The sequence below is a fragment of the Anaerotignum propionicum genome (assembly GCF_024461735.1).
Taxonomy (GTDB): Bacteria; Bacillota; Clostridia; order Lachnospirales; family Anaerotignaceae; genus Chakrabartyella.
Window position 1 is genome coordinate 1 of the sequence record NZ_JANGAD010000005.1, and the last position, 115,343, is coordinate 115,343.

Annotated in this window: 100 protein-coding genes and 3 pseudogenes (1 of these 103 running past the window's edge); 79 read left to right on the forward strand and 24 right to left on the reverse strand. The window is 36.6% G+C overall.

Features of this window, described 5'->3' with window-relative positions; genetic code table 11:
- The 11 genes from NE558_RS07820 to NE558_RS07870 form a co-directional block, all read left to right on the forward strand.
- The coding region (locus NE558_RS07820) for a fibronectin type III domain-containing protein (protein WP_330643409.1) at positions 1–1,856 on the forward strand (1,856 nt) is incomplete at its 5' end.
- A gap of 41 nt (positions 1,857–1,897) precedes the next feature.
- A complete protein-coding gene (locus NE558_RS07825) occupies positions 1,898–8,608 on the forward strand; it encodes a S8 family serine peptidase (protein ID WP_256149456.1) in 6,711 nt (2,236 codons plus the stop codon).
- 13 nt (positions 8,609–8,621) lie between these two features.
- Positions 8,622–9,188: a hypothetical protein gene (locus tag NE558_RS07830; protein ID WP_256149457.1), complete on the forward strand. Its 567-nt coding sequence runs from the start codon at positions 8,622–8,624 to the stop codon at positions 9,186–9,188.
- A 433-nt stretch (positions 9,189–9,621) separates the two neighbouring features.
- On the forward strand, positions 9,622–10,149 hold the full coding sequence (locus tag NE558_RS07835; RefSeq protein WP_256149458.1) for a hypothetical protein: 528 nt from the start codon (positions 9,622–9,624) through the stop codon (positions 10,147–10,149).
- Positions 10,150–10,615: 466 nt separating this feature from the next.
- On the forward strand, positions 10,616–10,789 hold the full coding sequence (locus NE558_RS07840) for a hypothetical protein (RefSeq protein WP_256149459.1): 174 nt from the start codon (positions 10,616–10,618) through the stop codon (positions 10,787–10,789).
- Positions 10,790–10,950: 161 nt separating this feature from the next.
- Positions 10,951–11,349 (forward strand): hypothetical protein, encoded by a 399-nt coding sequence (locus tag NE558_RS07845; RefSeq protein ID WP_256149461.1) that lies wholly within the window; start codon positions 10,951–10,953, stop codon positions 11,347–11,349.
- Entirely contained in the window at positions 11,346–11,627 is a 282-nt protein-coding gene (locus NE558_RS07850; protein ID WP_256149462.1) for a hypothetical protein, read from the forward strand. Before NE558_RS07845 ends, NE558_RS07850 begins: the two co-directional genes overlap by 4 nt.
- Positions 11,628–11,650: 23 nt before the next feature.
- Entirely contained in the window at positions 11,651–11,788 is a 138-nt protein-coding gene (locus NE558_RS07855) for a hypothetical protein (protein ID WP_256149464.1), read from the forward strand.
- Between the two features lie 630 nt (positions 11,789–12,418).
- Positions 12,419–12,847 (forward strand): GIN domain-containing protein, encoded by a 429-nt coding sequence (locus NE558_RS07860; RefSeq protein WP_256149693.1) that lies wholly within the window; start codon positions 12,419–12,421, stop codon positions 12,845–12,847.
- Positions 12,848–13,157: 310 nt separating this feature from the next.
- Positions 13,158–13,577, forward strand: coding sequence for a hypothetical protein (locus NE558_RS07865; protein ID WP_256149465.1), 420 nt, complete (start codon positions 13,158–13,160; stop codon positions 13,575–13,577).
- 1,056 nt (positions 13,578–14,633) lie between these two features.
- Entirely contained in the window at positions 14,634–15,086 is a 453-nt protein-coding gene (locus NE558_RS07870) for a hotdog fold domain-containing protein (RefSeq protein WP_256149466.1), read from the forward strand.
- A 403-nt stretch (positions 15,087–15,489) separates the two neighbouring features.
- On the opposite strand, the gene NE558_RS07875 is transcribed toward NE558_RS07870, so the two are convergent.
- Entirely contained in the window at positions 15,490–16,281 is a 792-nt protein-coding gene (locus NE558_RS07875; RefSeq protein ID WP_256149467.1) for an IclR family transcriptional regulator, read from the reverse strand.
- 772 nt (positions 16,282–17,053) lie between these two features.
- Here NE558_RS07875 and NE558_RS07880 point away from each other — a divergent pair.
- The 8 genes from NE558_RS07880 to NE558_RS07915 all read left to right on the forward strand — a co-directional run bounded on the left by NE558_RS07880 (position 17,054) and on the right by NE558_RS07915 (position 26,267).
- The gene (locus tag NE558_RS07880) at positions 17,054–18,232 is read left to right on the forward strand and encodes a M24 family metallopeptidase (RefSeq protein ID WP_256149468.1); all 1,179 of its coding nucleotides are present in this window, start codon (positions 17,054–17,056) and stop codon (positions 18,230–18,232) included.
- A 65-nt stretch (positions 18,233–18,297) separates the two neighbouring features.
- Positions 18,298–18,849, forward strand: a complete 552-nt coding sequence (locus NE558_RS07885; protein ID WP_256149469.1) for a TRAP transporter small permease — start codon at positions 18,298–18,300, stop codon at positions 18,847–18,849.
- Between the two features lie 3 nt (positions 18,850–18,852).
- The gene (locus tag NE558_RS07890) at positions 18,853–20,121 is read left to right on the forward strand and encodes a TRAP transporter large permease (RefSeq protein WP_256149470.1); all 1,269 of its coding nucleotides are present in this window, start codon (positions 18,853–18,855) and stop codon (positions 20,119–20,121) included.
- Positions 20,122–20,303: 182 nt separating this feature from the next.
- Positions 20,304–21,491 (forward strand): M20 metallopeptidase family protein, encoded by a 1,188-nt coding sequence (locus NE558_RS07895; RefSeq protein WP_256149471.1) that lies wholly within the window; start codon positions 20,304–20,306, stop codon positions 21,489–21,491.
- 35 nt (positions 21,492–21,526) lie between these two features.
- Positions 21,527–22,591 carry a DctP family TRAP transporter solute-binding subunit gene (locus tag NE558_RS07900; RefSeq protein ID WP_256149472.1) on the forward strand — a complete coding sequence of 355 codons (1,065 nt, stop codon included), beginning with the start codon at positions 21,527–21,529 and terminating at the stop codon, positions 22,589–22,591.
- A 138-nt stretch (positions 22,592–22,729) separates the two neighbouring features.
- Positions 22,730–23,707, forward strand: coding sequence for a threonine/serine dehydratase (locus NE558_RS07905; RefSeq protein WP_256149473.1), 978 nt, complete (start codon positions 22,730–22,732; stop codon positions 23,705–23,707).
- A 459-nt stretch (positions 23,708–24,166) separates the two neighbouring features.
- The gene (locus NE558_RS07910; protein WP_256149475.1) at positions 24,167–25,093 is read left to right on the forward strand and encodes a DMT family transporter; all 927 of its coding nucleotides are present in this window, start codon (positions 24,167–24,169) and stop codon (positions 25,091–25,093) included.
- On the forward strand, positions 25,086–26,267 hold the full coding sequence (locus NE558_RS07915; protein WP_256149476.1) for a M20 metallopeptidase family protein: 1,182 nt from the start codon (positions 25,086–25,088) through the stop codon (positions 26,265–26,267). The genes NE558_RS07910 and NE558_RS07915 overlap by 8 nt, the downstream gene beginning before the upstream one ends.
- Before the next feature lie 379 nt (positions 26,268–26,646).
- Here NE558_RS07915 and NE558_RS07920 read toward each other — a convergent pair whose 3' ends face one another.
- Positions 26,647–27,447, reverse strand: a complete 801-nt coding sequence (locus NE558_RS07920; RefSeq protein ID WP_256149477.1) for an IclR family transcriptional regulator — start codon at positions 27,445–27,447, stop codon at positions 26,647–26,649.
- A 414-nt stretch (positions 27,448–27,861) separates the two neighbouring features.
- Between NE558_RS07920 and NE558_RS07925 the strand changes: the two genes are divergently transcribed.
- The 9 genes and pseudogenes from NE558_RS07925 (at position 27,862) to NE558_RS07970 (ending at position 34,359) form a co-directional block, all read left to right on the forward strand.
- Complete coding sequence (locus NE558_RS07925) at positions 27,862–28,074, forward strand: 4Fe-4S dicluster domain-containing protein (protein WP_256149478.1); 213 nt, start codon at positions 27,862–27,864, stop codon at positions 28,072–28,074.
- A 14-nt stretch (positions 28,075–28,088) separates the two neighbouring features.
- Positions 28,089–29,135: a 3-methyl-2-oxobutanoate dehydrogenase subunit VorB gene (gene vorB / locus NE558_RS07930; RefSeq protein WP_256149479.1), complete on the forward strand. Its 1,047-nt coding sequence runs from the start codon at positions 28,089–28,091 to the stop codon at positions 29,133–29,135.
- A 14-nt stretch (positions 29,136–29,149) separates the two neighbouring features.
- A complete protein-coding gene (locus tag NE558_RS07935; RefSeq protein ID WP_256149480.1) occupies positions 29,150–29,896 on the forward strand; it encodes a thiamine pyrophosphate-dependent enzyme in 747 nt (248 codons plus the stop codon).
- Positions 29,896–30,423, forward strand: coding sequence for a 2-oxoacid:acceptor oxidoreductase family protein (locus NE558_RS07940; RefSeq protein WP_256149482.1), 528 nt, complete (start codon positions 29,896–29,898; stop codon positions 30,421–30,423). Before NE558_RS07935 ends, NE558_RS07940 begins: the two co-directional genes overlap by 1 nt.
- 21 nt (positions 30,424–30,444) lie before the next feature.
- Positions 30,445–30,831, forward strand: coding sequence for a RidA family protein (locus NE558_RS07945; protein ID WP_256149483.1), 387 nt, complete (start codon positions 30,445–30,447; stop codon positions 30,829–30,831).
- A 1,261-nt stretch (positions 30,832–32,092) separates the two neighbouring features.
- A complete protein-coding gene (locus NE558_RS07950) occupies positions 32,093–32,443 on the forward strand; it encodes a carboxymuconolactone decarboxylase family protein (RefSeq protein WP_256149484.1) in 351 nt (116 codons plus the stop codon).
- Between the two features lie 92 nt (positions 32,444–32,535).
- A pseudogene (locus NE558_RS07955) lies at positions 32,536–32,684 on the forward strand (IS30 family transposase); the annotation flags it as partial.
- 67 nt (positions 32,685–32,751) lie between these two features.
- Positions 32,752–33,144 (forward strand): putative immunity protein, encoded by a 393-nt coding sequence (locus tag NE558_RS07960; protein ID WP_330643430.1) that lies wholly within the window; start codon positions 32,752–32,754, stop codon positions 33,142–33,144.
- 612 nt (positions 33,145–33,756) lie between these two features.
- Positions 33,757–34,359 carry a class I SAM-dependent methyltransferase gene (locus NE558_RS07970; RefSeq protein ID WP_256149694.1) on the forward strand — a complete coding sequence of 201 codons (603 nt, stop codon included), beginning with the start codon at positions 33,757–33,759 and terminating at the stop codon, positions 34,357–34,359.
- Between the two features lie 623 nt (positions 34,360–34,982).
- On the opposite strand, the gene NE558_RS07975 is transcribed toward NE558_RS07970, so the two are convergent.
- Positions 34,983–35,252, reverse strand: a complete 270-nt coding sequence (locus NE558_RS07975; RefSeq protein ID WP_256149487.1) for a hypothetical protein — start codon at positions 35,250–35,252, stop codon at positions 34,983–34,985.
- 755 nt (positions 35,253–36,007) lie between these two features.
- Here NE558_RS07975 and NE558_RS07980 point away from each other — a divergent pair.
- The 6 genes from NE558_RS07980 to NE558_RS08005 are packed head-to-tail and all read left to right on the forward strand — an operon-like array spanning position 36,008 to position 45,546.
- Complete coding sequence (locus tag NE558_RS07980) at positions 36,008–36,196, forward strand: helix-turn-helix domain-containing protein (protein ID WP_256149489.1); 189 nt, start codon at positions 36,008–36,010, stop codon at positions 36,194–36,196.
- A 41-nt stretch (positions 36,197–36,237) separates the two neighbouring features.
- Entirely contained in the window at positions 36,238–38,814 is a 2,577-nt protein-coding gene (locus tag NE558_RS07985; RefSeq protein ID WP_256149490.1) for a type I restriction-modification system subunit M, read from the forward strand.
- Positions 38,814–40,010, forward strand: a complete 1,197-nt coding sequence (locus NE558_RS07990) for a restriction endonuclease subunit S (protein ID WP_256149491.1) — start codon at positions 38,814–38,816, stop codon at positions 40,008–40,010. Before NE558_RS07985 ends, NE558_RS07990 begins: the two co-directional genes overlap by 1 nt.
- Before the next feature lie 33 nt (positions 40,011–40,043).
- Entirely contained in the window at positions 40,044–43,199 is a 3,156-nt protein-coding gene (locus NE558_RS07995; RefSeq protein WP_256149492.1) for a type I restriction endonuclease subunit R, EcoR124 family, read from the forward strand.
- Positions 43,192–45,306, forward strand: a complete 2,115-nt coding sequence (locus tag NE558_RS14585) for an ATP-binding protein (RefSeq protein WP_256149493.1) — start codon at positions 43,192–43,194, stop codon at positions 45,304–45,306. The genes NE558_RS07995 and NE558_RS14585 overlap by 8 nt, the downstream gene beginning before the upstream one ends.
- A 51-nt stretch (positions 45,307–45,357) precedes the next feature.
- The gene (locus NE558_RS08005; protein ID WP_256149494.1) at positions 45,358–45,546 is read left to right on the forward strand and encodes a hypothetical protein; all 189 of its coding nucleotides are present in this window, start codon (positions 45,358–45,360) and stop codon (positions 45,544–45,546) included.
- 558 nt (positions 45,547–46,104) lie between these two features.
- Here NE558_RS08005 and NE558_RS08010 read toward each other — a convergent pair.
- Positions 46,105–46,356, reverse strand: coding sequence for an IS110 family transposase (locus NE558_RS08010; protein WP_256149495.1), 252 nt, complete (start codon positions 46,354–46,356; stop codon positions 46,105–46,107).
- Positions 46,357–46,717: 361 nt separating this feature from the next.
- Between NE558_RS08010 and NE558_RS08015 the strand changes: the two genes are divergently transcribed.
- The 16 genes from NE558_RS08015 to NE558_RS08090 all read left to right on the forward strand — a co-directional run bounded on the left by NE558_RS08015 (position 46,718) and on the right by NE558_RS08090 (position 56,564).
- On the forward strand, positions 46,718–47,356 hold the full coding sequence (locus tag NE558_RS08015) for a hypothetical protein (protein WP_256149496.1): 639 nt from the start codon (positions 46,718–46,720) through the stop codon (positions 47,354–47,356).
- A gap of 185 nt (positions 47,357–47,541) precedes the next feature.
- Positions 47,542–47,832 (forward strand): hypothetical protein, encoded by a 291-nt coding sequence (locus tag NE558_RS08020; RefSeq protein WP_256149497.1) that lies wholly within the window; start codon positions 47,542–47,544, stop codon positions 47,830–47,832.
- 267 nt (positions 47,833–48,099) lie between these two features.
- A complete protein-coding gene (locus NE558_RS08025) occupies positions 48,100–48,459 on the forward strand; it encodes an ATP-binding cassette domain-containing protein (protein WP_256149498.1) in 360 nt (119 codons plus the stop codon).
- Between the two features lie 330 nt (positions 48,460–48,789).
- Positions 48,790–49,272, forward strand: coding sequence for a hypothetical protein (locus tag NE558_RS08030; RefSeq protein ID WP_256149499.1), 483 nt, complete (start codon positions 48,790–48,792; stop codon positions 49,270–49,272).
- A gap of 26 nt (positions 49,273–49,298) precedes the next feature.
- The gene (locus tag NE558_RS08035) at positions 49,299–49,685 is read left to right on the forward strand and encodes an AAA family ATPase (protein WP_256149500.1); all 387 of its coding nucleotides are present in this window, start codon (positions 49,299–49,301) and stop codon (positions 49,683–49,685) included.
- 11 nt (positions 49,686–49,696) lie between these two features.
- On the forward strand, positions 49,697–50,008 hold the full coding sequence (locus tag NE558_RS08040; RefSeq protein ID WP_256149501.1) for a hypothetical protein: 312 nt from the start codon (positions 49,697–49,699) through the stop codon (positions 50,006–50,008).
- A 137-nt stretch (positions 50,009–50,145) separates the two neighbouring features.
- On the forward strand, positions 50,146–50,547 hold the full coding sequence (locus tag NE558_RS08045; RefSeq protein WP_256149502.1) for a hypothetical protein: 402 nt from the start codon (positions 50,146–50,148) through the stop codon (positions 50,545–50,547).
- A 135-nt stretch (positions 50,548–50,682) separates the two neighbouring features.
- Positions 50,683–51,189: a hypothetical protein gene (locus NE558_RS08050; protein ID WP_256149503.1), complete on the forward strand. Its 507-nt coding sequence runs from the start codon at positions 50,683–50,685 to the stop codon at positions 51,187–51,189.
- Positions 51,190–51,401: 212 nt separating this feature from the next.
- The gene (locus tag NE558_RS08055) at positions 51,402–51,641 is read left to right on the forward strand and encodes a hypothetical protein (protein ID WP_256149504.1); all 240 of its coding nucleotides are present in this window, start codon (positions 51,402–51,404) and stop codon (positions 51,639–51,641) included.
- A gap of 153 nt (positions 51,642–51,794) precedes the next feature.
- Positions 51,795–51,959, forward strand: coding sequence for a hypothetical protein (locus tag NE558_RS08060; RefSeq protein ID WP_256149505.1), 165 nt, complete (start codon positions 51,795–51,797; stop codon positions 51,957–51,959).
- Between the two features lie 673 nt (positions 51,960–52,632).
- A complete protein-coding gene (locus tag NE558_RS08065; RefSeq protein WP_256149506.1) occupies positions 52,633–53,358 on the forward strand; it encodes a LytR/AlgR family response regulator transcription factor in 726 nt (241 codons plus the stop codon).
- Positions 53,359–54,360 carry a hypothetical protein gene (locus NE558_RS08070; RefSeq protein ID WP_256149507.1) on the forward strand — a complete coding sequence of 334 codons (1,002 nt, stop codon included), beginning with the start codon at positions 53,359–53,361 and terminating at the stop codon, positions 54,358–54,360.
- Entirely contained in the window at positions 54,335–54,691 is a 357-nt protein-coding gene (locus NE558_RS08075; protein WP_256149508.1) for a GHKL domain-containing protein, read from the forward strand. The genes NE558_RS08070 and NE558_RS08075 overlap by 26 nt, the downstream gene beginning before the upstream one ends.
- 160 nt (positions 54,692–54,851) lie before the next feature.
- Complete coding sequence (locus NE558_RS08080) at positions 54,852–54,995, forward strand: cyclic lactone autoinducer peptide (RefSeq protein WP_256149509.1); 144 nt, start codon at positions 54,852–54,854, stop codon at positions 54,993–54,995.
- Positions 54,995–55,570 (forward strand): accessory gene regulator ArgB-like protein, encoded by a 576-nt coding sequence (locus NE558_RS08085; protein ID WP_256149510.1) that lies wholly within the window; start codon positions 54,995–54,997, stop codon positions 55,568–55,570. The genes NE558_RS08080 and NE558_RS08085 overlap by 1 nt, the downstream gene beginning before the upstream one ends.
- Before the next feature lie 346 nt (positions 55,571–55,916).
- Positions 55,917–56,564 (forward strand): hypothetical protein, encoded by a 648-nt coding sequence (locus NE558_RS08090; protein WP_256149511.1) that lies wholly within the window; start codon positions 55,917–55,919, stop codon positions 56,562–56,564.
- 1,072 nt (positions 56,565–57,636) lie between these two features.
- On the opposite strand, the gene NE558_RS08095 is transcribed toward NE558_RS08090, so the two are convergent.
- From NE558_RS08095 to NE558_RS08115, 6 genes and pseudogenes are all read right to left on the reverse strand, one after another.
- Entirely contained in the window at positions 57,637–58,992 is a 1,356-nt protein-coding gene (locus NE558_RS08095; protein WP_420314590.1) for a recombinase family protein, read from the reverse strand.
- Between the two features lie 21 nt (positions 58,993–59,013).
- A pseudogene (locus NE558_RS14755) lies at positions 59,014–59,447 on the reverse strand (recombinase family protein); the annotation flags it as partial.
- A gap of 31 nt (positions 59,448–59,478) precedes the next feature.
- On the reverse strand, positions 59,479–59,640 hold the full coding sequence (locus NE558_RS08100; protein ID WP_256149512.1) for a hypothetical protein: 162 nt from the start codon (positions 59,638–59,640) through the stop codon (positions 59,479–59,481).
- 599 nt (positions 59,641–60,239) lie between these two features.
- Positions 60,240–60,662 carry an RNA polymerase sigma factor gene (locus NE558_RS08105; RefSeq protein ID WP_256149513.1) on the reverse strand — a complete coding sequence of 141 codons (423 nt, stop codon included), beginning with the start codon at positions 60,660–60,662 and terminating at the stop codon, positions 60,240–60,242.
- Positions 60,663–61,125: 463 nt separating this feature from the next.
- The gene (locus NE558_RS08110) at positions 61,126–61,548 is read right to left on the reverse strand and encodes a MarR family winged helix-turn-helix transcriptional regulator (protein WP_256149514.1); all 423 of its coding nucleotides are present in this window, start codon (positions 61,546–61,548) and stop codon (positions 61,126–61,128) included.
- A 12-nt stretch (positions 61,549–61,560) separates the two neighbouring features.
- Positions 61,561–63,822, reverse strand: coding sequence for an ATP-binding cassette domain-containing protein (locus NE558_RS08115; RefSeq protein WP_256149516.1), 2,262 nt, complete (start codon positions 63,820–63,822; stop codon positions 61,561–61,563).
- 207 nt (positions 63,823–64,029) lie between these two features.
- Here NE558_RS08115 and NE558_RS08120 point away from each other — a divergent pair, with 207 nt between their 5' ends.
- The 14 genes from NE558_RS08120 to NE558_RS08185 all read left to right on the forward strand — a co-directional run bounded on the left by NE558_RS08120 (position 64,030) and on the right by NE558_RS08185 (position 80,174).
- Positions 64,030–64,383: a helix-turn-helix domain-containing protein gene (locus NE558_RS08120; RefSeq protein ID WP_256149517.1), complete on the forward strand. Its 354-nt coding sequence runs from the start codon at positions 64,030–64,032 to the stop codon at positions 64,381–64,383.
- Between the two features lie 391 nt (positions 64,384–64,774).
- Positions 64,775–64,984: a helix-turn-helix domain-containing protein gene (locus tag NE558_RS08125; RefSeq protein WP_256149519.1), complete on the forward strand. Its 210-nt coding sequence runs from the start codon at positions 64,775–64,777 to the stop codon at positions 64,982–64,984.
- 41 nt (positions 64,985–65,025) lie between these two features.
- The gene (locus tag NE558_RS08130; protein ID WP_256149520.1) at positions 65,026–66,741 is read left to right on the forward strand and encodes a phosphoadenosine phosphosulfate reductase family protein; all 1,716 of its coding nucleotides are present in this window, start codon (positions 65,026–65,028) and stop codon (positions 66,739–66,741) included.
- A gap of 42 nt (positions 66,742–66,783) precedes the next feature.
- Positions 66,784–67,662 carry a DUF4007 family protein gene (locus NE558_RS08135; protein WP_256149521.1) on the forward strand — a complete coding sequence of 293 codons (879 nt, stop codon included), beginning with the start codon at positions 66,784–66,786 and terminating at the stop codon, positions 67,660–67,662.
- A gap of 28 nt (positions 67,663–67,690) precedes the next feature.
- Positions 67,691–71,365, forward strand: a complete 3,675-nt coding sequence (locus NE558_RS08140; RefSeq protein WP_256149522.1) for a hypothetical protein — start codon at positions 67,691–67,693, stop codon at positions 71,363–71,365.
- Between the two features lie 15 nt (positions 71,366–71,380).
- On the forward strand, positions 71,381–72,529 hold the full coding sequence (locus NE558_RS08145) for an aminotransferase class V-fold PLP-dependent enzyme (RefSeq protein ID WP_256149523.1): 1,149 nt from the start codon (positions 71,381–71,383) through the stop codon (positions 72,527–72,529).
- A 12-nt stretch (positions 72,530–72,541) separates the two neighbouring features.
- Positions 72,542–72,823: a hypothetical protein gene (locus NE558_RS08150; protein ID WP_256149524.1), complete on the forward strand. Its 282-nt coding sequence runs from the start codon at positions 72,542–72,544 to the stop codon at positions 72,821–72,823.
- Between the two features lie 12 nt (positions 72,824–72,835).
- Positions 72,836–75,016 carry a DEAD/DEAH box helicase family protein gene (locus NE558_RS08155; protein ID WP_256149525.1) on the forward strand — a complete coding sequence of 727 codons (2,181 nt, stop codon included), beginning with the start codon at positions 72,836–72,838 and terminating at the stop codon, positions 75,014–75,016.
- Positions 75,016–75,180: a hypothetical protein gene (locus NE558_RS08160; RefSeq protein ID WP_256149526.1), complete on the forward strand. Its 165-nt coding sequence runs from the start codon at positions 75,016–75,018 to the stop codon at positions 75,178–75,180. Before NE558_RS08155 ends, NE558_RS08160 begins: the two co-directional genes overlap by 1 nt.
- Positions 75,171–77,156 carry an AAA family ATPase gene (locus tag NE558_RS08165; RefSeq protein WP_256149527.1) on the forward strand — a complete coding sequence of 662 codons (1,986 nt, stop codon included), beginning with the start codon at positions 75,171–75,173 and terminating at the stop codon, positions 77,154–77,156. The genes NE558_RS08160 and NE558_RS08165 overlap by 10 nt, the downstream gene beginning before the upstream one ends.
- A 4-nt stretch (positions 77,157–77,160) precedes the next feature.
- Entirely contained in the window at positions 77,161–77,694 is a 534-nt protein-coding gene (locus NE558_RS08170; RefSeq protein WP_256149528.1) for a hypothetical protein, read from the forward strand.
- Between the two features lie 13 nt (positions 77,695–77,707).
- Complete coding sequence (locus NE558_RS08175) at positions 77,708–78,799, forward strand: sigma-70 family RNA polymerase sigma factor (protein WP_256149529.1); 1,092 nt, start codon at positions 77,708–77,710, stop codon at positions 78,797–78,799.
- A 13-nt stretch (positions 78,800–78,812) separates the two neighbouring features.
- Positions 78,813–79,598, forward strand: a complete 786-nt coding sequence (locus tag NE558_RS08180) for a hypothetical protein (protein WP_256149530.1) — start codon at positions 78,813–78,815, stop codon at positions 79,596–79,598.
- 3 nt (positions 79,599–79,601) lie between these two features.
- On the forward strand, positions 79,602–80,174 hold the full coding sequence (locus NE558_RS08185) for a 3'-5' exonuclease (RefSeq protein ID WP_256149531.1): 573 nt from the start codon (positions 79,602–79,604) through the stop codon (positions 80,172–80,174).
- Between the two features lie 354 nt (positions 80,175–80,528).
- On the opposite strand, the gene NE558_RS08190 is transcribed toward NE558_RS08185, so the two are convergent.
- From NE558_RS08190 to NE558_RS14760, 6 genes and pseudogenes are all read right to left on the reverse strand, one after another.
- Positions 80,529–81,929, reverse strand: a complete 1,401-nt coding sequence (locus NE558_RS08190; protein ID WP_256149532.1) for a relaxase/mobilization nuclease domain-containing protein — start codon at positions 81,927–81,929, stop codon at positions 80,529–80,531.
- Between the two features lie 101 nt (positions 81,930–82,030).
- A complete protein-coding gene (locus NE558_RS08195; protein WP_256149533.1) occupies positions 82,031–82,999 on the reverse strand; it encodes a DUF5677 domain-containing protein in 969 nt (322 codons plus the stop codon).
- A 245-nt stretch (positions 83,000–83,244) separates the two neighbouring features.
- Positions 83,245–83,529: a CD1845 family protein gene (locus NE558_RS08200; protein WP_256149534.1), complete on the reverse strand. Its 285-nt coding sequence runs from the start codon at positions 83,527–83,529 to the stop codon at positions 83,245–83,247.
- A gap of 87 nt (positions 83,530–83,616) precedes the next feature.
- Complete coding sequence (locus tag NE558_RS08205) at positions 83,617–83,952, reverse strand: plasmid mobilization protein (protein WP_256149535.1); 336 nt, start codon at positions 83,950–83,952, stop codon at positions 83,617–83,619.
- A pseudogene (locus NE558_RS08210) lies at positions 83,952–88,904 on the reverse strand (SNF2-related protein); the annotation flags it as partial. The pseudogene NE558_RS08210 and the gene NE558_RS08205, both read right to left, overlap by 1 nt.
- A gap of 300 nt (positions 88,905–89,204) precedes the next feature.
- Complete coding sequence (locus tag NE558_RS14760) at positions 89,205–89,597, reverse strand: hypothetical protein (protein ID WP_330643414.1); 393 nt, start codon at positions 89,595–89,597, stop codon at positions 89,205–89,207.
- A 387-nt stretch (positions 89,598–89,984) separates the two neighbouring features.
- Here NE558_RS14760 and NE558_RS08215 point away from each other — a divergent pair, with 387 nt between their 5' ends.
- The 7 genes from NE558_RS08215 to NE558_RS14600 all read left to right on the forward strand — a co-directional run bounded on the left by NE558_RS08215 (position 89,985) and on the right by NE558_RS14600 (position 94,502).
- Positions 89,985–90,776 (forward strand): LEM-3-like GIY-YIG domain-containing protein, encoded by a 792-nt coding sequence (locus NE558_RS08215; protein ID WP_256149536.1) that lies wholly within the window; start codon positions 89,985–89,987, stop codon positions 90,774–90,776.
- A 20-nt stretch (positions 90,777–90,796) separates the two neighbouring features.
- Complete coding sequence (locus NE558_RS08220) at positions 90,797–91,069, forward strand: hypothetical protein (protein WP_256149537.1); 273 nt, start codon at positions 90,797–90,799, stop codon at positions 91,067–91,069.
- 33 nt (positions 91,070–91,102) lie between these two features.
- Positions 91,103–92,455, forward strand: coding sequence for an ADP-ribosylglycohydrolase family protein (locus NE558_RS08225; RefSeq protein ID WP_256149538.1), 1,353 nt, complete (start codon positions 91,103–91,105; stop codon positions 92,453–92,455).
- Between the two features lie 123 nt (positions 92,456–92,578).
- Positions 92,579–92,731: a conjugal transfer protein gene (locus NE558_RS08230; protein ID WP_256149539.1), complete on the forward strand. Its 153-nt coding sequence runs from the start codon at positions 92,579–92,581 to the stop codon at positions 92,729–92,731.
- 129 nt (positions 92,732–92,860) lie between these two features.
- The gene (locus NE558_RS08235; protein ID WP_256149540.1) at positions 92,861–93,406 is read left to right on the forward strand and encodes a phosphohydrolase; all 546 of its coding nucleotides are present in this window, start codon (positions 92,861–92,863) and stop codon (positions 93,404–93,406) included.
- On the forward strand, positions 93,399–93,803 hold the full coding sequence (locus NE558_RS08240) for a TIR domain-containing protein (RefSeq protein ID WP_256149541.1): 405 nt from the start codon (positions 93,399–93,401) through the stop codon (positions 93,801–93,803). Before NE558_RS08235 ends, NE558_RS08240 begins: the two co-directional genes overlap by 8 nt.
- A 243-nt stretch (positions 93,804–94,046) precedes the next feature.
- Complete coding sequence (locus NE558_RS14600) at positions 94,047–94,502, forward strand: hypothetical protein (protein ID WP_330643415.1); 456 nt, start codon at positions 94,047–94,049, stop codon at positions 94,500–94,502.
- Positions 94,503–94,611: 109 nt separating this feature from the next.
- Here the strand turns inward: NE558_RS14600 and NE558_RS08250 are convergent, their stop codons facing one another.
- The 5 genes from NE558_RS08250 to NE558_RS08270 form a co-directional block, all read right to left on the reverse strand.
- Positions 94,612–95,238, reverse strand: a complete 627-nt coding sequence (locus tag NE558_RS08250) for a GyrI-like domain-containing protein (protein ID WP_256149542.1) — start codon at positions 95,236–95,238, stop codon at positions 94,612–94,614.
- Positions 95,239–95,709: 471 nt separating this feature from the next.
- A complete protein-coding gene (locus NE558_RS08255) occupies positions 95,710–96,453 on the reverse strand; it encodes an ABC transporter permease (protein ID WP_256149543.1) in 744 nt (247 codons plus the stop codon).
- Positions 96,440–97,174, reverse strand: coding sequence for an ABC transporter ATP-binding protein (locus NE558_RS08260; RefSeq protein WP_066085574.1), 735 nt, complete (start codon positions 97,172–97,174; stop codon positions 96,440–96,442). Before NE558_RS08260 ends, NE558_RS08255 begins: the two co-directional genes overlap by 14 nt.
- Positions 97,175–97,230: 56 nt before the next feature.
- Complete coding sequence (locus NE558_RS08265) at positions 97,231–98,007, reverse strand: MerR family transcriptional regulator (protein ID WP_256149544.1); 777 nt, start codon at positions 98,005–98,007, stop codon at positions 97,231–97,233.
- A 181-nt stretch (positions 98,008–98,188) separates the two neighbouring features.
- The gene (locus NE558_RS08270) at positions 98,189–99,091 is read right to left on the reverse strand and encodes a GNAT family N-acetyltransferase (protein WP_256149545.1); all 903 of its coding nucleotides are present in this window, start codon (positions 99,089–99,091) and stop codon (positions 98,189–98,191) included.
- Positions 99,092–99,983: 892 nt separating this feature from the next.
- Between NE558_RS08270 and NE558_RS08275 the strand changes: the two genes are divergently transcribed.
- From NE558_RS08275 to NE558_RS08310, 7 genes are all read left to right on the forward strand, one after another.
- Positions 99,984–102,476 (forward strand): LuxR C-terminal-related transcriptional regulator, encoded by a 2,493-nt coding sequence (locus NE558_RS08275; protein ID WP_256149546.1) that lies wholly within the window; start codon positions 99,984–99,986, stop codon positions 102,474–102,476.
- A 106-nt stretch (positions 102,477–102,582) separates the two neighbouring features.
- Positions 102,583–102,813 carry a DUF2442 domain-containing protein gene (locus NE558_RS08280; RefSeq protein ID WP_305145030.1) on the forward strand — a complete coding sequence of 77 codons (231 nt, stop codon included), beginning with the start codon at positions 102,583–102,585 and terminating at the stop codon, positions 102,811–102,813.
- A 15-nt stretch (positions 102,814–102,828) separates the two neighbouring features.
- Complete coding sequence (locus NE558_RS08285) at positions 102,829–107,949, forward strand: S-layer homology domain-containing protein (RefSeq protein ID WP_256149547.1); 5,121 nt, start codon at positions 102,829–102,831, stop codon at positions 107,947–107,949.
- Between the two features lie 521 nt (positions 107,950–108,470).
- Entirely contained in the window at positions 108,471–109,088 is a 618-nt protein-coding gene (locus NE558_RS08290; RefSeq protein ID WP_256149548.1) for a TetR/AcrR family transcriptional regulator, read from the forward strand.
- Positions 109,089–109,452: 364 nt separating this feature from the next.
- Positions 109,453–109,878: an RNHCP domain-containing protein gene (locus NE558_RS08300; RefSeq protein WP_256149549.1), complete on the forward strand. Its 426-nt coding sequence runs from the start codon at positions 109,453–109,455 to the stop codon at positions 109,876–109,878.
- An 848-nt stretch (positions 109,879–110,726) separates the two neighbouring features.
- A complete protein-coding gene (locus NE558_RS08305) occupies positions 110,727–111,617 on the forward strand; it encodes an EFR1 family ferrodoxin (RefSeq protein WP_256149550.1) in 891 nt (296 codons plus the stop codon).
- A 185-nt stretch (positions 111,618–111,802) separates the two neighbouring features.
- Positions 111,803–112,066: a hypothetical protein gene (locus NE558_RS08310; RefSeq protein WP_256149551.1), complete on the forward strand. Its 264-nt coding sequence runs from the start codon at positions 111,803–111,805 to the stop codon at positions 112,064–112,066.
- Between the two features lie 13 nt (positions 112,067–112,079).
- On the opposite strand, the gene NE558_RS08315 is transcribed toward NE558_RS08310, so the two are convergent.
- From NE558_RS08315 to NE558_RS08325, 3 genes are all read right to left on the reverse strand, one after another.
- On the reverse strand, positions 112,080–113,351 hold the full coding sequence (locus NE558_RS08315) for a sensor histidine kinase (RefSeq protein WP_256149552.1): 1,272 nt from the start codon (positions 113,349–113,351) through the stop codon (positions 112,080–112,082).
- Between the two features lie 24 nt (positions 113,352–113,375).
- Positions 113,376–114,101 (reverse strand): LytR/AlgR family response regulator transcription factor, encoded by a 726-nt coding sequence (locus NE558_RS08320; RefSeq protein ID WP_256149553.1) that lies wholly within the window; start codon positions 114,099–114,101, stop codon positions 113,376–113,378.
- A 71-nt stretch (positions 114,102–114,172) separates the two neighbouring features.
- Positions 114,173–114,337 (reverse strand): helix-turn-helix domain-containing protein, encoded by a 165-nt coding sequence (locus tag NE558_RS08325; RefSeq protein WP_256149554.1) that lies wholly within the window; start codon positions 114,335–114,337, stop codon positions 114,173–114,175.
- Between the two features lie 370 nt (positions 114,338–114,707).
- On the opposite strand from NE558_RS08325, the gene NE558_RS08330 reads away from it, so the two are divergent.
- On the forward strand, positions 114,708–115,343 hold the 5' portion of the coding sequence (locus tag NE558_RS08330; protein ID WP_256149555.1) for a hypothetical protein. The gene runs 822 nt beyond the window's last position; 636 of the gene's 1,458 nt are visible here — the first part of the coding sequence; it begins with the start codon at positions 114,708–114,710; its stop codon lies off the right edge, out of view.

Genomic DNA, 115,343 nt, shown 5'->3' on the forward strand with positions numbered 1-115,343 from the left:
CAGGAGGCTTTATAGGCCGAAGTTTATCGGGAGGATATATCGAGAATTGTGGTGCAAATGTAACTGTAGAAGGAGCAGAGAATGCAGGAGGTTATATAGGCATTGCAGTTGGCGATGTTGCTGAGAAATTGATCAAGAATTGCTATGCAACGGGGAAGGTGCAAAGTACAAGCACCAGCGCATCATATGCAGCTGCAGGAGGATTTGTAGGGGGAATTTCCGAGTATTCAAAATTTGCTATTGAAAACAGTTATAGTGTTGTGACTGCAAGTGTTTTAAATACAAGACGCCAGAGCTATATGGGAGGCCTGATCGGGGATTCAAGGAGCGGAGTAAGCAGAGTAGTAAACAGTTATTTCGATTGTGATGTATTGGGAATAGCAACGCCTGCGGAGCAAGGTAAAACAACAGAAGAAATGAAAAATCAGGGTACATATGTAAACTGGGATTTCGATGGGGTTTGGAGCTTGAGAGATGGGGAGTATCCTAAATTAAGAACATTGGTTGAGAATCAATTGCATCAGGAGCTTGTTGCACCTACCAATATTATCATAACAGTTTCACCTATAGCAGTGAAACTGTTGTGGGATAGAGAGGAATTAGCTAATAAATACGTAATTAAATACAATGACACAACGGCAGAATCTGATAACAATGGAGCGTTGATTCAGAATCTTAATCCAAATAGTAAATATATAGTGTCCATACGTGCTATAAATAATAAGGGTGAGAAAGGACCATGGAGTGATGAAATAGAAGTTATCACGTCATCAGCAGAAGAATTAACTCCCAAAGGTGTACAGGTTGTTGAGACAACCAAGGATACTATTTCACTTGTATGGGATGAAATAGTAGGAGTTTCAGAATATGAAGTGATGCATGGTGATAAGGATAAATTAACTGTAAAAGAAAATAGTGTTGTGCTAAGAAATCTTATACCAAATACTTCTTATAAAATAATAGTACGAGCGAAAACTGAGAAGTATGTGAGTAGCTGGTCAGGGGAGATTTCAGTTTTGACGGGAGATTATGTGCAGGCACTTGGAACAGAGGAAGATCCATATTTAATTTATACAGCGGAACAATTGATGAGTGTATCTGAAAAGCCAACAGCATGTTACAAGTTAATGAGAAATATTGACTTGCTAAATAATGAGTTCACTCCAATTGGAACGCAAGAAAATCCTTTTACAGGGATATTTGATGGAAATGGATACACAATACAAAATCTTTCTATATCTTTGCCTGATGATAATAATATAGGACTTTTTGGATACATAGATAAAGGAACTGTAAAAAATCTAACCATTAACAGAGTATATATAATAGGAAATGATAGGGTTGGAGCTCTTGCTGGATATGTTAACGGTGGTACCCTAGCAGATTGCAGCATAAAAGGGGTTAGGGATATTGTTTGCAAAGCAAATAATAATAACGCAAATCAAATTATTGGTTATGCAGAGCCTGGTACTGCAGTGACAAATTGTTTTATTGAGGATTTTAGAATCAGTGAGATGTTATCAACAAAAAAAGTTAAAGTGGAGGAAAAAAAGGATGTATTAGTAAATATAACGGCGGCGCATATGTCTAATGATCCTACTAAAATTTATACAGTAACATATAATCCAGAAGAATTACAGTTAACAGATTTTGCTGCACAAACTACAGTGGAAAATATTCAAGTTGGGAATATTGAAGGAACAGATATAAATATAGTATCAAATTGCGATGGGGTAATTACTTTTACTATTAATAAAAATAAATACAGTAGTAAAAGCTGGACGGGTGTCGTAACTCTTATTAAATTCCATTCAAAAATAACAGGGGAATCTCAGTTATCATTTGAACAAAATTAACTGTTAACTAAAAGTATAATAAAAATAAAGGAGAGTACAGTATGCGTCTAATGAATAAGGCAGTCTCATTTTTACTGATTTTAAGTGTACTAATGGGCGCGTTTCCTTCAAGCATTGCATATGCCAATCAAGATATAGTTGCAAGTGATTTTTCACAAGAAAAGGAAGATGTATCAACTCATCTGGGGGATAAAGAAAAAATAATAGTAAAATATAAACAATTAGCAGAACCTTCAGCAGTTATTGCAGACACTGAGGAAAAGCTGGCTAATAAAGAAAGCACCATTAAACAACCTGATACTAGTGGAACGGATTCAAAACTTCAATTGGTGGCAGAAGTGGAATCTCTATCCTTACAGGTTATGGAAGTTGATGAAAGTATCGATATTGATGATGCGATTGAAACTCTGGAGAATAATCCGGAGGTAGAGTATGTACAGCCAAATTACACCTTTGAAGAGTTAGGCTTTGATTCAGAACCCGACTTTGAACAGCAGTGGGCACTTAACAATAAAGGCCAAACCATTAATGAAGATAAGGGAATGGCAGGTGTTGACTTAGGGGTATATAGCATTTCGGATAGTATGAATGCCAAAGATACAGTGGTTGTAGCAGTGATAGATACAGGGATAAATGTCAAACATTCAGAGTTTAAAGGCCGAATAGTTTCAGGATGGGATTTTTATAATGACGATGCTTCGGTTTTCGATAAGGGAGATAGCTCTCATGGTACTGGCGTTGCCGGTGTTATTGCAGCCAATATTGATCATAACGGTATAGCTGGTATAGCTCAAAATGCTAAGATAATGCCTCTCAAATTTATGGAAAATGGTGAGGGGTATACTTTTGATGTGATAAGAGCTATAGAATATGCCAAAGAAAGAGGCGTAAAAATTATTAACTGTAGCTTCGGTAGTAGAGAATATAATCCAGCGTTAATGGAGGTTATGGCTGAAAATAGAGACATACTTTTTGTTTGTGCTGCGGGTAATAATGGAGATTCCACTAAAATATATCCAGCAGCGTTTGATTTACCTAATGTTATTTCAGTAGGTTCAATCAATAACAAAGGAGAACTTGCAAGTAAAAGTAACTACGGGAAGACTGTACATATTGCTGCGCCAGGAGAAAATATTTATACGACTAAAAACGAAAATGACTATGGTTTTGTAAGTGGTACTTCTATGGCTGGTGCCTATATCTCGGGGGTAGCTGCATTATATAGTGGGAAATATCCCGATGTTTCTGCTGAAAATATTTCGCTGGCTCTAAAATCAAGTGGGGTTCAATTAGATGATATAAATGGAAAAACATTGTTTGGATTGGTTCAGCTTTCAAATTTATTAGATGCATCAGACCTTGAGGCGGAAAATGGAAACGACTTAAATTTACCGTTTGAAGTTCAAAGCTTGATCAATGGCAGCAGACTTTATACTGATTTAACAAATGATGAGAAGGAGCAGTTACTTTCGAATTTAGAGGTAGAAGATTCCAATATGGTTTTATGTTCAAATGTAGGGATCAGTCTAAAAGAGTCAATATCTTTAGCTCGGATTATGGGATTAGTTAATATAGATTTAGATAGCGCAAAAAAAATGATAAGTAATTTTTCATCTGATAAAGATGCGCTTTTACAAGCAAAATTGTATGATCAATATATGCAAAAAATTTCCGCTGATAACAACGAAGATATTGAACTGTTTAAAGAGCTTTTATGTAGTGGATATAAAACAAAAAGCATACTTACTTCCTATCTAGTGGCGAAAACTTTTGAAATTGATATGAATACTATTATTCAAAAGCAAAACGGAATAGGAAATCCTGTTGAAGATGAAATTGGTACCTTTAGCGAGATGGCTATGTTTTATTCTGTGAATGAAGAAGTACTGATTGCAATTAGCCGGGTAAACGGCATAACCTTAGTGGAGATGCTGCAGATGATTCAAGATAAAAAGGATGAGCTTCATATTTCGTTTGAGGAAGAACTTCAAGCACTCACTGAAACTGAGGAAGATACAAACGATGCAGTGCAGGCATTACCTAATGCACCGTTTCAGTATAAGGCTGGTATTAACGAAAATGTAAACCTAAATACTGGTGCTTTAACATATGAAGATACACTGGTAAGTCTGCCAGGAAGAAATGGAATGGATCTAAATTTAGTTATGAAGTACAACTCAGCAGAAAGTTATTCTGCGGATAAAACCACTGTATATCCTCAAAAATACTTAGGAAAAGGCTGGTCTTTAAATTTTACAAAAATACTAACTGTTGATGATCAACAATTTGTTAGATTTTCAGACGGATCAACCTATAGAATAATTTCTGGAAAACTAGAGAACTACAAACTACAAGATGTAACCTTAGTTCATAAGAATAAAGAATATGAGTTGGACTATGCCGACGGAAGAAAAGAAGCTTTTGACTCAATGGGTAATATCAGCCTAATGGAAGACCGTTTTGGAAATCAAATATCATTCAAAAAACAAGGTGCACAGTCTGTAATTATTACAGATAGTGTTGGAAAAGAAACGAAGATATATTACAGTAGTGATGAAAATAGACTATATCAAATTATTTTACCTGATCGGTCTGTGATAAGCTTATATCTTGATGCCAACGGAAATCTTATTAAAAAAGAAGACCAAGTAGGCAGAATTACTGAATATAAGTATTCTAGTCAAGAAGGAGAATTTTATGGCAGTAGTCGCAAGTATTCTAATTTGACATCAGTTCAATACCCAACGGGACTTAAAGGTTTTTATGAATACGAATTGGTTAACATAAAAATTGCTGCAAATATATATTCTAAATATTATCGTATAAAGAACACATATAAAAAAGAGGGTATGGTGAATTATCTAAGCTCAACTTATGAGTATAATGGTTCTTATATGAATGCGGAATCAAATTATTCGACAACAGTAACTAATGCCTATGGTACAAAGATTAACACAGTATTTGATTTTAAAAGTGGGAATAAAACTTCAGAGAAAGTAACTGTGGATGGGGTTATTGCGAAAGAAGTCGTTTATACATATAATGCCAATGATTTACCCGTTAATATTAATACAAATGTATATAAGAGTGCTGTGGCTGGAAAGCATTTTATTGAATTATATACATATGATGACAAAGGAAATGTGTTGACATATATAAATCCCCTCGGAGAAGGTGATAGCAATTCGTCTGCATATAAGACAACATATACCTATGACCATCTTTTCAACTTAATTACATCTACAAGTGTACAAAAGGATGATGATACGGTTGTAAAACAAGAAGCATCGCTAACGGGAAATAGGAAATCCATTCGAGAATTAAGAACATATGAAAATTCCCAGTTAAAGGTGTACAGCAAATTTGGCTATGATGATTATGGAAATATATTGAATTTATATCAAAATAAAACAGAAGATGATTGTATAACGCAGAGATATACTTATGAAGATGGAGCATACTTGAGCAGTCAGACAATCGGTGATCATACAATAAACTACACCTATGATAAACTTGGACGGGTGGCTAGTGTAACAGATGCAATCGGCAATACTACGAAGTATCAATATGACGATTTAGGGCGGAAGTTAAAAACGATAAACGCAGATGGTACATCTCAAGATTGCACATATAATGATACTGACAATTGTCTAATCATAACGGATGAGAATGGTTATAAAAAGAGATATGAGTATGATTCCTTTGGAAATATTATTAAAGTTGTGGATTTAACTACGGATTGCGTTATATCAAAAAGTACTTATGATCAACTATTGAGGCTTAAGGAACAGTATGATGGAAATAAAATAAAAACTGAATATACTTATGATTATTTGAATAGACCTTTAACCGTTTTAAAGGGAGACTATCAGGAAACATATGAATATGATGATACGTTCAGCCTAAAGACTTCTAGAGAAATAAAGAGTATAAAAGGGGATAAAAATGCCCCGGATTCGACTGCTTTTAAAGATAAGGACTATCTAGGAAATGTAATAAAATCAGGGTATTTATCTAATAGCAATGAAATAGGGGTTACGAATTATACCTATGATTATTTAGGGCATATGGTTAGTAAGGTCACAACGAAGGATCAATTAGAGGGATATCAATATACCTGCAAATATGAAACAGATTATGCAGGAAACGTATTAAGCGTAACCTATAGTGACGGAATCACGATAAAATCAAAGTATGACATGCTTGGACGAAAAATTCAGGATCAAGATGCCATGGGAAACCTGTCAAATTATGAATATAATGATATTGGTAATATTATAAAAACGGACAGGGCATTTGATAGCCGTAACGTATCTATTGAAAAGAACCAGTACGATTTAAACGGAAATCTAATCAAATTAAGTATATCTTCCAGCAAGCCCAATTCGGAACTGGAGTTTCAAAATACAGACTATGAGTATGACGATTGTAATAGACTGATTCAAACAACATCATATGATGGGAATCAATCCATCTGTACGGAGTATAGCTATGATGGACTTGGAAACCGTGTCATGATGAAAACGGGAAATGGAACCAGTACATGGAAGTATGAATATGATAGTCAAGGTAGATTAAAGCAATATACAGATGCGTTGGGACAATCCGAATCATATCAATATGATGGAAATGGAAACATCATTGGTAAAACAGATAGGAATGGTAACGAAACAACAAATACATATAATGAATTGAATCTGTTGGTTTCAACATCAGTGGAAACCCAGCAAGGTGAAACAAAGACAATCGGTTATTCCTATTCTCCCAGCGGGATGAAAACCAAAGAAACAAATGAAAATCTCACCACAGAGTATAAATATGATTGCAGAGGAATGGTCATTCGTGAAAAGAATGACCAAGGACAAGAAAAACAGTATCTTTATGACGATTTGGGAAATAAAACGTCATTTAAACTAATTTCCAACCGCACTTTGGAGTTGAATCTGTCATATCAATATGATACTTTAAATCGCTTACAAGCAGTTTTAGAAAATGGCCAGAAAAAAGCGAGTTATCAGTATGATCGAATGGGGAATTTAATTTCAGAAGTATACGATAATGGGATAGTTGTTTCGTATCTTTATAATGCTGCTAATTTAATGACCTCCATCAAAAGCGAAATCAATGGGGGATTGATCTCAGGCTATGACTATTCCTATTCTTTGGATGGGAATCAGATAGCAAAAAATGATCTTAGAGGCGAGCATGTTGAATATGTTTATGATGGAATTGGCAGACTGAAAGAGGAGGATACTACATCAAAGAATGGAACGAATGAAATTTGTACATATGATTATGATGCCAATGGAAATCGTATTCTCAAATTGGTCTCTGGGGATGAAAATGCGAAAACGACGTATGAATATGACAAAAATAACAGACTAATTTCGGAGGAAACAAAAAAAGCGGATTCTGAATATCCAATTGATGTTACTGAATATTATTATGATAAAAATGGAAACCAAGTTTCAAAATTATCGGGCACAATTGATTCCTTGGAAGGACAAGTATCTTCTGTTGGAATAGGAGAAAGCGGTTCGCTCTATCAATATGAATTATTTCAATATGATGGCTGGAATCATTTAGCGAAGTATGAGACGGATGGAACCACTGCCCAATATACTTATGCTCCCAATGGTCTTAGAATGTCCAAAGAAGTAAATGGAGAAATGACAAGCCATGTTTGGGACGGCTCCAATATAGTGTTGGAGCTATATACTACGGGTAATGTGAAAAACAAATATATTAGAGGGAAAAGCTTGATAAAAACCGCTGATGATATATACTATATTCATGATGGTCATGGGGATATCACACAGCTAGCTAATCGCAATGGGGATATCATTCAGGATTACGAATATGATGCATTTGGAGTAGAGACGACCGAAGAAGTATCCGATGCAACAGCACAATATAATCCATTCCGGTATTGTGGGGAGTATTTCGATGAAGAATTGGGATACATCTATTTAAGAGCAAGATATTATGAACCAAAGAACGGAAGAATGATAACGGAAGACCCGATTCAGGCAGGAGCCAATTGGTATATATATTGTGAAAATAACCCTAATAAACTTGTTGATCCTAGTGGCCTTATTCCGACAGCAGTAGAGGCTGCTGATATGGCCGAACAGATCTATAATGTAACTGTTGATGATATAGGCAATGCCTCTGTTTCTGGTGGTTGGATACTGGTTGATATAAAAACTGGTGGTGATAACATGAAAATGGGAGTTTATTCAAGAGAGAAGTCTGATGGAACAACAGAATATGCGTTAGTCAATAAAGGGACAACGTTGAAAAGTGGAAGTGACTGGAAAAATAATGCACAACAGCTTTTTGGCTCATCGGATGATATGAAAGCGTCAATTAAAAAGTCGAATGACTTTGTGGATAATCATTTGGACTACGAAATAACTATGGTTGGGCACTCTAAAGGAGGGGCAGAAGCAGCTGCAAATGCGGTGGCAAGAAACAAAAGCAGTATCATATTCAATCCTGCAACTGTCAATCTGGGGAAATATGGACTAAAAGCTTCTGGTTATGATGCCAGTATGACTGCATTTATTGTAAAAGGTGATATACTAAATTCCACTGAAGGGTGGTTTAGTAAATCTATAGATAAACGGGTGTACTTACCTCAACAGTACGGAGGGCGTTGGCATCAACTTTGGCAAACAAACGTAGTTCAAGGCGTAAAGAATCATTTGATGGGCGCAGTAAAAGAAGCATTGAAGGAAGCGGGGTATTGATGGGATGAGGAAAATGATTATAGTGATTAGAGTTGTTTTACTTATTATATTTGCGATAGTTTTTTACGTTACTGTTTATCCGTGGTTAATGATTGGTGTGGGTATAAATCTTTTGCCCAATCCACAAAAACCTGTAATCACATATGGTGAATTTCCATTTCGTTTAGTTTATGAGATTAATGGGGAAACAAAAGTAGTTGAAGATATTTTGATTTGTGAATATGATGGAATTGGAATGGATGAAGGACAAGGTAAGTATCGGAAATGGAAAGGGTATTTAGCGAGTGGGGAAGAGAGACTATTACTATTGGAAGTTGACAACCCTGCTGCTCTTAGGAGCAATAGAAAGGTTGTTAAACAAGAAATATATTATTCAACTGGAAGTGCACGATATTACATGGGAGATATGAAAGATTATGAAACGTATAAACAATCTTTTCCTGATGCATTATATTTTGAAAAATATGATGATGGAGGAACAAGTAATGGTGTAATTCGTGCAGATGAATTATATGAAAAGTATAGAATTAAGTTGAAAAGCTGGGACTATTCTCAACCAATAGAAAATGAATTTACTTAAATGAGCACTTCAAGTTTTGTGTAAGGTCAAAATTCTAATATAATTTTATAAGGTATAGTTACTGAGGGCAGAACTGAATTTATACTGGTTCTGCCTTTACCTTAATTACTACGAAGTATCTAAAGGGAAATTATCAAGAAACATATGTATGCAACAATACGCTTAACTAATTAACATTTCAAGCAATTTTTGTGTAGAATTCAAAGCCTAATATAATTGTAACTAGAGGGTAGAACCGTTTTTTTCGATTCTGTCCTTGCTCAATTATACTAAAGGGAAATCATGATAAACGTCTGATGATATATACTATATTCATGATGGTATGGTGATATCACACATCTGGCTCAATCGATAATAGAGATGTTATTAAGGAATACAGATATGATGCATTTGAGTAGCGAAGAGCCAAGAAGCAACAGTTTGGAGGTAAATATTGATTCTAAATAAAGAAGGTTTTAAATTTAAAATTTTTGAAGTCGAATCAGAATCAGAATTAATTGTCGTATGTAACGAAAAACAATCGGCTATTTTAGGTTTAGATTCTGAAAGTAAAATGAAGTTCTATTTTATCGAATTTCAACAACAGAATTCAGAAAGGTTCTTTGGATTGGTTAACGGTGGACATGGAATTGAGCCAACTGTGGCTAAAATTGAAACAAAAGGTTTAGCAATAATATCATCTGATAAGTCTGTTTATTTAGTTGATTTAAATGATTTACACATTATCACTCAAGTTATTTGTGAGTCCTTAGTTTATGATGTTCTTCTGATTCAAGGTAATTCGAGTCAAATTCTAATTATATGTGAATTAGAAGTAAGGTGCCTTTCTTTAGCAGGGTCTCAAATTTGGAGGTATGATTGTGATATTATTAGTGAATTTAAACTCTATGAAAATCATTTAGAGATATTTACTGATGATGATAATGTTAAGATTTCTTTGGAAGACGGCAGTTTATTATAGGTGATTATAGTAAATCACTTACAAAGCACAAAGCACATGGAAAAATGGTTGGGAAGCAATCTTAACTCCTTTTTGGTACTACGACTATCTGGATTTTAGTCGTCGACATTGTCAACGAGGGGTATCATGTGTTATAATCCGGTCGCAACGTACTGAGAGGTAAAATAGAATAAAAATTAGTGAAAGTCGTGAGCGCCTATTAGTTCACGGCTTTTCGTATCCATAATTGAGAAAAGAGATTGATGTGAAAAAACTTATAAGAATAGTACCTATTAAGGATATCTGGACTCTGCTGATTTTATTGAACGGCATAATACGCTGACACTGGAAATGGAAGCGGTGAAAAAACAGAGGAATCAGCTGCTGTAGGATACGAATTTGAAAGAGAAATTAGATAAATGGAAGATTTACTGTAGCTTATTTGCAGACAGCCGCAAATACAGGAGAATATAATGAGGATTTATTTTTGCAGATAGTGAAGCAGGTAGTGGTTCATAAAAAGAATTCCGTTACCTTTAGTCTGAAAAATGGATTAGAGCTTAGCGGCCTTATACCTACGCCTGTAGAGGCCGCCGAGATAGCAGATCATATTTATGGAGATGTAAAAAAGGTAATGAAACTTCAGGTGGTTGGAAATTAGATAATATTATAACAAACAAAGAAGGTCTAAAGATGGGTGTATATTCAAGAGTAAAAGAAGACGGAACAATAGAATATGCTTTGGTTAATAAAGGTACAACGCCTAAAAATTTAGATAATTGAAAAAATAATGCTCAACAACCACTTGGTTGGTCAGACGATATGAAGGATTCAATAAGTGAATCCAACGCATTTGTTGCAGGCCATAAAGATAATGAAATAACAATGGTCGGTCATTCAAAGGGCGGCGTAGAGGCTGTAGCAAATGCGCTAGCTTCTAACAAAAATTGTATTGTATTTAACCCGGCTACAACATTTATAAAGGAGAACGGTGTATCTAATAAGGACTATACTGCTAGCATGACCGTATTTATAGTAAAAGGTGAAATTTTACACAGTGCAGAGGGTTGGTTGAGCAGGCCAGTAGATAAACTTATTTACTTGCCAACGCAGTACAAGAGCAAATGGTATGATTCCAGCTTAACCAAACTTCAAAATTCTATTAATAATCATGGCATGGAAGCGGTTAAAAAGGCTTTGAAGAAGGAGGGATATAAATGAGATATAACACTCCAATGAACGTAATTGGTATAGTTTTATTGAGCGTGGTAATATTTGTTATTTATGTAACGTTTTTCCATTGGGTTACTTTGTATTTTGGGATTTCATCAATGCCAGACCCACCTGTTCCTAAAATTACGCATGGAGAGTTCCCTTTCCGACTAGAGTTTGAAATTGATGGCAAAACTGTTGTTGTAGAAGATACTCTTATATGTGAATATGATGGTGTAGGGATGGATGAAGGGCGAGGAAATTTCGTAAATGGAAAGAATATTTAACCAGCGGCAATGCAGAGGTGTTATTGCTTAATGATGATAATAAAAAAATATTCTACTCCGTAGGTGGTGCTGGCTATTACATGGGTGATATGAAAGAAGGAGTAGTGTATCATCATCAATTTCCCGATGCTTCCATCATTGAACAGAAGGAACAATTATAAGAGATAGCATAATTCGTGCAGATGAGTTGCTAAAGAAATACAACATTAAATTGATAAGCTTGGATTACACTAAACCAATAAAAAATGAGTTTACTTAAATGAATATTTCAAGATTTGTGTAAGCTTAAAATTCTTACATTAAAATGTTACTGAAGGGCAGAATCGTTTTTTTACTGGTTCTGCCCTTACCTGAATTTGCTACGAAGTATCAAAGGGGCGATTATCAAGAAACATATGTCTACGATGATACATTTGGCAAAAAGACCTCCAGAGAAATAAAAAGTATAAAAGGGGATAAAAATGCCCCTGATTTGATTTCTTTTAAAGATAAGGATTTTCTAGGAAATGCAATCTCAATTCTGAACTTGAGTTTCAAAATACAGACTATGAATATGATAGTTGTAATAGGTTGATCAAAACAATATCATATGTTGGAAATCAATCCATCTGTACAGAGTATATTTATGATGGGGTTGGTAACCGTGTCATGATGAAAACGGGGAATGGGACTAGTCATGGAAGTATGAATATGAGTCAAAATAGATTAAAACAATATACGGATGCTTTAGTACGTGGGTAAACGGAAAAAGGCTTCCTCCAAAACTTGACGAGGATTTTGGCTATATTGAAATTAAATGTAATAGCTTGGAGAGTCTATATGTTAACGGAACCGGCACCGGGGATATCTATTCACAAGTCCCGATTAATGAACTTCAGGCGAAAATTAAAGGATCAACATCACTCGATTTAATTTATGCAGAAACCGTAAATGCAGAAATTTCTGAAAGTGGCAATATTTCAGTTGATCATTTGAGTGTAGTTTTATATGGCAGGGTATCTGGTTCAGGCAACATAAATATCTTGAATGGCGAAGTCGACACTGTCGATGTTGCTATTAGTGGCTCTGGTAGCCTACTCGTAGGTGCAACGGTTAAAAAGGCCAGCTTGATTTTATCTGGTTCGGGTGAAATGCTTGTTGCGCATATCCTTGATGAGTATATCGAACAGAAAACGGGTTCTGGATTTATAAAAGTTTTACAGAAGGGTCCAATAACCTGAGATTATTATCTGCAAGACATCTATTGTTTATAAAAAATAGGGTATCCATAGTGGCAAGGAGAATGATTATGAGGAACAAACTATTCAGAAAAAAATTAAAACAACCTTTTTATTCTTCAAACGAGTATAAGTATAAAGGGGTATACCTATAATCCTATTGGTAATTATGGAACAGGCTTCCTTTCATGTTTTATGTTGTTCATGTGATGTAAGTATAGAATTAAAGAGATATGACGATCAAAAGCTAAACAAAATTCAACTTGAGCGGAATAGTGAATAAATTTGCTTGACTCAAGAGCAATCCACCAGGATGCAAGGTACAGATATAATATTAGATTTAGATCAGTTCAGTGAAGTATTTCCTAATGTACAAAAAACAAAGGACTTTTTAGAGCTTAATTTTGTTGATTGTAGCATACCGATAAAAATATTGAATTATGAAAATGGGAATACATCAGAAATCTCTTGCAAATTAATTTGTTTAATGGATAATTCGGATTCAATAGCAAGGCTAGATAAATATCTAAACAATATAGACGGCTATGTAGAGCTAAACAGTAAGACAATTGGTTGCGTAGAAATTTTGCAGGATTTTGAAGGTGATGCGAGCAATATGTATTTATGCGACAAAGAGATCCTCATTGAAGAATCTGAAGACAAAGTCGATATAAACACTATCGTTCAGGACGGACAAGTAGCCTATCTTACTCGATTTTCTAAGTGGTTTTAGATTTAGTTCCAACAATTTGTAGTATTAATGCTATTGATAAAAAAGCTGAATGCTGTTTACTGTTTGCAGGGAATCTACCAAGGGATACCAGTGAGGGGGATGACATCTCTCTTGCCCGCTCAAGGAATTGTGAGTTTATTTCAAGTTGCAACTAATAGAATATTTAAAGAAAAAAAGAAAGCCGTGAGTAAAAATGCTCACGGTTATTTTACACCTCATTTTTAGAAAATAGATTGATATGAAAAAACTTATAAGAATGCATTCTGCAAAGAAAAAAATAAAAAGTTGAAGGTTGCTCCGTATTGTAGGGTTAGCACAAAATTTGAAAGCCAACAAAGTAGCATTAATAGCAATTTTCTAAATATGGTACTGTTATACTAAGTAATCCACAGTGGTAATATGCAGGCTTTATTTTGATTACGTCTTTGGACTAAGGCAAAAAGGTTGATCTAATTAAGAGAAAACGATAATAAAGCTTGTGCCGGTGAGATTAATTACATTCTTCCTAAATCTTTCAGTAGATTGTTTAGGGATGTAAATTGTTGATTAAAAGTTGAGATTTGATTATTAAGCTATATGTGAGCCTTATTAGGATAAGTAAAAAGGGACAATCAAAATCAAACAATGCTCAATTAAGCAAGACTAAAAAATAGAGAAAATTCTGCATACAGTAGTTAGATCATAAACCATAAGTGTAAGAGTGATTTGACTTTTGCATATTTTTTTTGAGAAAATTAATTAGGTGGGTATTTCAATGAAGAAGATTGATTTTATTCTGGCCACTAATATGAATCTGGTAAAAATGCAAAAGAAAAAATTGATATTGCAAAATTCTTTATTAGTTGAAAATTTTGTTTTGTTGTTATGAAAATTACTAAAAAATTAAATTTACATGTCTAATCTAAAAAGTTGCCTAGCTTTTCAATTAAATTTAAACATAAATAATAGAAAAATAACGTTGACAATAAGAACTACATTCTTTATAATAGAAAAGAATTTAATTTTCTATTATTTAAATAAACATTCTATATTGTAGAACGAAAGGAGAATGAAATTATGGTAGGTAAAAAGGTAGTTCATCATCTAATGATGAGCGCAAAAGATGGACATTATGTAGGTGATTTGGTTAATGGTGCCAGAATCGTAAATCAATGGGGTGATGTGGGTACAGAGCTTATGGTTTATGTAGATGGTGATATCAGCTTGTTCTTAGGATACAAAGATATTCAGTTTACTGCTCCCGTATACGTTGGTGACTTTATGGAATATCATGGTTGGATTGAAAAGGTGGGAAACCAGTCCTACACTTGTAAGTTTGAGGCTTGGAAGGTTGCGACAATGCTCAACAGAACAGATGCCGATATGACAGGAATTGAGCACACGGCGGCAACGGCTTGTGAACCTCCTGTTTTATGCGGTACTGCTACAGGAAGTCTTTTTATAGCAAAAAAAGACCAAAGGGGTCCACAGGAGTCCTCATTTCAAGACAGAAAGCATCCTGGTGACTAATAAAACTTTGCCCATCAAAAAAATGGACTAATACCCATTAGGATATATCCTAGATGTAATATGTAAATAGCGCGAATCAGACTAATATATCATCCTGTTTTTAGTAGTAGAGCTAGTGGAGCCCAATGTGAAATTGGTTGATTCATGGTTGGGTCAAAATAGATAGTTAGGATTTTTATAAATAGCATGAAATTAAGAAGTGGTGGCATGTGTAATAATTAAGTGAGATGAGATTTCTAATTATTGTACTACTGTTCTGAAAATTTTGAATAGGAGAGACATATAAAACAAAACGGTTGTTGTCATTGACACAATCGTTTTGTTTTTTTGATTTTAATTTTGTTTAAAAGCAAAACCGGCATAGCAATATTAAGAATACGTCTAATCAGCGATTCCTGAAAAATTAAAAGGCATTATATCCTAAGTAGTTAGAAATCTGATCGCAAGCGTGCTGAAGATGAACTTTTATTTCTTCAATAATGAATTCATTTACCTCATCAGTAGAATAATTAACACTAATGGCTGCAACAATTTTATTTGTATAATCTTTAATCGGTATTGCGATACAGGATGCGTTTTCTTCATATTCGTTATTATCCATAGCGAAGTTATTTGCCCTAACGATACTTAGCTCATCTAAAAAATCGATATAGTTCAAAATTGTATTTGACGTATATTTCTTTACATCAGTATGAAAAAAGTAATTTTTGATTTCTTCATTTGTAAAGTTCAGCATAAAAAGCTTGCCACTTGCCGTTGCATATAATGGATTTCTAGCACCAATTAATGCCTGAGAAGGTAGCTGACTTAACGGGTCAACTTTATAAATGGTTACGGATGCAAAATCGTTTAATATGCTTAGCATACAAGCACGATTTAATTTGCTGGATAGCTCTTCAATAATGGTGGCATAGTTCGAAGAATTTAAAGTGTGGTATTTGGGTACCGAGATGCCAATTTTATATGCACCCCAACTTAGACGGTAGGTTTTAATAACACCGGGAGTTTTTTCCACAAAATTATATGCTAAAAGGGTATCCAAAATTCTATGAATGGTGCTTTTGTTAAGATTTAGCTTTGTACTGATGGCGCTAAGTGTCAAGCCATCACTGGAGGCTGACTGAGAAATTACGTTTAATACCTCAAGAGCATTTCCCAAAGTATGTAATGGATATTTAGGCGAATATGGCTCCATAATATCTTCCCTTCATTTTAATATGTATATATAGTTTCTTTTATATAGAACGTCATATCACTATTATAGCAACAAATTAAATTTATGAAAAGATAAAATAATAAATTTATATAAAGTGAAGGAAAATTACCGCTGTTAATAATTGTATAATATTTACATCTAAAATTATTCTATATAAAAGAATTATAAATATAAGCTTTTCTTTGTCGGGAACTATATTCTGTTATATAAAATTTTATTTTTAAAATATGAAATATTATTTATCAAATGTACAAAAGTTCGGTAAAAATCGTTAAAATCAGGATTAGTTTTGACAATTTGAGTGAGAAAAAAATAAGAGTTAATAAATCTATTGATTTTGAACAAATAATAATTTATAAGAATTCATTCATTATACCTATAATTTTTATCTATTTCTGCATTGATTTTCGTATAATATTGCGTTATTCAATATTTTTTGAGGATTCATCCGTATATTTCATAGTTGAAATTTTACATTCTATTCACAAATGCAGCAATTTGAAGAATTATTCTGTATAGGGAAATGGTATTTCAGATAAATTCTAGAAAATCTGTTTTTTTCATGTTTTTGCTCAGAAAAATAGCGTACTTTAATTGATTTGATGAAAAAATTCACTTATGATTTAGACATAAATTTTAAGACTACAAGATGCATTAATACAAACCAGTGGTTTCTGCAAATTTTAGTCTTGCTTCTAGACATTAGAATGAAGCAAAAAATTTTAGAATGATAATAGAAGGAGAGATAAGATTGAAAACATTGAATTTTTCTGTTGAAGAGTACATGCAGAGAGTTTCCAACACGAAAAAAAGTATGGAACAAAAAGGAATTGAGGTTCTAATCGTTACAGATCCCGGTAACATGAACTATCTTACAGGATTTGATGGCTGGTCATTTTATGTGCATCAAGGCGTAATTGTGGCATTGGATGAAGAATTCCCACTATGGTTTGGAAGAGGGCAGGATGGTAATGCAGCAAGGTTAACTACATATCTTCCAGAAGAAAATATTTATGCTTATACTGATGACTATGTTCAGTCTACAGTAAAACATCCCTATGAATTTGTTGCAGACATTTTGAAAGAAAGAGGTCATGATAAAAAAGTTGTGGCAACAGAAATGGATGCATATTATTACTCTGCAAAATGTCAAGTTGCATTGGAAGCCAGCTTGCCCAATGCCAAATTTAAAGACGGAAACAATATTGTAAATTGGGTTAAAATCATTAAGAGCGAAAATGAAATTGCGTTTATGAAAAAAGCGGCAGTGATTGCTCAAAATGTAATGCAGGTTGCTTATGACAGCGTAGAAATTGGTGTGCGTCAGTGTGATGCTGCCGCAGCTGTTTATCATGCACAAATTACAGGTACAAAAGAATACGGTGGTGAATATTCTTCTATCGTTCCTTTGATGCCTGCTGGTGTTAGAACATCTACACCTCATTTAAGTTGGACAGACGAAGTTTATAAAGATGGGGACACAGTAATTCTTGAGTTAAGCGGTAACTATCGTCACTATCACTGTCCTCTTGCAAGAACAATGGTATTGGGAAATGCTCCTCAGAGAGTATTGGACTTGGGAGCAACCGTTTCTGAGGGTCTTACAGCAGCTCTGGAAGGTATCAAACCCGGTATGTATGCTGAAGATGTAGAAAGAATTTGGGCAAGAACAATTGCGAAAAGTGGATTTGTGAAAGATTCCCGTATCGGTTATTCTATGGGCTTAAACTTCCCTCCTGACTGGGGCGAACATACAGCTTCCCTCCGTCCTGGTGATAAGACAATACTTCAGCCTGGTATGACATTCCATATGATTCCTGGCATTTGGCTGGATGACTGTGGTGTAGATACAAGCGAACCTTTCTACATCACTGAAACAGGTGCCGTACCATTTTGTAATTTTAGAAGAGAGCTGTTGGTAAAGAAATAATCAAATCTGTTTTTGGATACACAGAGAAATTTCTGTGTATCCAAAGATAAGGAGGGAGTTTTAAAGTGAAGAAAGTTGATGAGATGATTTCTAAGATCGAAGAATTATTTCTTAGCTACGCCATTATTTTTATGGCAGTAATTCTAATTGGTGGTGTTTTTGCCAGAGCGGTGTTAAATTCTAGTCTGACTTTTACAGAAGAAGTTGGTCAGATATTGAATATTATCGTAACATTTTTTGGTATAGGTTACTGTGCCAGACAGGCAAGACACATCAGCATGTCCGTAGTTTATGACATTGTAAATAAAAAAGGAAAAAAGATAATGATGTGTATCATTTCTTTGCTTACATCAATTATCATGTTCTATTTAGCTTATCTAAGTATTTATTACGTTACAAACGTACTGCAATTAGGCAGAGTAACAGCAGCGCTTAGAATTCCTATGTGGATTACTTATATTCCTATTCCTTTAGGATTTTTACTAGGTGGTGCAGAATATTTAAGAACATTTGCGTTAAATATTAAAAATAAAGATGAAATTTTTATTTCCAGTATTTACAGACATGGTGAAAACATGGAGGAAATAGAAACACCTGAGAAAGGAGATGTGAATTAAAGAATGGTAGGTTTATTATTGGGTTTGATGGTTTTCTTTTTATTATTTAATTTCCCTATGGTCATTCCAATGGTTGCCGCACCCTTGGCGGTTATGATTGGCTTTATGCCTAATATGGATTTATCTATGTCAGTTCAACAGCTCATTGCGGGTGTTTCGGCGCAAGTGCTTCTTTCTGTGCCTATGTTTATTTTTGCAGCTGATATTATGTGTGCAGGTTCCACTACGCAAAGATTGCTGGATTTAGTTGAAACCTTTGTTGGACATATTCATGGTGGTATGGCAATTACCACAGCTGCGACTTGTACAATGTTTGGTGCAATTTCCGGTTCTACACAGGCGACAGTAGTAGCGATTGGCAGACCTATGCGTCAGCGACTGCTAAAATTAGGATACAAAGATAGCGATAGCTCAGGCTTGATTATTTGTTCAGCAATTATTGCGCTTTTGATTCCTCCAAGCATTTCCATGATTATGTATGCTGTTGTTACCGGTTCTTCCGTGGGCAATCTTTTCATTGCCGGCGTTGGCCCTGGCATATTGATGTTTATTTTCTTTGCAGTGTACAGCTATCTGTTTGCAAAATTCAAAAAAATGCCTTGCCAGGAAAAAGCAACATGGCCCCAAAGATTGGCAGCATTCAAAAGGGCGATTCTTCCTTTGGGCTTCCCTATTATCATTTTTATTGGTATTTATGGTGGATTTTTCAGTCCCACTGAAGCATCTGCAATCGCTGTTTTATATGCTTTGATTCTTGAGATGCTGGTTTATAGAAATGTAAAGACAAAAGATTTGCAAAAAATTGCATTGAGCACAGCAGTTGTTACTTGTGCAGTGTTTATTTTGGTATCAGGTGGTCAGTTATTCTCTTGGGTTATTTCCTACGCAAAGATACCGCAGATGTTGACTTCCACAATTTTAGGCGTGGATCCTTCTGCATTAAAGATTTTGATTACAGTTACAATCTTCTTCTTTATTGGTTGTATGTTTGTGGATTCTTTGGTTGTTATAATTATACTTTCTCCAATTTTCTTCCCTCTTGCAATGAAGGCTGGTATTGATCCGATTCATTTGGGTATTATTATCACATTGCAGGCGGCCATTGGTTCTGTTTCGCCTCCTTTTGGATGCAATATTTTTACGGGGTGTGCAATATTCAATCGGCCGTACGGAGATATTGTAAAAGGGCTACCTCCTTATTTGATTATGTTATTGTTTATAACTTTAATTGTAATCTTATGTCCACAGCTTTCGCTATTTTTACTTAATTAACCATTAGATAGAATCTAAATTTTGGGTGAAAAACAAAAGATAAAGAACAAAAGATAAAGAACATGCAGTAAGGCTTCGCCTTACTGCAGTGATTGTCAAAAATGTCAGCCACAGATTATACTCAGCAAACCTACCGTTTGCTTGAATGGAGAAAGCAAGGCTGTCTAGGAGGAAAAATAATAATGTTTGACATTAAAAAAGAAGTTGCAGAGCTCGAAAAAGAGTTGATTGCATTAAGGCGTGATTTTCACGAATATCCTGAACTTGGGTATCAAGAATTTTTGACTTCAAAAAAAGTATGTGGCTATCTTACAGCACTTGGTCTAGAGGTTGAAACTGTCACAATCACCGGCGTTGTTGCTACTTTGAAAGGTGGAGTTACATCAGAAAACAGTAAAACCATATTGTTGCGTGCAGATATGGATGCACTGCCTGTTACTGAGAATACAGGGCTTTCCTTCGCAAGCAAGAATCCCGGTGTGATGCATGCTTGTGGGCATGATGCACACCTAGCCATTCAACTGATTGCAGCGAAGTTACTTTGTAGGCATAAAGATAAGCTTAAGGGAAATGTAAAATTTGTATTTCAACCAAATGAAGAGGAAGCCGGAGCCTTGAAGATGATAGAAGCAGGTGTACTGGAAAACCCTCATGTGGATGCCGCCCTTGCATTGCATCTTTGGAGCCCTATTGAAACAGGACGCATTGGGCTTTCAGAAGGTCCAATCCTTGGAACAACAGAAGAATTTGAATTAGAGATTATCGGAAAGGCTGGGCATACCTCCACTCCGCATACAGCAAAGGACGCTTTATTAGGCGCTTGCAGTGTGGTACATGCTGTTCAGCAACTGGGTACCCGTGAGTTTAATCCCTTATTGCCTATTTCAGTGATGTTTGGATTTATAAATGGAGGAACAGCCAGAAATATTATTACTGAAACTGTAAAACTAGGTGGTACAATCAGATTTCTTTTCCCTGATGAAGAAAGAAACAAGCCAAAGGTGTTGGAAGCATTTGAACGGGTCATTAAGGGCACTTGCATAGCCAACGATCTGGAGTATAAGCTTACATATATTCCAAGCAATCCATCTCTTTTTAATAACAGCGAAATGGTTTCTTTGGTGAAAGATGCTGCTTTTGAAGTGTTCGAAACAAGAGATAATGTTGATGATTTTAGAAGCCTAGCAGGGGAGGATTTTGCAGAATTTAGCCATAGAGTTCCCTCTGTTATGACTTGGATAGGCATTGCAGATGCCGACAAGAAAAGTAATTTTCCTCATCATCATGCTCAATTTGATATTGACGAAAGCATGATGAAATATGGTGTTGAGCTTCAAGTGAGAAGTGTATTGGCTTACTTAAACAAATAAACCAATAAAAAAGAGTTATAAGGAGGAGAGTAATCATGAAAAAGAGAGTTTTAGCAATGACAATGGCAAGTGTAATGGCAGTGGGTGTTTTAAGTGGTTGTGCAGGTGGTGGCAGTGCCACACCAACAAGTGCAGAAAATGATGGGAAAGAGCAGTATACATGGAGATTGGCTCATGAGGAGTACGAAGGTGACATGCAGGATGTGTATGCAAAAGAATTCGCTCAGAAACTCTATGATAATTCCGATGGTAGAATTAATCTTGAAATTTACCCCGTTGGTCAGATTGGTGATGCTTTACAGCAATGCGAATTGCTTCAGAATGGTGGACTGGAATTTGCTATTGTTAGCCCCGGTAACACAGGCACAGTAGTTCCTGAAAATCAGCTGTTCTCCTTGCATTTCCTGTTCCCTCAGGATTGGGCGAAAACCCAGAAGGTATTGCAGACAAGTGAGGCTTTAAATGTAATGCTGCATGACAAATATATGGAAAGAAAAATTAAACCTTTGAGTTTTTGGACAGAGGGAGCAATGGCTTGGACATCCAATAAGTCCTTAAAAGACATCAACGGTTTTAAGGGCATGAAATTTAGAACAATGCAATCTCCTATGATTATTGCAGCTTATGAAGCATACGGCGCCAACCCCACACCTATGAGCTATACAGAGGTTTATTCCGGATTACAGCTGAATATGATCGAAGGTCAGGAAAATCCTACAAGTGCGATCTATACTTCTAAATTTCACGAGGTTCAGAAGTACTTAACAGAAGCAAATTCCAATTTGTATATCACAGCAACATGTGTAAACCCTACATTTTTTGAGGGACTGCCCGCGGATATTCAGCAGATTGTTTTAGACACAGTTGCAGAGATGGTTCCTCGTTCTTTTGAAATTCAGGAAGAATTGAACGGTGGAGCTTTGGATAAGATTACAGCTGGATCTGATATTATTGTTGAGACACTTACAGATGAAGAAAGAGCAGCCTACAAGGAAGCGGCAAAGAAGGCATACGATCGATACAAAAAAATCGTAGGTGAAGACGGTGGTAAAATTCTAGACAAGTTAATTGAAGAGGTTGCTGCCGTTGAAGCAGAATGATATATGAATTCTAAAAAGCTTTAAAAATAAGCTTTCAATAATTTTATTGTAATAAAAAAGTGTGGCAATATACATCTGCCTGAAGAGCTAATCTTTGGGCGGATATAAAAATCACATTTTACGGATTTGGAGGAAGTTATGCAGGTTAAAAATATTACATCAAGAGATTTTTGGAGGGCGAAAAAAAGAATTGCTCCTTACATAACAAGAACGCCCCTCGTATATTCTCCTGAGTTAAGCGAAAGAACAGGGGCAAATATCTACCTTAAACTTGAAAATCTTCAGGCAATTGGAGCATTTAAGGTTAGGGGTGCTGCAAATAAAATTTTAAGTTTGTCAGATGAGCAAAGAGCAAAGGGCGTATCTACATTTTCAACGGGAAACCATGGTATGGCGGTTGCTCATATAGCTAGCCGCTTAGGCATTCATGCTACAGTTTGTATGTCTAAGAATGTGCCTGCAGTTAAAGTAGAGGCCATTGGAAGATGGAACCCTACAATTTTGCAGAACTGGGATTCACAGGATGCTGCTGGTGTATATTGCTATGAATTGCAGGAAAAGGAGGGTATTGTAGTAATACCTCCTTTTGATGACAAAGAGATAATTTGCGGACAGGGTACCATTAGCCTTGAAATTCTTGAGGATTGCCCTGAAATTGATACGGCCATCGTTCCTCTCTCTGGTGGTGGTCTTATGTCGGGCGTAACACTTGGTTTTAAGCTTACCGTTCCTGATGCGAAACTCATAGGTGTTTCCCACGAAAAGGCTGCAGTTATGATTGAAAGTTTGAAGGTTGGACATCCAATTGAAATGCCTGAGGAAGAGACCCTGGCAGACAGTCTCCTTGGAGGAATTGGCCTGGATAACAAATATACGTTTGATATCACACGGGAATTTGTTGATGAGACAGTCCAGGTGAGCGAGAAAGAAATTGCAAAAGGAATCGCTTATGTTATGGAGAATCATCATTTAATAGTTGAGGGTGCAAGTGCAACGGGAATTGCACTTGCTATGAGAGAAGGTTATATCAAACCCGGTAGCAATGTTGCTATTATTGTAACTGGATGTGGTATTCCAATGTCTCATGTAAAACGAATTGTGAATGATCATTTTTAATACAGAAAAAAATCCTTCGTAATGCTTTTGCGTAGGGTTTTTTTCAATGTGATGTTATGAGGGAAGGTAACTAGTCTATGATTTATTTAAGTTGTAAATGATAATTTTCCTGTTTTTTATAGCAAGAAAGTACTTATATATAAGACTTTTGTCTTGAAATTTTACGTGTAAAATGAGGAGGAAATAGCAAAGAGATGCAATTTAGACTTGTTTTGCGTCTGATTTCATTGTTAAATTTAGAACTTAAAATGAGGAACATACTCGGTTTTCTCATGGATTCTTATGGAATGGTAGTGTTCATACTTAAATAGACTGTGGATAAAGCACATGATAGGTGAAAGATAGACCTATTTTAATTATGCAACACAAAATGACAACAAGTTGTATTTTGTGTTAATTTGAGCATTTTTACTGAATATGGATTTATTTCATAGTGGGTATCTTTTAAGGGGAGATTATATGAAAGAAAGTAGACTTTATGTACTATTTATACTTGTTGCTGCTTTTTGTTGGGGGACAAGCGGTGTCTTTACAAAAAAAATTACCCTCTATGGCTTCACGCCTATTGAAATGGGCTTTATTAAAACATTTATTGCAACGCTAATTCTAATTGCTTTTTTCTGTAGGAAAGATAAAAGTATATTTAAGTTGAAAAATACAGGAGATCTTTTTGATCTGGCGTTAATTAGTATTTTCGGATATTCTCTTTATTCGATATCTTATATTTTTACAGCAAATGAAGTTGGTGTTGGAATTGCAGGCGCAATGCTTTATACAAAAACTTCTTTTGTACTATTGTTTTCTGCTATTATTCTTAGGGAAAAAATTACATTAATAAAGATATTCATTATACTGTTAACTATTCTTGGTTGTTTAAGTATTTCAGGTGTATTTTCTGCAGGTAATTTTGTATTTACGCCAAAGGGGTTATTTTGGGGAGTAACATCAGGAATAGGCTTTTCTATTTATGATGTCATAGGGAAGAGATCTTTAAATAAGTACTCATCAGAAACCGTCACATTGTATACCTTTATGATTGCTTCGGCTTTTATGGGTGTTCTTGCGAATCCTATTACAACGGTTATAAAAGTTTTTCAGACGAATACATTGCCCATTATGGTTTTATATGCTATTGTTGTTTCAGTTATACCGTATATGCTATATGTGAAAGGACTTTCAAAGGTCGAGGTAAGCGTTGCAGCGGTTATTTCTACGTTTGAGTTAATGGTTGCATCAGTTGCCGGTATCATTTTTTATAACGAACCGATTACCTTTTTCAAGGTTTTGGGTATAACACTTATGATAAGTGCAGTATGTTTTTTAAACATATCTTCATCAAGAAAAGCAGTAAAATCAACAAATATTGGGGAGATAGATTATGATTGATTTAAAAAAAGAAGTCATTGGCTTTGAAAGTGAGCTGATTGCTCTAAGAAGAGATTTTCATGAAAATCCGGAGCTTGGTTTTAAGGAGTTTAGAACGTCGAAGATTATATATGATTATTTGAAAAAATTAAATATGGAAGTAAAAAATATATCCAGAACGGGTGTTGTCGGCATTTTAAATGGAAAGAGGGGGGCAGGAAAAACAATTTTATTGCGTGCTAGCATGGATGCCTTGCCTATGCAGGAAAAAACAGGCCTTTCTTTCTCTTCGGTGTCAGCAGGTGTGATGCATGCATCTGGGCATGATGGGGACATGGCGGTGCTTTTGGTGATAGCAAAGGTTCTTGCTAGACACCGTGATGAGTTTAAAGGAAACATAAAGTTTGTTTTTCAACCCAACGAGGAAGAAGCCGGGATGCTTTCTATGATTGACGATGGAATTTTAGAAAACCCAATGGTTGATGCGGCTTTTGCATTAAGACATTGGGGTGCCATTGAGTCTGGTCGATTGGGATTGACTGCTGGCGCCGTTTTGGGAACCACGGAAGAGTTTGAAATCACGGTTTATGGGAAATCAGGGAACACTTCTGCACCAAATACAGGGAAGGATGCAATTATGTGCGCTGCAAAAATCATTGATGCCCTTCAGTTTCTGGAAACTAGAGAATATAATCCTATGCATCCTATGGTAATTATGATTGGGCAAATTTCGGGGGGAACAGCAAGAACGATTATTTCTGATGAGGTCAAAATGGGGGGGACAATTAGATTCTTATTCCCTGATGAAAAGGAAAACAAAGAGAAGGTGATGTCAGCATTTAAAAGGGTGATTCGAGGTATTTGTGACACGTATTCAATGGAATATAAAGTCGAATTTATTCCCAGTAATCCCTCATTGATAAATGATAAAAATTTAGTATATCTTATGAAAAGCGCTGCAATAAGCACATTTGGGACAGAGTATAATATTGATAATTTCACGGGACTAATGGGAGAGGATTTTGCAGAAGTAAGTCATAGGGTACCATCGGTTATGACGTTTCTTGGTGTACACAATAAGGAAAAAGGCAACATATATCCCCAAGGGCATCCCCAGTTTAGTATTGATGAAGAGATTATGAAATTTAGTGCGGAATTGCATATTAGAGCCGCAATAAAATATTTGAATGAATGAGAAGATTTTTTAGAAAAAACCCATTACGCAATTTTATATTTTAGTCATCCTTTACGTTTTGGAATGAGTCTTCTTCATTTTTGGCATGGGCAATCTTAAAACCCCTCTATGATTTATGAATAATCATAGAGGGGTTTTTCTTTTTAAAATGGCTTCTCATCATTCAGATTTCAAAGAATAAAATTTGAGAGCATACTGTCTTACTTTAAACTTTCTATGTATATTTCCGTCACAACCTTATGGCTTATAGAAAGGATATCTATCGAATCAGGAGGCTGGAAAATTTGAAGTTGCACCCCACGAAATAGTATAATTTGAAAGCGAAAATCACTAAGGATTTTGGCAATGATATTTGAAAATCAAAATTTTATGGCTCTTTTTACCGATACCCAAAATGAACAGATAGCTTTTCGCATGATTTTTTTAACTTAGGTAAAACATCATCTATCTTTTTCTGAACCATTCGTTCCGATGGCCCGCTAATACTGATACCGGCAACAATTTTTCCGCTATAATCATACACAGGAACAGCAACACAAATTAAACCGGCATAAAATTCCTCATTATCAATGGAATATCCATTTTGAGCAATTTTAGCCAGTTCGGGAATCATTTTTTCTGCGGTGGTTATGGTGTTGTTTGTGTAATTCGTAATATCTGAATGAATAAAATATTCCTTAACCTCCTGTACCGATAAGGAAGATAAAAATAGTTTTCCGATGGCAGTACAGTAGAAGGGTTCATTACCCCCGATATTTACATTGGCTCTAATTTTGATGTTAGGTTCTGCTTTGTACAAAATAACAACACTATTATTATTCATAATTCCAAAGTTAATTGTTTCTGAGCACTCGTTGCAAAGCTCTTCTAATAAGGGGGATAAATTGGTGTTATTTAAGGAGTGTTGAAAGGGAACAGTGCTTCCAATATCATAAATACCCCAGCCTAGCTTATAGGATGCGTTGGCATATGTTTTTTCCACGAAATTATAGGCTAAAAGGGTATCTAAAAGCCTATGGACTGTACTTTTACCCATATTTAAGTACTCACTTAACTCTGCAATGCTCACGCCGTCAGCAGAGGCGTTATTTTTAATATATATCAATACATCTAGTGCTTTACCCAGAGTCTGTACGGGATATTTAGGCTTGTAGCTTGAATTTTCTAAAAAATTAGACATTTTTGTGTCACCTCGAAATTTATATGTTGCATTCATTATAGATGAAGACGTACCATTTGTAAACATAAACCAGAAGGTGACAATATATAAAATACTATTTTTATAATTAGAATAAAGCATTTCTTTGTAAATATTGAAACAGAAAATCATAACTGGATATAAATAAATTGTTGGAAAAGTTGGGGATTTCTTTGAAGTACAAGAAATGCCCATTTTTAATATAAAAACAAAGTAAAAATTGGTTATATTAAAAAATAATTTTTCAATTTTTGTACTGAGATATTGACTATCAGAACTACATTCTGTATAATAAACACAATACAATTCTAAATATATATACTGTATTCTATATATTAGAATAAGTTGCTTCGATCATCAATCACCAATCATCAATCAGGAAAGTGAGGCTAAGAAATGAACAAAGTTACAGTGAATGAAGAAATTTGTAAGGAATGTGAATATTGCATGACATTCTGTCCCAAGAAAACCATTTTAAGAAAGAAGGATACGTTAAACAAAAAAGGTTACTATTCAGCAGTAGCAGAAAATTTAGAGGATTGCATCGCATGTGGAATTTGTGCAACTGTTTGTCCTGAGGCAGCAATTACAATTGAAAAAGATATTTAAAAAGGAGGATTATAATGGCGGAGAAAGTGTTTATGCAAGGGAATGAAGCCTTTGCAGAATCAGCAATTAGATCTGGATGTATATATTTTTTCGGATATCCAATTACCCCTTCCAGTGAAATGCCAGAATATTATGCGAAAAAAGCACCTACAGAAGGATTGGTGTTTGTTCAAGCCGAAACGGAAGTTTCTGCTTTTAACATGATTGCAGGTGTTGCAGCAACAGGTAAAAGAGTAATGACAGCAACCTCTGGCCCTGGATTCAGCCTTGGTTGTGAAGCAATGAGCTTTATGGCAGCTGCCGGCTTGCCAGCAGTAATCGTAGATGTTATGAGACCGGGTCCCGCTGATGGCGATATACTTGCAGCCCAAGGAGACTACTTTCAGCTTGTAAAGGGTGGGGGACATGGTGACTACTATACTATCGTTCTTGCACCTTATTCCGTTCAGGAGATGGCTGATTTTGGGAGATTATCTTTTGAACTTGCAGAAAAATACAGAAATCCTGTGGTTGTTGCAAGTGATGGTATGCTTTCCAAAATGATGGAAAATGTAGAATTGCCCCAAAAAATCAATGTTGAAAATCATTTCCCTTGGACAATCACAGGAGCAAAGGCAAGAAAACATAACGTTATTACTACCTGTGCTTTAGGACCGGAGCAGTGGGAAAGGTTTAACTTAGATTTGCAGGATAAATTTCATGCTATCCAAGAAAATGAACAGAGATGGGAAGAGTACGAAACAGAGGATGCGGATATCATAATTGTGGCGTACGGTTCTGTTGCCAGAATTGCACTGACTGCAATTCATATTGCTAGAGAGAATGGCATAAAGGTTGGTATGATTAGACCCATTACTCTGTGGCCTTTCCCAAAAAGAGCATTTGAGCAATATCCAGACAAAGAATATTTTGTGGTTGAGCTTAGTGCAGGGCAGATGGTTGAAGATGTTAAGCTTAATGTGAAGAATAAAGAGCAGGTAAATTTTTTTGGCAGACTTGGCGGCATTACGCCTACGCCTCAGGAATTATATGAAAAGATAAAGGAATTGTACATAAAATAATTGGAGGTGACGGGATGAAAACAGTATATGAAAGACCGAAAGTTCTTACAGATGAATATATGAAATATTGCGGTGGCTGTGGTCATGGTATTATCAATAAGCTCATTGCTGAAATAATAGAAGAAGAAAAGTTATCTGAAAAAGCCATTATGATTTGGCCCATCGGGTGTTCAGTTTATGCAGATAGATATTTTAATGTAGACTCAATTTGTGCATTGCATGGTAGAGCACCTGCAACAGGCACAGGAATCAAGCGAGCATTGGAGGATAACTTGGTAGTGGTTTATCAAGGCGATGGTGATATGGTTTCCGAAGGTATGGCGGAAATTATGCACGCAGGCATTAGAGGAGAAAAGTTTACAGTGGTTTTCGTCAACAATGCAATTTACGGCATGACAGGCGGCCAAATGGCACCTACAACGTTGATGGAACAAAAAACCAGCACCTCTCCATTTGGCAGAAGTGCCGATAACGCTGGATATCCTGTGAACATGGCTGAGATTATCGGCAACTTGAATGGTTGCTACTATAGCGAAAGGGTTGCAGTGAATTCCCCAGGGAATATTAAAAAAACAAAAGAAGCCATCAGAAAAGCTTTTCAATATCAGTTGGAGGATAATGGTTTAAGTTTTGTTGAGATAATATCCCCCTGCCCCACAGGGTGGGGTGTAAAACCGGTAAAGGCGTTGGAGTGGATTGGCGAAAGCGTATTAAATCAATATCCACTGGGAGTTTTCAAAGCGCCAAAGGAGGGTGAATAATGAAAAGCGAAATGATTTTTTCCGGAATTGGTGGTCAAGGAACAATTTTAATGGGGAAACTTATATGTACAGCAGCTGCTGCTAAGGGATTAAACGTAACCCTTGCTCCGGCTTACGGCCAGGAAAAAAGAGGCGGCAGAGCAAGCTGTCAGGTTGTTCTTTCCCAGGAAATTGGCTCACCCGTTATTTCCGAGGCGGATACAATTCTTGTTATGGATGAAGAATCTTTTAGAGACTATGAACACAAAGTCAAAGTCGGTGGGACACTAATTATTAACAGTTCTATGATTGGCCTTGTAACAAAAAGAACAGACATTAACGTGTTTGAGATACCATTTACTGAAATCGCAACAAAGATTGGTAGTGCAAAATCCTCTAACATGGTAGCGTTAGGTGCGGTTGTTAAAACCCTTGATGTAGTTAATCTTGATGAAGTTCGAGAAGTTTTGAAAAAGAAAATGAAGCCTCAGCTGGTTGATGTGAATATTCAAGCACTGGAGGCAGGCTATTTCTTCACAAAGGAATAACTTTAGAAAGGAGCAGATTATTTGAAAAGCGAAATGATTTATACTGATAAGGCCACAAAACCTACGGCTTGGTATTCACAGGCTATCAAGCACGGAAACTTGGTGTTTCTTGCTGGCGCTTGTGGTGATGATCCAGTTACCGGCGAAATTGTAGGTAATGGTGACATTAAAATAGAAGCAAAAGCGGCTCTTGAGAATATCAAACATACAATTAAAGCAGCAGGTGGCACCCTTGAAAATATTGTTAAAATGCAGGTTTACGTAAAAGATTTAAGTATGCTTGCTGATTTTAATGAAATTTACAAAGTATACTTCCCTATAAACCCTCCCGCAAGAATTGCTATGGCGGTGAAAGACTTTATGGGCGGAGCAAATCTTGAAATAGATGGCATTGCTGTCTTAGACTAATTGCATATGATAACAAAAGACAAGATTTCACAGTATGTGCTATGTCAATATTTCCTTAAGCGTAAACATAATTCATTTTCGGCACCCGTTACGTGGTAGTTTTATTGCAGTTCCACGGCTGAATTGAATGCAATATCTAAAATTCAAATTTTGAAATTTACTTAGACAATCTTTCAGTGAATAGGCATTCACCAATGAGAAAATCCAAGTATGGGCTAGGGCTCTGCGTTGGAATAGTGCCTATTCTTGGTAACTGAAGTCTTCCCAATGATGAAACCTTCAAGCTGTTGCAATTATTATTGCTCGGTTTGGAGGTTTTCTTGCTATACAAATAAGCAGTTTTCCAAGGAAAAGCCTTGCCTCCAATGCATTCTATAAGGTTAGCAACTTTGAGTAAAGCCTCCCTGTGGAGCGTGATTAAACGTATATTTTTAAGGTGGCCCATGATATCTAAGTCTCCGGCGTGATAAGGTTATCGTTTACTTCTGACAGACAAAACGACCGAAAAGCTTAAAAAGCTTTTCGGACTTTTTATTCCATTTTTCAGCTGATGCTTGTTCTTTTTTGAGCTTTTGCAAAATACAAATTAGCATCAAACCCTATTGGGTCTTAACGTTTGATTGTTGGCGCGCTGAGAAATACTGATATAAAACTTGTACTTAGATTTATCAAAAAAGTATTGGTTTTGTAACTACGTCAGGCAATTAAGAATGTCATCGAGAATTTCTTTAAACGCATGATAAAATATGGATCAACCAGAATACAATGGATAGCTCTGTATTTTTTGACAAATACGGATAAGAAATGAGCCAGGAGGAATTGGCTGCACTATTCAGGATACTTCTCTAGCAAGACTGTAGAATGGAAAGATATGGTTTGATTCAAGGATTGAAAAGCATAAAGATAACCGAGTGAAAATCTTAGAGTTACGGAAGCCGGACGGCGGCTTAAGGCTCTGACTTTAATGCACTATGAGCAAGAATTTAGCGACTTACTGTTAGAAAATATTCGAATGAAAAAGTAAAAATTTTCTATAATGTTTTAAGAAAATGCTTAAATAATATATAGAAAAATCAATAGAATAATAAATATAAATGCTGGACTTGAAAAGGTTTTTTTTATTTTGTAAAATTAGAATAATCGTGGTTATAGAAAAAATAGAAAAACTTTATTGTTTTAAGATTAATAAGCAGAATGAATTAGTTGATATACTAAAAGTAAGTATACTAACAAATTGGGCAAAATTAAAGGAGGAATTTTAATGGCGAATGTAAGAGAAATATTGAATAACTTTGTTGGTGGACTTGGAAGCCTTGGTGAAACTAATGGTGGAATGGTGAATGCTTTTATGGGGCTGCTTGGGGCAGCCTACGAACCAAAGGCATTAGACGTGAAGATCAAAGAATTGATGAGTGTAGGAATTGCTTGCTATACTAGATGTGAATATTGCATTGTTTACCATACCTATAAAGCTTTTGAAGCCGGCTCAACAAAGGAAGAAATCTTAGAAGCTGCTATGGTTGCAGTTGTTTTTGGTGGTGGTCCATCCATGGCATACTCTGTTACTTTATTAAAAGAGAGCATTGCGGAATTTGAAAATGAATTTAAATAAATATAAACGGGGAGCGTTTTTAAAATAATCGCTCCTTTTTTTGAAGGACGGGATAGACGGGATTATCGGGGAAAATTAACGGTCTTCTGTGAGAATTTTATCCTAAGAAAACCAATCTGGCTCCGGTGAGCCAAGAGGATTTAACTCACAATCTGTTTCTTATTAACTCCAGACCTCGCAATTCCTTGGCCGGAAATCACCAATTCAGGTTTTTCTACACGAAGTGGCGCACTTGACTTGACAATTCATCAAATCATATTCTTGATAAACTAGGAAAAAAATATAGAAAGAATATTATAAGTTGCTATATAGACCAAAAGTACTATCCCCATGACCAGCGTCCCCAAAATGCACTAAAAGCCGCCAGTGAATGGCTGTTGGGTGCAGTTAAACTGCCTCAGGCGAAATCGGTAATACTTGAGTACCACGCTGCCGCCCGTGAAGCAGAAGGAAATCCTGTTGCTCAAGCTTCTGCTAGAGCGATAGGTCAATGTGCATCAACCATTCATTCTACACAGCATTGCATAGGGCTCGCCTTTTATGGAGCCATTGCAGTTGCCTACGAACAGCTTGGAAAGGATACACCTTTCGCAGAAATCGAGGAATGTGCCGCCCAGGAGTGCGAACATATGGAAGGGGCTTTACGTGCTGTTGCTGTGGAGAACGAACAAAATCCTGCAAAAACAAATTGGAAATGCTGACGATACCCTAAAGGGAAAGAAATACTTATGGAGGATCTTATGAACTGTTACTCAAAGGAAGAACTAGAAGAAGCACTTCAATAATTGCTTCAACCATCAGCAGATGTGAAAAAATACATCCCCAATTTATAGAAGGTACATCCCAGCATACACTTCTTAAGAACAGGATAAAAGCACTATATATCTCAAAATCATTCATAATGCATGATGAAGCTGCGAATAGATATACAAAAGAAGATTTAACAGAAGCACTAAAACCCATATCCTCAATTATTAGTAAATGTGAAAAGGCACAGTTGAAATTTAAGGATGGAAACTCTCATCATACTCGCTTCGAAAAGATAATAAAGGCGATGGGTATTTCAAAATCATTGATAGAAGATGAAATTAGTGAGAGAGGTAATCACCATGGATCACATCGACAAAATCCTTTGTTTAGTTAAGAATCGGTCAATACAATCATTGAAACTTTAGAGAAGTGTATTATGCATTGACAAAAGAAAAAAGTAGCACGATGGAATGTGGAGATGGCAGAAGTGTAACAGTGATGAGCAGCAATTGAGGATAAAACATAATATTAGATTTTTATTAAGGTGGATTGGAGTGGTAGTAATGGGGAATACGGATAAGTTTGATATGATAGCTAATATATATGACACTCATGAAAGAATCCAAATTGCAGAAGAATCATCAAATGCCATTCGTGAATTTTTAGTAGATGCTAAAAGTAAGAATGCTATTGATTTTGGGTGTGGAACTGGTCTTGTTGGAATGAACTTGTTAAGTGATTTTAATTCTATACTTTTTCTTGATTCGTCACAAAACATGATTAATCAAATAAGGCAAAAAATTTCTAGTTTTAATATACAGAATGCAGCTACATTATGCTTTGACTTTGAAAAAGAAAGCCTTTCGGATTTACATGCTGACTATATTTTTATGGCTCAAGTTTTGCTCCATATTAATGATGTTAAATTACTTTTAACAAAATTATATGAGGTTCTAAAAGAAAACGGACATTTACTAATCGTAGATTTCAATATAAATGAAAAAATTGTTTCAGATATGGTTCATAACGGATTTGATCAAAAAGAGTTAACTAATATTTTGTCAAAAATAGGATACAAAGATATTCAATCTAAAACTTTTTATACCGGAAGTAAAATGTTCATGGGGTATGATGCATCATTGTTTATTCTTGATTCTAAGAAATAGAGTATTCGCCTAGGCCCCATTAGGCTCAAGTGGCATCCTTATTGTCTACTCAAGGCATACGGAATGTGTTTGCCTACTGGAATGTAGCAAAAACGTTGAAAAATAAGGAATCGGGTGTCATTTTTTAATAACCATAACAACTGAAACCCTTGAGTATACAAAACAGATGACAAAGGGTGTTTCAAAGAAATAAAATAGAACATAACCACAATATGCTGTGGCTCTGAAGAAAATATGGGGCAAAAATCGGATGGAAAAATGACGGTTTTTGCCCCTTTTAAAATAGATTAAAAATATGTTAAGTAATCCGAGGAAAGTTTGAACTACTTTAGTAAAAATAATTTCTATAAGATTTTTTTTGCTATCAACTTTTTACCAATGAGAAGTGTCTAATAATTATAGAGAAAAAATTAAGAAGACAAAAAAAGATGATATTAAATATATCAAAGATTATCCAATTGACCATTTATGCAAGGAGTTTTCCCATAAGGAGAGATAAAATAACAAATAATATTTTTAATATACTAGGATAGTTTAAAATCAACATGCTTGCTGAACAATAATAATCAGAAATTTGGTTTAACATTGCACTTATATCGCTCTAAAGTTATTACAAGAAAGGGCTATTTAGCCAGTTCTGTAAATCCATTTATCAGTAGTTCAATAAATATATGAGCTGTTTCTTCTTCAGAGTATTTTTCTTGATCTAGCCACCATCTAAACATTTCCATGATGACAGTTGTAATGGATAATGAAAAAAGTTCTTTGGGAATATGTGGATTAATAGACCTAAAAATAGAGTATGCTACTCTCTTTGCTGAGAAGAAAAAGTAATACTCTAAATATAATTCTTTAAAAAAAGAAATGCAGGAAATTTTGAATGCGAAAGCCAATGTTGAACAGCTCCTTGAGCTTGATGAAAAAGAGGAACAACAGCAAAAGAAAAAAACTGAGCAGTCCTTATAAACCGCTAGCGAAGCAAGGTGCTGCTACTCTCAAAATGAGAGTATTAAAAACACAACAGAGGCTGATTGTGTTTTAGTGGGGATTGGGGATACTTCCCCAACAAGCGCCTGCCAGTGTGTACTGGCAGGCATTGCTTGCCAAGATTGTTTGTTAAATAATATTTTATAAAATATTTGTATTTTAATATCTTCATCCTCTTAACTGTAAATAAATTGAAACCAATTTAATTTCAGATTGAGATGTAAGACTTACATTAATTTAATATGCAAAAGCGATTGTACCTTGGTTTACAAAGACGCTAGATTTCAAGAAACTTTTTCAGTGCCTTTCATTTATTTGCAAATTTTTATTTGTTGGCTACAAACATTGTACCTCACTTAAAAAGTGAAATCGCATTCTATATTTAATTTGGTAAAAAATTTAAAGATATTGAAAGGAATGTAGTATGTATGAAAGGTAAAAAATAGAGAAGAAGTAAAGTTGTAAATTTATTATTTCTTGGGGCATAGATTATGACATCAGCCGAAAACTATTTATAATAAGTCCACCATGCTTTATATTTAAATATGTCGTATTAAGTCCTATTACGTATAAATCCACTTTAATTTGTTGAAACTTATCAAAAAAGATGTTAAAATTATACAAAAAAACACATTTGCGCAATTTGAATTGGAGGCTATTTATGACTGAAAGCAAATGGTTGACACTGGTTGAAATATGCGATTATTTAAAAGTGAGCCGTGAGACCATATTAAATTGGATAAATAAGAAAAATATGCCCGCACATAAAGTAGGTAGACTTTGGCGATTTGATGTTACTGAGGTGGATCAATGGATAAAATCTGGCGGTGCAGCTGAAGAAAGAAACTAACTTTAGTGATTAACTAATAAACGAAGGGATAATGTGAGTATATGAACAAACAACAACTTGCGTCAAAAATATGGGAACAAGCTAATGCGATGCGTTCCAAAATTGAGGCAAATGATTATAAAGACTATATTTTAGGATTTATCTTTTACAAATACCTATCAGATAAAGAACTTAAGTTTTTAAAAGAGAATGACTTTACTGAAAATGATATAAAAAATCTTGTGGAAGACGATGAAGAAACAGTAAAATTCATTCAAGACGGTATTGGCTATTTTATTAGCTATAAGGATTTATTCTCATCATGGATTTCGATGGGTAAAGATTTTGATATTTCTAATGTGCGTGATGCACTTTCGGCATTTAGTCGTTTAATAAATAAAACCCACAAAAAGGTGTTCGACGGTGTATTTTATACACTGCAAACAGGGCTTTCTAAACTTGGTGAAAGTGCGGCGGCTCAGACCAAGTCAGTTAGCGAGCTTATTCAGTTAATCAAAGATATTCCTATGGACGGTAAACAAGATTATGACGTTTTAGGGTTTATCTATGAATATCTAATTAGCATGTTTGCAGCAAATGCAGGCAAAAAAGCCGGTGAATTCTACACCCCACATGAAGTTGCCGTTCTTATGGCGGAAATTGTTGCAGAAAATTTAAAAGACAAAAATGAAATTAAAATATATGACCCAACAAGCGGTTCTGGCTCATTGCTGATTAATATTGGTAAGGCAGTAGCGAAACATATTGAAAGCAAAGACAATATTCAATATTACGCACAGGAGCTAAAGCAAAACACATATAACCTTACTCGTATGAACTTGGTAATGCGTGGCATTATTCCAGATAACATTATCACAAGAAATGGCGATACCTTAGAAGAAGATTGGCCGTTTTTTGATGAAAATGACCCTATTAATTCTTACGACCCGTTGTATGTGGATGCAGTAGTATCTAATCCTCCATACTCTCAAAAATGGGATCCTGCCAATAAAGAAACTGACCCACGTTATGCAAGGTTTGGATTGGCACCAAAAACAAAGGCTGATTTTGCTTTCTTACTTCACGACCTATACCATGTAAAACCGCATGGCATCATGACCATTGTTCTTCCACACGGTGTTCTTTTCCGTGGCGGTGAAGAGGGTGAAATCCGTAAGAACTTAATTGAAAACAACCACATTGATGCCATTATCGGTCTTCCAGCTAATATTTTTTTTGGAACGGGCATTCCAACTATTATCATGGTACTAAAGCAAGAGCGTGATAGCAGTGACGTTTTAATTATTGATGCCTCAAAAGGATTTGTAAAAGAGGGCAAAAATAATAAACTACGTGCATCAGACATTAAAAAAATTGCAGATGCAGTATCGAAAAGAAAAAGCATTTCCAAATATGCAGCATTGGTTAGCCGTGACACAATCCGTAAAAATGAATACAACCTCAATATCCCAAGATATGTAGATTCCTTTGATGAGGGCGAAACATGGGATATTTATGCCTCTATGTTTGGTGGTATTCCTATGGCTGAAATTGAAAGCTTACAAGAATATTGGGAGGCTTTCCCTACCCTTAAAGAAAGTATTTTTACAAAATCAGATACCCCTTATGTGGATATTTCGTGCGAAGATGTGAAAACAGCCATTACCAGCCATGCCGACGTGTTGGCACTGAAACAAAATTTTAATACTGCATTTGAAAGTCTAGCTCCTTTCTTGAAAGCTGAGTTGATTGAAAAAATGGAGTCCCTTGCCGTTTCAAAGCAAGAAGCTGTTTTGAGTGACGATATTTTTAAACGAGTTAAAACCTTGCCTTTAATAGATAAGTATAAGGCGTATCAGCTTTTGGATGATGAATGGGTCAAGATTGCCGTTGACCTTGAAATTATTCAAACTGAGGGCTTTGCCGTTACAAAACAAGTTGACCCCAATATGGTCATTAAAAAGAAAGACGGAAAAGATACCGAAGTACAAGATGGATTTGTTGGTCATGTGATACCTTTTGAGTTAGTACAAGGCACATTGTTAAAAGAAGAAACTGACAAACTAAAGGCAGAAGAAAATAGGCTAAGTGAAATACTTTCAGAGTACGAAGAAAGCATCGACAGCCTAAGCGAAGAAGAAAAAGAAGGCGACTTTTTAAATGATGCCACTACTGCATTTGTGGCAAAAGGAGTTACTGCAAAGCTAAAAGAACTCCGCAGTGATGGTATCACCGAAGAAACCAAAGCTCTATTTGAAACATTAACAAAAGTAGATAAACTGCTGAAAGAAGAAAAAGAACTAAAAGCAGCCGTAAAAAAGGATGCTGCTGCGTTGCATATTTTGACCAAGGAGACCATCGAAACCTTAACTGATGAGCAGGTATTGTGGCTACTGGAGCAAAAGTGGATTGTGCCATTGGTAGATAGCCTATATGCTATGCCAAACACTGTCTTCAATGAGCTTGTGGGCAAGATACAAGCACTTGCAGACAAATACGAAACCACATATGAAGCAGTACAAACTCAGATAAAGCAGACAGAGGAGGCTCTTTGCGACTTAATCGACCAGCTTGAGGGAAATGAATTTGATATGAAAGGCTTAAGCGAGTTTAAGTCGCTCTTGATGGGTGAGGAATAATGAGCGAGAAAAAACAGCCTGATGTAAGATTTAAAGGGTTTTATGGAGATTGGGGTCAGAATGATTTGGAAGACAAAGTTACCTTTTATAGTGGGTTGACATATTCCCCATCAAATGTTGTTAAAGATGGCGGTACACTTGTACTTCGTTCTTCAAATGTTAAAAACGGAGAAATTGTTAACGCTGACAATGTTTATGTTAATACAGACGTAGTAAATAGTCAAAATGTAGCCGTTGGAGACATTGTTGTTGTTGTGAGAAATGGTTCCAGATCTTTGATTGGTAAACATGCACAGATAAAAAGTAAAATGGACAATACTGTTATAGGAGCTTTTATGACAGGTTTGCACTCAACACAACCGGGTTTCATAAATGCTTTATTGGATACAAATCAATTTAGTAAAGAAATAGAAAAAAACTTAGGTGCAACTATAAATCAAATAACCACTGGTGCATTTAGAAAGATGTCATTTTTCTTTGCAGACGATGAAAATGAACAAGCCCAAATCAGTGAGTTTTTCAAAAACATTGACAATCTGATTGCATTAAACCAAAGCAAATATGACAAGTTGATTAGCATGAAAAAAGCCTGCCTTGAAAAGATGTTCCCTAAAGATGGAGCAGATACTCCTGAAATACGCTTCAAGGGGTTTAGTGGCAAATGGCAAGAATATAAATTATGTGATTTGGCCGAATTTGTAAACGGAAGAGCCTATAAACAAGAAGAATTGTTAGATAAGGGAACGTATAAGGTTCTTCGTGTTGGAAATTTTTATACAAATGGTGCTTGGTACTATTCTAACCTAGAATTGGGTGATAAGTATTATGCTAAAAATGGTGACTTACTTTACACATGGTCAGCGACATTTGGACCTCATATATGGTACGGAGATAAAGTGATATTCCATTATCATATTTGGAAAATAAATTTGTCGGATATGCTTGATAAGAATTTTGCTATTCACTTGCTTAATAATGACAGGGACAAAATTACATCCGATAAAAATGGATCAACAATGGTTCATATTACGAAAAGTGGAATGGAAAATAAAATTATCAGCATACCAACGGTAGAAGAGCAGAAAGAGATTGCGAGATTATTGGATAACGTGGATAACCTCATTACCTTAGGAAAAATAGAGCTTGACAAACTAAAAAACATCAAAAAAGCCTTATTAGAAAAAATGTTTATCTAAATGGCTTATGATTCGTGTAAAGGAGCAATCATTATGGCATTTAAAACCGAAAGAGAGTTTGAAGAAGCTCTTATCAAGGTGCTGTCTGAAAAAGGTTGGGAAAGTGAGGTTCTCAAAAACCCCACCGAAAAAGACCTGATACAAAACTGGGCAAACATCCTTTTTCATAACAACAGGGGCATCGATCGTCTGAATGATTGCCCTTTAACCGAAGGCGAAATGGGGCAAATTATCGAGCAGATTGTTGCCCTTAGAACACCTCTCAAGCTAAATGGATTTATCAACGGCAAAACTGTTTCCGTTGTTCGTGATAATCCAGAAGATACCTTGCATTTTGGCAAGGAAGTCAGCCTTAAAATATACGACCGCCTTGAAATTGCCGCAGGGCAAAGCCGTTATCAGATTGTACAGCAGCCCAAATTCACAAGCAAGTCAAAAATTCTAAATGACCGCCGTGGGGATTTGATGCTACTAATCAATGGTATGCCAGTCATTCATATTGAGCTAAAACGCAGCGGCATTCCTGTCAGTCAAGCTTATAATCAAGTGGAAAAGTACGCTTATGAAGGTATTTTTAGCGGCTTATTTTCCCTTGTGCAAGTGTTTGCTTGTATGACACCAGAGGAAACAAAGTATTTTGCAAACCCAGGCCCCGATGGGAAATTTAATATTGACTACTATTTCAACTGGGCAGATTTTAATAACGAGCCACTCAACAACTGGAAAGACATTGCCTCTTTTCTGCTGTCTATCCCTATGGCACATCAGCTGATTGGGTTTTATACTGTTGCTGATGATTCCGACGGGGTGCTAAAAGTTATGCGTAGTTATCAATATTATGCCGCCAACGCTATTTCCGACAAGGTTTCTAAAACTGTATGGAAAGATAATTTACAGCGTGGGGGCTATATTTGGCATACCACAGGCTCCGGTAAAACGATGACTAGCTTTAAATCCGCACAGCTGATTGCAAACTCTAAAGATGCGGATAAGGTTCTGTTTCTTATGGATAGAATTGAACTTGGTACGCAATCATTAAAAGAATACCGTGGGTTTGCCGATGAAAACGAATCAGTGCAAGCGACAGAAAATACTGCTATGCTTGTGACTAAACTAAAAAGTAATGACCCCGCAAACACATTGATTGTTACCTCTATTCAAAAGATGAGTAATATCACAGAAGAGGCAGGGTTAAATGAAAGCGACCTTGCAATCATGAATGCAAAACGTATTGTTTTTATTGTGGACGAGTGTCATCGTTCTACTTTTGGTGATATGCTAAAAGTTATAAAAGAAACATTCCCAGGAGCACTTTTCTTTGGGTTTACAGGCACCCCTATACATGATGAAAACCAGAAAAAGCTGAACACAACCACCGACGTGTTTGGTGATGAATTGCATAGATATAGTATTGCCGATGGCATCCGTGATAAAAACGTATTGGGATTTGACACCTACAAGGTTTTAACCTTTAAAGATAAGGATATAAGGCGTGCCGTTGCACTGGAAAAAGCAAAGGCACTCAGCGAGGAGGATGCTATTTCAGACCCTGATAAAAGCAAAATCTACTACAAGTTTATGGATGCAACAAAAGTGAAAATGGCTGGATATCAAGGTGAAAATGGCACGTATGTAAAAGGTATTGAGGACTATATTCCCTCTTCGCAATACAGAACTTTAGAGCATCAAAACAAAGTTGTGGAAGATATTTGTGCTAACTGGGTGACTTTAAGCCACAATAATAAGTTTCATGCAATTTTTGCAACAAGCAGTATTCCAGAAGCGATTACATATTACCGCTTAATAAAAGAAGCAAAACCTGATTTAAAGGTAACTTGCTTGTTTGATCCAAACATCGACAATGACGGCGGTCATGCTGTAAAAGAAGATGGTCTTGTGGAGATTTTGGAAGACTACAACAAACGTTATGGACAAGAGTTCACAATGGCGTCTTTTGGTATCTTTAAAAAAGACGTAGCTGCACGTCTTGCCCATAAAGTGCAATATAAAGTGGTCGAGCGTACTCCAGAAAAGCAAATTGAATTGTTAATTGTGGTCGACCAGATGTTAACAGGGTTTGACTCCAAGTGGATCAACACTCTCTATATGGATAAGAAAATGCAGTATGAAAGCATCATTCAAGCATTTTCAAGAACAAATCGCCTTTTCGGTCCTGATAAGCCATTTGGTACAATTCGTTATTACCGTAAACCTCATACTATGGAGCAAAATATCGAGGCTGCTGTAAAACTGTATTCTGGTGATAAACCTATCGGCTTGTTCGTTCCTAAGTTAGAGCAAAATTTGAATAAGATGAATGCAGTATTCGAGGAAATAGCAGAGCTATTTAAGAACGCTGGTATTTCAGGCTTTGAAAAACTACCGGTGGATTCCTCTGAATGTGGTAAGTTCGCTTCACTTTTCAAAGAACTTAATGATCATTTGGAAGCTGCTACTATTCAAGGGTTCAGTTTCAAAAAATTAGAATATGAGTTTTCTTATGGGCAAGAAGCCCCAAACACAATTGTAACTGTGGCATTTGATGAGACCACATATTTAGCATTAGCACTTCGTTATAAAGAACTTTTTAGTGGTAACGATGGTGACGGTGGTTCTTCTGTTGATGATGCCCCATATGACTTAGTTGGCTATTTAACAGAAATAGACACAGGAGTAATTGATGCAAGTTATATGAACTCTCGTTTTGAAAAGTATTTAAAATTGATTCACGGAGAGGGCAGTTCTAAAGAATTGATTGATGGAGCATTAAATGATTTGCATAAATCATTTGCCGCCTTAACCCAAGAGGAACAGAAATATGCTAATATTTTTCTCCATGATATTCAAAGTGGTAATGTTGCAGTTGAACCTGAGAAAACACTGCGTGATTACATTACAGAGTATCAATATAAAGCAAAAAATGACCAGATACATGGATTGGCAGCAATCTTAGGGATAGATCAAACGTTGCTCAGAACTTTTATGGATTTAAAAGTAACCGAGACCAACATAAACGAATTTGGACGCTTTGACGAACTCAAAAATACAGTAGATAAAGCGAGAGCAAAAGCTTATTTTGAGAAAGTGGAGAATACCACAATACCTGCATTTAAGGTGAACATAAAAGTAGATGCGCTGTTACGTAGGTTTATTATAGGTGGTGGGTATGAGGTAGAGGAATATGAGTAAAAGATATAGACTAATATTAATGATTATTTCGACCGTTTTGTTAACTGGGGTTGGATTTTATGCGGAAAAGAATTTTTCTTTTATTTTAAATCAATTTTGGTTTGCATCGGGTTTATTGCTTCTTGTATTACTCTCTTTAATAGATCAACCACACTTTTCTAAAGATGCAAACATTTTTGTTAATGGTATTACAGCAGCTTTATCATTACTGCTATTGGGTTCTGAGCAACACGATGTGTTGTTTTGGGTATTCTTATACTATACGGCATATTTAATAATTAGCAGTTATATTTTGATGTGGAAAAGAAACAATCCACTACATATTGAAGGAAAAACTGTACAATTTTTTTCTAGATTAAATAGGCAAATTGGAAAACCTGAGGTAATCTTTTCTGCATTCTTTTTATGGGGAGCCGTTAAACAATATACATTAAATTCATATCAATTCAATTCTTTGCTATGGTTTTGGGCAATATTTATGCTGTTAAACATCCCACAAGTTGCTATAACAATAGAAAGTTTATTTGATAAAAAATCCTTTATTGATTCTGACAGTGCTATTGGCAAGATTTTCGGTGTTCAATCCAAAAATACATTTCTTGTGAAACTGCTACCTGACAGGAAAGAAGTTTTAAATCGATTTGACTTAGTTGAATTTCAATATATAATTGACAATAAGCAAAGAAAAGGCATTATTGTTGACGTCTATTTATTAAATCAAGAGCAATGGGTAAAAGTACTTTGTACTAATGAAATTGATATCGTTTGTTGCAATTCTCGTGAGAAATATGAAGCCGATATCGTATACAAGTTAAACGAGGCTACAGAAAATGATTTCATAAAAAAATTTGTAGGAATTGTTTGTGAAAATACAGTTATTGAAAAAATTCAATTTGTATATAACTCAAAAATTGAAATTTTTAGTGGTACGTTAATTGAAGTGAAAGTGAGTTCGCATAAAATTCTTTACCAAATAGTCCAAGGTGTAATCCGAGTAGAGCAACTAGAAAGTAAAAACGAAACGGGTTTAATAGTTGCCGAAGCTATCCAACTAGGTGAATGGAATAGTACACGTTCCTGCTTTGAAAAATTCGGTTGGGTTCCTGAGATTAATACCCCGGTTTTTATTGCTGAAACTATTACTAAGCCAGTAACAGGCGAAAATGAACTCGAGGTTGGGGTTATACCTGGTACTAACTATCCTGCCATATTAAATCTTGAGACAGCGGTGACACATCACACAGCTGTTTTGGGTATTACCGGTTCTGGAAAATCTGTTTTTACAAGAAATTTAACTAACGAGATTTCAAAATCAGGAACAAAAGTTATTGTAATTGATCTGACTGGCGAGTATCGAATGAAATACAAAGATATTACAGTTATTATTAACGACGAAAATGAGAAAATAGCATTTAATGCGTTAGAAGCTTTAGCTGTTGAAAAAGCCCAATTTGCAAATAAACAGGATTGTGAAAAAATAAAAAATCTGGAAAAAGCTATTAGAAACACTTTTGGGACAGCAATAAAAAGCTTTTTGGAAAGTGATTCTAATATATCAGTTTTTGAATTATCCGATATCTCAAATAACGCTGATAATTTGGAGTATGTAAGATGGTTCTTTACAACCTTATTCTTTATTGCAAAAAACAGAAAAAACTATGGGAAAAAGATATGTGTAGTATTAGAGGAAGCTCACACTTTAATTCCAGAATGGAATTTTGCAGGTTCTTCAGATAAAGGTAGTCAAGCTACCGTTAATAGCATAGCGCAAATAGCACTGCAGGGAAGAAAGTACAATATCGGCTTCATAGCTATTGCTCAAAGAACAGCGAATGTATCTAAAACTGTTTTAACTCAATGTAACACAGTTGTTGTTTTTCAAGAGTTAGATAAAACAACAAATGACTTTTTGGGTAATTACTTAGGTAAGGAATTTTTAGATGCTTTGCCTAATTTGAAATTCAGAACTGCCATTGCTGTTGGTAAAGCCTTCAAGTCTTCTGTGCCAATGATTTTTGAGGTTCCTTTTATTGAGGAAAAAGATTATGCGGAAAATGCAAGGCCTTTTGATACTACTGAGGATTTTGAAGGTGCTAAATGTAACTAATCCATCTTTCCGATCTTCATATAGGTAAACGTGCCAATGAGTTCTCAATGCTTGAGGATCAATGACCCGGAAATTCTTGGAATTATTGTCTCGGACTCGGTTTTTGATGATAGCGAAAAAGAATTTATAAACCATATGGTTGAAAGATGCAATATGGATTCGGGATTGGTTGATAAAATGAATGATCTCCTAAATGTGTACTCTAATGTATATCAAGAGATAGAGGTTGTTGTTTTATAAAGTGTATTTGCATATTTTAGGTGGACTTCACTTTTTTTGGCAAGGTGGATATGTTTGGTCAGAAATAATTGATATGTTTTCACAAACGGACGAGAGGATATGACGTACATCCTGTCCTCTCAATCCCCGTTGAAACGATAGCATTGATTACAAGGACGGACAAGTAAGAAGCTTGGATGGCTTGGAATATAGGCTTTCCGAGGTTTTCAATAAGGATTTTTTTGTGGTATGAATCCTGAGGATTCCTTGAAAATTCGACTGTTGGAAACGGGTCAATCCTTAGGGTTGAGAGGACAAATTAGCTTTAGGTAGGTTGAGAAGATAGAATTGTTTTTTACACAAAATGATAAGGTAAAGTTTGAAGAACGCTAGGATTAGTCTGAAATAGACTAATCTTGACGTTTTTTTATATTTGTGGAAATATTTTGAAAAAAGATGTATAATTATAGGTGTATTTTGGATTATACTGGTTGGATTCAGAGAAGTTTTGAGAACAGTAAAGGGGAGTAAATAAAGTTAGCGGGTTTTTGAAGTATACGAATTATCCCAATTGCTGGGTTATTGAGGCGGTAAAGGGTGAGAGTGACATGAGAGATATTTTGTTTGGAAATAATACAAAGTTCGTGAAGTTCCCGTAGATTCCATTACGGATTTTACGTTTTCTCCAAATGATTTTAACAGGAAAACGAATGACTGCAGCTCTGATGCAGTATGTGCTATGTCTCTTGGCGGAACAATTACTTCCCCATAAGATTTCATTATACAGACGGTGCTTTTTCCTTTTGCGGCATCTATGCCGACACTGATCATGTGCATTCCTCCTCATAGTATTTTGCAATGGCATTCCATCTACCTCGTTGTGAATCAATATGGTGAGTGACACGAAAGCAAAGTTTCAACCAGCTTAATCGAATGTTTTACAACGGGAGGTGGCCGACTCTATTGCTACCGGATGCGAAATCCATAATGCGAACCGTCGGACCATTTATTCTCCCATTGTAAAAGAACGAGAGCAAGCACTCAAGAAGAATGCTTACTCTCTATATGTACCATAATGGGAAGCTTAAACTACGGTTTATAAATAGCAAGAATTTACCTATTCTTAGATTGGCTGTGATATGTGAATAATGAAGAAAAATAGCTGAGAGTACAATTAAATATGGAGGAGTTTATGTTTACAAATGATAAAATGTATTTTTGTAAAGAGTGTGAGATCGAGGTAGCTAGAGCGCTGTATAATGATTTCATAAATGCAAGAGATTCAGGGGATTCCAATCAGGCCAGAATAAAGTTTCAGAAGATTTGCAGTGTAATGAAAAAACGAGTAAATGATCATTATATTAGTCCTATAAAAACATTCCTAAATGCGACTTGTTCACATGAACATCGCGAGTGGTATGGATTTATTGTGATGGGTATCAATTGTATTTTAATAGAATTTTATTATGAGATGATTTATGGTTATGATCAGTCTAGTGATGGTGGTGAAGTGTCTGTAGCGTATAAAATCGTTCTTCCACAACTGGACAATGAAATAACAGAAGATAAGGCAAAGATTTTTTATAAAGGAATTCGTTGTGGCATTATCCATCAAGGTCATACAAAGAAACAAACGGCTATTACCTTTGAGTATGACAAAATAATTGAAAAGAATGGTCCGTACTACCTATGTAATCCGCAAACGCTGTTTGAAGCATTAAAAAAGCTCTATAACAGTTATTGGGAAATAATCTCTATGAAGGCCTATACTGAAACGGAGAGTGAACTATTGATTAAAAAATTTCATCTAATTTTACAACATGTTAATTAAGTATGTAAAGGGCGAAAAAATGCGTTACGCAGGACTCTCTGGCTTTATTGGACATCGTGCTTCTAAAGTAGAATTAATGGAATTATTAAATAGAAATACTGCTGACCTAATGGGACACAGTAGTACCATAATGAAAAGTTTGTTTTGAATAATTTTGTAGTAAATAAAACTAGGAGGAGATTTATGTGAAAATCTGGACCATTCAACATAAAGAAGTTATTAAAAAATTATTAGAACAGGATACTTATTTTCCTGATTTAGAAAAAAATAAGTTTACAAATTTGATTATTGTCTATAGTCATTTATTAGATTGTTTTAACTCTATAAATTCAACAAATTACAAAGGTCTAATATTTGGAATTCAAGAAATTAACGGTCCTATTGAATCTATTGATATATATTATGATAAGTTTTTAATTAGATTTCCAGGTATAGACACATTCAGAATTTTTTCCTCGCCGGACTGTAAGTCATAAAAATTGTTTTTTTATACAGTATTACGAGGTAATAAGGAGTTGGATGTTTACACATTTGTACCATAATGGTAAGTTGTTAAAAGTTTTTATAAAATTGAAAGAGTGAATATTATGGAGCTTATTTACATTTGAGTTATTAAACATTACTTACTTAAAAATTAAGAATTTAATTTTAGCAATAAATTTAGAATACATTATGATGGTGTTAGGGAGTGTTACAATGTTAAAAGATTAAATTACATTAATGATTTTTATGGTGATAATATAATGAACATAACAGCGATTGTAGGTGATAATGGCTGTGGAAAAAGTACATTATTGCGAATTTTGCTAAATACATTGCCGTATGGAAATATTAAATGTACTGATGATGACATTGTTTTTGCCATATTGGAAAACAAGACTATAAAATACTATTCAACAATAAACGAACTTAACAAAATCAAGGTGAACGAGGAAAAAGAGGAGAAAGAGCAAATTGTTTATTGCATATATGATAAAGAAGGAAATTTTAAAGGTGAAGAATTTAAAAAGAGTCAGTTGATTTACACCAATAACTTTTTGGATTATTCTGACTACTTCCAAAAAAATATGGTAAAATCGAAGATTTGTCTTTTGGTGGATTGATGATGAGCGATTATATGTCTAGCGCTGAAATGGGATATATTTCCCCTTGATAAAAGCAATAGTTCTGCTTCTAACATATATCCCAGAAAATCTAAAACTGTAGAATTAGAGAGAAATAACGTCATAGGTAATTATTATAATTGTGAAATTCTGCGACAGCTAAATTTTAAATGTTTTTATGATTCTCAATTTTCTGGGAGTGTTTTACCGTTTGAAGTTCCGTCTAAAATAAATTTAACATTGTATATTATCAATGTATCAGAGTTGTATTATAAAATCAAACAAGAAATTGCAGATTTAAAAGACAACACTCATGATGGAAACAAGTTGTTGGGAAATATGGAGAGTATATTAAATACTTTACAACCTACTGGTACAATGCATACCAAACAGGATTTCATTCTGAAAATCGCTAAAAGTGTTTTATTGAACGCAATTAACGACGTATGCATATACAAATTTGTGACTTATGATAAAGAACATCATTATGATAGACTGCAAACATTATCTGAAAGCAGATCATTTGCTGGGGAATTGGAGAGCATTGAGAATTTATTTCAATATTTAATTAGATGGAATATTAGCATTAAAAAGACAAATTTCAGAGAAGAATCATCGATACTTCTCCCTTACATTAATTTTATGAAATGGCTTAATCAACCACATGATGACTTAGAAGTTGAGGTTAATAGCGGGGAAAAAGTAATTATTGCTTTAGACACTGAATTTAGGCAACAAGCTTTTATGGAGTTTGTTAAGCTACATGTAACGATCAATTTGATTATAGATACATTGATTTTTACTGGCCCTTAAGCTCTGGGGAGTTTAATCTCTTTAGTTTGTATGCACGATTTTTTTCTATCCTTCAAAAAGATCATAATATTAATCAATATACTATATATAACAATTTTCCTGCTGGAAGAATACAAGTTGATAGTTTGATTATTTTAATTGATGAGGCTGATTTAACATTTCATCCCAGATGGCAACAACGTTATATAAAATCTCTTGTGGATTTCTTAGTTCAAATATTTAAGTCGTACAAAGTTCAAATAATTTTTACCACTCATTCGCTTATTTTAATTTCTGATATTGACCATTCATCTGTGATAAGATTAACTAAATATACTAATGAAATCATGGGTGCGGCTTTAGATGTAAAAATAGTGAAGAAAAAACTTTTGCACAAAATATTCATACGTTATTTGCTAATTCGTTTTTTTTAGATATTAAAAATTTGTGTGAAACATTAGGCGATTTTTCATATTCAAAAATCAATCATTGCTTGGAATTACTCAATAATGCACTTGATGAGAAATTGCTTATACAAGAAGATAAACTGAAGTTTATTGAATATCTTGTTAACAAAATTGGAGAGCCAGTTGTTTATGAAATGCTTTCTCATAAACTTAGGGACTATAAAAAATATATAGATAAAGAGCAAATAAGTCAAAAAGTTGGTAATGCATTGACAACTTATAAAGATTTAAGTGTTGACGAAAAAAGAGAGTTTATCAAAGCTATTATAGGCGAACTGGAGGGGGTGTGATTTGTTTAAGATTATCTTATCAAAAGAAATAGAGGAAAAGCACAAAGCGTACTTTCAAAAACGTGTCTTATCTCAATAAAAAGCTTCAAAAGAGATTGATGTTATTCCGTATGAAGTTAATAAATCAAGAATAAAAAATGATTGCCAAACAACAAAAAAATATATATGGGGAATTTATTGATTTTATTGTTGAAGAAGAAATGAAAAATAATAGTTTTTCAATAGGTAGATCAGATGAGTTGAAAAAACTAAATATAAAGATTCAGACAAAATTTCCAATTATAATTAAATTATTATATGAAAAAATTGTTAGAAAAGATGCGCATAATACAATAGAGCTTAAAGACTATATTTCATCTTGGTTTGGCTATGACAAATTTATTACAGTGACTTTTTTTGATCTATTAGGAAAAATAGCGTGTGAAAAATCAGGTAAAACGCAATATTGCGATATAGTGCAAACTAAAATAGTTGAGATGCTTTGTGATGCTTTCCTGATGATAAAAAAAAGATTGAACAAATACCCAAAACAAAGTTAAATGTAGAGCAGTTCAAAAAAAACTTAAAGAATTAAATGACATTGGGATTACTATATATAACTTTAATTACATATCACCTACTGCAAATAGTGTGTGGAATGCATATTCATTTGTGTTTGAAAGTGGTTTGCGTGTATGTCTTTATTGCAACAGACAGTATATCACACCTGTTTTAACTTCAAGTGGATGATGAGAGCTGATTTAGACCACATTTTACCCCAAAAAAATTATCCATATTTCTCTATGTCATTATATAATATAGTTCCATCGTGTCAACAATGCAATCAATCATTGAAAGGTGATAAGGAATCTGTGATTAATCCATATGAAGAAAATATCAATTCTTATTTTGAATTTAAAATAGATGAATCTGGTGAAGTAAAAACTAAAATTCTGGATGTAAACGAAAAAACACAAAAATATCTAGAAATGTTTAAAATACAGCTCTTATACAACTATCATAAAAATCAAGGGATTGAACTTGCTAAAAAAAGAATTGCTTATCCAGAGCCATATATTATGGAGCTGTACATAAGAAACAAAGATTATTTTAAAAATGAAACTACATTAAGGGAAGTGATCTTTGGATTTTTTACAGAAGAACAAAAGATTAATCAGGAAGCATTTTCTAAGTTCAGATGAGACATTGCTGGGCAATTGGGTATAATCGAAAAGGATGCTTCATCACTATTAATAGAGAATCTGAAAAATATTTGGTCAAACTTAATTGACCGTAAAATCATTGTTTGAAAGATATTGTGGTAAAGCTTTTAACACATTTGTTCTTAATATAGAGTTTCCCATTATGTTTATAACGTATAAGATAAATTTTAAATATATGGAGGAGATGCGTTATGAACTATCATAAGAGCAGAACTATGCTGTTGCTTGGAGTGGGCATTTGTTTATTCATTTTATTTGTAGGAATGATTACTGCTAAAAATTGGATAATTGTTATTGGAGCTATTATTGTGATTGTTGAAGCGATTCAATTCTCCTTTTTTTACCGATGTCCCCATTGCGGCAAATCTCTTACATGTGTTAGGGGGCCAGTTCCTGAGCATTGTCCACATTGTGGAAAAGAACTGACGTAAGTATATATTATGAGCCAAATTATTAGAATAATCAGTTTCCCAGTATTTTTATAAATAGTCCCTATAAATAGAAATATCTTTATTTTGTTGGCAATTTATATTGACTGGGATGGTAAAAATGTGACTTATAATAATATGAAAGGAAAAACTTATATGAACGATTATATTGGAAAAATAATTTCAGCAAATTATTTTAGGGGAGCAGAAGCTGTTGGTGGGAAAGTAGCCTTTGGGGAAACAGGACTAACAATTAAATCCACGCATTTAATATTCAGCGAGGAGAAACTCATATTGAATATGCAGATATTGTTAGTTTAGAAAAACGAAATACAATTGGTATTGTTCCCAATGGAATATCTGTATTTACAAAGGATGGATTTGAGCATAAATTTGTTATAAACAACAGAAAAAGTGTGTTGGAGTTCTTACAAGGTAGATTATGCTAGAGGACATATTTAAAATATTTGGCGGAGACACGATACGGGTAAAGTAGCTATCGTGCAAGACACTTTGTATAAAGGGCGTTATATAATCCATAGTAAATTCAAATTTCCTATTATGTTTACACAGCGGAACCAGCTTGATGAGTACACAGCATCTTTTTCTTAAGATCTTTATACTCCTTCATAGAAACTGCGACTCCTTTATTGTCCTCGACGATTGGAGAATAAAGTTTAATCTATTTGTAAATAGTCTGCTCTATTAAGCCATATTCACTTGCCAGCTTTTGAAAGCGGTGTACCAGCAAGATAAAGATTGACGTTTTGTTGTTTGAATTCCACGGCGTATCTGTCACCTTTTTATGAGACATGTGAACACATTCTCTCAAAAGATTTTACTGTGTAAAACTTTTTTTGTCCACTAAATCATACTAACATCAGGTATTATGCGCTTGCTGGTTTTATATGTACCTTAGTAGGGATATTTTTATTCCGAAAAACTATAAGAAATTCTTTTAAAATTAGAATGTTACAGTAAAAGGATGATTGTTATGTTGAAAATAGCATATTGTGATGATATGAAAATAGATAGGGACAAAGTAATGAGAGCTCTAAGTTCTATAGAAGAAAAATGGAAAGAAGATTTTGAAATTGTACCATTTTCTAACGGAGAAAAATTATGTAATGATATAGCCCAAAATCAGTATGATGTTATTTTACTTGACATTTTAATGGATGGCATAGATGGAATAGAAACAGCGACCAGAATACGTTCAATGGGTAAAGATAATTTAATTATTTTTATTTCAAGTTATGATGATAGAGTAAAAGAGTTGTTTGATTTTAGAACCATAGCGTTTATTGATAAACCTCTTGAAACTGAAAAATTAGAAAAAGCCTTACGAAAGGCATATAATATTTTAGAAAAAGACAGTGAAACCATATTTAGCTATAAAAAAGGAAGAACATTAAAATATATTCCGATAAAAGAAATTATATACTTTGAAAGTAGTCGTAATGAAATTACTGTTTATACTGATAGTTACAAAGACACTTTTTATGATACATTGTCAGCCATATGGTTAAAATTAGAACGAGTGGATCAGTTTATTATGCCACATCGTTCATATATTTTTAATTTAATGTATATTTCTCTAAAATCAGAGGATAAGCTTGTTGTTAGAAAAACAAATAAAACTTATAATATTGGCAAAAGTTACAAAGTCAATACGCAAGAAAGGTATTTAAAATATATTGAAAAAAGGTGTAGAGAGTAGATGTTATCGGTTGAATTTCAAATTGTTTTGTATATGGCCATAAATCTGTTATCGTTATATACATTAAATAATACGATTAGCTTATTTTTAAAACGAAAAACAGTAAACAGAAAAAGCAGTATTAAAGCAGTAGCTTATATATTATATTTTGTTATTGGCACTATTACATATTTTTGGCAAGTATCTCCCATAACAAATATTCTAACGCAAGTTTTATTGGCATTTGTGATAATGTTGCTATATTCAGGTAGCTTTAGGAATAAGTTAGTAATAGTATGTTCTTATACTACGGGTGCTGTACTATTAGAATTAATTGTAGGTGTTATCTATAGTATCCATTTGAAAACTCCCTTAAATCAAATCGCTGTTGATGATATATCTAAAATAATAGGTTCATTAATAGCAGGTCTTGCTATGTTATTGGTTGTAAAGACAATGCAGCTATATCAAAGGAAAAAAGAAATTTCTGATAAATTTTACTTTTTTGATTCTTTACAGGTTGCTATAATTCCTGTTTGCAGTATTTTTATAATGCATACGTTGAAGGAATTGTCAAAACATGTTGTTAGCAAGGTTCAATGGCTTGTAGTTGCAGCTCTTTTATGCGTTGTATTTATTAATTTACTTTTTTATTTTTTATTTGATAGATTAAGAAAAATCGAAAAATTAAAATATGAAAATGAACTTCTAAAAAATCAATCAGAATATTACATTGAACTGGAAAAGCACTTCAATTTAACTTTTGAAAAAATTAGAGAAATAAAGCACGATTTAAAACATAATCTAGTTTACTTAAAAGCAAAATTACAAGAGAAAACTGAGGATTCATTAAGTGAAGTAGAAAATAAAGTTGATTTGTTAATTGGTAAAGTCTTATTGGATAATATTAAAATATACACAAAAAATCAAAAACTAAATAGAATACTAAATTATAAATTGTTATCTGCAGTTAAAAAAAATATTGATATAGAAGTAAATGTTAGCATTAGAGAAAATGCTTAATGAAAGTAGCCTATATATTATTTTAGGAAATGCCATTGATAATGCTTTAGAATGTTTATGCAAAAGAGAGTCTATAGAAAAAAAATTAAGTATTCTTATTTTGGAGGATAACAAAAATCTTTTAATAAAAATTGAAAATCCATTTACGGGATCTTTAAATTTTAAAAATGGACTTCCTTTAACAACAAAACAAAATCGAACGATGCATGGAATAGGGTTACAAAGCATTAGAAAATTAGTACAAGAAAAAGATGGATATTTTAAAATTACAACAATAAATAATAATTTCAGTTTGGAAATTTTGTTATATGGTGAAATAAAAAATGAATAGCTAATTTACAAAATAGCTCTCTTTTTAGAGGGTTATTTTCAATTTAAATAGTTTCTTTGCAAATTTCGTCCTTGTTTTTGCCAGTTTTATCCTCACTTTGTGTGATGGGAACTTAAATGAGCTATAATTAACGCATAATAAATGGGGAGGAGGAAAAACGATGAAAAAGTTTTTAGCAAATTATGGATATGTAATAGCTTCGTTTGCTTTTGTTATGACAACTTATGTTGCAAATAGAAATTGTGCTTATATTTTCCATCAACCAAAGTTGCCAGAGACTGCAAAGCGTTTGCGTAAGTTTTAATGATCGGCAAAAAGCTAGAAAAACTTGCATGTGTATTGATTGAAAATGAAAGTAATCCAAACATAGATAAAGAAATCATTGTGTATGGACTATCTTGTGCCATAGAACATGGGGCAAGTATTATCACTAGCATTGTTTTAGGGTTATTGTTTGGGCTAACATTAGAAGTCATTGTTTTTCTTATGGCGTTCTCTTCTATTCGTACGTATGCAGGTGGGTATCATTGCAAAAAGGCAATAAATTGCTATTTGATGTCAAGTGGAGTTGTCATTTTGGTATTACGAGTCATAAAGTTTACACCAGAAGAATATATGCTTTTTTTAGGTGTTGCTATGTTACTTATAGCTATACCGGTTCTTCTGAAGCTTGCTCCTGTGGAAACACCTAGTAAACCACTTGATGAAGATGAGCAAAAATATTATTACAAAAAAACTGTTGTTCACTTAGGTATTGAAAGTGCTGTAATACTTATTTTATTTTTACTGAAACAAAATAGGTTTTCTTTTTTAGTTTGCATCGGGATTTCATTGTCCGCGGGTTTAGTTTTTGCTCAATGCCAGCAGAAAAAGAATTAAAAGGTTTGATAATCCATGATTTATTGTTTTGGTGTAAATAGGGAATGGGGTTTTTAGAAACATTTTCGCTTTTTAGAAGGGAGGGGGCAACACTTCCTGTGGTAATAACAACTTTAAATGTAAACACGGAATCCTTGTACATATTGTATCGGCAGGGGTTAATTTTAATCAATGTTCTGTAGTCTTATGAACTGCTCTAGTGTCATATGATTAAGGAGGTATCAGGATTCAAATATGCAATGATGCTAGTGTAGTGGTGTACTTTTAAAAAACAACTTGAAAAGTTATTGTGGCTACCATACATGTTTAAAGCATTGTAGTCTTACTAGGACAAGGAGGATATAACATGAGGAAAATAATCAAAATAATTAATACTCTAGTATTATGTAGTACTTTAACACTCGGTTTAGCTGTTCAGAGTTTTGCTAGTAGTAATGATGCAATAAGTCAGGGCAGTATTGATGAAGCTATTGCTAATACAAATGTAGTTGCAACAATGACAGATAATGTAACAGGTGAAGTAGTTGCTTTGGAAGCAACAAAAACTAAAGTTATGGCTAGATCCAGTGATAGCGTTGCTGTAACTTATGAGGTGAGCCTACCTTTAGCTTTAGGTAGTAATTTACGTAGCAGTGATTCATCAACAAAAGATAATGATTATGCGACTGCATCATTAACAGCTGTATATACGAGAAAAGATGATTCTAGCGGTCGCTATATTAAAGTTTCTAGACTTTATGGGGGCTGGACTGGTAACAATAGTTTAATTTATTTTTCAGACCGTAAATGTGGTATGAAAGATGGGCTTTTTGATAATAGCATGAGTAAATCTCCCACAAGCAATTCATTTAGCTATAATACAGGTTGGGGCTATGTTGACTATGTAGATGCTGATGAGGGTCCTTTCATGTCGAGTAGCGCAAAAGTGTGGGTGTCCGGAATGGAACATGCGGGCTCTCAAACTCTAAGTATCGCCACAAAATTTGGTTCTTAAAACCAGTTCCCCAATAAACTTTTTTGTTAATAGCAAGAGATTTATAGAAAGGAATCGGGGATATCGCTTGACGGATTCCTTTCTATTCAATCAATAATTAAATAGATTAAGTAAACTACACATTCGTTTGAAAGCAAGGTGCTAATATGATTAAACATATAAGGAACATTGTGGTAGGAATATTTCCTACTTTTTCATTTATAGGTCTTTTGTATATTAATTATTATTTTTCTGAGCAAACAAAGTATGGAATTCATCCAACAATTAGTTTATTAATATGTTTTATTTCTGTTTTATGCTTTTTTATCTTACTTGGAATAATTATATGGTCTCATTTATATAAAAAAAATTTTTTTAATTTAGTCCCCATAATTTTAGGTGCAACCCAATGCTTTATGTTCCCTTTCTTGTTTTTTTCGCCTGAATTTTTGTTGACATTTAAATATATTGATTTACATATGGTTTACTACTATGATATAAATCTTAATATATTCATATCTTTAACTATGTTAACAGCATATATCTTATTTTTAATTGCACTTAAGCTTCAAAACGCAACAAATGCTAAACCTTAAATTGAGAATATACTGTTTTAAAATTATGATTCAATTGAAAAATACATGACGGCAGTAAGCTTAAGTAACGCTACACTATATTTTAATTGTATTTTAAATCATACAGTAAAATTAACGCTTAAGCTTGTTATTAAAAATATTGAGTAGAATATCTGTTTAAATATTAGTTAGATTGTAAAATGAAGTGCGCCACACTAATAGGGTAAAAGAATAGCCCATAATGAAACTTTCGTGTAGAATGGTGTTATCGAGACAACATTCAAACGGAGGAAACATTATGAGCTACCAGCATTTTACCACATTCGAACGAGTACGGATACACTCCTGTTAATAGGATTGCATGCATGAATATGACGGTAAGTAGATATTACGAGGATTTAGAAGCACTTAAGAAAATTAGGTTGTAAACTGGTATTATGTATCTAAGAGAATAGGCAAAGCTAATTGTATCAAATAAAGCTTTCAAGAGATCAACACGCTTTTGAAGGTTTTATTGCTTACAATTTACTTGAATTGAAAGCAAAAGCAGACGCAGAAACACTGAAAAAGCGACCTGTCCAGGCGACTGTTTCTAAAATATACCCTGCCGCCAAGGCCCCACCTGGTTCTAGCGGCATCTTTTTTAACTCTTCAAGGCACGTTGAGACGTGCGTACTTTTGTCCCACAAAAACCCACAAACATCTCCACCGTCCTTATAAACAGGAAAATTGAATAAAATAGACTTCAAAGGCAATTCAGCCTCGTCACATGGAAAAATCTCTATTTCTTTGATTAGCGAAGAAATTAGGGATTTTTTCTCTTCATCGCTAATTTTATCATACACTTTATCAAAGTTTGCCAGCAGGGTGTAGATGTTTTCCAATGTGATGGCATCTTGCTCCACGGCTTTGCGGCGCAGCTTTACATCTTCAATCTTTTTTTCAAGTTCTACAATGGTGTCATACAGTCCATCAAGGCGAAGAGTCATATCGTGGAGCTTGCGTTCCCTAAAACGAGTATCTTCCGGCAGACTGTCAATTTCATTTTCAAGACGGGTTTTATTAAGCTCGACCTCTCGCAGTTTGGATTCATAATTGCTTAGTTCTCTGTTTAAAGTAGAAGTGTCAATTTCCTTGCCTATCCTTGATTTGATTTCTGCTGCAAAATCTTGATTTTTTATCAGCTCTCTGGTTGCCTCAATGACAAGCGGCTCAATGTCAGTTTTCTTGAGCATAGCTTTATAATCACAGCTTTTTCCCCGTGCTGTTCGAGATTTACTGCACACATAATAATAAATCTCTTGATATGTACCGTCTTTATTTGTCCAAGCGTGTTTATTGGTGTACATCGGGCCACCGCATTTCGGGCATTTTAAAATACCACTTAATAAGTGCGTCCTGTCCCGACCAATTTTAGATGGGGATTTTATGCCTGTTATTTCTCGCTTTTCATGTGCTTTGCTCCAGAGTTCCTCATTTATGATAGCCTCGTGCTGACCGTCTGCAATAATGTATTCATCTTGGTGTACTTGGCGGTATTCATTTTTTGTGCCTTTGACCTTTTCTCTTGTCCGTCTGCCAAAAGCAATTTTTCCAGAGTATACAGGATTGTCGATTATCATTCTGACGAAATGTGTACTCCACTGAGAGAGAGTACCGTTGGCACGTTTGATTTTTTGGATACCCTGCAAGTTAAGATAGTTGGCAATTTTATAAAATCCCATATCGCCATTTACATATTTATCAAAGATAATTCGTACTGCTCCGGCTTCATCTTCTTGGATATAGAGTTGTTTATCTTTGAGGTAGTAACCATAGGGAGCAAACCCGCCATTCCAGCCACCTTGACGGGCTTTTTCTTTTCTACCATTCATTGTCTGCTCTATGATATTTTCACGTTCTATTTCAGCAACAGCAGACAACACTGAAATCAAAAGCTTTCCGCTTGTTTGTGAGGAATCAATCCCTTCCTCAATGCAAATTAAGTTTACGCCAAAGGATTGAACGTGTTCCAAAGAATTTAAAATATCGGCTGCGTTTCTTCCAAATCGGGAGAGCTTATAGACTAAGATGTAATCAATTTCTAAACCATTTTCAATATCACATAGCATTTGTTTAAAGCGGGTCTGCCTTCTATGGATTTGCCGGATTTACCAGCATCTTCGTAAATGTCTACTATCTCCCTTTCTTCTCTGTCGGCAAAACGCTTTAAGCTATTTTTTTGCCCGTCCAAGCTGAACCCATCAACCTGCATTTCGGTACTTACACGAGGGTAAAGTACACATTTTTTTCCACTCCTATTCATAGTAGTTGACCTCCAATAAATCATTGGAAAACATCAATCCATAAGCACTGCTCTTTTAGATATCATGATTGATTTCTTCTAAGACCTCTGCACCATGTTTTTCTATAATCTGAGAAAGCACATTGATAAAATTCTGATATGCTTTGACTTTCTCATAGGATTTAGGCGGTGTAGCAGCGGTAGCAGTAGGATCAGGTGCATTTTTGATATTTTCCATTCGCAATCACCTCCAAGTGTATTGCTTATATAAAGTATAAGCATATATAGCATTTATGAAAAGTTTGTCACTGCATCATTTATTGTAAAACCAAGCACACCGCAAATTTGCTTAAAACAAAAATGCGGTGTGGTTAGTTTTATCTGTTTGCCATATTTGCCACGCACCCTGGCAAGGGGATATTTTGAGCTGCCGTTAGCTCGGCATCATAGCCCCGCAATACCGTATGTGCTTGTCCCAAAAGCTACGCATACTGCAGGAACTCCCCCTCAAGTCTGTGGGAGGTCGTGAGAAAGTATCATTATCCCTTATGTGTGTTATTGCGGCGAACGTGCTACCATTCGGTCTAATGGCTGCATTTATCGCTCCGACTGCTGTATTTACCCTTGCTCATAAAGGCTCTAATCAATTATTTGGTTTCTTATTTTGGCAAGTGTGTTACAGCAATCATCATGGCGATGCCCATTATGTCGCTTTGCTTTTCAGCTACATAAGTTTCGTACTCAAAATACCGTATATTCGGTTATCAAGGAACATATGGAAGGATTTTACCTCCCTCCATATACCCTGACTTTTTTCTTGGGGAAACGGAACATGATTTAGAAAAAACTTTTCAAATATTTTTCTATGGTATGTAAGCCTCTTTCTATACCAATGCGGACAGCTTTTTCACTTACACCTTCTGCTTTGGCAATGGCTGTCTTACTCATGCCCATAAAATAATGTGCATAGATTCGCTTTGCCTGTTTGTCCGGCAGAGAGGCAATGGCAGCGTGGAGCTGCTGACTTGTGAGCTTACGTTCGTAAATCTCATCGGGTGAAAGGGAAACAAACAAGATGTCATGCTCAATTCCATCGCCACGGTCAAGGGAATAGTGAGCTTTATAGCGGAATTTTTTTCTCTCGTATGCTGCTTCGGCTTTTGCAGATTCCTCAAAGATAGCTAATAGTTCATCAGGAACATCCACAAAGGTGTCTTGTGCGTAAAAGGGGTAATAATCTTTTAAATTTATTGTTTTCATATTTTTCCATCCTTTCAATTTTTGGAATTTGCTGAAATCGAAAGGACAGTGGTGGAGAGCGGCAGCGAGAATCTATAAACGTAAAAAAGCCCGGATGCATAGCGCAACCAGGCAAAAATGAATTATTAACAATTATATGATGATGTGTGTGTTCATCTTTATAGCCAAAATATCCCGTTGGCGGAGCTGGACTTTTTTTAACGAATAATAAAAATCAGGTGGTGTATGACAAATAAAAATGGACACAACGATACCTCCTAATACCGTCGTGTCCTAAAAAATGGGCGACTTTAATACACCCTCCGTAATTCAATTTTTTTCAGAAAAACGGCGGCTTTGATTTTATCTCAAAACCGCCGTCTGGCTACATTATGCAATTACAGCACAACGAAACATCTGCCATAACTACGGTTTTTTTTATTTACCGTAGGGCAGATAATTTCTTGTATTCGACTAAGTATGTCTATTGCTTTTCTGCGTATAAGTTCGTAATCCTTTTGCACATCATTGAAAAAGCATGTACTTCTTCCTCTGTTAATGCTTCTTCAATTAGGTTCATAATTTCATTTCCAAAATCCTCAACACGATTTAAAAAAGCTTTCCCCTCTTTGGTAAGAACAATATTGTAAGAGCGGCGGTCATTCGTCTGCCTTTCCTGAATAATATACTTTTTTTCCAGCAAACGCTTTGTTAATTTTGAAATGCCAGATTGTGAGATACCTCTCATTTCAGCAAGTTCTTTCGTGGTTTTCGCCCCCTGCTTATTCAATGTATCGAGTATATAGTATTGTGCCGTTGAAACACCCTCAACGTTGAACCGATTTGAATCTGATACAATCATGCATTGAAAGGGAACATAACTTTCCTCTAATTCTTTTATAGCCATTAAGTCAACCTCCTATTTTTCATTAATATACTTTTTCAGGTGCTTTCCAGTTAAAGAATCTGGACAGTTGATTAAATCTTTCGGTAATCCTGTAAACATAATCTTACCACCATTCTGTCCTGCATAGGGGCCTATGTCAATAATCCAATCTGCTTGACAAATAATATCCAAATTGTGTTCTATAACAATAAGAGTGGAATTTTGTTCTACAAGGCGATTCATTACACCAATCAATTGTTTTATATCAGCCATATGCAAACCTGTTGACGGTTCGTCCAAAACATAAATCTGACCATCGTTTTCAAGTTCGGAAGCAAGCTTAATTCGCTGTAATTCACCACCTGAAAGCGTGCTTAATGGTTGTCCTAAAGAAACATAAGTGATACCAACGTCTGAAAGCCGTTTTAGTACAGTTACGATTTCTTTTTCCTGAAAAAATTCTAAGGCTTCTGTGACCGTCATTTTAAGAACATCGGCAATACTTTTTCCTCTTAGCTGATAGGCAAGTACTTCGTCCGAATAACGGTTTCCGTGACATTCCTCACATACCGTAACAATTGTATCCATAAACGCCAAATCTGTATAAGTAACTCCTAGACCTTTGCAGGCAGGACAAGCACCTTGGGAATTGAAACTGAATAGGGAGGCGCTTACACCGTTCCTCTTCGCAAATAATTTTCTGATAATGTCAAAGATACCTGTAAAGGTCGCAATGTTGGAACGTTTTGACGCTTGAATTCCTTTCTGGTCAATAAAAACAGTTTCAGGATATAACCGTGGCAATACCCCATTAATAAGCGTACTTTTTCCTGAACCGGCAACTCCGGTTACAACAGTCATTACTCCTCTTGGTATATCAACCGAAAGGTTCTTCAAATTATGCATGGTTGCATTTTGAATAGAAAGCCAACCTTTCGGGGCACGAATATCAGATTTTAGTTTGGGGCAGTAGGATAAGTATTTTCCCGTGAGAGTACCCGCTGTTTTCAGCCCATCTAAATTTCCTTGATATACAACTTCCCCTCCGTGGGTTCCCGCACTTGGTCCCATATCAATAATATGGTCTGCAATTTTTATCATGTCTGGATCATGCTCTACAATCAGAACAGTGTTCCCTTTGTCACGCAACAACCTCATAAGCTCATTAATTTTGCTTATGTCATGAGGGTGAAGCCCTATACTCGGTTCGTCAAAAATGTAAGTAAGGTCGGTCAAGCTACTGCCAAGCTGGCTAACCATTTTAATTCTTTGCGACTCTCCACCTGAAAGTGTAGAGGTTTCTCTGCCTAAGTTTAAATAGCCTAGCCCAATGGATATCATGTGCTGAATCCGATTCACAAGTTCTGAAACGATTGTAGCGGCTACGGGAGCATGAATAGATTGAACAAAATCCAAAAGCTCATTTATTTGCATATCTGCGCATTCCGCAATATTTTTTCCGTTCACTTTGCAAGATAGTACCTTATCATTCAAGCGTGTTCCATGACAGTGGGGACAATCCTGTTTTACAACAAACCGCTCAATTTCTTTTCCATATCTAACCTTTTCGCCATCTTCTTTTTTAAGAAAACTCCGTTCAATGCGTGGAAGCAAACCCTCATACAAGGAGGTTTTATGCCATTCGGGGGTAGGATTTTTAACCTTAATTCCATCAGCGTAAAGTAACAGCTCCAGTTCTTCGGCAGAATAGTCCTTAATTGTTTTGTCATTATCAAAAAAACCTGAATGAATATAGCGGGTTAATCGCCAACCGCCGGGTTCAAAAGTTGGAAAACGGATAGCCCCCTCATTTAAGGATTTATTTTTATCTAACAGCCTTTCAATATTAATGGTTTCAATTTTGCCCAAGCCCTCGCAATATTCACACATTCCAGCCGGATTGTTGAATGAAAAAACGTCTGAATAACCTACAAATGGCTCTCCAATTCTGGAAAACAATAAACGTAATACAGAATAAATATCTGTAATTGTCCCAACTGTTGAACGAGCATTACCACCTAATCGTTTTTGATTGATAATAAAGGCTACGGACAAATTTTCAATGGTGTCCACATCGGGTTTTCCGTAATGCGGCATACGGTGGCGGATAAAACTGGTGTAGGTTTCATTTAATTGTCTTTGCGATTCTGCCGCTATTGTATCAAATACCAAAGATGATTTTCCTGAACCGGAAACACCTGTAAAAACCGTAATTTCTTTTTTGGGTATCAGAACATTTATGTTTTTTAGATTTCGTTCCCTTGCACCTGATACCTGAATATAATTATCAGACATACTTTTTCCTCGCTTTTATTTATGTGGCATAGTCAATATATGAGTGGGTTAACTATATTTTATCACCATTTTTATTTCTTTGCAATGACTAGAATAGAATTTTGTGAAAAGCATAATAATTAGATTTAATTAAGTCATGTATATGATATGTGTAATCATATCCAAAGCATAAAGGTGAACGGTAAGATGTAATAGGGTGAAATAATAATGAAGCGTGAAATCGACAAATATGATTTTAAGGCTTTCGGTCAAGCCATAAAAGCAGCAAGAAAAGCAAAAGGAATATCGAGGAATCAGTTAGCAGACCAAATGCACATTGCCCCTCGGTATATTGCGTCCATTGAAAATAGTGGACAGCATCCCAGCCTGCAAATCTTTTATGAACTTGTCACTCTTTTAGATGTGTCGGTAGACCAGTTCTTTTTTCCAAATAATGAAACGGACAAATCTACGCAGCGCAGACAGCTTGAAAGCCTGCTTGATGATATAAGCGATAATGGATTGCGGAAAGTTACCGCCACAGCAAAAGAGGTTAAGGAAGTCGAAACAGAGGACGAATGAATGTCCCAAGCACAACAGAATATGGAATAAGAAACGTTGCAGCCGATACGGGTTTGCAACGTTTTTCTTTTATACTTACTAGGAAAACTTATTTTCCCGTTGTTATTGATATCAGAGATGAAATAAAGTCATTCTTTGTGGCCACTAAGACATTGGCGACAGGATAGAGCCTTAAAAGCAGACGCCCACCGTGTGCTTTGCTATGAACTAACATGAAAGTAATTGAACTTATTTTGATGCTAAAGATTTTTACGCTCCACGACATAGTCGGTGTTAATTCTACAAGAAAATAAATAGATATGGTTACATTTTTTAATCATATCTATTTACTTATTACTTTGTTTCTGGTATATTATATATTGAGTTTTTATATAGCGAAGGCGGTGATTAAATGGCTATAAAATGCAATCTATCAATCCTTATGGGAGAACGAAAATACAAAATGCAAGATGTTCATGAAAAGACAGGTCTTTCAAGAGCTACTGTTTCAAATCTTTATCATGACAGAATGGAACGCATTGATTATTCCACTTTAAATAAGCTATGTAAATTATTTGACTGTGATGTTGGAAAAATATTGGAGTATTATGTAGAAGAATAAAAATAAATTAAATATATAATTTTAATCGGAGGTGCTGCGATATGTGGTGTAAAAAATGTAATAGAGAAACTAACAGCGTTGTTTGTGAGCTTTGTGGCACTCCTACTGAACAAGATGCTCCTGTACTGGTGTATTGGTGTGAAGATTGCAAGATTCCAATTATCAAACCATCAGACAGAATTGATAAAAACATATGCCCCTTATGTGGCAAAGAAACAAAGTATATGTGTGCGGATCTCCGACCTGTGTTCCCCGAGGAACGCTTATTGGTAGAGATTTTATTAGCCCAGCCATTTGCATATGCTGATAAAACGGTTTGGGCATCTAATAATAGATATTACATAGATGGAAAAGTAAAAGCTATGACAAGCAATGCCTATAAAAAATACACCTGCAATTATATTACCGAAGAGCTGAATGCTAACAAGGATAAAAATAATTATGAAGTATTTAATCAGACAATCGATAGATTTATTTTAGCAAATAGAGAACGCCTTAACTATTTGTTTGATGAAGCAACAGATTTTATAAGAAATACAGCGAAAGACTATCCCGAAGAAAATATCGTTATTTCTTTCTCTGGTGGTAAGGATTCCACTGTTACTGCGGATTTAACGGTAAGAGCATTAAGTAATCCAAGTATTGTGCATATATTTGGTGATACAACTCTTGAATTCCCTACTACAATGGAATATGCAAAAAGATTTAGAGAGAATAATCCCAAAGCTATTTTCAAAACTGCCAAAAATAAAGAACAAGATTTTTATTCAATGTGCGAAGAAATTGGACCACCGGCTCGTATGCTCCGTTGGTGTTGTTCTATGTTTAAGACAGGTCCTATTACTCGTGTCTTAAACAGTCTATATCGTGACAAAGATATATTATCCTTTTACGGAATTAGAAAATGCGAGTCGGTCAGCCGTAGCAAATACAACAGAGTTGAAGATAATGCAGAAGCTGTTAAAATACAAAAACAAAAAGTAGCCTCGCCTATCTTCTTGTGGCAAGATATTGACATTTGGCTCTATATTTTAGGAGAAAAAATAGATTTTAACGATGCTTATCGTTTAGGATATGACCGAGTAGGATGTTGGTGTTGTCCTAATAACAATGATCGAGCTCAATTTTTATCAAGTATATATATGCCAGAACAAGCAAAAAAATGGAGAGATTTTCTAATTGGCTTTGCTATCAAAGTTGGTAAACCCGATCCCCAAGTTTATGTGGATACAGGTAAATGGAAAGCTCGTCAAGGTGGAAACGGCCTATCTGCAGCCGAAGATGTGAAAATCAGATTTACTAATTGTACCGCTGAAGATAACGCAAAAATATATAGTTTAAATCATCCTGTTGATGATATTTTCTTGGGTATGCTTACCCCATTTGGCAAGGTGTCAAAGGAACTTGGACGGAATCTAATCAATGAAACCGTAGTGTTGGACATGAAAACAATGGTGCCAATTATATCGGTACAACCATTTGCTCAAGATGGGTATGAGTTTTCTGTAAAAATTAAAACAATGAATGTTTCAAAGCAAGATGACTTACAACGAATGATTGGTTATCAAGTCAGAAAATTTAATTCTTGCAGAAAATGTTTGAAATGTGAATCTCTTTGTAAGTTTGGAGCGATTTCAATTATCAATGATGAGTACAGAATCAGCGAAAATAAATGCAAAAGATGCAAAATGTGCGTAACTGCAAAATATCTTGAAGGCGGATGTATGATGGATAAATATTTAAAAACCAAAGAGTAGGTGTTTATCTATTACTCGCATCAACAAGGAAAGAGGAATAGTATGAAATTTAGAGGACATGAAACCTTTTTTATCAGAAAAGGTTGGTTATATAAAGGAATGAAAAATGTTGTTGCCGATTCAACAGTTTTTATGGGTAACAATGGAAACCCCATGGATATTTTAGGTATTGGTTCAAATATGGTTAAGTCATTGAGATATTGGTTACAGGTTGTAGGTCTTACGGCAGAACCCACATCAGGTAAAAGGTATCAGCAGCTTACTCCTTTGGGCGAAATCATATATCATAATGACAAATACATAGAAGAAATGGGAACACTTTGGCTACTGCAGTATAAACTTGCTTCCAACAAGGATGATGCGACTGCATGGTACTATTTCTTTAATGAATTCAACCGTAAAGAGTTTACTAAGGAAGATTTCGTTAAGCAACTAAATTCTTACATCATCTTAAATGGTAGTGAGGTTTCCGAACGCTCATTAGAGGATGATTTTAATTGCATCATAAATACTTATGTTCCAAGAATTAAATCGAATCCGGGGAAAGTTCATCCCGAGAGTAATATTGACTGCCCGTTAGGTGAACTATCTTTAATTGATTTTGCAAACAAAAAAGCTAAAGTCTATCGTAAAAGTGTGCCTAAAATAGATACCATTCATCCGCTTATAGCTTTGGCAATTATTGTGGATCAAGCAAAAGGAAATAAACAAATTAGAATTTCATCCATACAGAGTGATAGCTGTAATATCGGAAAGCTTTTTAACCTTGATGTAATCGCTCTTACAAGTTTACTGAGCAAATTAGAGCTGTTAGAGTATATAAAAGTAATTCGTACTGCAGGACTTGATGTTGTCAACATTAAAAAAGAAATTGATTTTTTAGGGTGTGTAATTGAATACTATAAGGCAATCAATCAGTAAAAACACTCTATGAGATGGGAGAAAAGCCATGTTCGAAAATAAAATATGGGTAGAGAAAGGCTTCCAAACTTCGGTTAATATAGCCTATGATCTGCACAATGATGATAAAATAAAAAATTTCATTCCAACAACATCAGCAATTGATGTTATTGAGGATATAATGTTAAGCACCAGTGTCCCAGACAGAGGCCGAGCAAGAATGCTTGTGGGTGCGTATGGTAGAGGTAAATCACATATTATCTTGATGTTAATGTCCCTGATGTTCAAGAAGGATATTAGCTTATTTGATACTCTGCTAAATAAAATAAATGTACAGAATCCTAAGCTATATAATTTTATCACCGAGTATGTTAAAAGTGATAAAAAGCTCCTACCTATAATTGTCAGTGGTAGTAGCACAAGCATAACACAGTCGTTTTTAAGTGCATTGCAATTTGCTCTTAATAATGAAAAATTGTCTGATTTAATGCCAGAAACCAACTTCAAAGCAGCCATCAGTACAATTGAGCGTTGGAAAAAAGACTATCCAGATACATATAAAAAACTTGTTGATGAAATAAATGTTTCCATTGATGACTTTGTAATAGCACTTAAACAATACGATGTACCCACATATGAGAAATTTGAAAAACTATATCCCGTACTCACCTCGGGTGGTGAATTTAATCCATTTGTCGGCTTTGATGTTGTTGAACTCTATGAAAAGGTTGTAGAAAAGCTAAAGGATAGAGGTTTTTGTGGCGTTTATATTGTTTATGATGAATTCAGCAAATACCTTGAATCCAGTATGTCCAATGCCACTATTAGCGATATAAAACTTCTGCAAGACCTTGCTGAAAAGTGTGAACGCAGCGGAGATAAACAAATGCATTTAATGCTTATTTCTCATAAAGATATTGCAAACTATATTGACAATAATTTACCTAAAGAAAAGGTAGATGGTTGGAAAGGCGTATCCGGCAGATTTAAACATATTCATTTGCATAACAACTTTTCTCAAATGTATGAAATCATCTCTGCCGTAATAAAAAAAGAGCCAAGCTTTTGGGAAAGCTATCTGACCGATAATGAAAATCGTTTTAATGATTTAATTACCAGATTTACCAACATCGGAATTTTTGATAAAAGTGATGCCGACATTGCAGATATTGCTGTCAGAGGGTGCTATCCATTACATCCGATTTCTACCTTCATTCTTCCGAGATTATCTGAAAAGGTAGCTCAAAACGAAAGAACTCTTTTCACATTCTTATCAGCAGACAATAACTACACCCTAACCGCATTCTTAGAAAATGCGAAGGGTGATTTTCCCATGCTTACGCCCGATTTAGTTTATGACTATTTTGAGCCATTGCTAAGAAAAGAGCCCTATACAAGTGAGATTCATAAGTTATATGAAACAACCTATAAGGTGCTTCAAAAAATAGATTCAGAATCTTTTGCAGCTAAAATTGTAAAGGCCATATCTTTAATTTATATAGTTGAGCAGTTTGAGAAGTTACCCCCAGTTAAAGATATGCTTATTGCTATATTCAAAGATGTTGTTTCAAATATAGACGAAATTAATGAAACTCTTTCTGAGTTAATCGAAAAAGACTGCATCGTTTACTTGAAAAGAAGCAATGGCTTTTTAAAGCTTAAAGAAAGCTCCGGCGTTGATATAGGAGCAGAGATAGCCGATGTAATAAATAAAACAAAGCATACATTGAGTGTAAAGAATGTACTAAACGAGGCATCTTTTGACAGCTTCATGTATCCTACTGCCTATAATGACGAGATGGAAATTACCCGCTATTTCGACTTTACATTTATTGATAGCAATGAGTTCTTTGCTGTTGATAACTGGAGCAAGAAGATAGAGGATTTGGTTGCAGATGGAGTAGTGTACGCAATTATCCCTTCCGATAAAGAAGATTTGGTAAAGATAAGAACAAGACTTAAAAGCTACGATTGTAACCACGATCGCATATTGTTTGTTGTGTCCGAGCATTTTGTTGATATTGAGAAAATAGCATTCGAGTACAATGCAGTAAAACTTCTAAAAAGTAATGTAGCGGATGATGACTTGCTTTCCGATGAGTACGATATTTATATTGAGGATTTGGAAGAAGTCATCAGCAAATACATTAACAGCTTTACAAAGCCGGAACTTGGATTGGCAGAGTATTACTGGAATGGCGAAAGACAGCAATTCAAAAGAAGGGCTCAAATTTCTGCAAAGCTTTCAGAAATATGTGAAGCTATCTATGCTTTTACTCCGATAATAAACAATGAGTCTTTGAATAAAGATGTTTTGCCTACTGTTGCAATCAACAGCAGAAACAAGATACTTAATGGGTTATTAGAAAATGAATTGAGTGCAAATTTAGGACTCACAGGAACAGGACAAGAAGTGTCCTTTATGAGAAGTGCATTGATACAGACAGGAATACTTCAAAACAAATCAGATTATGCGGAGTTAAATTTCACCCCAAGTGACACAAACATGAGCTTAGTGTTGCGTGTAATTAAGGAGTTCTTTGAGGCAACGGATAATCAAGGCAAAAGCTTGGGTGCACTATATAAAATCCTTACAGAGCCTCAAATTGGATTTGGGAATCCTTATAATGGTGATACTACTTTGCCAAGCCATGGATATGGACTTAAAAAAGGAGTTATTCCAATTTATATAGCGGTTGTGCTTCATGCATATAAAAAACATACAGTAGTGAAAAGCAAGGGTGAGGAATTAAGAATAACCGTTGACCTTTTAAATAGCATTAATGAAAGCCCTAATGACTTTACTCTATATAGAGAAGATTGGAATGATGAGAAAGCAGCCTATATAGAGAACTTAGAAGAACTATTCTCTGATTATGTTATTCAAAAAGAAAAAGACTACGGAACATTTACATATATTGTTTCCGCCATGTCAAGATGGTATATGAGCTTGCCTAAATATGCCAAGGAAATGAAAAAGGTATACAAGGGAAATAAAAGGGATTTAATTGCACTACCAAAAGAACAAGTTAAGTTTATTACCAGCTTGAAACAAGGCAATATCAATGCTCATGATTATTTGTTCGATAAAGTATTTGACATTTATGGATACAAGGAATTTAGGCTTGGCATTGTTGATAATATCAAATCAACTAAAAATACTTTTGATAGTGCAAAGAATGGTTTAATTAAGCATTTGATTTTAGATATAAAAACCATCTTTAGAAAAACAGATGCCGCAGGAGCAACTCTCCCCTCTATTGCAAAAGATTTTATTGAGCAGCTTAAGTCATCCACGCTTAACTATCTATTCCCTGACAACGAACATATTTTATTGCAACTGATGACTAATATCGGAAATGATGAAAAAACATTCGTTGAAAGGGTTGCTAAAGTTGTAACAAATCTTCGATTAGATGACTGGACAAGTGATACAATCACGACATTCATAGCAGATTTAGAAGTAATGAAGAAAAATATATTAGAGTATGATCGCATGGAGATTACAGAAAAAAGCAGTTCTCAAAAGGTCAACGGTTATATGATCTCCTTCGTTGGCGCAGATGGGCAAGATATTGTTCGAACATTCGAAAAAACAGAATATAGCAAAAGAGGTAAATTGTTATACAACGAGATTGCCAATGCACTTGATGAAATGGGAACCTCTATTACCGAACAAGAAAAAAGACAAATTTTAATGGAATTCATAGAAAAGATGTGTTAAGGGAGAGATAATACTATGAGCCAAATTGCATATTTCAACAATGCTGCAACAACCTATCCCAAGCCGGAAAAGGTATATACTTTTGCAGATAAATTTTACAGAGAAACAGGTGTAAATTCAGGGAGAGGACAAATCAATTCGGCAAGTAAATTAACTACCCTAACTAGACAAATGCTTCTTGAATTATTCCATGCCAAAAATAAAAAGGTGGTATTTACACCATCCGCTACTGAAGCAATCAACGTCATTTTGAGAGGACTTCCACTTACAGATAACTGTACAGTCTATGTATCTCCTTTTGAACATAACGCAGTAATACGAACGCTGCACTATCTGCAAGGTATATATAAGCTGAATATTATCACTTTAGCAGTAGATGAAACCACCCTCAAATATGATGTAGAAAAGATTAAATACCAATTTTCTGAAAGCACCCCCAATTTAGTGGTAATGAGCCATGGAAGTAATGTTTGTGGCGTTGTTGCACCAATACAAAAAATATGCACCTTATCGCATGGCTATGGAGCAATAAATGTAATTGATATGTGTCAAACAGCCGGGTTAATTGATACAGATATAAGTGGATCTATATATGATTTTGTTGTGTTTGCTGGGCATAAAACTTTGTATGCTACATTTGGTATCGCAGGTTTTATTTGTAATGGCGATATTATATTGGAACCATTGATATTTGGAGGAACAGGTATCGACTCGGCAAACCTAGATGTGCCTGATACTATCCCTGAGAGATACGAAGTGGGCAGCCAAAATATTTTGGGAATTGCAGGTCTATATGCAGCGCTTGAATGGAACAAAGAAATTGGTATTTCCAACATCTATGCTAAGGAACAAGCGAGCCATGATAAGCTCTTAAACATTCTAAAGAAATATGACAACATAAAAGTAATAATGCCTGCAGATGATGTTCTGGCGGTTGGTGTCGTATCCTGTGTATTTGACGGATACAGCAGCGACAATATCGGACAAATACTAAGTGAACAAGGGGTTGAAGTAAGAACCGGTTTACACTGTGCCCCAACTGCACATAAATTTTTAGGAACATTCCCTGCCGGCACTGTCAGATTCAGCGTGAGTTATTTTAATACTGATGAAGATTTTGAAAAACTGGATGAAGCCTTGGAATACATTCATGAAAATAGTTAGGAGGGCGTAATTGTGAGAGATCAAGAGTTTGAAGGTTATTTACTGCAAGATGATAATATAAAGAGTAAAGTCAAAGCAGTTCGCTCAAGGATAAACAAAGCAAGAATGATCGAACGCCACTTTGATACTTCCCTTGACACGATTGTATCCGATGACGGTATCATGTATGAAACCCTTGTCAGAATAAAAGCTGAAATGAAAGATACCAACGGAAATCTATCCAACTCATTGAGAAAATACTATATTTTCTCGACTGGGAAAGCTTTCCCTACACTTGGAAATTACAAAAAATAAGGAGGTGTAATTATGAGTTTTTTAGATGTAGTTATTAAAACCGAGTACCGTTCACTTATTGATGATATGGTAAAAGATTTTTATACTCCCCTCTTAAATGAAGCAACCATATATAAGCGAGCTGTTGGGTTTTTCTCATCGTCAGCGCTTATCGAAATATCAAAAGGTATATCGGGACTTATAAAGAATGGCGGGAAAATACAATTAGTTGCATCTCCCAAATTAAGCGAAGATGATATTGAAGCTATTGAGAAAGGCTTTGAAAAAAGAAAAGAAATCATCGAGAACTGCATTGAGCGTTCTTTTGAAGAACCTAAAAATATATACGAAGAACGAAGACTTAACCTACTGGCTAATTTAATTGCCAATGGACAGCTTGATATTAAAATTGCATTTTTAGAAGAAGAAAACAGCATTGGTATGTTCCATGAAAAGATGGGAATTATGACCGATACTGAAAATAATACAATAGCCTTTACCGGCTCCATGAATGAAAGCAAAAATGCATTCTCACACAATTATGAGTCTATTGATGTGTTCTGCTCTTGGGATCATGATAAAGACAGAGTTTTAGCCAAGGAAAGTGCATTCACATCTATTTGGAGTGATTGTGAACCACACATCAAAACTATTGATTTTCCAGAAGTAGCAAAAGAAAAACTACAAAAATATAAAAAAGATAGTATTATTGAATTGGATATAGACCAGGATGAAGAAAGTAACAGGAGCTCATTAAACTGTTTAACTTCGTGCAAAGTAAAAAATGTTCCAATGATTCCAACAAACTTCAAACTATATGAATATCAGACCAAAGCTATTGAGAAGTGGAAAAGCTATAATTTTAGAGGGATTTATGATATGGCTACCGGTACAGGTAAAACATATACAGGACTTGGAGCATTAACTGAATTATATAATTTTTGCAATGGCAATCTAGCAGTTATTATTGCTTGCCCTTATCAGCATTTGGTGGAACAGTGGGTTGAAGATATTGAATTGTTTAATATTGCTCCGATAATTGGATTTAGTGGTTCTCCGCAAAAAAATTGGAAAGCCAAACTTTCTGATGCTGTCAGAAACCAAAAGCTCAAAGTAAACGGATGTAATTTCTTTTGCTTTATATGTACAAACGCAACATACACTTCTGATTTTGTGCAAAACAAGATTTCAAAAATCAGAGAAAACACCTTGATATTAGTAGATGAGGCTCATAATTTTGGAGCGACAAACCTTAGCACAAAACTATTAGATCAAGTAAAATATAGACTTGCATTATCAGCAACATTGGATAGACATAATGATGAAGAAGGAACAGCTGCACTATATAGGTATTTTGGAGAGAAATGTATTGAATATCCTTTAGAAAGAGCAATTAAAGAAGGAAAACTAACTCCGTATAAGTATTATCCGGTTGTCGTTACATTAGATGATGACGAGTTAGAGATATATAATAATCTTTCATCCGAAATAGCCAAAAATATCATAAATAAAAATGGTAAGATCAAACTTTCAAAATATGGAGAGATATTAGCACTTAAAAGGGCAAGGATTGTTGCAGCAGCACGACAAAAGATTGAATCCTTACGGACACACATCAAGCCATATCAAAATGATAATTTTATTTTGGTATATTGTGGCGCGACTTCAATGTTAAGCGATGGTGAAATATACCCTGATGAAGAGTCTGATGATTTAAGGCAAATTGAAGTGGTAACAGATTTATTAGGCAATGAATTGAATATGCGAGTATCACAATTTACTTCTAAAGAAGATGTTGAGGAACGAGCGGTATTAAAAAAACAATTTGAACAAGGAAAAGCATTGCAAGCGCTAATTGCCATAAAGTGTTTAGATGAAGGCGTGAATATTCCTAAAATCAAAACTGCTTTTATTTTAGCATCTACTACAAATCCAAAAGAATATATTCAACGTCGTGGACGTGTGCTAAGAAAAGCACAAGGGAAAGAATATGCTGAAATATACGACTTTGTTACATTACCTCGCCCTTTAAATACAGTATCGTCACTAACGGCAGATGAAGTTAAGCGAGATATCAGCCTTGTTAAAAATGAAATAAATCGTATAGAAGAATTTGCGAGAATATCACTAAATTCAATGGAGGCAAATTCTGTTATTTGGGAAATCAAGGATGCGTATAATTTGTACGATGAAGTTACAGAGGAGGAATTATAATGGCTGAAATAAACGGAATTCAAATTGATGAAAAAAAGGCAAAAAGGTTACTACAAAAGCTCGTTATGATGGAAAAGAAAAATATTGTTTCCAAGCAGGATAGCGATTCGAAAATGGTAGAAAAAATCAAGAAAATGATTGAGGAGGAAGTAGAATGCTTTTAAGATCATTAAAAATGATGGACTTTCGTCAGTTCAAAAATGAAAGTATAACCTTTGCTGCTGATCCCGAAAAAAATGTAACCATAATCATGGGGGAGAATGGTGCGGGTAAAACAACTATTTCTCAAGCATTTTCTTGGTGTTTGTATGGCGATACAGATTTTGACGACAAAACTATGCTCAATAAAATCACTTCCGCAGCTATGAAACCGGGCGAAAAAAAAAGTGTATTAGTAGAATTGGAGCTTACCCATGCGGGCACTGATTATACAATTACTACGGAACAAGTCTATGAAAAGGATTATTCTAATAAGTTGAAAGCCAGCCAAGTAGTTAGAAATATTTCTCATAAGAGAAATGGTCAACAAGAATTTGCTAAACCTCTTGAAATTGAAGTTTTGATTAAGGAAATTTTACCTAAAGATCTTTCTAAATATTTCTTTTTCGATGGTGAACGCATTGGAAATATGAGTAAAGAAATTCGAAAAGGAAAAAGCCAAACCTTTGCTACCGCTGTACGAGGATTGTTGGGGCTGAATGCTATTCAAGCAGGTATAGATCATCTAAAACCCACATCTAAGTATGCGGTAATCGGCAGTTACGATGACCGATACAATACAAAAAGCGATTCAAGAATAGCAAAATATAATGAGGATATCAGATCATATCAAGAAAAACTTGAAAAAATTGAAAGTATACTGCCCGATATTGATAATGAGATCCAGCTGGCATCAGATCGCGTAGAAGTGCTTTCTGATAAAATTCGGCAATCTCAAGATGGCGAAAAACTGCAAAAGGTAAAAATAGAGTTGCAAAGAAAAATTGTGAGTAGCACACAATCCAAGCTAAATGCTACCGAAAGTATGGTTAAATCATTCAATAAAAATGCCTCCTCTTACTTTTCAAAATCCATGATTAAAAAGTCTCTCGAGCTATTATCAAAAGGAGATTATTTGGAAAAAGATATTCCTGCCATGCACGCTAAAACCATTGATTACTTACTTAAACGTGGAGTATGCATATGTGGAACAAAATTAGAGGTTGGAAGTCGGGCATATGACGAACTAATAAAGTTATTAGATTACATCCCTCCAAAATCAATTGGAACATTGGTCGGTCAGTTCGTGCGTGAAGCTGAATTAAAAGCCAAAAGCGGCAACGAGTTATTTGATGACTATTCCAAGAACTTTTCTGTCGTAGTAGGGTTAGAAAACTCTATCAAGGAAATGCAAAATGATATAGCCTTAATTGAAAAACAATTAGAGGGTTATAAGGGAATTGGGCACCTGCAGCAAGAACTGTCGTTATGTGAAAGAACTGTACGTGAAAAAACCAATGAAAAAGTTGAATTATTAGCGAACCAAAAGGTTATTTTGCAAAGTCAAGATAGGTTAAAAACCGAACGTGCAACCCTTGCAATTCAAGATGAACAAAACAGAAAAATTGAAGTATATAAAGCTTATGCTCAATATATGTATGATGAATTGACAAAGGTATATCAGCAAAGCGAAACGACTATACGGACAAAGCTTGAAATGACCATCAATAATATTTTCAAGGATATTTACAATGGCGGGCTATCTCTTTCTATTGATGAAAAATACCAAATTCAAGTTAATGTGGATGAGTTTGATGACAATGATGTGGAAACTTCAACAGCACAAAGTATATCTGTAATATTTGCATTTATTACAGGTGTTATCAAACTTGCAAGAGAAAGCAGGGAGCCAGATTCAACCGAGAACAATCTACTTGCTGCTGAGCCTTACCCTCTTGTTATGGATGCACCTTTGTCTGCTTTTGATAAGAGAAGAATTAAGACGGTTTGCGAGGCATTGCCAAAAGTTGCCGAACAAGTTATTGTTTTTATCAAAGATACAGATGGAGAGATTGCAGAAGAACACATGAGCAGCAAAATCGGTAAGCGATACGAATTTGATAAGAACAACGAATTTGAAACTAAGCTTGTTAGGAGGTAAAAAAATGTTTGATAAAGAGTATTCCTTTAAGGGCAATCATGCTATAAAAGTCAATAGATTGACAGCTTCACTCTCCGAAAAAAATAAAGATATCAAAATATTCCAAAGAAATATCGATGTTTACGTAACCGCCCCTTTAGTTGGATTCTTATATGGACGAAAAGCAGATGTAGATAAAACAACTACAGATACCGCTAAAATAATGGGTGATAGAGTTATTAACTCAAAGGAGGATTTGAAATTCAATTATAGACTTATTATGCTTCTTGACGACAAAAACGAATCCAATGCCGAAGAAAGAATCAATAAAGCATTCAGATATATAGAAAGTGATAAGTCTGTTTCCGACGAAGCATTATTTGAAGATTATGTGCGTGGAGGAATTGATGTCCTTTATGAAAAGATCATAGAGAAATCCAATTCCCTTGATGAATATCTAACTAATCTATATGATTTTTTAGAAGAGTTTGAAGAACGTTATAATGAAGCTATCACTTCAGACGACATTATGGATTTATGTAAATTAGCAAGAAGTTAAAAGAGGTGACGATGTGGCAAATACCGAATTACATACTGCAATAAGTGACTTAGTAAGTATTTCTCAAACAAAGGGATACTTGTCTTTCGATGATATTTTAGATGTGACAGACAAATTCGATTTGCCACTGGATGACGTTGATCGTATTTCAGACCGATTGTTAACAATGGGAATAATTCTTAGGGAGAATGACAATCACACACTTTCCATTGAAGATGAGGACGATGAGAGCAGCAACAGAAGCAAAATCGACTATGATTTAATGTTTGATGAGATTATAACTGAATATCCTTCACTAAAAGCATTTATAAATGAAGTTAGACTGATTCCACCACCTCAAGTAAAAGAAGTTGACTCGCTCTTTTATCAAGCTATGGAGGGCAATAAGTATGCCTATGACAGAATTATAAAAATGTACTTAAAGGTAGTTGTTCGTATGGCATACTTATTAAGTCAGCAATATTACTTACCCTTAGAAGATACTATCCAGGATGGAGTTTTTGGTTTGATTTCGGCATACAAGTCGTTTGATCCTACATCAGACAGATGCTTTTCAACTCAAATAGGTTGGGTGATTCGCAATGCAATTCTTCGTGAGGCTCCCACAGTAAACCCACAGGTGTATTTTCCTGTCCATGTTAAAGAGCAACTCTTTTCTATATATGATCTTGTTTTTGAGCATCAGTGCGAGAATTGTTCGGATGTAGAAATCTGCCCTGGTTTAATACGAGTAGTAAGTGATAAGTTGAGTGTCGATAATGAAACTGCCTATTCTTATGTAAAATACTTAATCCGCTTCGAAAGCCTTGATTCACTAATCCAAAATAATGAATACCTATTTAATGACGGCGGTGCAATATCAGAAAATATTGTTGAGAACATTTATGCATATGAAATAAATGAGCAATTATTATTTTTGCTTAGTGAATTAAAAGAGCGAGAAATAGCTGTAGTGAAACACAGGTATGGATTCTATGATGGTAAAGAAAAGACACTTGAAGAAGTCGGTTTGATATTTGGAGTAACTCGTGAAAGAATAAGGCAGATTGAAGCAAAAGCAATTAGAAAGCTTCGTGATAACAAGAAGGTAGTAAGATTGACATAAGGGAGTAATAACAATGAAGAATAGGGCTATGCGAAAACAAAATAAATCAAAAATATTTAACGAATACTTAAAAAAACTAAATTATCCGATACTTTCCATTTCGTTATTATTGATAATTATTTGTATTTTAGCAATGTGGTACATTTCAATTAAGTGGGAAACACCTACTTATTTAAGTAATATTTTATATTCCGTTTTAGGAACCGTTTTATCAATGATTGTTGCTTTTATGCTTTGGGAAGTATTTGCTAAGAGATCATTTGCAAAAGACGTGTTAGGTTTAGCTTCTATCTCTGACAATTTACTGGAAAGCGGAATTGATTATTATTATGAAAATTTCAAATATATTAAATGGGAATTTGAGCTTAAATATAAAAAAGAACTAAGCATTGTTGTTGTTTATGCCTATACTTGGGTTAATAGTAATTTTGAAACACTTAAAGAATTTACACTGGAAGGTGGAAAAATAAGAGTTTTTTTGCCTAACTTTAAAAACCAAGTGATAATAAAACATTATGCTGACCGTTTTTTATATACTGAAAGTGATATGAAAGAAAAAATATCATCAGCAATTGATATTTTTGAAAAATTAAAGGCAGAAATTTATCTATATGATGATATTTTAAAAACTACATTTTATATGTATGATGATGCAGCCATAATAGCTCCTTTTCATCATAAAAAACAAAAATCTCCTGTTCCTGCTCTCAGAATAGAAAAAGGTGGAAAATTATTTGAATTCATCGAAAGTGAGATTAATTCTATTAAAGATAATTCTGAAATATTGGAGGAACAATGAACAATGAAAAATAATATTGGAGAAAGATTACTTTTTATCGATACTGAAACAGGTGGTATAGATCCTACTAAACATACCTTATTATCTATTGGCTTAGTCGTGTGGGACTCAACTAAGGGTATTCTTGATTCAAAAGAAATACTAATTAAAAGTGATGAGTACATAATTACTAAAGAGGCTCAACGGATCAATAGGTTTGAAAGAGATACACATGAATTGACAGCTCTACCACCCAAAAAAGCAATAGAAAGGATTATTGACTTTAACTCGAATTGGTTTGATTTAAATATGCTCGTTCCACTTGCAGGACATAATACACAATTCGACGTCTCTTTTATTAAAACCTTTTTAAAAGAAAATAATCGTTCTTATAACGAAATTTTTTCACATAGAATTATTGACACATATACGTTGCTAAGAAGTTTATATTATGCTGGCAAAATAACTGATGATATTTCAAGTTCAGCGCAAGCTTTTAAATATTTCAACATAAAGGTTGAAAATAGACATTCTGCCCAAGGTGACGCTATCGCAACAGCAGAGTTATTTGAAAAGCTATTAAAACTAATGGTGTAATAAACGCTCAAGTTTACCAAATATTCAATAATTATGTAATTGGTGTTATTTAAATACTATATGATAAATTTAAGGACTGTAGTTCTAAAAAGACATCGTTAATTAATCAAATGATTTTTTAGAAGGATTTGTTTCCGACAATGTAGTTGATTTTATATGATTTAATAGTCAAACGAAAATGAAACAATTGTGGCAAGCAGGGCAAGGTGGTACACACCTTGCGATTTTGCTCAAAATTCCTTGTCGGGATTTTTGGCAAAGCCGCTTGTTGGGGAGTATCCCCAATCCCCATTTGAACACTACCTTGCGGTAGTGGCTACGCCTCCTGCGGAGGCTCATAAAACACAGGTCAGCTCATCGCTGTTCCTGTGTTTTTTCTTTCTCTTTCGAGAGTTCATCATACCCTAAAAGACGGTCAACATTCGCCTTTGCCGTCTGGACTTCCTGCATAGATTTTTTCACGGTCACATACTCGATATAGGCTTTTTTCTTAGCAGAAAGCAGCTCTGCATATTCCGTTTGTAGGGTCTTGACGGTGGGGAGCTTTTTCATCTGTAATTCATCAAAAGCCGCCTTTGCCGCCTTGTGTAAAAGCAAATCGGCAGTGTGTCCTTCATAGAATTTTTTCGAGTATCCTGCCTTACGATAGGCGGTATAAACATCACGAGTTTTTGCATAATTGATGATGTGCGTTTTCAATACGGCAATCTCGCCCATATGCTTTTCAGCGGTTTTGATTTTGGCAGAAAGCTCATTAAATGCAGCGGTTGTGGTCTGTGTCTTTTGATCCAAGTCCTCATAAGCAAGGAGGTCGTTTTCCGTTAAAAAGTTGATGGTCTGTGCCATCTGCTTGAGGTTAAAAACCTTTGCCCATCGCTCGTAGCTTGCTCCTTTTCCTGCCTGCAATTTTGCCTGTATGTCCACAAGCAGGCTGACACGCTGCACAGGTTTTTGCATTGGTTTTCTTCTGGAGGTAAGCGGCTTAATCCCTTTGATGGCAGCTCTGATTTCGTTCTCAGAATATCCCTCACCGAGAGAACGAAAACGGATAGGCTTTTTCTGGTCTTTGCCTAAAAAAGAGATGTGCTTTCCTTGCTTTATTTCATAGCCTGCGGCTTGCATTTCCAATAAGAACGCATTGAAGTCGGCAGGCTTTTTCGCAAGAACAGCATCAATGGTTTCTCTGATTTTATCGGAGAAAGAGGGAGCTTTTTTGTTGCCAAGCCATTTGCCATAATTGGTTTTCCCACGCTTTGGATTTTCAATAATGGACAGTCCATGTTCAAGGCAAATGCGGTCACTGATTTTTCCAACAGCTCTGCCGGAGCCTAAAAAATCTCTGAACTTTTTGGTGCAGTCCAGAGAGGTTGAATTATAAATAATGTGGTTGTGAATGTGCAATTTATCAACATGGGTCGCAACAATAAAAGCGTACTTTCCCTTTGTCCATTTTTCCGCAAGCTCATAACCAATTTGATTGGCAAGCTCCGGCGTAATTTCTCCCGGCTTAAAGGACTGGCGTATCTGATAAGCGATAACATTATTTGTCTGCTCCCGTCCTGTTATCTGGTGGTACTGCCGCTTAAAAAGCAGAAATTCCCCCTGCACGGTGCGAGGGTCACATTCATAGGAACTGATGAGTTCGCCATCATTGGTTTTATCGGGATTTTTAGCATAATCGGTACGGTCTGAAAGGCATTGTGAAATGCTCTTTCCCTTGTTCTGGTGCATGGAAATTAAACGGGTGGTTGCCATAGACTGTGCCTCCTTTCGGGCAAAAAAAGAGCTGCCATATGACAACTCCTTTGAGAACTTACATCAAATAAATATGCTCTCCTATTTTACAACAAATTCTTTTAGTTGTTTTGAGAGCTTTTTATCATATCTAAGTTTTGACATGCAATATCTCTTTTCTTTTGAAAATCCAAAAAGAAACTTTGGAAGTCTTTCCTTTCATCTTCCCCATCATTGAGATATTTATATATTTCGTTTAATACACTTACAGAAAAAGTACATGCTATTGAAAGGGTAGAACTGCCTTCTTCTAAATTTCTTATCCGCTTTAAGCAAATTCCATTTTCGTCAACACTCATACCCATGGCTGAATTTAGTGCGTGTGTTTCGTTAGAAAGTCCTCCATATATACCCTGATAATACTTTTCATATCCTGCTTCCTTCATCAACTGATAAAAATTTGACACGTTACTACAAACCTCATACCATTGAACATATGCTTTCTTGTTTTTCTCCTTTTCCTTCTCGTTTAACTTCTTATTTCTGGCTTCATCCACCTTTTGAAATATCTCTTTAGATTTAATTATCCGTTGGAAAGCTTCTTTCTTTTTTCTGTATTTCTCACAATCACTATTAAACTGTTCTTCGCCCTTCTGTGCTAATATTAGTTTTCCATACTTTGAATTTTTATTAAAACACCTTACGCCTAATTCTATTTCCTGATAATGATGTTCCAAATAATATGATGCAGCTCTTTTTTCTGTATCGTCTTTTAGTATAAACTCCAACGTAATAATATTTTCAATTAACGCTCTCAATATAATTTGTGCTTGAGTAAACGAACCAACAGAAAAAAGTACATTTATGGCATCAAGTTGCTCCATTATTTTTCTAATGAATAAGCATATAACTGTGTCAACGAAATCATGCTGTCTTGAAGTGCCATAAGAAATTTCATTCTGAAGTTCTCCAAACTTGGTTATTATTGATGCTAACACCCAACTAGACTGTTCAATAATTTCTTTTACATCCTCGTTTTCTTCGATATTAAAAAACAGTTCTTGAAAAATTTTCAGATAGTTATCGTCCATTTTTCCCTCCATATTTTATTCTTTATATTTAATAATTATTTCATCAACCTTTAATTTACTTTTTAAGTATATCACACACCTCTTAAAAATTCATCAACACAATCTAAACGAAAAATAGCAGGAGCATCACAGGAATACAAGGGTCGAAATAAACGGCTACGCCGCCCTTGTTTTCCTGTGACACTCCTACTAAGGCGGCAATTAGGGGGAGAAAGCACAAGCCCACGTTCTCCTCTCATTCATTTTTATACTGATTTCAATAGGTTGTTGAATGCCTCTGCTTTGCTGATGAGCCAAGCCGCAAGCATGGGTATTCCATACGGACTGATACAAAATGCGATGATGAGATACTTAAATCCCTCCGCAGGCTGTCCGCTAAAGAGCAATATGCCAAGAGCAACCACCGCTAATAAAAACGCCAATGTGGAAAGCAGGGTTGTTCCAATGAGGCATAGAAACTGGAAGAACAGCACAAGGACTGTCAGCACCAGTGTAATGGGGAAAAGCAGTATCTTAAACAATATTCTCATGGATATTCCTCTCTCAAGCACAACTTGATTTTATGAAAACAGCATAGCAAAAGAAAATCTTGCTGTCCATCTTGTCAATGAGGTTTTTTAAATTGCAGATAATCGGGATAAAATTTCGTCTGCCACCGCCCAAAGCCTGTCATAGCTCTGCCGTAAGTCCTCGATGTCATTTCCATAGACATTGCCTGTTTCATGTACCTGTTTGGTGAGCTGATTTAAGCTGTTGCTTGTTCGCCGCAGGACGGAAACCAGTTCCCTCACATCGGCTAAATCAAGCTGTATCATGTACCCATCAACCGCCATTTTGCGGAGATAGGCTCCTAAGTTTTTTGTGCCGAGCCGTTCCATTTTTTCGGCAATTAAGCCATGCTCATGTTCCGTCACCATAAAATGCAGTTGTATTTTTCTCTGGCGGTGTGCCATTATCGTTCCTCCCTTCCTTTTTCGTGTTTCACCTTTGACACTCTGGCAGCTGTGGGCGGCATTTTAAGGCTTTCCAGTACCGATGGGCGGCTGCTCTTAGAAACCCTGTCCATTGGCGGCTGTGGCTGTGCTGCACCCATATCCATGTTCAGCTCCGCATCCAGAGTAGCAAGGCGGGAAACCTTGTCTTTCAGCTCCTGTTCCTGTGGGAACGGCTTGCCAAGCTCTGCCTTTGCCGCCGCCTGCTGCTTATAGAGATTATCAAGCTGATCCGTCACGGCTTTCAACCGTTCCGGCATAGCTGCAAGAGAGTTGTCGATACGAGTGAGGTTACCCCTCGCATCCATACCCAGTTTAGCAGTATGGCTCATTGCTCCCTTTAAGGTTAGCTGATGACCGTCCATCATGCCGCCATAGGATAACAGCATGGTAAACCCTCGGTAATTGCCGATTTCCACAGGGTCGCTGCTTTTAATCTCTTTGCAAGCCTCTAAGAGTGCTGCCCCTGCATTGTCCTTATCGGTAAGAGTATCGCCCTTAATGACCATTGGCAGGAACACGCCCTCGGCGGCGGGATACTCGTCAAGCACTTTCAAATCCTGCTCAAATCCTCTGATAAAGCCTTTGTTCCTTTCTATGTTTTCGGGGAAGTATTTGAGCAAGTTATCCTCCAGACGGTACTGGCTGCTCTGGTGGTTAGCTTTAAGGAGCTTGAGCCTTGAAAAATCAATGTCCAAATCCATTTTTTCCTTGATTTTTGGGTTGCCTGCACAGAGAGCCTTGATTTCCGCATAGGAGAGTGCCGCCTCGTCCACATCCTCACAGGAACGGACAGGGCTTTTCGAAGTCATTATCTGGCTGATGAATTTTTGTTTGTTTTCTACGGTCTGCCAGAGGTAAGCATCAAAGGTTGCCTCGGTGACATAGCGATAAATGTTCACTTCCTCGTTGAGATTTCCTTGTCGTTCAATTCTGCCGGAGCGCTGGGTTAAATCCCCCGGACGCCACGGGCAATCCAAATCGTGCAATGCCACAAGGCGGTCTTGAATATTTGTGCCTGCTCCACATTTTGCGGTACTGCCAATCAGCACCCGAACATCGCCGCACCGTACCTTTGCGAACAGCTCTTTTTTCTTCACCTCGGTATTTGCCTCGTGAATAAAAGCTACTTGATGAGCGGGGATACCTTTTTCTACGAGCTTGCCCCGAATATCGTCATATACATTAAAAATAGCGGTAGGGGTCAGCACTTCATCGGGCAGACTATCCTCCAGAGCCGCAAGCTCCACACCGTTGACGGTCTGTGCGCCTGCCTTTGCCGCCTTTAGCTCCTGTGCGGTGGTTTTGCCTTTTGGAGTGGAAATATCGCAGAACACAAGTTGTGTCAGCTTTTCCGTAGCACCCTCATTCCAAATGCGGTAGAGATTGTTCACACAGGCATTGACCTTGCTGCCCTCATCATCGGGCAGGAGTGGGTTAATAATGCGTTGGTCAAGTCCAAGCTTTCGCCCATCGGAGGTAATTTTCAGCATATTGTCAAAGGAGGGGTCAACTTTGTTTGCATGGACTTTGGCGGCTCGCTCGGAAAGCTCACGTACCATATCCGATTGAATTTCAGTCGGTTTTACCGCCACGGTTTCATAGATAACATTAGGGGTGGGCAAATCAAGCTCATCTGCCACCTTAATATCCGCAACCTCTTTGAACATGGACATCAGCTCCGGCAGATTAAAGAACTTAGAAAATCTCGTCCTTGCACGGTAGCCTGTTCCTTCAGGAGCAAGCTCAATGGCAGTTACGGTTTCCCCAAAGGTACTCGCCCAACAGTCAAAGTGGGAAAGTCCATTCTTTTGGAGGGTAGAGTATTGCAGATACCGCTGCATGGTATAAAGCTCGGTCATGGAGTTTGATACGGGTGTGCCGGTGGCGAATACAATGCCTTTTCCGCCTGTCAGCTCGTCCATGTAGCGGCATTTCATAAACATATCGCTGGACTTTTGGGCATCGGTAGTGGATAGTCCTGCTACATTTCGCATTTTGGTGTAAAGAAACAGGTTTTTATAGTTGTGTGCCTCGTCTACATAAAGCCTATCAACACCAAGCTGCTCAAAGGTCACTACATCGTCTTTTCGTTCCTGTGCCTCTAATTTACTGAGCCTTTCTTCCAATCCTTTTTTGGTACGCTCAAGCTGCTTGACGGTAAAACGCTCGCCGCCGCTTGCCTTGACTTCCTCGATACCGTCCAAGATTTCATTAATTTGTTCACGGAGTAGACGTTCCTGCCGTTCCAAAGACATAGGGATACGCTCAAACTGGCTATGACCGATGATGACCGCATCATAATCGCCTGTGGCAATTCTGGCACAGAACTTTTTACGGTTGCTCTTTTCAAAATCTTTCTTTGTGGCCACCAAGATGTTGGCGGCAGGATAAAGTCTTAGGAACTCGCTTGCCCATTGCTCGGTGAGGTGGTTTGGTACGGCAAATAGTGGTTTTTGGCAAAGTCCAAGCCGCTTGCTTTCCATAGCGGCGGCAACCATTTCAAAGGTTTTGCCTGCACCGACTTCGTGGGCAAGCAGGGTGTTGTTGCCATAGAGGATATGAGCAATGGCATTGACTTGATGGGGGCGCAGGGAGATTTCGGGATTGATGCCGCTGAAATTGATGTGCTGGCCGTCATACTCACGGGGGCGAATAGAGTTGAATTTCTCGTTATATTTTTTTACAAGGGTTTGCCGCCTGTCGGCATCATTCCATATCCAATCTCGAAACGCATCTTTGATGGTCTGCTGTTTTTGCTGTGCCAGAGTGGTAGCATCTTTATTCAGTACCCGTCGTTCTTTTCCATCGGGGTCAACCACAGTGTCATAGATCCGCACATCACGGAGGTTTAGGGTATCCTCTAAAATCTTATATGCGTTGGATCGGTCTGTTCCGTAGGTCACATAAGCCGCCACATTGTTGTAGCCAACGGCACTTTTGCCTGTAATATTCCACTCGGCGGTAAAGGGAGCGTATTTTACTTCAATCTGGTCTTGATTTCGCCACGGGGTATCAAACAGCTCATACATGAACTGCTGCACATATTCTTTGTCAATCCAAGTCGCACCCAGACGGACATCAATTTCCGCAGCCTCAAGGTCTTTTGGCTGTGCCGCCTCCAAAGCTGATACATTGGGGGAATATATATCGGATACCCTTGCCGCCATTTTAGCGGTGCAGAGCTTTTGCCTTACATCGCCGGAGAGGTATTCATCGGCGGTGACATAGTGGGGATTGTCCTCGTTTTCAAGGTCGGGCAGACGGAAAATAACACCTCTAAGGTCAGTGGCTATCTGTTCAAAGGATAATCCTGTGAGCTGTTCCATATAGTCAACGTCCACCTTTGCCTTTTCTGCGATGGAAAGAGCCAGAGCCTCGCTTGCAGTGTCCACAGAGGTAACGGATACACGCTTTTTAATGGTGCGTTTCGTGAACATATCAGCTTTGGCTTTCAGATTACCGCTTTCGTCAATGTCCTCCAGAGAGCAAAGGAGATAGTAGGAATTGTCCTCGGCAAAAGCAAGGCTGTTGCCACGGCTGTTAATCAGTCCGTATTTTGCGGTAAAGTTGTCATAAAGACGGTTTAGCTTTGCCTGCTCCTGTGAGATGGTTTCATCTGAATAGTCTTCAAGCTGATAGCGGATAAGGTCATTCACACACTCTCTAAGACTTACAAGTCCTGCCACTCGTTCCTTTGCGGTCTGGTTAAGCTCTGGCCGCACCATGCGGCTGTTTTCACGGTAATACACTTCGCCGTCCACAAGGGTGTAAGAGAAGTTTTTTACTGTTGGATCGGCAGGGATAGAGCTATCAGAGCCAAGCTCCATATCGGACACCTCTGCATCGGGGATACTGCCCTCGATGTTGGAGGCGGCTCTCTGAAGCTGTTCTGCAAGGTCGGTATCCGGTAGAGGGGTACAAGTGCTTTCCATACCAAACTGACCGCTTTTCAGCTCCATCGTGCCTAAAATCATTTCGGGGTGTTCTGCAAAATAGCTGTTTAAGGTAATGTCATTTTCATCTTTGGCAAGGTGTATCCAATCCCTATCCACATCAATCGGTCTATCCCTTTTTTGTAAAAACAGGATATCGCTTGTGACCTCTGTGCCTGCATTTTTGAGAAAGGAATTGTTCGGCAGTCTGATTGCCCCTAACAGCTCAGCTCTTTGTGCAAGGTAGCGGCGTACTTCGGGGGATTGCTTATCCATCGTTCCCTTTGAAGTGACAAAAGCAACCACACCGCCGGGGCGAACTTTATCCAGAGCTTTTGCAAAGAAATGGTCATGGATAAGGAAGTTTTGATTATGATATCGCTTTTCAACCAGCTTATAGTTGCCAAAGGGTACATTACCGATAGCAAGGTCGAAAAAGCTGTCGGGCAGCTCGGTTTTCTCAAAGCCTGTGACAGCAATGCTGGCTGAGGGATAGAGTTGTTTTGCAATCCTGCCTGTGATGCTGTCCAGCTCCACACCATAGAGGTGAGAGCCTTGCATACTGTCCGGCAGCATACCAAAAAAGTTGCCTGTGCCACAGGCAGGTTCTAAGATGTTGCCTGTGGAAAATCCCATCCGTTCCACGGTATCGTAAATTGCTTTGATGACCGTAGGACTGGTGTAGTGGGCATTGAGGGTGGAGGCTCGTGCCATTACGTACTCGTCCTCGGACAAGAGAGCTTTGAGCTGCATATATTCGCCGCTAAAACTGCTGTTTGCTTTGTCAAAGACTTCGGGCAAGCCGCCCCAACCGACATAGGCTGATAGGATTTCCTGCTCTGCTTTGGTGGCAGGGCGGTTTTCTCGCTCAATGGTCTGAAAGGTGGTAATGGCGGTAATGTTTCGGACAATTTTCTCTCGTTTGCCGCCCTCGCCTAAGCGGGTATCAGTAATGCGGAAGTTTTCTGCTTTTTCCTGTGTTTTCTCCGGCTGCGGATACCGTTCCAAAAGCCTTGTAAAGCTCTCGTGACTTTCAGCACGCAGGATAGGATAGAACAATGACGGATCACGCAGGGTGACTTGGTGGGCAGAGATTTCTTCAATTAAAAAAGGCGTACCGCTTTCAAGAAAAACAGTATCGCCTATGTTATATGGAATTGTGGGTGTTTCTGACTGTTCCGTTTGCATCGGCTCTGGTGTAACACCGTTTAAGCGGTCTGCAACCGCCTGTGCCTCATCCTCGGTCATGTAGGTCTGGTAAATGTCCTCAACATCATATTATCTGCCATCTTGCATATCGGGAACGGTGTTATCCCTTATGATGAAAGGTTCATCATAGGCATCGGAGGTAAGCTCAACCGTATAACGAGGGGGGTTGTCCTCTAAACCATAGCCTGCGGTATCTTGCTCAGGCCCGGTATAAAAAGCACCTTCCGCTACGAGCTGCCCAATGCCCCGCTGTACCTTTGCCCACGACATTTCTAAGGCATTTTCCCCCTTGTTGATAGAGAACATAGGGAGGTTGCCGCCGTATTCACCTTTTAACCATTCCGCTGTGCCACGCTCACGGCTATGGAGCTGCATATAGGAAAGTACCTTTGCTTTGCTGCCCCCATCGCCATTCCATGCTTGTAGTGCGCTATCAGTGTCCTCGGCAGTAATTGCAGCCATTGGCTCTGCCTCTGGAGCTGTTGCTGAAACTGGCTATGTTCTTGGATAATCCGTTCGCGTCTGCATCCTCAATTGAGCTTTGGGAACCTGTAAGGCGATTCCTCGATAAAAGCAATGCTCAATTACTTTGTGTTGCGCATAACGTGCCAAGTTCAGCACAGATATTATTTGATAAACACATGATTATTGAACAGACAAAAAATGCTAAAGGTCAGTTCATCAATACTATTCGGAATGAGAAAACGGAATCAAAGGAAATCATTCAAATGAGGCTATTCGATCATTTAGAGATTGATTAGTAATCGCATATTGAAAATGCAAACTTAAGTACACACGGTATTAAGTCATGCAAAATGAATTACTCTCGTCTTTGAAGGAGGGATAGAAGTGTTTTCACCACTAACGCAAGAGAAAATCGGGTATTACGTATATTGCTTGAATTATCCTGATACAGGAGAGACCTTTTATATTGGAAAAGGCAAAGGGAATAGGGTATTTAGTCATGCCAACGGAAATTTGGAAAGTGATTCAAATATTGAGAAAATTGAAGTGATCAATAGTATAAAAAGTAGAGGTCAAAAGGTTGAACACTGGATTATTAGATACGGAATGACTGAGAAAGAGGCTTTTGAAGTTGAAGCAGCTTTGATTGATTTTATAGGTCTTGATAATTTATCAAATAGTGTAAAAGGGCATTCCGTTGAAAGAGGTAAAATTTCTTGTGAAGAATTGGATATTCTTTTAGGAGCTAAAAAAATTGAGATCCAAGATAATATTATGATAATAAAAATAAATGCCAAATATAGAAGTGATATGAATGAACAAGAAATATATGAGGCGACGAATAAATGGTGGAAAGCAAATCAAGGAAACGCAGAAAAAGTAGACTATGTCTTAAGTCTTCATAACGGGATTGTGAGAGGCGTTTTTAAACCTACATTATGGTTTAAGGCGAATGACTCCAACAGAATTGGATTCGAAGGAGTACCAGCAAATGATTTAATCAAGGAAAGGTATTTGCATCGCTCGATTGAAGAATTTATTGTAAAAGGAAATGCGAATCCGATTCAATACTTTTTTGTGAATAATTCGAAAGAAAATTTCAATATACAAGAATCTGACGACATAAATGATGACGAAGAAACAAAGATTGAAGAAAAAGCAATTTTGATAAGATAAATGCAACTTATCGTGATGGAATGAGTAGAAATGAAATCTATACTGCGACTAGAGGTAATTGGAAACTATCATTGATAAAAGCACAAAATGCAGAATATGTATTTAGCATAGTAAATGGGACAATCATGGAGGTATTTAAGCCTTTAAGCTGGAACAAATGTACTGATTCAGAAAGGATATTCTTTGATGGAATATTAGCTCCAGAGGCTATAAGAGAAAAGTATCTCGATAAATCCGTTAAACATCTCTATTCAAGGGGCGAAGCAAATCCATGTAAGTATTTGAACTTATGAGGATAGAGATTATGTATGTGGAGGGGCATAGCCATGAAAAATGAAGTTCTTGACGGGATAATAGGCCTGTGTGTTGCTGATGCACTTGGTGTACCTGTTGAATTTAATAGCCGTGAAAGATTGAAAGCAAACCCCGTGACAGACATGAGGGCATATGGGACGCACAACCAACCATCTGGAACATGGTCGGATGATACCAGCATGGCTTTATGTCTGCTTGATAGCTTATCAGATGGACTTGACTACAAAGATGTAATGGACAACTTTAAGTCCTGGCTCACGGAAGGGAAATATACACCTCATGGAGAGGTCTTTGATGTAGGAATTGCCACTAGACAAGCTATTTCGAGATATATGACAGGAGTAGAGCCTTTGCTATGTGGTGGTGTAGGTGAACGTGATAATGGAAATGGATCTCTTATGAGAATTCTGCCGCTGTTGTTTTACATTCAATCTTTGCATGGCACAGACTTTCAGGAGATGGATGAAGCATTTAATATGATCCACAATGTTTCTGCTTTAACCCATGCTCATAAGCGAAGCCAAATAGTATGTGGTATTTATCTTTCGGTAGCTTCAATGCTTATTGGGAACATGGATCTTTGCATTGCAGTAGAGTTGGGAATTTACAAAGCTGTTCAGTACTACAAGGGAAAACCTGAGTATGAAACAGAAATTAGTTATTATCATCGGCTGTCTGAAAAGAACTTTAGAGAAATCAATGAGACAGAGATAAGAAGCAGTGGTTATGTGGTGGATACTCTGGAAGCTGCAATCTGGTGCTTGGTTAATTCAAAAACATATAAAGACTGTGTTCTTATTGCGGTAAATCTTGGAGATGATACGGATACGGTTGCAGCCATTGCAGGAGGATTGGCAGGATTATACTACGGGAGTGAGAATATCCCGGTTGAATGGACTTCAAAAATCGTGCGTAAAGATTACATTGAAGATCTTTCAGAACGGCTTCATCGCTCTTTGACAAAACGAAGCATTGATAAGCTGCTGGCATTCATCCCTTACTTTGAAAACCTAAATGAGAAAAATTCTTGTTCCTGGGGTGGTGGAGAAAAGCTTGGAGAGAATCACTTTTCCATGCCATATCCGATATATGAACAAACGTTGGAGGATTTTATCCAAGCAGTATATTCATCAAATCTAATTTGCTACAACTACCTTGAGGTCATTGAAAAGAATGGTCTACATGGTACGGAAGAAATGAATACGGCAATAGAACAATCTGATTTTGAGTTGACGCTGGCGATTTTAACTGGATATATTCGGCAAGAACGATTTTGTGATGGACTTTGGGAGTCGGCAATTGAGGATAAGACGTTTTTGAAAATATTGAGAAGACTCGAGCAGCTGATGTTGGTTGGCAATTAGGAACAGCATAAACAGAAATGATTAATTGGCCATTACTTTGATTCCAGTGCCAATTGTACATTCAAGCTGTTAACTACAATACTTTACAGCGTGAATGTACAATTTGAATGGAGGCGCTTCAGCATGGATAATACAATGAAATATGCAATGAAGCTGGCATTTTTGAATCAGCTATATAGCAGGAAAATGCTGACAGATAGAGAATATGCAATAATCAAAAATGATCTTATGATTCGGCACAAAATACCCAGTGCTAATTTATTTAGCAAGAAGTGATTGAGAGATGCACTGTCCGTTTTATTGTACTCGTTGTTTGTTACAATATTTATAAGCAAGAGTATGATTTGCATGGAAGGATAGTGAGTTATGGAAGATAACATCAGAAAAAGATACGAAGAATTGAAAATGCTAGTAGTGAAGAGAAAATCACAGTTTGATAGGCTCATTGATTTTATGGAAAGCGAAACAGCATGGCTAACAGCTCCAGCAAGTACAAAATATCATTTGTGTAAAGAAAGTGGCCTATTAGAGCATTGTGTCAATGTTGCGGAATCAATGCTAAAAATTCGCAAAGCACTGGCGCCGGATATCAGTGAGGAAAGCTGCGTCATTGTTTCGCTGATCCACGATTTGGGGAAAGTGGGGATGCCGGGTAATCCTCAATATCTTATAAATGAACCAACGGATAAACAGAAGATGAGTAGTTATAAACCGGAACCACCATATCGATTCAATAAAAATCTGATCTATTTGAGTGTTCCAGTTAGAAGTCTTTATCTGGCTGCGAGACATATAGATCTTACGGAACAAGAGGTGCAGGCCATTGTTTATCATGATGGCCAGTACGTAGAGGACAACCGATCAGTTGCAACACACGAAGAACCATTAACATTGCTATTGCAATATGCAGATAGCTGGAGTGGGTTTGTATTGGAGGGTGAACATGCATAAAACATTTATTAGCTATCATCATGATAATGAGCAGGAATACAAGGAAGATATTATTAAGGAGTTTGGAGAAGATAATTTCATTGATAAATCTGTTGGTGATGGTGAAATTGATAGGGATCTGGATGAAAGTAGGATAATGGAAATCATAAGAACTGATTACTTACAAGATTCTACCGTAACATTGGTACTGGTAGGTTCAGAAACAGCAAAAAGACCATTTGTTAACTCGGAAATCCAAGCATCCCTTCGGGACACGAAGAACAACAAACACAACGGGTTGTTAGCAGTGGTAATTGATGAGATTTATGATTTAATCTATACGACAATAAAATGCTCATGTGGATGTGAGGCGAGGACCAAATCACCTTTTTACGATATATATATTTACCGGATTTAGTCAAAAAGAACAATCAGAAAAGCACAAGTTTATGCCATTACAATGATAGTGAGGTGTACTGTGCAGTTATCAAATATTCCGACTTTATTGTCGACCCAGAAAAGTACATAAATAGTGCTTTTGACAAGCGAGACGATAGCAAAATTGAGGTATTTAAAACACTAGATAAAGAAACTCCTAAAATAAGTAAATAGACCAGTGGCTAATAAAGAAATGAAAAGTAAAGTAAAGGAGATACCTATAATGGATTTTTTTCAAGCCCTATCAGTTTACTTTGTATGGCATCCACTAGATGAAGAGAATGTAAGACCTCTTATTGAGCATTGTTACCAACTTCTGTCAAAGAATGTTGAGAAACCATTCTCAAGGTCTATGAATCTCCCGGTCTTTTTCCGTACTTCATGTACTTGTGATGTACCAGAACAAATAATTACTAAATCAGAAAAAACAATAGCGTTTCTCTTTGTAAGTAAAGAGGTTGTGGTTGATGAGAAATGGATTGAATATCTAAAATCAATTTCAGCGAATGCTAGTAATCGGCTTATCGTCTGTAATATGCAGGAGATATTTGTCAATAACTTCATCTATTTTATAGTCATTATCCCACTGCGCATTCGCAGCAATCAAAACAATTCCTCTTGTCCTGATATAAGAATTCACATTTTCAAGCATATCTGCAAACACATCAAAATAGGATAACCTGGCTGATTTTTATAGCCAGGTTTGTTTTTGTAGATATTAAATTGACGGCCTTTATATAGGGATTCACTGTACGATACTCGGGATGTGATGGTTTTAAGGTGTTAGCTCATTTGATTGGGTGACGAATCGCTGTTTTCATTTTAGAAATGTCTGCTTTACGAGGGTCACTTAAATATATTTCGTGATGTAACCTTTCAGATGTTATATCAATCGAATAGCCGTTTTCAATGGCAAACTTCTCCATTTTTGATACTGTTGCAGGTTCTTCATCATAAGATCCGATATGCATACATTGAACACATAACCCCTCATCGTAAGAAAAGAATTCTACCTTAGAAAAATCATCTTTTTTCTTATTAGTAGCAGTTGATACTGCCCACTCAAAATCTTTTTCAGTTACAAAATCAGGTAATCGAATAACCGAAATCCAGTTAAATGAGTCTTTATTGGCATAATTCACACCTTCTATACCATCTTGCCACCAAAACCCTTCAAGAGGAGGCACAACATACTCAAAGAATCCGTCAATTTTGTAATCGCCTTTATAACTCATTTTTATCGTATAAGCAATACCATATAAAAGTCCAACTGCAACTTGATATTCTCCATCTTTAACATTAGGATTTCCTTTACCACGTACTGCAATAAAGGTCATCTTAGGAATGTTGATTATGGAAGGCTTGTTTTTGGGCATATAAAATTCCTTGTATTCCTTTTTAAAATCAAAAGCCATTTTATTATCCTTTCTTTTTACTTGGTTAAAAGTATTATATCTGACAATGCCATTGTATCAAATTAAAATTGACAACAGTATGTCATATTATACAAATTATTCACCGAGCGTTCAAATTCCGCACTACCACGTAGAAAGTATTTTGTTGGGTAGTATACATAGAAAAGTCTACCATACTAAAGTAAGAGCTTCAACTATCAAATTATGAACAATAGAAGGGATAAGCACTATAAAAACAAGAATTTGTTTACCGTTCTTTCGCAAGGATACTCTGGACTATACTCGGATTATGATGTAAAGAAGAAAGAGGATAACCTCGTCGTAAAAAAATCATATGCTCCTCTATGAGATAAAGTGAAATAAAACGCTGAATCTTATGAAGGGAGCATATTAGAAAATTAAGAAGTTGTTGTCATTTTTTAAATGATTAAAATCAGCTTTAGCCGTTACTAAAGTGGATTACATTCCTTATCACTCCCATAGAAAAAACTTAATTGCGATTATTGAGCAAATAATTGTGATAACAATCATGATGATTATTGGTAGTATAGCATTAGCAACAGGCAATCCAAGTGTAGCGGATTTTAATATCTTTATGCCTTGTGTAAGCGGTAGAATATCAACAATTTTTTGCATCGCAGATGGCATTACTTCATAGGGTAAAGTTGCACCGGAAAAAATCAGCATAGGAAAATACAGTAAACTTGCAACAATTCCCGCTACTTTAGAGTTCTTTGAAATGCCACCCACCACCATACCGATAGAAAACATTGAAATCATAACTAAAAGCCAACCGAGAATAAACTGATAAATACTTCCTTGCATACGAAAATTAAAAAATGCAGTTGCGACAGTAAACAGTGTGATTAATGATACTAACGAATATAGTGCATAGATTGTAACCTGAACAAGTAAGATAATCGTAGGCTTCACAGGTGTTACCTTAAATCTTTTCAAAATATGCTTGCTTCGATAGTCTGAAATAACTAATGGCAGTCCCATAACTCCACCGGCACAGATAGCAATAGTAGCTATTGCTCCAAATGATTGCTCTAAAAATGTATAATCAGCATCAATAAAAGCTGGATTAGTTCCATAAATAATTCCAAGCACAACAAGTGCAACAATTGGCATACAAATAGCAAAAATAAACATATCCATTCCACGAAGGGATAGTTTGATTTCTGTTTTAAGCATTGTACTAAATGTTTTCATTTTCTGATACCTCCTCATCTGTGTACCAAAGATAAGCTTCCTCAAATTTATCATAAGGACTTACAGCGATGGCATCTTCAACTGTGCCATAAAACACTGAATTACCTTTTTTTAGGATACATATTTCGTCACAAAGTTTCTCAACCTCATCCATAAAATGAGAGGTTAAAAGAATAGTGAGTCCTTGACCCTTTAATTCTTTTAAAATTTGCCAAACATCTCTTCTTGCTCTTGCATCAAGTCCTGTTGTGAGCTCGTCAAGAAAAACCACCTCTGGATTTGGAATGAGTGCAAGAATGATAAATAACCGTTGCTTTTGACCACCTGATAGTTCTTTTACTAAGGTTTTGGATTTGTCGGCAATACCGAATTTTTTAAGTAGAGTACGATAATCGGTGGCATTCTTATAAAGAGATGATGTCACCTCACAAAGTTCTCCAACACGAATATTTTCTTGATAATTTGCCTCTTGAAACTGAACCCCGACCTTCTGAAACAATTCCTTCCGATTTGCTTTTGGATTTGATCCTAAAATTGAAACTGTTCCACTTTCCATAGGTTTTGTTCCAAGTATACATTCAATTGTCGTGCTTTTACCTGCTCCATTTGCTCCAAGTAATCCAAAAACAGTACCTTTTTTAACATTAAAGCTTAAGTTAGTTACTGCTTTTAGCTGTCCGTATGATTTTGATAGATTTTCTACCTTAATAATATCATGCATTTTCATATCCTCCTTTTCGTAATATAAAAAGAATAACACCAAACAAAAGTCTGGTGTTAAACTGGAGGGTTTGAATATTTATTTTTCATTTCGTAAAGCATTGATTTTATAGCAATTGCATTTTCTTTTGCACTGCCTAAAGATACAATTAGCCTATCGCAGGCGGATACAATCTCTACGTTAAAATCTGGAGTATTCAATACGGCGATAATATCTGCTTTTGAATTTCTTTCAAGTGCATTTATCATACGAAGAATTGCAGAAAGGGAATAGTTGGCACATTTTAGTGAACGGATAATTTTAAGTTTTCTAATATCATAATCAGTATAAACACGATACCCGTTTTCCTTTCGTTTTACTTTAAGCAGTCCATTCATTTCCCAATTTCGGAGAGTATCCATTGATATTCCAAGTATCTCAGATATTTCTTTTCGCTTTAAGGCATATCGGTTTTCTAGGTTAGCTCCTCTAAGCAGTTCTTTTACTATTTTTACCGCTTCATTGGCATTACAAATTTCAATCCCAACAGAATATATATATTGTTCTGTTAGTTTAATTGCTTTATCAAATTCGCATAATGCTGACAGCTTAACAATAGAAACTGCTTTTTTTCGTAGGCCATTTTGAAGTACCTCAATCTGAAAAGCTGTACGTGCCAGATTGAATTGTTCAAGATGCAATTCTGTAAATACACGATAGCCATTTTTTTTACGGATAGGTTTCGAGATAAAACCTATATCCTCGTACATTCTTACGGTATTCGGATGTATACCAATTATCTTTGCAACTTGATTTGTTGTATATGTGTTTTCTATAATATCACCAACTTTCAACAGGAAGAGGTATTTTTTATAATTTTATCATAGTAAAAAGCTTGCTTCAACCTTCTGAATATGAATAGATGATAAAACAAACGTGAAGTAAAATCCGTCACCGTCCTACTACTGTAAAATTTGCTATTATTCAAAATCCGCTTATTTACTTTTCTTATTTTTATTCCTATTTCCAATAATTTTATGAGTTGATATAATTCTTCAAATGTTCATCAAACAATTCTTTGTTTAATAATATTGGTGTTATGGGTTCGCCATAAAAATTTTCTGTTTCTCCAATAACTTTGCATCCAAATTTTATTAACATATTTTTAGTTACTTCTCTTGCTTCTATATATAACTCATCTGTATAGTGTCTAAATATCTCTTTTAATGAATGAATAGCCATTTTTTGACCAATACCTAAACCTCTCAGTCTTTTATCAATGGCAAATCTTCCCCATTTCCATTTATCTTTTTCCTTCCATGTTGCAACAACCCCAATAACATCTTCGCCTACCCTTGCACACCACCAGATTGGTTTTAAATTAGCGTTAATTTCAATTGATTCTGCTGGGATACCCTGCTCATTAGTAAATACTTCAGTTGCTAATTTTATTGAATTATTCATATAATTTTCTGAAATTTTTTCAATTAAAATTCTAGAATCATTCTTTCTAAGATTGTTTTTTAATGCAAGAATACGAAATACTCTCAATGCCCTAACAATATTGTCTATGTTCTCGCTATCTCCAAAATCTAAAATCTCATTCATAAATGTATTTGCTTTATAATCTCCATCATTAATAGTTGTCAAACCTAATGGTAAAAGGTAAATATCTTTCATTCTCTTATCATCTTCGGATTTTTTCAATTCTAAGTATTTTTTTTCTTCCAGATTACTAACTATTCTACTAAGTGAAGCCTTATCAATACCCAGGTTTATCAACAATTCATTAAAAGGAGTCTTTCCGTTTTGCTTTAGATAATTTAATATATGTGCTTGTGCAAGTGTCAAGCCTGAATTAAAGCAATTGTGATTTAATAAACCTAATTCCCTCACAATTAATCGTATCTCTTTTCTAATTATTTCCTCTTTATTCATACCGCGCCTCCGATATAATTGATATTATCAACTATATTATCTCGATCTTATTTTTTTGTCAAGGCGACTTTCAAAAATGGATGTGCACCGAGAAATTAGAATTGAAAAAAATCGCGGGCAGTGGCTATCAAGGCTGTGATAAAGCGAACAAAAAACTATTTGAAAATACTTTTCATCCAACCATCCGTGTAAGAGCAAAAAATAGGGTTAAAAATTGCACTTTTCAGCCCATTTTTTAATCATTTTCCCTCAAAATCGCTACATATTGTAGTGCATCCTAAGCCAAGTGAACGAGTTACCTAATAAAATGACAAAAAATATGTTGAAAATAAATAGTTCGAGGTACACAGTTTATACTGCAGAAGAGAAAAGGGGCTTGGGGTTGCTAATTTATGACGTTCCCAATGCAATAGAGGAATTGAATCAGCCGTGAAAACACCTTAAGCCTGAAAAGGTTGAGGCAATCTAAGATGTATTAGAACATTTTAGAATCATATAAAGAACCAATTTATTTAAAACAAAATATGTCTTTTGTATAGCTGTTCAATTATTGATTAAAGGGCTATTCTTATGCGTTGATGAAGTTAATTAAGTGACTTAATGTGCTAACCAAATATATTTTTGTAAACATTCTTGTTAGTTTGTAATCTTTTCTAATTGGAAGTATACTGTAAAGATAAAGAAGGATAGAAGAGTTGCGGATATGGAGTATATAACTGAGCCAAGGCTGTTGTCCTATTGAGAATCAGCTGTAGATGATTAACTACTTACTGTGGGGAAGGATGTATTTCTGGAGCACAAAAAATAGGCGTGACCTGGATTATTCTAGAAGATGCCATGAAGCCAACTGATCGAGGAAGAAAGCATGGCAAAATTTTGGGAGGTTATGAGGATGGCAAAAATAAAAACTTTTGATACAGCGACAGTCTACCTGACTGCTGCATTTAAGATGCAAATGGAAAAGGTAACACAGTACCCCTGCACTCTAGTAGAGGCTCCAATGGGCTATGGAAAAACTACCGGAGTGAGGGCGTTTTTCAAAAATACCAAAGTTCGAGTTTTAGAGCAAAGGCTTCGTGACGATTCACTATCAGGCTTTTGGAAGTACTTCTGCCACTTATTCAGGGAGTTGGATGGGGACTGCTATGAATCCCTCCAACATATCGGATTTCCCGTAAACGGCACTGCCAAAGAAATGGTTTTGGGTTTCATCCAGAAGGCACTACCATCGGAACCCATCGTTCTTGTATTAGGTGATTACCATCTGGCTGACAACCCGGAAGTCAATGACTTTATGGAATATCTGCTTTGGAATGAACTGCCAGGATTACATATTGTGTTGACCGCCCGTTATACACGGCTTAACAATTTAGACGAACTTGTTCTAAAGGGATATTTGCAGCATATCCAGAAGGAATCTTTGGAATTTACACCGGAAGAAATCAAATCGTATTACAGGCTGTGCGGAGTAACATTGCAGGAAAAAGAGGTCAAAAATCTTCACACTTATACAGAAGGGTGGATTAGCGCCTTGTACCTCTTAATGTTAAGCTACAGGGATGAGGGAATCCTAACAGGGTCACCAAACATTTCTCGATTGATTGAAAAGACCGTTTATACTCCGTTCAGTCAGGAAATTAGGGATTTTCTTGTACATATCTGTTTTCTCGATAGCTTTACAATAGAGCAGGCATCTCATATGTGGCAGAAGGGAAACACCAAAGAACTGTTGGATGCAATCGTAGGCAGGAATGCGTTCATCAGCTACGACGAAAAAACCGAAATCTATCAGGTGCATAGAATCTTTTCTGAGTTCCTTCAGGAATTAACGAAGCGGATGGAGCCAAAAGAAAAAGACGAATTAAACCGTCGAATGGCAGCGTGGTTTGCAAAAACCGGTGAGTATATTTCTGCGTTGCGATGTTACTACCTTGCGGGAGACTGGGATGCTCTCTTTACTGTGCTTGAAGTAGATCAGGGGCACAGTATACTCAATGAGCACCGCGAGGAATTGATTTCTTTCTATGAGGAATGCCCAGTCCCTATTAGAGAACAACATCCTGTGGCATTGCTGGTCATTGCAATCTGCCTTTTTTCCTATAATGAAATGGTGCGTTTTGCAGCAGTATGTGAAGAAATAGGGGCACTTTTGCGAAGCGCGAGTAGAGAAAATCAGTCGCTTTGTGAAATTGAGGGCGAATTAGAGCTTCTCCTCAGCTTCACCAAATATAATGATCTTGAAAAAATGGGAGAGCATATCAAAGCGGCTTGCAATTTGATGGAACGGCCCGCCAAGTTTATGGATACACGTGGCGGTTGGACATTTGGTTCCCCCTCTGTGCTTTATATGTTTCACAGGGAAGCTGGGCAACTTCTGCATGAACTAAAACTCATGAGGGAGACTTTGCCCTACTATGATCTGATTGCAAAAGGTCATGGCGCAGGTGCAGATCACATTATGGATGCGGAAATTTCTTATCTGTGCGGTAAATTTGATGATGCAGAAATTTTAGTACATAAGGCACTCTATTATGCCAGCCTCTGCAAACAGCAAGACATTTTAATCTGTGCAGTCTTTCTCCAGATTAAGATGGGGCTGTATAAGGGGGATTATGCTTATGCGGCGTACAACCTTCAAAAAATTAGAGAGCAAACGGAGAAAGGGATATGGTATCATCTACTTGATACGATTGACCTTTGCCAAGCCTTTCTACTGGCTTCCCTAGGACAGAAGCAGGACATCCCAGAATGGATCATAAACGGAAATTATCATTTCAGTAAGCTCCACTTCCCGGCATTGCCTTTTTTTAATATCATATATGGACATGTGCTTCTGGTTCGGGAGGAATACCACAAGTTGCTTGGAAGCATGGATTATTTTATGGAGAACGCTGCGTTGTTCCCCAATCTTCTGGCACAGATATACACCCACATCTATGCAGCAGCTGCTAATGAAAAGCTGCATAGGAGGGTTGAGGCACTTGCGGAACTTACCAAGGCTCTGAAACTAGCCCATCCCGATTTGCTTTTGATGCCCTTTGTGGAACATTGTGGAGGGATAGAAACTTTATTGGCAGAACTGTATCGTAGAGGGATGCAAAAAGAATTCATTTCATCTATCTTAGGTCTGTATGAGCCTTACAAACAGGCAATCAAAAGTATTACGGCTGAATATTTCACAAGAGAGAGGCCTGTTCTTACTGAACGGGAGGCAGAAATTGCACAGCTGGTTGCACAAGGGCTTTCCAACAAAGAAATCGGGCAGCAACTGTATATTACTGAAAACACGGTGAAAACCATTTTGAAGCATATTTTTCAAAAACTAGGGATTGGTTCCCGTGCTTTACTGAAACAATATGTTGATTCGGAGCGAAAAGAACAATAATGTCTCCGTATATCATTTACCAATATCACCCTTTGGGTGATATAAAGCATAAAAAAACCACTGTACAATAAGTATGGTGGTTTTTTATGTTGTGGGGGTGATTCAGTTGAGCCAAATAGTCAATGTTGTACCGAAAGAGGATTACTGTCTTGAGATTATTTTAGATAACGGCAGCAGTATTCATTTAAGTCTAAAGAGCAGGTTAGAAACAATCCGGTTTGGAATGCTGAGAGATGTGGAGTTGTTTAAGAAAGCAACCACCAACGGCATCTGCATCAACTGGGAAAGAAAAGTAGAAATATCCCTGAGAGAAGCGTTCCAACTGGCACAAAAATAAGGAGGGATTCTAAGAATGAAACAAACATGGAAGAAAATAAGTAGCCTATTTTTAGTGGTGTGTATGATTTTGACCATGCTGCCGATGACGTCTTATGGGGCGGGAATAGATAGACCGCAGGTGTATTTTGGAAAAAACATCAACGGTAACCCTATCAAGTGGTACATTGTAGCAACCGCAACCGATGCCAGCAGCGTCACTCTGTGGACAGCGGACAGTATGGGAAGTAAGGCGTATGACAGCAGCGAACATGCCAATTGGAGCGGCTCAGAGATCTGCACATGGTTGAACAGCACATTTTTGGATGATGCTTTCACGGCAGCAGAACAGAAGTTGATAGCCGCTTATGGGAGTACAGAAGATCCGAATAGTATTGACATTAGCCAAAAAATGGTACTGCCATCGGTAGAAGAAATGGGTACTGGTAGCAGCGCAGGTACATGGAATATAAATGAAAGTGCTCGCTCTTTATCTGATAGCTGGTGGTTGCGGACACCAGGTGCGAGTGATACTGCCGCGGCATATGTCAAATTTGACGGTGAAGTTATTGTAGACGGCGATGTCGTAAGTAAAACACTTGCCGTCTGCCCAGCTTTTAAGGTGGATGTGTCATCTGCTTTATTTGCAACTGCCGCCGCAAACGGCAAATCCACAAGCATAGGTTCCCTCGCCAGGGTGACAGCTCCCAGCGGTGCGATGAAATGTACGATTATCGATTCAGCCATGGCAACGCCGTCGCTCACATTGGCAGCAGAAACCAACGGCACGAATGCAATCCAATTCGCTTATTCCGGTGCACAGACGGGAACAAATCAGTATCTCTCCTGCGTACTGCAGCAAAGCAACACACTGGAATATTATGGTAAGTTGGCGGACTGTGACAGCAATCCCAGTGGAAATTGTACATTTTCTATCTCGGGTGTAAAACATGGAACTTATGATCTACAAATCTTCTGTGAACAGGTTAACGACGATTACTTTTCGGATTATGCAAGTGCGCCAGTGGGCACAATGACGCTGACGGTGGATGCAAACGGAAAGGGTACCGTAAGCGGCACTGGATTTTCTTCAGATGATTCCACTTCTCCCGTGCTTTCGGCGGGCAGCGTGAACCGCACCAGCGACACGGAGGGTACAATCGACTTCTTCAGCGATGAAGCGGGCGAAGCTTACTATGCTGTAGCGGAAAAAGACGTAGCTGCACCGGAAAAAGCGGATATCGTAAGCAACGGAAATCCCCTCGGCTCGGTGAATGGTATGGCCACGGGCAAGGCGATAGACTTGAGCGCAGGGGCAAAGGACATCTATGTGGTGGTTAAGGATGCGGCAGGTAATATTAGCAGCCCGCTGAAAATTGAAGCGGCGGCTTATGCGACTACGGATAGTATCGCCCCCATGCTTTCGGCGAGTAGTGTAAATCGCACCAGCGACACGGAGGGTACAATCGGCTTCACAACGGATGAAGCAGGGGAAGCTTACTATGTTGTGGTAGATAAAGATGCAGCCGCGCCGGATAAAGCTGATATCATAAGCGGCGGAACATCCCTCGGCTCGGTGAGTGGTACGGTCACAAGCAAGGCAGTTATCCTTACTGCAGGTGCAAAGGACATCTATGTGGTGGTCAAGGATGTTGCAAAAAATCTTAGTGATCCACTGAAAATTGAAGCGGCGGCTTATGTTCCAATAGACACTGCGCCTATCCTTTCAGCGGGAAGTGTGAGCCGCACCGGTGATACGGCGGCAACCATCGGCTTTACCACCAATGAAGTAGGGGAAGCTTACTATGCTGTGGCAGAAAAAGATGTAGCCGCGCCGGATAAAGCTGATATCGTAAGCAGCGGAACATCCCTCGGCTTGGTGAGCGGTACAGTCACAGGCAAGGCAGTTGACTTGAGCGCAGGTGCAAAGGACATTTATGTGGTGGTTAAGGATGTGGTAGGCAATATTAGCAGTCCGCTGAAAATTGAAACGGCGGCTTATGTTCTCCCCAATACAGATGTCGACACCGTGGGCAAGAGTAATGACGGCGTAAACTTTACTTCGTTACTGTCTGGCGGCGGCAAGGTTTACTATGGAAGCTATCGACACATTCTTGAACCTTTTCATAGGTCGGGAACGTCGTATTATAGTACATGGGAAGCACAAGCTACCCCAGTTTTGTGGCGCATCATGGGGGAAGAACCGGGAAGCCCAGACCATGGTATTACATTAATGAGCCATTATATTGTGAATTGTGGCAAATTTGGTAAGTCGGGTGAATCAAGTGGTTGGGAAGGAAGCTACGCGCAAGCTTTTCTAAATACCACCTTTTCATATAGTGCCGATGCTGTCTTTCTTTTGAGAAGCTTTACCACACCCGAGACGGAGCATATCCTAACGACAACAGGACTATCCGCAAAAGTAGTTCCCGGCGGGGAGATTAAACAGTTTAGCGGTTGCAAATTATGGTTGCCTGAATCAAACAACCATAATCAAAGTTTTGGCGGAACGAGTGACGTCACTTGGTATGCAAATGTTGAAACAAGCCCCACCGTACAGTTAGGAACCTCCGTGAGTGATAACATTGCGACCTTAAAGTGTGGCACGGTGTCCAGCTATTGGCTTAGGTCACCCATCGAAGATGGGGCCTACGTTGAAAACCAAGTAACTGGCTATGGATATACAGACAGCGCGTGCAATGTTGAAGGCTATAATGGTATTCGCCCTTTATGCAAGCTGGATCCCCAAGCAGTTCTTTTTGCTTCTGAAATTCTCTCAGATGTGACAAATAAACCTTGGGCAACAGCCACTGTGGCAAATAATTACGCCACAGGTGATGATACAGCAAAGAATTATAAGCTAACAATATTAAATAGTGCTCTACAGATTGGCACACTAAGCCTTAATGGAGGGGATTTGCAAAATGGCTCAACAAATGCGATTGAGCTTGGCACAAACCTTGATATTACAGCGACAGGTGCAAGTGCAGACACGAAACTAACCTATAAAATTGTTACAGCAGAGGGTGGCGAAAGGCAAGTGGTGGGCTATGGCTATGGCGACAACACGAGCCTGACCTTGGAAACAAAGGATTTAAGCGGAGCCGATTTATCTAGGGGAGACTATGACGTTTATGTGTGGGCGCAAAAGGACAATGCAATCAATTCCAATGAAGGCTCAACGCCGTTGTACTTCAAAGTATGTCTTGACACGCCTCATGATGTTAACGTTACAAACGGCACAGGCAGCGGCAGTTATGTAAGGGGTGGAACCATTACCATCACTCCTGCTCCTGCACCGGGTGGAAAACAGTTCAAAGAGTGGAGTATTACCCCTGATGTTATTTTTGTGGATGGAACAAGCAAAAGTAGCCAGACAGCAAAATTCACCATGCCAGCAGAAATAGTGACGGCAACGGCAAATTATGAGACGATTTCTGCCACCTATACCGGCGTAACGGTGAACCCTCCTACTGTAACGGTGCAAAAAGGTAAGACCTATCATTTTGGTGCCATAGTCAATGGAGCATATAATCCAAGCCAAGCCATAACGTGGACGGTTGAAGGTGGCAACGGTACAACTGCCATAGGCACTGACGGCAAATTGACAATTGCGCCTAACGAAACGGCGGCTACACTCACTGTCAGAGCTACATCTGTGGCTGATACATCAAAATCTGGAATAGCCACTGTAACGGTGATACAATCACAGCCGAGCTACACCTATACCGTTACCTTCATGAATGGCAGCACGGTATACGCAACGAAAACCGTTGTTTCGCCTGCCACAGCCATTGACACTCTGCCTATGAATCCAACCAATGGCAGCTATACCTTTCGTGGATGGTTTACAGGTGCAGGCGGCAGAGGAACAGGCTTTAATGCTTCCACATCTGTCACCTCCAACATGACTGTATATGCTTACTGGACAGGTGGCGGCGGTTCTAGCAGTTCTGGCGGCGGGGCTGCTCCGTCTGTCCCCAAGCAGGAAGCAAATGTAACGGGTGGCGGTAGCGCAATCAAAACTGAAATCAAGACCAATACAAAAGCGGGCAGTGCGTCGGCGGAACTAACCGCTACACAGGTGGCAAAGAACAAGGATATTTCAGTTGCCATACCAAAAATCACAGGCGTGAGCAAATACAGCCTTGGTATCCCTGAGGCTAGCTTATCTTCCATAGGGGGCAATGGCTCGGTCACTCTGAATACGGCTGTGGGCAATATTACGCTTCCTTCTAACATGCTTGCTGGCACAAGCACTGCTTCAGGAAATCAAGCACAGATTCATATTGGTGTGGTTAAGTTTAGCGATCTGCCGAAGGATGCACAGGATAAGGTGGGCAATCACCCAATCGTTTCGTTGGAACTCTCAATCGATGGCAAAACCGCGGCTTGGAACAACCCAAATGCGCCTGTGATGGTTTCAATTCCATATACACCAACAGCAGAGGAATTGAAAAATCCTAAACAAATCATTGCTTGGTACATTGACGGCAGTGGCAATTTAATCAAGATGAAGGACGCGAAGTATGATCCGGCTACCAAATGTGTCGTGTTCACCACCACGCATTTTAGCTATTACGCTGTGGGATATAATACATCAGCTCTGTCTGAAAAGTTTAGCGATGTTCTTTCTGATGCATGGTACAATGACGCGGTGACCTTCATCTCGGAAAAGGGTATCACCACTGGTACAGGTGATGGCAAATTCAGCCCGGATGCGACCCTCACCCGAGGGCAGTTTATCGTAATGCTGATGAAAGCCTACGGGATCCAAGAGGATAAAAATGCTACTGCCAATTTCACTGATGCCGGAAACACCTATTACACAGGTTATCTTGCCGCGGCCAAGGCAAAGGGAATTTTAAGTGGCTTAGGCGATAACAAATTTGGTCCAGAGCAAGCCATAACCAGACAGGAAATGTTTACTCTGTTGTACAATGCCCAAAAAGTTATTGGTCAGATTCCCCAAGGCGATTCTGGAAAGACAGTTTCTGACTTTTCAGACGCTTCGCAAATTGCTAACTGGGCTAGAGAATCAATCACAACCTTTATCGGGACTGGAGCGATCAGTGGAAATGATGGGAAAATCCAACCACTCAGCACAACTACCAGAGCTGAAATGGCACAAGTGTTGTATAATTTGTTGGCAGAGTAGGTTATATTCTGTTATCAATCAGGCTGCGAGTTAAAAAGATCACAGCCTGTCTAATGTTTCTATATATCCTGTTGACATATTGGCATGAATCAAACACGTTGAGACGATAGCGTTGATTACAAGGGCGGACAAAGTGGGGAGTACAACAGGATCAAAAAAAGGACTACGTAGAATTCCTGAGTTTAACAGAGAATCGTCAGTAGTCCTTTATTTAGGCACCTAAGAACCTAAATTTTATTGATCCTCAGTTAGGGCGTATCATTGGAAAGCTTGAATGAATTATTGTTTCAATTTTAATCTAATGTAATCAATTCGGAGCAGTTGGCTTGTGCTGACTGCAAAAAGTATTGCTAGGTATAAACAACTTGAAGACAAGAATTTTGCAGAGAAATAATTGGTAGGTACTTTAACCAGCGTAGCAATTGCGTTTATTACTACTTTCTGTGGAGCCTCTTGACAAATAAACGATCGTTCACTATAATATAGTAAACGACCGTATACTACGTAGGAGGTGTAAACGAATGACTGATACAAAGGAAGATATTCTGATGACTGCGCTCCGATTGTTTGCACAAGACGGTTATGAGGCGGTTTCTGTTAGCAAAATTGCTGGAGAGTTGGGTATGACAAAGGGTGCACTATATAGACACTATAAAAATAAGCGGGATATTTTTGATAGCATTTTTGAACGTATATGTCAATTAGATATTGAGCGTTCTAAAAAAGTAGGTTTTCCAGAAAAAGAACAAGATTTTTTCAGTATTACTTCTGTGGAAAGCGTGAAAGCATATATGGAATCGCAGTTATATTACTGGACGGAAGATGAAATTGCTTGTAATTTCCGTAGAATGTTGACTTTGGAACAGTACAGAAACCCTGAAATGACAAAATTGTATCAAAAAGTTTTAGCCAGTGGGCCAATCAACTTTATAGAAGATTTATTTCGTAAAATGATGAATCAAGGGACTTGGCACAAGGGCAGTGCAAAACAAATGGCTATTGAGCTCTATGCTCCGTTCTATTTATCACTAAGCATTTTAGACGCAGCATCAGGTGAAGAAGAAAAAGAGGAAATTGTAAAACTTTTTATAACACATATTGAGTGTTTCATAGAAAAATATGCTAAAGAAAAGATATAAATTTGTGAAGGTGAGAATATGAAATTAGAGTGGGTTTTATGCCCTGTGTGGGGTAACAAGACATACTTGAAGGATACATTTTTGAAAAATTATTATTTTGCCAAAATGTAAACAGGAAAAAATAATTTCTGCAAAAACCTAAAAATAGAAGTTGTTTAAGAAATGACAAATTAAATGAAAGTTTATTCATGTTCAGAAAGTCCAACGAAAGTTGTACTTATAAAAACAGAAAACAGGAGGATTTTTTATGAAAAACAATTATTACCAGGGCATTGTGCGCTAACCAGGAGGTTTGCGTATAAATCAATTTCTACCAAGCCTCCCAAAGGGACTAAAACAACGACTTTTAGGAGGATAAAATCTCATGAATAGAGAAAACAAACGGAAACAATACGAAAAAGGATATTACAAAATCCACGCATGTAACGACAGTTTTACCTGCAAGGTCTGCGGTAGGCTAGTAGTGCCGACAGGTGCTGGGAGCGACCACCGCAATCATTGTCCAAACTGTCTGCACAGCCTTCATGTGGATATTGAACCCGGTGACCGTGAATCGGATTGTGGTGGTTATATGGAGCCGATAGCAGTTTGGGTACGCAAAAATGGTGAATGGGCGATTATTCACCGTTGCCATATATGTGGCCAACTTTCATCTAATCGAATAGCGGCTGACGACAATCCTATGAAGCTAATGTCGATTGCATTGAAACCAGTAGCACTTCCGCCGTTCCCAATTGAGAAAATTGAGGAAATGACTGATTTAATGGCTGGCGATGGGAGATTAAAGTGAGTACAAAAAAATCACAGAGCCCAGACGCATAGATGCAGAGCCGATAACCTGATAGGTGGATACTCATGGTTATTGGCTCTGTTTGTTTTTAGGTGAATATCTTTACAGCTACACCTTTGGTTGGCTATCCAATGTGGCTTTCACAGTCAATTTTATTACTTTCATAGAGCGGTCATCATAATTGTAGGGTATTTATAAACTCTATTGGCGCTGTTTACGATTGCAACGCATTATCTAAACTGGAATGCCTTGGTTAAACAATTGAATCGGATAAGTAAAATCGAGCAGATGTAATTTTGATGTTAAGCGAGGGCCATAAAACCAAAAAAATATTTAAAAAGGAAATTAATAGAGAGGAATTTTTAAATTTGCGGTAGATACGCAGTGATAAAGAAGCGGAAGAAATAACAAAAGCTGAGTTGATAGAACTAGGATCAAGGTCAAGAGTAGTTGGGGAACTAACAAGGTAGGACAGAGAGTAATTTACAGAAAAATTGAAATCAAAGTGGTTATGTAGTAGGAAGATAATGGGATTAGCCGGTTTGACCAGGGAAATGGAAGAACGATGAGGACGGTTCTTTTTGAAAAAGAGATTGAAGAAAAAACACATGGAAAGATAGTTGAAAGCTGAATTAATGAGCACAACAGAAGTAATGATATTGAAGTAAAAATGTTAGACATATATAGAAACGCTGTCCAAGAGTCTTGAGCCTAAATAAGTAAGCTGGGAATCAAAAAGAACCGTCCCCTGTGAACTCGGAACGAATGCGGAGAATTTGAATTTAAGGCATTAGTTTGTGTTGAAAAAATAATTAATAATGGAAGAATAAATGGAATGAGGAGGTATTATGAAAAAAGTTAAATTGGTTTGTTTTTCAGGTACTGGTGGTACAAAACGATTTACCTCATCATTAGAAACTAGCCTTATCAAGTGTGGATGTGACGTTAAAGTTTTATATTTAGAAACGAAGTTAATAGAAATTGCTAAAAGAGAAGGTACTTTTAATGACATCTCATATGATTTTATTATAATCCTTTTTCCAGTTCATGCATTTGATGCACCGGAGCCAGTTTATAAATGGATAAAAGCGCTTCCCAAATGTCAAATGGTATCTGTTGCACTGATTTCGGTTTCGGCTGCTGGCGAATACTGGATTAATCAAGCTTGCAGAATTGGTTTAATAAGAGCTTTATCAAAAAAAGGGTATAATGTTTTCTATGAGCGGATGATTATTATGCCGTTTAATATACTGTTTGCAACAAAAGAGTCTTTTTCCATGCGTTTGCTTCAATTGCTTCCGATTAAAGCAGAGAATACGGCTAAAGAAATCCTCGAATTGAAACGGCGAAGAATTGAACCTAAATTGAAAAGCAGGGTCATAACACGTTTGGCTAAAGTTGAAAAGGTAACATCTAAGTTATTTGGTAAAGAATTAAGAATTAAGAAGACGTGCACGCAATGTGGACTCTGTGCTAATAGTTGCCCTATGGAAAACATAAAAATGAATTATGGAACTCCTCATTTCGGATGGCGCTGCGTAGAGTGTCTTCGATGCATATACATTTGTCATACACATTCTATTTACCCTTTTGTATCACGATTTATGGTGGTTAAAGGCGGATATGATTTAGACAGGTTAGAAAAACAAATTGAAAACACGATTCTTGAGTCAGATGAGGAGCTTACTGCTGGAGTGTACTCGTTTTTCAGGGAGTATATTGAGAACGAATGGATATAAAGTTGATTAATTAATTTCATTATTATAAAGAATAATACTTTATAAGGCTTTTTTAGAATACAGTCGATGGATTCGTTTTAGAGAAAAATTGCCTCGGCCAAGGAACCAGAATAAAATTAGCGAAAGCCGTGAGTTGAAATCAGCTCACGGCTTTCCTATGTCCACAATTTAGAAAAAGAATTGATATGAAAAAACTTAAAAGAATGGAACCTGCCAAAGAAGAAAAGAAAAAATTGAAGGTCGCTTGTATTGTAGGGTTAGCACAAAATTTGAAAGCCAAAAAAGTAGCATTAATTTACACTATGATATTCTGGCTGCTGATAGTTCAACAAAGCCTGTCCTTCATACTCGAAGGGCAAGCTTTTACCGCATTTTACAACTATTACGGTATGGGGTGGGGCTTTCACTATGAGCCATGGAGAAAAAAGTTCAATAAGAGGAATTGCTAAATAAAACAACCTTTTAGGTGGTAGCCTGAAATATAAACCAGCCATCCTTAACGGAAAACTGAAATACACCACCATGCTTTTCAACGATATGAGCCATGCTTTTTGTTCCAAAACCATGTCCTTGTTCTTTTGATACAGGAAGTCCTTGGTGAAATGTCGGCTCTATCTGATATCGGTTGCGAATATCAATACAAAGCTTATTATTTTTGGAAAACACTCGCAGCATAATAAAACGTTTATTTTCATCGTTTATATTTTTTGTGGCTTGTATTGCATTTTCCAAAGCGTTTGACAAGAGCGAGCAAAGCTCAGTATCGCTAAAGGGAAGGGAATCAGGTAGTTTCGCATCTACTGTAAGCATGATTTTCGCCTGTTTGGCTTTTGTAGTGAAAGCGGACAAAATCAGATTGACGGTTTCGTTTTCGCAATAGCATATGGGTGTGATGGCGTCTATGTCGGACTGGGCAGTTCGTAGGTACTCTTTAATCCCCTCTATGTTTTTCTTGGAGGCAAGTCCTTGTAAAAGCACAAAATGGTGGCGCATATCATGCCGATAGGATGCGGCGTTCTGTTGTAATTGCCGCAGAGAAACAAACTCTGTCTGCGCCAGTCTAAACTGTACATCCAACATATCCCGTTCTCTTTGGAGGATAGCTTGTTTTTGCGTTTCGGTATAGTAAAGGATAACATACACAAAGTAGAAAACAGAGACTATTGAGGGCATGAAATGTACCGCCCATTCGGCGCCACTGTAAAGCACATCGGTGTAGATGGTGGTTATGTAGTCGAACAGATAGTAAAAAAGGGGAACTCCGCCTAAAAATAAGCAAGATTTGGTAGACTTCTCCATAAACTGCCGGACAGATCCGGTCACATATCTTTTTAAAAAATAATACGCAAAAAACACAAATACTATATAAAAAATATGGTCTGCAAGTCTGCTGTCCAAAGTAGCTCCCGCAAGAAAACCAAACCAGCGTGGAGCCTGACAGCAAAAATAACCGGAAAGCACGCTGGCAACGGATATGAGCCACGGACGCTTATAGTATAAAGAGAATATTACGATCAGCGGCATATGGACAATCAGTGGATACAGCTTTGATGTCAAATCTAAGCCTAAAAGCCACCAACTAACGGTTTGGACGAAAAGGAAAATGACACAGAGCAAACCTGTAATGAGCCTGTTTTTCTTTGTAGCTTCTATGCCTGCAAAGAGAACGGACACCGTGATACCAAAGACAAGAGAAAACCCAAATCGTAAGAGTCCTATCACTGTTGCTGCCATTGAAAAGCAACTCCCTCCATTTTCTTATTCCCCTTCCATTTGATAATTCAGATATTGTTGCTTCATCTCCTTGGCTTTGCCCTGTGCCACAGGAACAGTGGAAAGGGTCTGCAAGGTTATCTGATGGTTTTCGATGGTGTCTACATACTTCATATTCACCAGATAAGAGCGGTGAGGTTTCATAAAACAACCATATTTCAGCAGATTATCGCAGACAGGGGAAAAAGGCTTCATACATTCGATGACTTTGCCGGAGCGAAGATGATAAAGCACATTTCTACCGATGACCTCAACAAATGTTAAATTGGAGATTAATATTTTTTGAATACCATCATTGCTCTTTACAATAACCGCATCCTCATCTTTTTCCTCTTTGAACTGCTCCAGCAGCTCATCAAAGGTAAAGAACAATTTTTCCTTTGAGATTGGCTTCAGTATATAGTTTATGGCTTTCACCGAATAGCTTTCCAAAGCAAACTCGGGCGATGAGGTCAAGAATAAAATCGGCGCAGTTTTGTCAAAGGTGCGGATTTCCTTTGCTACATCAATGCCGGTAAAGCCCGGCATCAAAATATCCAGACAGTATATATCAAACCGCTTTCCTTTTTCCAAGGTGGAAATTAGCTCAAATCCGTTTGGAAAGACGGCGTGTTCGCAGTTAAGATGTTTAGATGTTCGGTATAGGTCTATTAGCTGTACCATATTGGCTAGTTCGTCAATATGGTCATCACAGACCGCAATTTTCAGCATAAGCAACCCTCCGTGTTGTTTTAAGCTTCTTAGAGAATTCTTGCAGGCTCTCTCTCCTGTAAATCGGGTTGTTACCGATTACCGGGTTCAGATTCTATAACGGCAATTTTATCAGGAACATACTCCATGATATCGCCAAAGTTACAGCTCGAAACACCGCAAATTCGAACCAAAAGATCGACACATGTGTTTTCATTTTTTAGATGGGAGCCGCTGCTGATGCCGCTGCCTTGCATAGCTCGCCTTTTCTTATGTTATTGTCGATCATCAATTTAAATAATTTGTTATAACTGATACCCATAATTCACCTCACTTCTTTCTGAAAAACGAGAATCCTTTGTTAATCTTTCATAATAACAGCACACAGTATATCACCAAATTATGACAAGTACAAGCTGAAATTCATGCCTACTCGTCGATTTTTGTGTGTTATTGAGTTTGCTCAAATCTAAAAGAAAAAAGGCAGGAGTGCGCTCTCTTTCCAAAATCATGTTTCATGTCGAAAAAATCATGTTTCATGCGAAGGACAGTTTTACAAATAGATATCTGATAGATTGAACGTGGAGAAATAAATGCTATTTCGTTCAATGAAAAGGAGGGAAAACTATGAAAAAGCAATTTATGGGCATATTGCTCACCTTATGCATGGTGCTTAGCTTAGTGCCGACAATGGCACTGGCGGCGGACTCGCCTTGTGTGTTTAATTCACTAACCGGCAAATATGAAATTGTTTCAAGCAAAGGTTTTTCAGGTATTCCGGCAGATACCTTTAAAGTTGGTGAAAGGTTCGAAAACATCAGGGCTACGATTGGGTACTTTTACAGTGGTGCAAACGAAGCTCATTTCGGGCACAACCCTAAATGGTGGCTAAACGGTATGCCACTGCAAGAAGGGTACAAATTTAACAAGGTGGGGTATTTCACGTTGACCTTACAATGTGAAATGACGGATTCGGAATACAACAGATGGAAAAAAGCCGCGGATAAAGCGGGGGTAAAATTTCCATCATCTAAAATCGCTGTTTGTTCCATGCGGGTTGGTGTATTACCAGATGTTGACTGGCAAAATATTCGCGAGTTCACCCTGGCTTCGCCAATGTCTCAGACAACCTATCGCCAAGGAGCAGATGCGTTTGACCCCACATCAATCATAGTCCGTGCTGGTATCGGTGCCTATGGCGGAGAACTGACCTACCAAAATCTAGATTGGGATGACCTTACTTACTATGCTGGGTCACGGGGA

Coding starts and splice junctions, on each gene's coding strand:
- NE558_RS07825 (WP_256149456.1), top strand. CDS start 1,898: ATGCGTCTAATGAATAAGGCAGTCTCATTTTTACTGATTTTAAGTGTA.
- NE558_RS07830 (WP_256149457.1), top strand. CDS start 8,622: ATGATTATAGTGATTAGAGTTGTTTTACTTATTATATTTGCGATAGTT.
- NE558_RS07845 (WP_256149461.1), top strand. CDS start 10,951: ATGAAGGATTCAATAAGTGAATCCAACGCATTTGTTGCAGGCCATAAA.
- NE558_RS07850 (WP_256149462.1), top strand. CDS start 11,346: ATGAGATATAACACTCCAATGAACGTAATTGGTATAGTTTTATTGAGC.
- NE558_RS07865 (WP_256149465.1), top strand. CDS start 13,158: ATGCAAGGTACAGATATAATATTAGATTTAGATCAGTTCAGTGAAGTA.
- NE558_RS07870 (WP_256149466.1), top strand. CDS start 14,634: ATGGTAGGTAAAAAGGTAGTTCATCATCTAATGATGAGCGCAAAAGAT.
- NE558_RS07875 (WP_256149467.1), bottom strand. CDS start 16,281: ATGGAGCCATATTCGCCTAAATATCCATTACATACTTTGGGAAATGCT.
- NE558_RS07890 (WP_256149470.1), top strand. CDS start 18,853: ATGGTAGGTTTATTATTGGGTTTGATGGTTTTCTTTTTATTATTTAAT.
- NE558_RS07895 (WP_256149471.1), top strand. CDS start 20,304: ATGTTTGACATTAAAAAAGAAGTTGCAGAGCTCGAAAAAGAGTTGATT.
- NE558_RS07900 (WP_256149472.1), top strand. CDS start 21,527: ATGAAAAAGAGAGTTTTAGCAATGACAATGGCAAGTGTAATGGCAGTG.
- NE558_RS07905 (WP_256149473.1), top strand. CDS start 22,730: ATGCAGGTTAAAAATATTACATCAAGAGATTTTTGGAGGGCGAAAAAA.
- NE558_RS07910 (WP_256149475.1), top strand. CDS start 24,167: ATGAAAGAAAGTAGACTTTATGTACTATTTATACTTGTTGCTGCTTTT.
- NE558_RS07915 (WP_256149476.1), top strand. CDS start 25,086: ATGATTGATTTAAAAAAAGAAGTCATTGGCTTTGAAAGTGAGCTGATT.
- NE558_RS07920 (WP_256149477.1), bottom strand. CDS start 27,447: ATGTCTAATTTTTTAGAAAATTCAAGCTACAAGCCTAAATATCCCGTA.
- NE558_RS07925 (WP_256149478.1), top strand. CDS start 27,862: ATGAACAAAGTTACAGTGAATGAAGAAATTTGTAAGGAATGTGAATAT.
- vorB (WP_256149479.1), top strand. CDS start 28,089: ATGGCGGAGAAAGTGTTTATGCAAGGGAATGAAGCCTTTGCAGAATCA.
- NE558_RS07935 (WP_256149480.1), top strand. CDS start 29,150: ATGAAAACAGTATATGAAAGACCGAAAGTTCTTACAGATGAATATATG.
- NE558_RS07940 (WP_256149482.1), top strand. CDS start 29,896: ATGAAAAGCGAAATGATTTTTTCCGGAATTGGTGGTCAAGGAACAATT.
- NE558_RS07950 (WP_256149484.1), top strand. CDS start 32,093: ATGGCGAATGTAAGAGAAATATTGAATAACTTTGTTGGTGGACTTGGA.
- NE558_RS07970 (WP_256149694.1), top strand. CDS start 33,757: ATGGGGAATACGGATAAGTTTGATATGATAGCTAATATATATGACACT.
- NE558_RS07980 (WP_256149489.1), top strand. CDS start 36,008: ATGACTGAAAGCAAATGGTTGACACTGGTTGAAATATGCGATTATTTA.
- NE558_RS07985 (WP_256149490.1), top strand. CDS start 36,238: ATGAACAAACAACAACTTGCGTCAAAAATATGGGAACAAGCTAATGCG.
- NE558_RS07990 (WP_256149491.1), top strand. CDS start 38,814: ATGAGCGAGAAAAAACAGCCTGATGTAAGATTTAAAGGGTTTTATGGA.
- NE558_RS07995 (WP_256149492.1), top strand. CDS start 40,044: ATGGCATTTAAAACCGAAAGAGAGTTTGAAGAAGCTCTTATCAAGGTG.
- NE558_RS14585 (WP_256149493.1), top strand. CDS start 43,192: ATGAGTAAAAGATATAGACTAATATTAATGATTATTTCGACCGTTTTG.
- NE558_RS08010 (WP_256149495.1), bottom strand. CDS start 46,356: ATGATCAGTGTCGGCATAGATGCCGCAAAAGGAAAAAGCACCGTCTGT.
- NE558_RS08015 (WP_256149496.1), top strand. CDS start 46,718: ATGTTTACAAATGATAAAATGTATTTTTGTAAAGAGTGTGAGATCGAG.
- NE558_RS08025 (WP_256149498.1), top strand. CDS start 48,100: ATGAACATAACAGCGATTGTAGGTGATAATGGCTGTGGAAAAAGTACA.
- NE558_RS08045 (WP_256149502.1), top strand. CDS start 50,146: ATGATTGCCAAACAACAAAAAAATATATATGGGGAATTTATTGATTTT.
- NE558_RS08050 (WP_256149503.1), top strand. CDS start 50,683: ATGTCTTTATTGCAACAGACAGTATATCACACCTGTTTTAACTTCAAG.
- NE558_RS08055 (WP_256149504.1), top strand. CDS start 51,402: ATGAACTATCATAAGAGCAGAACTATGCTGTTGCTTGGAGTGGGCATT.
- NE558_RS08060 (WP_256149505.1), top strand. CDS start 51,795: ATGAACGATTATATTGGAAAAATAATTTCAGCAAATTATTTTAGGGGA.
- NE558_RS08065 (WP_256149506.1), top strand. CDS start 52,633: ATGTTGAAAATAGCATATTGTGATGATATGAAAATAGATAGGGACAAA.
- NE558_RS08070 (WP_256149507.1), top strand. CDS start 53,359: ATGTTATCGGTTGAATTTCAAATTGTTTTGTATATGGCCATAAATCTG.
- NE558_RS08075 (WP_256149508.1), top strand. CDS start 54,335: ATGTTAGCATTAGAGAAAATGCTTAATGAAAGTAGCCTATATATTATT.
- NE558_RS08080 (WP_256149509.1), top strand. CDS start 54,852: ATGAAAAAGTTTTTAGCAAATTATGGATATGTAATAGCTTCGTTTGCT.
- NE558_RS08085 (WP_256149510.1), top strand. CDS start 54,995: ATGATCGGCAAAAAGCTAGAAAAACTTGCATGTGTATTGATTGAAAAT.
- NE558_RS08090 (WP_256149511.1), top strand. CDS start 55,917: ATGAGGAAAATAATCAAAATAATTAATACTCTAGTATTATGTAGTACT.
- NE558_RS08095 (WP_420314590.1), bottom strand. CDS start 58,992: ATGAATGGTAGAAAAGAAAAAGCCCGTCAAGGTGGCTGGAATGGCGGG.
- NE558_RS08100 (WP_256149512.1), bottom strand. CDS start 59,640: ATGGAAAATATCAAAAATGCACCTGATCCTACTGCTACCGCTGCTACA.
- NE558_RS08105 (WP_256149513.1), bottom strand. CDS start 60,662: ATGAAAACAATAAATTTAAAAGATTATTACCCCTTTTACGCACAAGAC.
- NE558_RS08110 (WP_256149514.1), bottom strand. CDS start 61,548: ATGGCTATAAAAGAATTAGAGGAAAGTTATGTTCCCTTTCAATGCATG.
- NE558_RS08115 (WP_256149516.1), bottom strand. CDS start 63,822: ATGTCTGATAATTATATTCAGGTATCAGGTGCAAGGGAACGAAATCTA.
- NE558_RS08120 (WP_256149517.1), top strand. CDS start 64,030: ATGAAGCGTGAAATCGACAAATATGATTTTAAGGCTTTCGGTCAAGCC.
- NE558_RS08125 (WP_256149519.1), top strand. CDS start 64,775: ATGGCTATAAAATGCAATCTATCAATCCTTATGGGAGAACGAAAATAC.
- NE558_RS08130 (WP_256149520.1), top strand. CDS start 65,026: ATGTGGTGTAAAAAATGTAATAGAGAAACTAACAGCGTTGTTTGTGAG.
- NE558_RS08135 (WP_256149521.1), top strand. CDS start 66,784: ATGAAATTTAGAGGACATGAAACCTTTTTTATCAGAAAAGGTTGGTTA.
- NE558_RS08140 (WP_256149522.1), top strand. CDS start 67,691: ATGTTCGAAAATAAAATATGGGTAGAGAAAGGCTTCCAAACTTCGGTT.
- NE558_RS08145 (WP_256149523.1), top strand. CDS start 71,381: ATGAGCCAAATTGCATATTTCAACAATGCTGCAACAACCTATCCCAAG.
- NE558_RS08155 (WP_256149525.1), top strand. CDS start 72,836: ATGAGTTTTTTAGATGTAGTTATTAAAACCGAGTACCGTTCACTTATT.
- NE558_RS08160 (WP_256149526.1), top strand. CDS start 75,016: ATGGCTGAAATAAACGGAATTCAAATTGATGAAAAAAAGGCAAAAAGG.
- NE558_RS08165 (WP_256149527.1), top strand. CDS start 75,171: ATGCTTTTAAGATCATTAAAAATGATGGACTTTCGTCAGTTCAAAAAT.
- NE558_RS08170 (WP_256149528.1), top strand. CDS start 77,161: ATGTTTGATAAAGAGTATTCCTTTAAGGGCAATCATGCTATAAAAGTC.
- NE558_RS08180 (WP_256149530.1), top strand. CDS start 78,813: ATGAAGAATAGGGCTATGCGAAAACAAAATAAATCAAAAATATTTAAC.
- NE558_RS08185 (WP_256149531.1), top strand. CDS start 79,602: ATGAAAAATAATATTGGAGAAAGATTACTTTTTATCGATACTGAAACA.
- NE558_RS08190 (WP_256149532.1), bottom strand. CDS start 81,929: ATGGCAACCACCCGTTTAATTTCCATGCACCAGAACAAGGGAAAGAGC.
- NE558_RS08195 (WP_256149533.1), bottom strand. CDS start 82,999: ATGGACGATAACTATCTGAAAATTTTTCAAGAACTGTTTTTTAATATC.
- NE558_RS08200 (WP_256149534.1), bottom strand. CDS start 83,529: ATGAGAATATTGTTTAAGATACTGCTTTTCCCCATTACACTGGTGCTG.
- NE558_RS08205 (WP_256149535.1), bottom strand. CDS start 83,952: ATGGCACACCGCCAGAGAAAAATACAACTGCATTTTATGGTGACGGAA.
- NE558_RS14760 (WP_330643414.1), bottom strand. CDS start 89,597: ATGGCTGCAATTACTGCCGAGGACACTGATAGCGCACTACAAGCATGG.
- NE558_RS08220 (WP_256149537.1), top strand. CDS start 90,797: ATGAGTAGAAATGAAATCTATACTGCGACTAGAGGTAATTGGAAACTA.
- NE558_RS08225 (WP_256149538.1), top strand. CDS start 91,103: ATGAAAAATGAAGTTCTTGACGGGATAATAGGCCTGTGTGTTGCTGAT.
- NE558_RS08230 (WP_256149539.1), top strand. CDS start 92,579: ATGGATAATACAATGAAATATGCAATGAAGCTGGCATTTTTGAATCAG.
- NE558_RS08235 (WP_256149540.1), top strand. CDS start 92,861: ATGCTAGTAGTGAAGAGAAAATCACAGTTTGATAGGCTCATTGATTTT.
- NE558_RS08240 (WP_256149541.1), top strand. CDS start 93,399: ATGCATAAAACATTTATTAGCTATCATCATGATAATGAGCAGGAATAC.
- NE558_RS14600 (WP_330643415.1), top strand. CDS start 94,047: ATGGATTTTTTTCAAGCCCTATCAGTTTACTTTGTATGGCATCCACTA.
- NE558_RS08250 (WP_256149542.1), bottom strand. CDS start 95,238: ATGGCTTTTGATTTTAAAAAGGAATACAAGGAATTTTATATGCCCAAA.
- NE558_RS08255 (WP_256149543.1), bottom strand. CDS start 96,453: ATGAAAACATTTAGTACAATGCTTAAAACAGAAATCAAACTATCCCTT.
- NE558_RS08260 (WP_066085574.1), bottom strand. CDS start 97,174: ATGCATGATATTATTAAGGTAGAAAATCTATCAAAATCATACGGACAG.
- NE558_RS08270 (WP_256149545.1), bottom strand. CDS start 99,091: ATGAATAAAGAGGAAATAATTAGAAAAGAGATACGATTAATTGTGAGG.
- NE558_RS08275 (WP_256149546.1), top strand. CDS start 99,984: ATGGCAAAAATAAAAACTTTTGATACAGCGACAGTCTACCTGACTGCT.
- NE558_RS08285 (WP_256149547.1), top strand. CDS start 102,829: ATGAAACAAACATGGAAGAAAATAAGTAGCCTATTTTTAGTGGTGTGT.
- NE558_RS08290 (WP_256149548.1), top strand. CDS start 108,471: ATGACTGATACAAAGGAAGATATTCTGATGACTGCGCTCCGATTGTTT.
- NE558_RS08300 (WP_256149549.1), top strand. CDS start 109,453: ATGAATAGAGAAAACAAACGGAAACAATACGAAAAAGGATATTACAAA.
- NE558_RS08305 (WP_256149550.1), top strand. CDS start 110,727: ATGAAAAAAGTTAAATTGGTTTGTTTTTCAGGTACTGGTGGTACAAAA.
- NE558_RS08310 (WP_256149551.1), top strand. CDS start 111,803: ATGAAAAAACTTAAAAGAATGGAACCTGCCAAAGAAGAAAAGAAAAAA.
- NE558_RS08315 (WP_256149552.1), bottom strand. CDS start 113,351: ATGGCAGCAACAGTGATAGGACTCTTACGATTTGGGTTTTCTCTTGTC.
- NE558_RS08320 (WP_256149553.1), bottom strand. CDS start 114,101: ATGCTGAAAATTGCGGTCTGTGATGACCATATTGACGAACTAGCCAAT.
- NE558_RS08325 (WP_256149554.1), bottom strand. CDS start 114,337: ATGCAAGGCAGCGGCATCAGCAGCGGCTCCCATCTAAAAAATGAAAAC.